Below are 111,375 nucleotides of genomic sequence, written 5' to 3'. Positions count from 1 at the left end.
CCACCGTGCCGGGGCAACTGGTCCACGTCGTAGGTCTCGACCACCCGAGCGAACGCCTGACCCAGCAGCCGGTCATACGGTGCTTTGCGGCCTTTGTCCTCGGCCGAGAGCTTCCTCGGCTGGGCCAGCGAGTCCAGGAGGGTCCGCAGCCGCATCCCGATGGCACAGGAGACGCGGGCGTGGATGTCGATGGTGCCGTCGCCGTTGTCGCGGGAGGAGAAGAAGGTGCGCCGCTGGGCGTGCTCCTCTTCACGCTGCAAAGCCTTGGCTTCAGCGGCTTCGAATCGTTCGGGGTCGATCTCGCTCAGGATCCGTCGCCCGACGATCTTCAACTCGTTCGCCGTCAACTGGCTGGCGTAGTCGACCAGGAGCTTCTCGGCGAGGATCAGGTCCTCGGCGCTGGCGGCGGGGTCGGTCTCGATCTGGTTGAGGGTTTGGGTGATCACTCTTGCCTTGTCCTGGGACACGACGCCTTCAGCCAGGCCGGCGGCCACGAGGTCGTACTTCGCGACCCCGGCGGCGAGTTTCACCTGTGAGCGGGCCACTGCCTTGTCGACGAGGAGCTCGGTCCGCATCCACCCGGAGGCGTCCTTGGCGCCGGTCTCTTCGGCGATATCACCAGCCGTGGCGAGCACCCGCAGCTTCAACGCAGCCTGTTGGGCCTGCAGCTTCTCCAGACGCTCGAGGAGGTCTTTCTTCTGCCCGGTGCGCCAGTAGGCGGGGTCGGTGGCGAGAAGTTCTTGGAGGGCGGTCTCGATGGCCTTCAAGGCGGCGTCGATCAGGTCGCCGGGGTTGGTGCCCCAGTGGTCGATCGAGCGGCCGAGACTCATCGCCATCCCTCCCTTCAAAGAGGTGTTGTGATGGGTCTGATTCTACGCATTCAGCCCTGCTCTTGCCATCTATTTTCCCAGGTCAAAGCGCATTTTCGCAGTGAGTGAACGGCCTAGCATCTGTGGATGGTAAGTGGCCCGAAGGGCCGCCCTTCCGCCCCATCAACCTCACCTGTCCCAAGCAAGTATCCGCTGCGCCACACCCGGGCCGCCGCCCCGATAGCCAGCCAATTTTTTTTCTCGACGGTCCCCGGTGTCAAGGATCGCCGCAGGCGACCGGCGAAGCCGGCGGCCGAAGGCCGTCCTTTACTCCGGGGACCGTCGAGAAGACCCTCCAAGAAAGGGTCGGCGGCCCACCCCAACCAAGAAGCACAGACCCGACGAACCAGAACCACCCACGTACAACCCAAAAGGCCCCTGACCAACCCCGAACCCAGCTACCGTCCAAGAGCATGAAACCCCTGGGCGACGTCCCCTGGCCCCCAGACCCGATCGTCACCGAGCGCCTGATCCTCCGAGAGACCAGGACGGAAGACAGACCAGGTCTGGCCAAGCTTCTCTCGGACGAGGAAGTACAGGCCTACCTCGGCGGCCCGCAGCACACCCGAGAGGAGCTGGAGCAGCTGATCCCGGAGGATCCGAACACCAGGCCCGGAATCTTCGCCGTCGAGCACGCGGGCGAGTTCATCGGAAGGATCACGATCCAGCGCCGCGATCGGGCGTGGGCACACCACGTACGCGAGGAGGGCGACGAGGTCGAGCTCGGCTACGAGTTTCTTCCGACATCGTGGGGCGCAGGCATCGCGACCGAAGCGACGCGCGCGGCCCTCGGCTGGATCGAGAAGACGCTCCCGGGTGAGCCGGTCGTCCTCACCACCCAGGTGGCCAACGAACGCTCCCTACGCCTGGCCCGCAGGCTCGGGTTCGTCGAGGTGGAGCGGTTAGAGGCCTACGGCGCAGAGCAGTGGTTCGGGGCCCTCAAGACCGGCTAGCCCGGCGGAGCCTCACTCCTCGGGAGTACCGAGGTAGGCGACCAGCGCCAGGTGGTCCGAGCCCGGGACCTCGACCGTCTTCGTCGCCAGCGCGACCAGGTCATCCCCGATCAGGACATGGTCGATCGCGGTCGAAGGCGGAAGAGGTACGCCGGCGAAACCCTCGGTCGGCCAGGTGGGCTGCCATCCGGCGTTGCTGGCCCGGGCCGCGTCCTGCAGGTCTGCGTCGTCGAGCAGCCGCCGGACCGTGTGGTGGTCGAGCGAGGCGTTCAGGTCGCCCAGGACGAGGTCGGGCTTCTCCGCGGCCGCCTCCTCGATCATCAGCTCCTGCTCGGCAGGCCAGGTTGCGAGCGTGGGCGGCGCCGGGTGCGCGACGACGACCCGCCACTCCCCCACGTCGGCGACCCACGACCCCATCGCCGTGTCGATCCGGCGCGACTTGGTGATCGGCTGGTCGGCGAAGATCATCGTGCCCATGGTGCCGGGTGCGGCCTCGCCGATCCGGTAGGGCAGCTGGTCGCGCAGCGTCCTCGACAGCTTCGCGAACGCCTCCGGGGTGATCTCCTGGATGGCGAGCACGTTGACCTTGTGCGCACGCACCGTCTCGACCACGACGTCGGTGTCGCCCTTGCCCTCGAGAAGGTTGGTGGTCATCACGGTCAGCGGCTCACCGGCGCTGGTCGCGCGGGATCCCGCATAGAGCGGTGCCTGCCAGGCCACGTGCACCGCCAAGAACAGCGCGACGACCCCGGCGACGACCGCGAGCCGGATCCGGCCGGGACCGGTGGCCAGCCAGACCAGGACCAGGACCGCGACCAGGCACAGGGCGTACAACCCGACGCCAAAGGGCGCGAACGCGGCCAGGCGCACTGCCCGCAGGTCGGTGCTCGCCAGCGCCCGGGAGAATGTGATCGCCAACGCTGGCAGGCCACAGAGGACGAGCACTCCCCACGCCAGCGCCAAGGGAACCCACCGTGCTCTGCTCACAACACGACCAGGTCGTCGCGGTGGATGACCTCCCGAGCGTACGCAGCCCCGAGATTGGCCTCGAGATAGCCGGAGGACCGCCCGGCCAGCCTCGGGATCTCGTCGGCGTCGTAGTTCACCAGGCCGCGCGCGACGGCCACGCCCGACGGGTCGACGACGTCGACCGGGTCGCCGGCATGGAACGCGCCGGAGTAGCCGGTGACCCCCGCGGCGAGGAGCGAGGCGCCGCGGCGACTGATCGCGGCGACCGCACCGGCGTCGACCGTGATCGAGCCGACCGGCTCGGTCGCGTGCTGAAGCCACAGCAGACGCGCGGGGCGTCGTTTGCCGACGGCATGGAACAGGGTGCCGACGGCCTCGCCCGCGAGCGCAGCCTCTGCCTGAGCGGCCGAGGTCAGCACGACCGGGACGCCGTCGTCGACAGCGATCCGGGCGGCCTCCAGCTTGGTCACCATGCCCCCTGTGCCGACTCCGGCGGCACCGGCCTTGCCGATGGTCACGCCGTCGAGGTCGGCCGGCGAGGCGACCTCGTCGATCCGCCGCGAGCCGGGCTGGGACGGCGGCGCGTCGTAGAGCGCGTCGACGTCGCTGAGCAGCACCAGCAGGTCGGCCTTGACCAAGTGGGCCACCAGTGCCGCAAGCCTGTCGTTGTCGCCGAACCGGATCTCGGAGGTGGCCACGGTGTCGTTCTCGTTGACGATCGGGAGCACACCCAGGTCGAGCAGCTTCGACAGCGTCGCGTCGGCGTTGCGATAGTGGGCCCGCCGGTTCAGGTCATCGACCGTGAGCAGCACCTGACCTGCGATGATGCCGTGTCGGGCGAGCTCGTCTGTGTAACGGTGAACGAGCAGCCCCTGCCCCACGCTCGCCGCCGCCTGCTGCTTGGCCAGCGCCCGCGGACGCTTGGCCAGCCCCAACGGCGACAGCCCGGCCGCGATCGCCCCGGAGGAGACCAGCACGACCTCGGCGCCGGTGGCCCGGGTCTTGGCGAGCACGTCGACCAAGGCGCTCACCCGGTCGGGGTCGATGCCCCCTGCGGCCGTCGTCAGCGACGACGATCCGACCTTGACCACCACCCGGCGTGCCCCGGTCACGACCTCGCGCTGCACCGATCCCCCTCGTACGTCAGCCTGTGCTCTCCGCTGCACCGGATCCTACCGGCGCCGACGCCGCTCGATCCGCCGGTTTCCGCTGGTCGGGCGGGGCCGCTACTCCCCCGAGCGTGTTCTTGAGTCCGCCGACGGGTCGTCCTCGGCCCAGTCCGGGTCGTCCTCCCCGCCGATCTCGTACGCCACCGGGCCGGCCCCGTCGCGCAGCCGGCGGGCGACGTCGGCGCGGGCTTCGTACTCTTCCTTGGTCTCCATCCCGGCGTCGATCTCGCGTCGCCGCGAGGCAGCGGGCCGCTCCTCGTAGAAGCGCTGGTCCTCACCGCGGCGGCCGAGCATCTCGGCACCGGTGTCGATCGAGGGACGGAAGTCGAAGACGACCGAGTTCGCCGGGTCGCCGATGATGACGGTGTCGCCCTCCTCGGCGCCGAGCTCGACCAGGCGCTTCTCGACGCCGAGCCGGTTGAGGCGGTCGGCGAGATAGCCGACGGCCTCCTCGTTCTCGAAGTCGGTCTGCCGCACCCAGCGCTCGGGCTGCGGGCCGCGTACGAGGAATTCGCCGTTCTTCGACACCTTGACCGTGAACCCGTTCTTGCCCTCAACGCCCTCGGGGCGCAGCACGATCCGGGTCGGCGGCGCCACCGCGACGTCCTTGCGGGAGTCAGCGACGATCTCGGCCATCGCGTAGATCAGCTGCTGGGTGCCCTCGCCGGAGGCGGCGGAGATCTCGAAGACCTTCATCCCGCGCTTCTCGAACTCGCCGATGGTCATCTCGGCGATCTCGCGACCGTCGGGGACGTCGACCTTGTTCAGCGCGACCAGCCGGGGACGGTCCTCGAGGCCGCCGTGGCGGGAGAGCTCGTTCTCGATGACGTCGAGGTCGTCGACCGGGTTGCGGCCCGGCTCGATGCTCGCGGTGTCGATGACGTGGACGAGCGCGGCACAGCGCTCGATGTGGCGCAAGAACTCGTGACCGAGGCCGCGACCGTCGGCGGCACCCTCGATCAGGCCCGGCACGTCGGCGACGGTGAAGGTGATCTCGCCGCCCTTCACGACGCCGAGGTTGGGCACCAAGGTCGTGAACGGGTAGTCGGCGATCTTCGGCCTGGCGCGCGAGATCGCCGCGATCAGGGACGACTTGCCGGCGCTCGGGAACCCGACCAGGCCGATGTCGGCGACGACCTTGAGCTCCAGCCCGATCTCTCGCGCCTCACCCGGCTCGCCGAGGAGCGCGAAGCCGGGAGCCTTGCGCTTGGAGGAGGCCAGTGCCGCGTTGCCGAGCCCGCCACGGCCGCCCTCGGCGATGACCAGCTCGGAGCCCGGGCCGACCAGGTCGGCGAGGACGTTGCCGTTCATGTCGGTCACCACGGTGCCGTCGGGGACGGAGAGCACCATGTCCTCGCCGTGGGCACCGTTCTTGTGGTCACCGGCGCCCTGCCCGCCGTTGGGGGCCTTGCGCTTGGGACTGTGGTGGTAGTCGATCAGGGTGGTCACATCGGGGTCGACGCGCAGGATGATCGACCCGCCAGGGCCGCCGTTGCCGCCGTCGGGACCGCCCAGCGGCTTGAACTTCTCGCGGTGAACCGACGCCACCCCGTGTCCGCCGCGACCGGCCTCGACGTGGAGGGTGACGCGGTCGACGAAGGTGGGTACAGCCATGTCTCCAGCCTACCGACGGCACGCCCCACACCTGTTATCCGCGCGACGAGTCGCAGCCTCGGGTGCAGACTGTGCGCATGCGTGTGGGAACAGTGATGTGGCCGATCGAGGACTGGCCGGCGATGGGCGAGCGTTGGGTGCAGGCCGAGCAGCTCGGGTTCGAGACGGCGTGGGTCTACGACCACCTGGCCTGGCGCGGGCACAGCCCGTGGGAGGAGGCGTTCACGTCGATGGCGGCCGCGGCCGCCCTGACCTCCACGATCCGGCTGGGCACGCTGGTCACCACCCCGAACTTCCGTACGCCGATCCCGACCGCCGCGGCGATCCGCAGCCTCGACCGGATCTCCGGTGGGCGCGTGACGATCGGCATCGGCGCGGGCGGCGACGACCACACCTCCGACGGGGACGTGCTCGGGCGGGAGTTCACGCCTCGCGAGCGCGCCGACCGGTTCGCGGAGTGGACCCGCACCGTCGACCAGCTGCTGCGCGACTCGCCGGTGACCATCGACGGCGAGCACTGGCAGACCCACGAGGTCACCGTCTCCCCCGGTCAGGTGCAGCATCCCCGCACCCCGCTGTGGCTGGCCGGCAACGGCCCGCGCGGGATCCGGCTCGCTGCCGAGGTCGGCGACGGGTGGATCGCCAATCCGCAGAGCGACGACCCGAAGGCGTACGTCGCCCAGCGGCTCGACATGCTCCGTACGGCCTGCGAGAAGGCCGGCCGGGACTTCGACGCGATGCCGAAGCTCTTCATGTCCGGCTTCACCGACGAGCCGTGGACCGAGTCGGCCGACGCGTTCGAGGACCTCGCCGGCTCCTACGCCGAGATCGGGATCACCGACATCGCGATCCACTGGCCGCGTGCCGGGACCCGCTGGGAGGTCTCCTGGGACACCTTCGAGGCGATCGCGGCTCGCGCGGCGTACGTCTGATCCTTCGTCAAGGTATGCAGGTCAAGGCGCACATCCCCAGCGGAGCTCCGCAAGGGATGTGCGCCCTCGTCTGCATCCCTTGACGAAGGAACACCCAAAACGCCGAAGGGCCCTCTCCGTAATGGAGAGGGCCCTTCGAAAATCCTGGCTCAGGCGTCAGCCGGAACGATGTTGATCACGCGGCGGCCGCGGCGCTTGCCGAACTCGACCGCGCCGGGCTGCAGGGCGAACAGGGTGTCGTCGCCGCCACGGCCGACGTTGGTGCCGGGGTGGAAGTGGGTGCCACGCTGGCGGACGATGATCTCGCCGGCGCTGACGACCTGGCCGCCGAAGCGCTTCACGCCGAGGCGCTGGGCGTTGGAGTCGCGACCGTTCTTGGTGCTTGCCGCACCCTTCTTGTGTGCCATCTTCTCAGTCCTTTAAGTGTCTCTAGAACGCCGGAATCAGGCGTTAATCGCGGTGACCTTGACCTGGGTGTACTTCTGACGGTGACCCTGGCGCTTCTTGTAGCCGGTCTTGTTCTTGTACTTCTGGATGATGATCTTCGGGCCCTTGGAGGCACCGACGATCTCAGCAGCAACCGAAGCCTTGTCGAGGCCGGTCGAGGTCACGTTCTCGCCGTCGACCAGGAGGACCACGGGCAGCGAGACGGCCGAGCCGTTCTCACCGTCGAGGCGGTCGATCTCGATGACGTCGCCGACAACGACCTTCTGCTGCTTGCTGCCAGCCTTCACGATCGCGTACACCGCGGTCTCCTTCATTGCTCCGAACTCAAAGTCTTGTGTCGACCCGCGGCAAGGCAGACCGGACCCCGAAGCGATAGGTGCCAGCAGATGCCTGCAGGAACGGCGCACTGCGCACGCCGAGATTCAATCTTACGTACGCGGCGAGGTAGCCGCAAAACGCCGCGGCACCGTCCGCCCGACAGTGTCGACACGAAGTGCCGACGCCATGGTGCCTCAGAACCCCGCAATCACACCAACCGGGCGCCCGGTTCGGCGACAACCCCTACGAACCGGGCACGATTCCGGGCATGATGGCGCCCATGACGTCCACCGAACCGTCGCTCGCGAACGAGGCCCGGCAGGAGGAGATCCTGGCGCGCGCACGCACGACCGGCCGGGTGTCGGTGACCGATCTGGCGCCCGATCTCGGGGTGAGCGTCGAGACGATCCGGCGCGACCTCAAGGTGCTCGCCGACCGCGGCGTCGTGGAGAGGGTCTACGGTGGCGCGGTCGCCCTGGAGAGCGGCAGCTTCGAGACCTCCCTCGAGTTCCGCGCGGGCCGCGACGTCGACGAGAAGCACCGGATCGCTCGCGCCGCCCTCCAGCACCGGCACGGCGCCGAGACGATATACATCGACGAGGGCACGATGCCGCAGTTCCTCGCCGAGGAGATCCTCGGTCAGGGGCCGGCGACGATCATCACCCCCTCGCTCCCGGTGGCCACGCGTCTCTCCGCGGACCCGGACCTCACCGTGATCGTCCTGGGCGGGCGGGTCCGCACCATCACCCGGGGCGTCGTGGACCAGTGGGCGACCCGGATGCTCGCCGACCTGGTGATCGACCTCGCCTACATCGGCGCCAACGGGATCTCCCGCGAGCAGGGCCTGACCACTCAGGACCCCTCGGTGGCCGCGGTGAAGCGGACCGCCATCGAGCGCTCCAGGAGGCGGATCTTCTTCGGCGCCCACACCAAGTTCGGGGCCTCCAGCCTGTGCCGTTTCGCTGGCGTACGCGACTTCGAGCTGCTCATCACCGGCACCGAGCTGCCGGCCTCCGAGGCCCGCCGGTTCTCGGCCCTCGGCCCCCGGGTCGTACGCGCCTGAGACGAGGGCTGAGAACGGGCAGCAACCGGGCGCTTCGGGCGCACCGACCGGGCTAGGGGGTCTGGCCCGAATTACGCCATCGTGGTCCGTGATGACAGTCACACTGCGAGGAGGCAGATCGATGCGGGTACGGAGACGGACCTCCGCAGCGCTGACAGCGCTCTCATTGACCACCGTGTTGCTGACAGCATGCGGGACCGGCGGACTGGGCGCCGGCGGGACGAGCGCGGGTGAGCACAGCATCACGGTGCTGATGGTCAACAACCCCCAGATGCTCGAGCTCCAGGAGCTCACCGCGGAGCACTTCACCGAGGAGACCGGGATCGAGGTGAACTTCGTGGTCAAGGTCGAGCAGGACATGCGCGACACCGCGAGCACCGAGTTCGCCAACCAGTCCGGGATCTATGACGTGGCGACGCTGTCCAACTTCGAGATCCCCTACTACGCCGAGGCCGGCTGGATCTCGGACATGGAAAGCATCGCGAACGACCCCGAGTTCGACCAGGACGACATCCTGCCGCCCATGACCGAGGCGCTCTCGGCCAACGGCAAGGTCTACGGCCAGCCGTTCTACGGCGAGTCCTCGTTCCTGATGTACCGCAAGGACCTGTTCCAGAAGCACGGCATCGAGATGCCGGCCAACCCGACCTGGGAGCAGGTCGCCGGCTTCGCCGCCCAGATCAACGAGGCCGAGGCCGACATGCGCGGCATCTGCCTGCGTGGCCTGGCCGGCTGGGGCGACAACCTCGCCTCGATCACGACGGTGGTCAACACCATGGGCGGCACCTGGTTCGACGAGGACTGGAACGCCCAGGTCAACAAGGGCGGCTTCAAGAAAGCAGCCAACTTCTATGTCGACCTGGTCCGCGAGCACGGCGAGGCCGGCGCCGCGACCTTCAGCTTCCCGCAGTGCCTCAACGCCATGCAGCAGGGCAAGGTCGCGATGTGGTACGACGCCACCTCCGGTGCCGGGTCGCTGGAGGCCGAGGACTCGCCGGTCAAGGGCAAGGTCGGCTACGTCGCCGCCCCGCACGACCAGACCGAGAATGCCGGCTGGCTCTACACCTGGGCGTGGGCGATCCAGAAGGCGTCACGGCACCAGGAGGACGCCAAGAAGTTCGTCGCCTGGGCCTCCAGCAAGGAGTACGAGCAGCTGGTGATGGCCGACACCGAGAACGACACCGGCGGGCCTACCAACGTTCCCGCGGGCAAGCGTGCCTCGACCTATGCGGACCCCGAGTACCTCGAGGTGGCCGGCTCCTTCGCGACCCCGACCATGAACGCGATCAAGAACGCGCAGGCCGACAACCCCGGCGTCCAGAAGCGGCCCTACAACGGCATCCAGTTCGTCGGGGTTCCGAGCTTCACCGACTTCGGCACCGAGTGCGCCAAGCAGCTCAGCAGCGCCATCTCCGGCTCGAAGACCACCGACGCGGCACTCGACCGCTGTCAGTCGCTCGCCCAGGCGTACGGCGACGTCCAGAAGGAGAAGCAGTGATGGCCACCGTGACCGCACCACTCCGTGAAACGACCGACCCGACGGCGACCCGGCCGCCCGCGGCGTACAAGAAATGGGGCCGGGAGTCGTGGAACCTGCGCGCGCCGCTGCTGCCCGCGCTGATCTTCCTGATCGTGGTGACGCAGCTGCCGTTCGTGGCGACGCTGGTGATGTCGTTCATGAACTGGAGCGCTCAGCCCGACGCGCCGGAGCGCAGCTTCGCCGGCCTCGACAACTTCAAGACCGTGTTCACGACGCCGGCCTACCGTACGGCCGTCCTGAACACGATCGAGATGACCGTGGTCGTCGTCGGCGTCAGCGCCGTGCTCGCCCTCGGGATCGCGATGCTGCTCAACCACGCCTTCATCGGCCGCGGTCTGGTGCGCACGATGATGATCGCGCCGTTCCTGATCGTGCCGATCGCGGCCGCGGTCTTCTGGGGCAACGGCATCCTGATGACCGGGTTCGGCCTGGTCGACGGTGTGCTCGGTCAGCTCGGGGTGCCGGGTGCGCAGGACATCGCGTTCCTCACCGACCATCCGAAGCTCGCCATCGAGATCGAGCTGATCTGGCAGTGGACGCCGTTCATGATGCTGATCCTGCTCGCCGGCCTGCAGTCGCAGGATCCTGAGGTGCTGGAGGCGGCGAGCATCGACGGCTGCAGCGGGTGGCAGACGTTCGTGCACATGACGCTCCCCCACGTACGCCGCTACCTCGAGCTCTCGATCGTGCTCGGCACGATCTTCATCGTCCAGAACTTCGACTCGGTCCTCGGCATGACCGGTGGGCTGAACTCCACCAACATCCCGTACGCCGTCTACGAGACGTTCTACTCGGCCAAGGACTACGGCGTCGCCTCCGCACTGGGCGTCGTCGTGGTCATCGGCTCACTGATCATCGCGACCTTCGCGCTGCGCGTCGTGTCGTCCCTGCTCGAGGAGGAGAGCCGATGAACACCTGGAACCGGCAACGGGTGGCGAAGATCGTCATCCCGATCGCAGCGTGGCTGGTCGGCATCATCTTCGTGATCCCGATCCTCTACATGGTCCTGACGTCGCTGCACGCACCGCAGGACGCTCAGACGTACCCGCCCAGCTGGGGTGCCCCGCTGACGCTGGACAACTACACCGGCCTGTTCACCTCCGCGAACCCGATCACCCCGGCGCTGATCAACTCGGTGATCACCAGCGTGATCTCGACGCTGCTCGTGCTCGCCCTGGCCATCCCCGCCGCGTACGCCCTGGCGATCAGGCCGGTGAGGAAGTGGTCGGACGTGATGTTCTTCTTCCTCTCGACCAAGATGCTGCCGATGGTCGCGGGCATCCTGCCGCTCTACCTGTTCACGACGAAGGTCATCAACATGCCCGACAACGTGATCGTCCTGATCCTGATCTACACCGCGATGAACCTGCCGATCGCGGTCTGGATGATGCGCTCTTTCCTGGTCGAGGTGCCGCCCGCGATCATCGAGGCGGCCTCGATCGACGGCGCCAGCACGTTCCGCATCCTGACCCGCATCGTGGCCCCGATCGCCATGCCCGGCGTCGCGGCCACCTCGCTGATCTGCTTCATCTTCGCCTGGAACGAGCAGCTCTACGCCAAGGTGCTCACCAGCGTCGCCGCGCAGACCGGACCGGTCTACGTGAACACCCTGATCCAGACCGAGCACGCCTACCTCGCCGAGCTCGCCGCCGGGGCGACGCTGATCTCGCTGCCCGTGCTCATCGCCGGGTTCGCCGCTCAGGACAAGCTGGTGCAGGGCCTCTCCCTCGGGGCGGTCAAGTGACTCATCCGCGACTCACGACTGGCCAGCTCGGCGAGCTCTCCGTGTCCGTTGCCGTCCCTGCCTACGACCGCTCCGCCGTCACCCCCGGGATCGTGCATCTCGGGGTAGGTGGCTTCCACCGTGCCCACCAGGCGCGCTACGTCGACGACCTGCTCGCCTCGGGCGTCCGCGACTGGGGAATCGTCGGGGTGGGGCTGATGCCCCAGGACGTACGCATGCGGGATGCTCTCGCAGCGCAGGATCATCTCTACACGCTCGTCGAGCGGGCCCCGGACGGGGGCGTGCGGGGGCGGGTGATCGGCTCGATCATCGACTACCTCTTCGCCCCCGACTCCCCCACGGACGTGCTGGCGCTGCTCACCGACCCGAGGATCCGGATCGTGTCGCTGACCATCACCGAGGGCGGCTATCACGTCAACCAGGCGACCGGTGGCTTCGACGCCTCCGATCCCGCCATCCAGGAAGACCTGCGGCCGGGTGCGGTGCCGACCACGGCATTCGGGTATGTCGTGGAGGCGCTGGCTCGCCGCCGGGCCGCCGGGGTGGCCCCGTTCACGGTCATGTCCTGCGACAACATCGCCGGAAACGGGGAGGTCGCCCGGGCGATGCTGTCTTCCTTCGCGTCCTTGCGTGACCCGGCGCTGGGTGAATGGGTCGGGTCCGAGGTGGCCTTCCCGAGCTCCATGGTGGACCGGATCACCCCGGCCACCACCGACGCCGACGTCGAGGAGGTCGGCTGGCGGTTCGGGATCGGAGACGCCTGGCCGGTCGTCAGCGAGCCGTTCTCCCAGTGGGTGCTCGAGGACCACTTCCCCCAGGGACGGCCGCCGTTCGAGCAGGCCGGGGTCGAGATGGTGCCCGATGTCGAGCCCTATGAGCTGATGAAGCTGCGGCTCCTCAACGCCAGCCACCAGGCGCTGTGCTACCTCGGCTATCTGTCCGGCTACCGCTACGCCCACGAGGTCTGCACGGATCCGCTGTTCGTCGACTTCCTGCTCGGCTACATGTCGCAGGAGGGCGCCCCGACGCTGCCGCAGGTGCCCGGGGTGGACCTGCCGGGCTACCAGCGGGAGCTGATCTCCCGCTTCGCCAATCCCTATATCCGCGACACCCTGGCGCGGCTGTGTGCGGAGAGCTCCGACCGGATCCCGAAGTGGCTCGTACCCGTCATCTCGGCCCAGCTCGCGTCGGGCGGCTCCGTCCGCCGGTCGGCGCTCGTCGTCGCCTCCTGGGCCCGCTACGCCGAGGGCGTCGATGAGCAGGGCGCGCCGATCGACATCATCGACCGGCGCCGGGCCGACGTGACGGCCCGCGCGATCGCGCAGCGCGAGGACCCGCTCGCCTTCCTCCGCGACCCCGACCTCTTCGGCGACCTCGTCGACTCCCCTGAGTTCACCGAGCCGTACGCCGAGGCGCTCGCGTCCCTGCACGCGGTCGGCGCGCGGAAGACTCTCGAGTCCTGGGAGACCTGACACACAGTTGGTGCGATCCGGGCGGGTCGGCGGGGATATGAGGTTGAACCGTGTGCATCGATGCACCAGGTTGATCCCATCCCGGCAGCCGACCTGCCCAGACATCGATCCTCGAGGTGAACTGTGTGCGCCGCGCCCGTTCTGACAGACGTCCTCCGCGTACGCGGCGGGGCTGCCACCCGCAAAGAGCTGCTCGACCTGGGGCTCCGCGACGAACTCAACGCGGCTCTGTCTGCCGGGACAGCCATCGCGCTCACCGGCGCTCGCGTGGTACTTCCCGGGCTCCCCGACGACAAGTCGGCGGCACTCGCCATCGGCGGGGTCGTCTCCGGGCTCAGCGCCGCACGCGTGTGGGGCTGGTCGCTGAAGCACGAGCCGAGCGAGATCGAGGTGACCGTGCCGCGCAACAGCTCACGCAAGGCGCGACCAGGTGTGGTCGTACGCCGTCGGGATCTGCCCGTCGGCGCAAACTCGACCGGCGCCATCACCTCTCGGGCGCAGACCGTGGTCGACTGCGCCCGAGACCTCCCGTTCGACGAGGCGTTGTGCATCGCCGACTCGGCGCTGCGCGACGGGCTGGCCACCGGGCTGACCCGTGAGGACCTGGTCGCCGCAGCCGCGGCGTTACCGCGCACCGGGCGTCGGCGCGCGTTCGATGTGATCGCCGTCGCCGACCCACGAGCGGCGAACGCGTTCGAGTCGGTGACCAGAGCCATCGTGCTCCCGATCGCAGGTCTCTCCGTCGAACCCCAAGGCGACCTGGGACTCAGCGAAGCGGGTGCGGAGCAGTACGGCGATCTGGTCGACGCGCGCCTGAAGCTCCTCATCGAGTGCGAATCCTGGGCCTACCACTCCGGCGAGGAGCCGTTTCGACGCGACATCCGCCGCTATACCGACCTGGTCACGCGGGGCTGGACCGTCCTCCGGTTCGTCTGGGAGGACGTGATGCAGCGGCCTGACTACGTACGTCGCCAGGTCGAACGAGTCGTCGAACGCCTTGGTCCTCAGACCGTCCCGCGCGGATAGCCGCTGGTCACCGGCCCACCTGCGCAGCGCCCGAAACGAGGTGGGAGCAGCGGGAACGCCGGAGCCCCGGTGACCGCTGGTGCGGTCACCGGGGCTCCTGAGACGTACGTCAGCTGTCCTGGGACGGCGTGGTGTCGCGGCTGGCGCCACCGCGGGTGCGGGTCACGACCTTCGGCGCCGGGGTCGAGGCGGTGCCATTGCTGACGACCGGCGCCTCGGACTTGGTCGCGGTCATCACCGCGCCCTCGCCCGTGCTCACCACCTCGCGGCGGGCGCCGCGGCGCTGCCGGGTGACCACCTTGGGCTTGGAGTCGACCGGCTCGGCCGCAACCGGCTCGGCCACGATCGGCTCCGGCTTCGACTCGGGCTCGGTCACCTCGGGCTCGACGGCCGGGGCCACGGGAGCGGGCTCCTCCTCGGCGACCGGCTCGGTCGCAACCGGCTCGGACACAACCGGCGTGGACGGCGCCGGCTCCGGCTTCGACGCGGTCGAGCTACCGACGACGGCGGCCAGGACCGGACGGCCGGTGGTGGCGGCACGGCGAGTGCGCGTACGCGTGGTGACCTTCGGGGCCTCCGGCTCGGCCGGGGTCTTCGGCTCGGCCGGGGTCTCGGCGGCCGGGGTCTCGGCGGCCGGGGTCTCGGCGGCCGGGGTCTCGGCGGGCGTCTCGGCCGGCTCGGTGACCGGGGTCGACGCCTTGGACCGGCGCGAGCGGGTGCGGGTCGTGACCTTGGGAGGCTCGACCGCCGCCGGCTCGGGCGCAGCCTCGACGGGCTCGGCCGCCGGGGACTCAGCGGGGGTCTCGACCGGCTCGGCCGCCGGGGCCGATGCCTTGGACCGGCGCGAACGCGTGCGGGTCGTGACCTTGGGGGCCTCGGCGGGCTCTGCGGGGATCTCGACGGGCTCGACGACCTGGGCAGCCGGCTCGTCGGCCTTCTCCACGCTGTCGCTCTGTCCGGCCATGGCGGCGAACTCGGCGGGCGTGGGCGTCTTGGCGGACTCCTCGACGGGCTCGGCGCGCTGCTCGGTGCCGATCTCGTCCTTGCCCTTGCCGCGGCCACCGCGACCACCGCGACGGCGCGAACGCGGCTCGTCGGGGGCGACACCGGAGGACTTGCCGGCCTCGACCGGGTGCTCGTGGATCACCAGGCCACGACCGCCACAGGCATCGCAGTTCTCGGTGAAGGCCTCGAGCAGGCCGGTGCCGATCCGCTTACGGGTCATCTGAACCAGGCCCAGCGAGGTGACCTCGGCGACCTGGTGACGGGTACGGTCGCGGCCCAGGCACTCGACCAAGCGACGCAGCACCAGGTCACGGTTGGACTCGAGGACCATGTCGATGAAGTCGACGACGATGATGCCGCCGATGTCGCGCAGCCGGAGCTGGCGCACGATCTCCTCGGCCGCCTCGAGGTTGTTCTTGGTGACCGTCTCCTCCAGGTTGCCCCCGGAGCCGGTGAACTTGCCGGTGTTGACGTCGACGACGGTCATCGCCTCGGTGCGGTCGATGACCAGCGAGCCACCCGAGGGCAGCCAGACCTTGCGGTCCAGGCCCTTCGCGATCTGCTCGTCGATGCGGTACGCGGCGAAGGCGTCAGCCTCGCCGTCGTACTTCTCCACCCGCTCCTCGAGGTCGGGGGCCACCGACTGGACGTAGTCCTTGACGGTCTCCCACGACGAGTTGCCGGAGATGACCAGCTTGGCGAAGTCCTCGGTGAACAGGTCGCGCACGACCTTGAGGGTCAGGTCGGGCTCGCCGTAGAGCAGCTGCGGGGCGTTACCGTTGGCCTTCTTCTCGATGTCCTCCCAGCGCGCCTTGAGCCGCTCGACGTCACGCGTGAGCTCGTCCTCGGCGGCGCCCTCGGCAGCGGTGCGTACGATCACGCCGGCCGTGTCGGGGACGATCTCCTTCAGGAGGGTCTTGAGGCGGTTGCGCTCGGTGTCGGGCAGCTTGCGGGAGATGCCGGAGGTGGTGCCGTCGGGCACGTAGACCAGGAATCGGCCGGCCAGCGAGATCTGCGAGGTCAGGCGGGCGCCCTTGTGGCCGATCGGGTCCTTCGTCACCTGGACGAGCACCTTCTGGCCGGAGGTCAGCACCGACTCGATCTTGCGGGGCTGGCCCTCCTTCCAGCCGAGCGAGGCCCAGTTGACCTCACCGGCGTAGAGCACCGCGTTGCGGCCCTTGCCGATGTCGATGAATGCGGCCTCCATGCTCGGCAGCACGTTCTGGACACGGCCCAGGTAGACGTTGCCGATCAGGCTGGTCTGGCTCTCGCGGGCGACGTAGTGCTCCACGAGCACCTTGTCCTCGAGCACCGCGATCTGGGTGAGGTCCTCGAGCTCACGGATCACCATGACCCGGTCGACCGACTCGCGGCGGGCCAGGAACTCGGCCTCGCTCACGATCGGGGCGCGACGACGACCGGCCTCGCGGCCCTCGCGGCGGCGCTGCTTCTTGGCCTCCAGGCGGGTCGAGCCGGCCAGCGCGGTGATCTGGTCATCACCGGTGCGGCTCTGGCGAACCTTGGTGACGGTGTTCTCCGGGTCGTCCCCGGTGGCGGCGTCGCCCGAGGCCTCGCCGGCCCGGCGGCGGCGGCGACGACGGCGCGAGGAGGTGCTGCCCTCGCCCTGGTCGGCGTCGGCGTCCTTGCCGGCGTCGTCGCTCTCGGCCTCGGAGTCGTCGGACCTGTCGTCGTTGTCGGACGCGTCGGAGCCGTCGGCGTCGCCGTTGGCACCCTTGCGACGACGGCGGCCGCCACGGCGGCGACGACGACGGCCGTTGCCGCCGCCCTCACCGTCGTCGGCCGAACTGTCGTCGGACTCGGTCTCGGGCTCGGTGGTCTCGGCCTCGGGCTGCGTCTCGTCGGCAGGCTTCTCCTCGACCGGTGCCGCGTTGCGCGAGCTGCGCTTGCGGGTCCGGGTCGGGGCCGCCTCCTCTTTCGCGACCTCGGCGGCGGGCTCGGCAGCGGGCTCGGCAGCGGGCTCAGCGGCCTGCGGCTCGTCCTCGGCGGGCGCCTCGACAGCAGCCTCGACCGGCTCCTCGACGGGCTTCGGCTCGGCCGTCTTGCGCGTACGCCGGCGGGTGGTCGTCTTGGTCGGCGCCTGGAACAGCACCGCGGGGGCCGGCGGACCGGCCTGCTCGGCCTCGGTCTCCTCGAGGGTCTCGTCGGCGACGTCCTCGGCGGGGGTCTCGACGACGGGCGCGGCGGCCTTCTTGGCGGCCGTCTTCTTCGCGGTGGTCCGCTTGGCGGCGGTCTTCTTCGCCGCCGTCTTCTTGGCCGGAGCCTCGACGGACTCGGCGGGAGCCTCGGAGGTCTCGGCCTCCGGCGCGGCGGTGGCCTCGGTGGTCTCGACCTCGGCCGGCGCCGGGGCGGCGGCCTTCTTGGTCGTACGCTTCCGGGTCGTCTTCTTCGCCGCCGTCTTCTTGGCGGGGGCCTCGGCACCCTCAGTGGTCTCAGCAGACTCGGCGGGGGCCTCGGCAGCCTCCGCCGGGGCCGCGGCGGCCTTCTTGGTGGTGCGCTTGCGCGTGGTCTTCTTCGCCGCGGTCTTCTTCGCGGGAGTGGTCTCGCCGGTCGCTTCCGCGTCGGTCGTGGGGGTGTCGGTCACCGGAGCCTGCGCTGTTTCAGCGCCGTTCTCGGTGTTCTCGACAGTGGTCTCGTCGGCCATGCCGTTCTCCTCATCCAGGACCTTCACAGGTGCCGGATAGTCAGGTGCCGGGAAACGGGCGCTGCGCAGTATCGATCTTTTTCCACGTAGCAGCCGCGTCGCGGCGCAAAGCTTGTCAGGGCGGCGGCATCCTCCGCAGCGGTGCGTCACAGGCGGCGGTTCGTCACCTGCCGCGGTCGCTCGGCCGTCCGGGACCTTCCCGGGCGAGTCGCTCTCACTGACCTGCTAGGCCTGCGTCGCGGTCTGGTGACGCCCTACCTCCTGTGTGCCGGAGTGCGGCCCCGGAGGGTCCACGCCGGCGAGGCGTCGTCGGACTGTCCATTCCTCGGGGCGGGCCCGATTATTTGAGCAGTCGTCTCGGAGTATCGCATACACCCTGTCAACAGATCGATATCCGGGGACGACGTACGCCCCTGGACGGACCTGCCAGATCATCCCGCGGGCTGATTCGCCCGCCGCGCCGCGCGCCTAGGCTCGGCCTGTGATCCAACTGCGCAACCTCACCAAGAGGTACGGCGACAAGACCGCCGTGGACGACCTCACCCTCGATCTCGAGCCCGGGTCCGTGACCGGCTTCCTGGGCCCCAACGGCGCCGGGAAGTCGACCACGATGCGTCTCATCCTCGGCCTCGACGCCGCGACGTCGGGCACTGCGACCGTCGACGGCAAGGCGTACGCCGATCTCGACCGTCCCGCGCACACCATCGGCGCGCTCCTGGACGCCAAAGCGGTCCATCCGGGCCGTTCGGGACGAGACCACCTGCGCGCGATGGCCCGCAGTCAGGGCATCGAGGACCGCCGGGTCGACGAGGTCCTGGAGCTGACCGGCATGACCGCTGCCGGCCGCCGCCGTGCCGGGATGTACTCCCTGGGCATGAGCCAGCGCCTCGGCATCGCGGGCGCGCTCCTCGGCGATCCCAAGGTGCTGATGCTCGATGAGCCGGTCAACGGCCTCGATCCCGACGGCGTGCGCTGGATTCGTACGCTGCTTCGCGGCCTCGCCGCCGAGGGCCGCACCGTCTTCGTCTCCTCCCATCTGATGAGCGAGATGGAGCAGACCGCCGACCGGCTCGTCGTCCTGGGCCGCGGGCGCCTGGTCGCCGACGCACCGATGAGCGAGTTCCTCTCCCCCAGCGGCACCCGTGTCCGCGGCCCCGCGCTCGGTCCGCTCGCCGATCTGCTGGCCGGCCACGAGGTCACCTGGAACGGCGAGAACGAGCTGACCGTGGCGGTGCTGTCCCCCGAGGAGGTCGGCACGCTCGCCCATCGGGCCGGGGTGCTCCTGCATCTGCTCGAACCGGTCGAACCGACCCTGGAGGAGTCCTACGTGAAGCTGACCGCGGATGCCGTCGAGTACGCCGCCGGAGGTGCCGCATGAGTGCCCTCGCACGGGTCGTGAGCTCGGAGTGGCTCAAGATCCGGACCGTACGCTCCTCGCTCTGGTTCCTCAGTGGCGCAACCGCGATCATGCTGCTGACCTCGGTGCTCCAGGCCGACGACGGCGATCCGTCGGCCGTCGCCTCCACGGCGTCGGTGATCGGGTCGACGCAGTACTTCGTCCAGTTCCTCGCCGCCGCCTTCGGCATCCTCGCGATCACCGCGGAGTTCGCGTCGCGCTCGATCACCGTCACCTTCGCGTGTACGCCTTCGCGGACCCGGGTGCTGAGCGCCAAGGCGCTGGTCGTGGCGACGAGCGTTCTCGTGGCTGGGGTGGCCGTGGCCGGGCTCGGCCTGCTGGCCGCGGCGATCCGGCTCGGGGAGCTCGGCGACCTCACCGGCGGCGACGTCGCACTCGTCCTGCGGCTCGGCGTGTTCCTGGCACTGCTCGCGACTGTCGGGCTCGGTTTCGGTGGCCTGTTCCGCCGCACCGCCGGCGCGCTCTCCTTCGTGCTCTTCCTGCTGCTGCTGATGCCGGAGCTGCTCGGGCTGCTCGCCCAGCGGTTCGGCTGGTCGTGGCTGGAGACCGCGATCGACTACACCCCGGCACCGGCGGGGTACGCGCTCGTCCAGGGTGACTGGTTCTTCGGCGGCGTACTCCTGATCTGGGCGGTCGGACTGGTCGCCGGCTCCGCCTGGGTGCTGCGCCGCCGCGACGTCTGACCCTCGCTGCGGTCGTCCCTAGGGGAGCCGCGCGTCCTTCATCTGCCGCGAGGCGTACACGTTGGTGATCACCACACCGTCCAGCCAGGCGGTCAACCGCTCCGCCTCGGCCTCCAGCGCCTTCCGGCCGTCGTCGCCGATGTCGTGGCGCACGATCGGGTGCACCCGGCCCTCGTCGTCCTGCGCCCAGGCCCCGACGATCCGGCCGTCCCACCAGGCGGTGTTGCCGGCGTTGCCGTTGGAGTCGAAGAGGTACGCCACATCCTCGGCGTCCAGATAGAACCCGCGTTGCTTCCAGCCCATGACGGTGGGGTCGAGGGTGGGCAGCAGCGCGGCCCAGGGCTCGATCTCGGGCTCCGGCGAGGTGGCGATCGGGTCGTCGGGAAGGACCCATCCCGTGCCACCGCCCTCGAGCCCGACCTCCACGGCACCGACCGCGGCGAGCGCGGCCCGTACGGCCGACTTCGTGGACCCGAGCCACCAGACCACGTCGGCCTCGGTGCCCGGACCGAAGGTCCCCAGCCAGCGGCGGACGATCTCGGCATAACCCTCGTCAGCGGGAAGCGGAGCAGGCGCATCGGGCAACCACGACTCAAGCAGCGTCCAGGCAGGCTTGTTCAGCCGCCAGTGACCGAGGTTGGTCGCCCGCATCAGCCGACCCTGCGCGGCGAGGGTGCCGATCACCCAGCGCCCGATCGGAAACTCTCCGCCCCACTTCTTGCCGGGCGTGCCCATCCGGAAGCGGGCGTCGAGCTCCGGCACCAGCTCACGCAGCTGCGTCGTGGTCCGCGGCTCTCCGTCGGCCAGCGCGGCCAGCGTCGCGGCGTACGCCTTCTCGATCCAGCCGGCCTGGTCCTCGTGAATGCCGCCGGCAGTCAGCCACTTGTAGAGGTTCTTCTCCTCCTGGGCGGCCACCCGGGCCGAGGCGCTCCCCAGCGCGGCCGGCAACAGGTCGCGAGGGAAAGCGAAGAGCGTACGCCGCATCGCCAGCTGCTTGACCAGCGAGCGTTCCTCGTAGAGCGCCCGCTCGACGTCCTCGACGCGGAGGTCGTGGACCCGCGCGTGCAGGGCAAGGTGGACGGTCGCGGCCTCGGTCGCGTGCCAGGCGGTCATCGCCTGCGTCGCGGCCGCCACGTCGGCGTACCTGTGGTCGGGGGCGAGCCCGTGCCTTCGGGCCAGTCTCGCCCGGCGCTCACGGTCGGTGACCATTCTCATCGGCAGAGCCTCACCCAAGGCACGTTAGTGGAGCGGGTCGCCGATCGTGCCGGAAGCCTCGTCGAAGACTCCCTGGCTGAGCCGGGTCAGGAGCGGCAGTCCACCGTGCTCGGGGCCGATCTTCAGGCCGCCGATGCGCTCCAGGCCGGTGACGACGTCGTCGGGACGTACGGTCGGGGTGCCGTGCTTGAGCAGGAGCTCCAGCCGGGAGCCACCCTCGCGGGGCGCCGAGCCGAGGCGTACGACCGCTCCTCGGGCATCGAACTCGCGCAGACCCTTCTTGGTCATCCGGGACACGATGACCTCCTCGGCTCCGAGGAACGCCTCGACCGCCGCAGCCGCCTCCTCCGGCGCCGTCGGGAGGTCGATGATCCACTCGCTGCCGGTGAGCAGGTCGGCCAGCGCGCCCTTGGGCGAGGTGGCGGTGTCCACGACGTCGAGCAGGTCGAGACCGTCGGGCATGACCTCGTCCAGGGCAGCCTTGGTCGCGGCGGGGTCGACCGTCTCGCGCAGTCCCAGCTCGACGTACTCGGCCTCGCTCGCCGCTCCCGTCGGAGCCGCACCGGCGTAGGAGATCCGCGGGTGCGGGTTGAAGCCCGAGGAGTAGGCCACCGGGATCCGGGCCCGGGCGACCGCGCGCTCGAAGGCGCGGCTGAAGTCGCGGTGACTGGTGAACCGGAGGCGGCCGCGCTTCGCGTAGCGGATGCGGAGACGCTGGACCGGCGGGGCCTGCTGTTCGGGCTGTTGACGCACGGGTCGATTATGTCGGTCCAGGGGCGCGATCACCCATCCGGCGAATGGAAAGCGAACGGTCTGTAACGGTTTGCACACCAAAAATGGGAGACTCGCGCGGTGACCCACCACAGAAGCAGGAAGTTCTCGGTACGCCTCAAGGAGCTTTTGCCGATCTTCGCGGTGGTCCTCACGGTCGGCGCCATCGCCGCGCTGACCGTCCTCGCACCCCGGCTGAGCGACTCCAGGCAGGCCTCCGCGGACACTTCCTCCTCGCCGAGCTCTGAACCCGATGCGGCCAGCCCGTCGGCCTCCGCCTCGGCATTGTCGGAGCCGCTGCCGAAGTTCAAGACGCTGGACGCACCGCCGGCGATCGACAAGGTCCCGAAGAAGCCCAAGATCGACCCGTGCGCGGTCCCGCGCAACCTGACCGTGATGACCTTCAACATCAAGGGTGGCCGGGTCTCCCCCGGTGAGCTCGGCGGCATCGCCGGCGTGATCCGGGCCTCTGGTGCCGACGTCGTACTCCTCCAGGAGGTCGACCAGAACCGCCGCCGCTCCGGCAACGTCGACCAGCCGGCGATCATCGCCTCGCACCTGGGGATGCAGTCGGTCTTCGGCGCCAACGCCTACCTCACCGACCGCGGTGGCTACGGCACCGCGATCCTGTCGCGCTACCCCATCGACGGCTACGACAACACCCACCTGCCCAACCGCGACGGCAAGGAGCAGCGCGGCGTGCTCCGGGCCAACATCATCGTCGAGGGTCAGCGACTGGTCGTCTTCAACACCCACCTCGACCACACCTCCGACTCGCTGCGGCAGGCCCAGATCGGTGCGGTCATGTCCAAGGTGAACGCCTACGACGGCGCCAAGCTCCTCGGCGGCGACCTCAACGCCGGCGACGGCTCCAGCGTCCTGGGCGCCGCCCTGGGCACGCTCTCCGACGCCGGCGCCTCGTTGGGCTCCAGCCACGACGGCGGCGGCCGCGTCGACTACCTGCTCCCCAACTCTTGGCTCTCCGCCGGCGACGGCAACGTCACCCCCACCGGCCTCTCCGACCACCACGCCGTCAGCATCGACTTCGCCATGCGCGGCGCCGCGGACTGCTGAGGCTCCAGCGTCAGGTACGACGACCGGGCCAGCGCGTCAGTAGCGCTCGACCGTTACGGCTCGCTTCGGCGGGTCGTACGCCTCCGGCCAGAAGTCGGTGACACGTGTGATCCGCCCAGCGTCGATCTCGAGGAACGTCTGCGACTCGCCCGACTCATCACCCATCCTCCAGTCGAACCAGACCACTGCCCGATCGTCGTCGGCGATCACGATCTTCGGGGTGAGGCGCCATTCGCCGGGGTAGGTCTGGTTGAACTCGAGAAACGACTCGCGCCCGATGATCAGCTCACGGGTCTGCGGCATGTCGTAGACGACGTCCTCGTCCAGCACAGCCGCCAAGGCGTCCCAGTCCCGCGCATCGAGGAGCTGGAGATAGCTACGTGCCAGTGTTCTGTTGTCCGACATGGCGGCAACCTACCGGTGGGCGAGCGAGCGCGTGGGAGACTTCCCGCCGTGATCGAGTTGCGCCCAGCGGTTACTGCTGACGTCCCGTCACTTCTGGAGCTGTGGGAGGTGGCCGCCGAGAACGACTCGCGGCCGACCGACTCCGCGGTGAAGGTCGAGACTCTGATCGCGCGCGACCCGGAGGCCTGCACGGTCGCGGTCACCGAGGATGGCCGGGTCGTCGGTTCGTTGATCTCCGGGTGGGACGGCTGGCGCGCCCACCTCTACCGGCTGGCGGTACACCCCGACGTACGCCGCCAGGGACTGGCCCATCGCCTCCTGGACCACGCCGAGACCCGCCTCGTGGCGCTCGGCGCGGGCCGGATCGACGCGATGGTCCTGGAAGGCAACGACCTGGGGCAGTCGCTGTGGAAGAGCTCGGGCTACGAGTCGCAGGCCGAGTGGCGCCGCTGGGTCCGCCCTGTCGGCTGAGCGGCGGGTAAGCGGTCGCCAAAGGGACCGAGTCGGGTCTACGTTCAGCGGATGGAGTTCCTGACCCCCGAAGACCTTCCCGCACCCGCCGGCTACAGCCACGCGGTGATCACCGACCCCGGCGCCCGGCTGGTCGTGACCTCGGGCCAGGTCGGCGTCACCGACGAGGGCGCCGTAGCCGACGGCTGGGAGGCGCAGACCCGGCAGACCTTCGTCAACCTCGGCGTGGCCCTGGCCGCCGCCGGCGCAGCCTGGGCGGATGTGGTGAAGCTGACCTACTTCGTCGTCGACACCACCGACCTGCCGCTGATCCGGTCGGTACGCGACGAGTTCGTCGACCTCGCACACCCGCCGGCCAGCTCGCTGGTGCGGGTCGCCGGCCTCTTCCGCCCCGACGTACTCATCGAGGTGGAGGCGACCGCCGCAATCAGCTGACCGGTGAGCCAGATCGGGTACGCCGACTCATCCCGAGGACGAGGCTGCCTGGCGCTACGGCCGTCACAACCCCGCACGTGCGGGGAAATGACAGCTGAAGTGGCGCCGGCCGCTGCCACTTCCATGCACATGCGGGAAAGTGACACATCCCAGACGAGTCGTACGCCTCAGACCACGCTGAGTGGCAGCAGCTTCTTGCCCGTGGGGCCGATCTGGATGTCGGTGTTCATCTCCGGGCAGACGCCGCAGTCGTAGCACGGGGTCCAGCGGCAGTCCTCGACCTCGATGTCCTCGCCGTTTGCGACGGCGAGGGCGTCCTCCCAGTCGGCCCAGAGCCAGTCCTTGTCGAGGCCGGAGTCGAGGTGGTCCCAGGGGAGGATCTCGTCGTACTCACGCTCGCGGGTGGTGTACCAGTCGAGGTCGACGCCGGTGCCGGCGAGACCGGTCTCGGCGGCGGTCATCCAGCGGTCGTAGGAGAAGTGCTCGCTCCAGCCGTCGAAGCGGCCGCCGTCGCGCCAGACGTGCTCGATGATCCGGCCGACCCGACGGTCGCCGCGAGACAGCAGGCCCTCGACGATGCCGGGCTTGCCGTCGTGGTAGCGGAAACCGATCGCGCGGCCGAACTTCTTGTCGGCACGAACCGCGTCGCGCAGCTTCTGCAGCCGCTCGTCGGTGGTCTCGTGGTCGAGCTGGGAGGCCCACTGGAAGGGGGTGTGGGGCTTGGGTACGAAGCCACCGATCGAGACGGTGCAGCGGATGTCGTTGCGGCCCGACACCTCGCGGCCCTTGGCGATGACCTTCTTCGCCAGCTCGGCGATCTGAAGGACGTCCTCGTCGGTCTCGGTCGGCAGGCCGCACATGAAGTAGAGCTTCACCTGGCGCCAGCCGTGGGAGTACGCCGCACCGACGGTGCGGATCAGGTCCTCCTCGGTGACCATCTTGTTGATCACCTTGCGCATCCGCTCGGACCCACCCTCGGGGGCGAAGGTCAGACCGGAGCGACGGCCGTTGCGGGAGAACTCGTTGGCCAGGGTGATGTTGAAGGCGTCGACGCGGGTCGAGGGCAGCGAGAGCGACACGTTGGTGCCCTCGTAGCGGTCAGCCAGGCCGGTCGCGACGTCACCGATCTCGGTGTGGTCCGCCGAGCTCAGCGAGAGCAGGCCGACCTCCTCGAAACCAGACTTCCGGATCCCGTTCTCGACCATGTCGCCGATGGTGGTGATCGAGCGCTCGCGCACCGGGCGGGTGATCATCCCGGCCTGGCAGAAGCGGCAGCCGCGGGTGCAGCCGCGGAAGATCTCCACCGAGAACCGCTCATGGACGGTCTCAGCCAAGGGCACCAAGGGATTCCGCGGGTAGGGCCAGGCGTCGAGGTCCATCAGGGTGTGCTTGCGCACTCGCCACGGGATGTCGGGGCGGTTGGGGACCACGGCCTCGATCTGGCCGTCGGCGGCGTAGTTCACGTCGTAGAACTTCGGGACGTAGACGGCCCCGGAGACGGCCAGTCGCCGCAGCAGCTCGTCGCGGCCGCCGGGGCGGTCGTCCTGCTTCCACTCGCGCACGACCTCGGAGATCTTGAGCACGACCTCCTCGCCGTCGCCGAGCACGGCAGCGTCGAGGAAGTCGGCGATCGGCTCGGGGTTGAACGCGGCGTGGCCGCCGGCGAGCACCACCGGGTCGTCGTCGCCGCGGTCGACCGCGTGCAGCGGGATCCCGGCGAGGTCGAGCGCGTTGAGCATGTTGGTGTAGCCGAGCTCGGTCGAGAACGAGAGCCCGAACACGTCGAACGCCTTCACCGGACGGTGGGCGTCGACGGTGAACTGCGGGATCGGGCCGTGCTCGTCGCCCTCGCGCATGATCTTCTCGAGGTCGGGCCACACCGCGTAGGTGCGCTCGGCGGCGATCCAGTCACGCTCGTTGAGCACCTCGTAGAGGATCTGGACGCCCTGGTTCGGCAGGCCGACCTCGTAGGCGTCGGGGTACATCAGCGCCCACCGCACCTCGACCTCGTCCCACTTCTTGACGGTCGAGTTGAGCTCCCCACCGACGTACTGGATCGGCTTGGACACCAGCGCCAGGCGCGGCTCCAGCCGAGGGAAGACAGACTCAGGAACGAGGTCGCTCTGGGCGACGGTCACGATGGGCACCTCAAAGCTCGGGAACGATCAACCCCAAGCGTACGCCGCCTCCTGACTCCCCTACCAAACCCGGCGTCGCGAGGACAGAATGCCGGGCATGGCTTTGCGTACGTGGGCAGAAGAGTTCGCCGGAGGGACCGTGGCAACAGGCATGGCCAGGCTCAACGCACGGCATCCCTGGAGCCACAACGACCACTTCCACAGCTGGATCCTCGCGAACCTGCCCGCGCGGCGTCGCGGCGCGCTGGACGTCGGCTGCGGCCGCGGCGAGCTCGTCGCGTCGCTGTCGCCGCGGTTCGAGGCGGTCCGCGGGAACGATCGCGACGAGGAGATGCGGCGCCACGCCACCGCTCGCTGCGCAGGTGTCGCCAACGTCACCGTCGACGGTCGCCCCTGGGCCGAGGTCACCGGGCCGGTCGACCTGGTCACGATGGTCGCCGTTCTGCATCATCTGGACGTCGCCGCCGCCCTCGCTGATGTGCGCCGTCTCCTGGAGCCGGGAGGGCGGTTCCTGGCGGTCGGCCTCGCACCGCCGCACAGCGCGTCGGACCACCTCTGGGACCTCGCGTCGGCCGTGACCAACCCGGTGATCGGCTACGTCAAGCATCCATGGCCGTCGACCGACGGCACACCCGTCACCCCGGTCCCGATCAAGGACCCGACGATGCCCTTCGACGAACTGCGCGAGACCGTCCGAGACGTTCTGCCCGGCGCCTCGGTCCGACGCCGCCTCGGGTTCCGGCACACCATCGAGTGGACCAAGCCGTCGTAGCGGAGCGGAAATAGGTGTTGGGGCCGCCCCTCCCGGACGGCCCCAACACCCTGACCTCAGAGCCGGTGGCTCAGAACAGCGTGGTGAGCAGCAGGTTCGGCGAACCGGTGCCCGGGTTGGTGACCAGGTCGGGGGTGGCGGCGCCGGTCAGGCCCGTGGCGACGTCGGCCGGGGTGGCCGAGGGGTTCGCCTCGAGGAAGAGCGCGGCGGCACCGGCGACGTGGGGGGTCGCCATCGACGTACCGGAGATGGTGTTGGTCGCGCCGTCGTTCCAGGCCGAGGTGATGTCGACGCCGGGGGCGAAGATGTCGAGGCACTCACCGGTGTTGGAGAAGTCCGCGGCGGCGTCGGTGTCGTCGGTGGCACCGACGGTGATCGCCTCCGGAACGGCCGCCGGCGAGGAACCGCAGGCGTCGGAGCTCTCGTTGCCGGCCGCGACGGCGTAGGTCACGCCGTCGGCGATCGATGCCTGGACGGCCGCGTCGAGAGCGGCGTCGTTGCCGCCACCGAGCGACATGTTGGCGACGGCCGGGCCGTCGGTGTGGTTCTCGGTGACCCACTCGATGCCCGCGACGACACCCTCGGTGGTGCCGGAGCCCTGGTCGTCGAGGACGCGGACCGGAACGATCGTGGCCTCCTTGGCCAGACCGTAGGTGGTGCCGGCGACGGTGCCCGCGACGTGGGTGCCGTGGCCGTTGCCGTCGGTCGGGTCGGTGTCGCCGTCGACCGCGTCGAAGCCCTCACCGATCCGGCCGCTGAACTCCGAGTGGTCGGTCGCGACGCCGGTGTCGATGATGTAGGCGGTCACGCCGGCACCGGTCTGCTCGTAGTGGTAGTTCTTGTCGAGCGGCAGCGCGGCCTGGTCGACCCGGTCGAGGCCCCAGGTCGGGTCCGCCTGGTCACCCTGGGTGGTGTAGCGGTGGTTGGCCTGCACGTAGGCGACGTCCGGGTTGGAGCGGACCTCTTCGAGCGCGTCCTTGTCGAGCGAAGCCGAGAAGCCGTTGAACGCCGTGTTGAAGACCTCCCGTACGTCTCCACCGGCGTCGCGGGCGTCGCTGCGGACCGACTTGGCCTCCGACTTGGCCACGTCGCTATGGCCCTGCTTCTCCATCACGACGATGTACTCACCCTCGATTGCGGTCGAGGCGTCCGCGCCGCGCAGCGGTGCCGGACTGTCCGCGGCGCCGGCCGGGACGGTGAAGGCGATCGCCGAGGCTGCTGCTCCAACAGCTACGGCGGAGATGACTGCCGGCGCCTTGAAGGCCCGGTTCTTGATGGTTCGGTTCACGAACTGACTCCCGTCATCGTGCGGCCCGATGGGGCCACAACCATTCATTGCACCGGACTTGGGAACCGCCTGTAGGTGGTCCCACGCGCAGACGTCACACGTGCCGGCCGAACGCCCTGCGCCCTCCCTACGGCCGCAACCCGAAGCGTTCGGTCAACCACGTAATCACGTTACGTAGAACCCGTAACGACCCAACTCTTCGCATTGCAGCAACGTGCAGATACCAAAGGTGAACACCCGTAAACAGGCCATAAACAAGGTAGGAAAATTGGCTGTAACCAACACACCGGGCCGCCCGCATTACGCGAGCGACCCGGCGTGGTCAGGCCTCAGGTCAGGCCATCAGATGAGCGCCCGAGATCAGGCGACGGAGGTGTCGTCGATCAGGAAGCTGGTCCCGAGCGAGGAGTCCTCGGTACCGGTGAACGTCAGCGTGACGGTGCTGCCGGCGAGGGACCCGAGCGAGAACGACTTCAACGAGTACGACGAGCTCGCGTTCAGGTTGGAGTACGTCGCCAGCGTCGTCGACCCGACCTTGACGGTCAGCTTGTCGTAGGCCGTCGACGTGGTCGTCTCGTTGGTGATCACTCGCAGGTAGAACGACAGGGTCTTACCGGTCGCGGGCAGGGTGACCGACTGCGACAGCGTGTCGGTGCGGGCGGTGCCATAGCCGTTCAGCCACGCCTTGTAAGAGCCCGTACGAGCCGGAGCGCCGCTCGAGCTGTCGATCACGCCCGAGGATGCGCTCCAGCCGGTCGCGCCGGACTCGAAGCCCGGGTTGGTCAGCAGGTTGCCCGTGGTCGGCGGGTCCGTCGGGTCGGTGCCACCGCTCCACAGCGAGTAGAGGAGGCGGTTGGGTGAACCGGTCCCGGGCGAGGTGACCACGCCGGTGGTGGCGTTGGAGTTGATCGCCGAGGCGACGGCGGAGGCCGATGCCGTCGGGTTCGCCTGCAGGTAGAGCGCTGCCACTCCGGCGACGTGCGGGGTCGCCATCGACGTACCGGAGATCGTGTTGGTGGCCGTGTTGGAGGTGTGCCACGCCGAGGTGATCGACGAGCCCGGAGCGAACAGGTCGACGCACGAGCCGATGTTGGAGAAGCTCGACCGGGCGTCGGTGTTGGTCGTCGAGCCGACGGTCAGTGCTCCGGCCACCCGGGCGGGCGAGCCGTTGCATGCGTTCGCACCGGAGTCGTTGCCCGCGGCCACGGCGTAGGTGACGCCGTCCGCCATCGAGCTGGAGACCGCGGAGTCGAGGGTCGAGGAGACCCCGCCACCGAGCGACATGTTGGCGACCGCCGGACCGGAGGTGTGGTTGGAGGTCACCCAGTTCACACCCGCGATCACGCCGGCAGTGGTGCCGGACCCGGAGGCGTCGAGCACACGGACGGGCACGAGGGTGACGTTCTTGGCGACACCGTACGTCGACCCGCCGACGGTGCCGGCGACGTGGGTGCCGTGGCCGTTCTCGTCCTCGGTGCTGGACCCGATGGCGGTGTAGCCGGAGGTCACCCGGCCGCCGAAGTCCGCGTGCGCGGAACGGATGCCGGTGTCGATGATGTACGCCTTCACACCCGAGCCGGTGTAGTCGTAGTGATAGTTCGAGTTCAGCGGCAGGTTGCGCTGGTCGATCCGGTTGAGCCCCCAGGTGGGGTTGGCCTGGTCGCCGCTGGCCTTGACGACCTGGTTGGCCTCGACGTAGTCCACGTCGGGGTTGCTACGGAGCGCGTCGAGCGCGTCGGCGTCGAGCGTGGCGGAGAATCCGGTGACCGCCTTGTCGTAGGCGTACTTCACCGAGCCACCCTTCTCCTTGGCGAGCGCCCGGGCGTCGGCGGCGTTGGCCTTGGCCGCCGCACCGTTGCCCTTCATCACCACGATGTAGGAGTTGTCGATGGCCGTCGACTTCTCGGCACCGATCAGCGGTGCCGGGCTGTCGGCTGCGCCGGCGGGACCGGACATGGCCAGGATGGTGGTAGCCGCACCGACGGCGGTGACCGTCGCTGCTGCCAGTGCGCCGAGGCGCTGGTTTTTGTGGGGTCTGTTCACGGTTACTGCTCCCGTCGTCAAGCAGCCTCGGGATGAGGGCTGCAAGGGGTAACAGATGCCCTGTGGGGCACCGGGAGGGAACGTAATCGAGTTTAATTTCGATGAAACGCGACATCTTTTCGCACTGCAGCAACCTGCAGGCGATCACGCGAGCGGAGGTCCTGAAGTGGTCCGGACCGGTCCAGACCGGTGCGCCGCGAACGGGCCGAGATGCCGAGCAGCAGACCCACCGCCAGCAGCGCCGCGATCATCGAGGAACCGCCGTAGGAAATCAAAGGTAGCGGGACCCCGGTGACCGGCATGATGCCCAGGCACATCCCGATGTTCTGGAAGCTCTGGATGCCCAGCCAGCACACGATCCCGGCTGCCGCCACGCGCCCGAAGAGGTCGTCGGTGCGCGCCGCGATCCGCAGTCCGCGCCACAGCACGACACCGATCAGCCCGATCACCACCAGCGAGCCGACCAGCCCGAGCTCCTCCCCCACGACCGTGAAGATGAAGTCGGTGTGCTGCTCGGGGACGAAGCCCGCGCGGGCCTGCGAGCCCTGGAACAGACCCTGCCCGAAGATGCCGCCGTCACCGATCGCGATCCGCGCCTGCTGGACGTTGTAGCCGGCCCCGCGAGGATCCAGCGACGGATCCGTGAACGCCATGAACCGGTTGATCTGGTACTGCTTCAGCACCCCGGTCGCGACCACCGTCGTGGCACCCGCGACGCCGGCCAACGCCAGCAGCGCCAGCCATCGCCGCGGTGTCCCCGCGGCCGCGAGCACGCAGAAGACGGTCACACCGAGCACCAGCGTGGTGCCGAGGTCGGGCTGGAGCAGGACCAGGACGATCGGCACCGCCGCGACCAGGATCATCGCGACCACGTCGCCCAGCGACACCCGTGCCCGCCAACGGCCCTCACTGCGCTCGGCCAGGACCAGCGCCATCGCGATGACCACGGCCAGCTTGGCCAGCTCCGAGGGCTGGACCTGGACCGGCCCGAGATTCACCCACGACTTCGAGCCGTTGACCGTGGAGCCCATCACGAGCACCAGCACCAGCCCGACCACCGCGGCCAGGTAGGCCACGGGCGTCAGGAGCCGGACCCAGCGGTGGTTGGTCGCGACCACGCCCACCATCAGCACCAGCCCGGCGGCCACGTTGATCGCCTGTTTGCGCAGGTAGGCGGTGGTGTCTCCGCCGGTGATCGCGTCGCGGTGGATGGTCGCGGACCAGACCAGCAGCACCGAGAGCGACACCAGGACCAGCACCGCACCCAGGAGGACCAGGTCGATGCGGCGTACGAAGGCCATCACGTCGTTCTTCATGCTCTGCCCCTCAGTCCTTCGGGGCGACGATCGAGCCGTCGGCACCGAACGCGGGCAGGTTCCTGGGCGGGTCGATGCCCCGGATCGCGGCCTTGTCGGGCCGCACCTCGGCACCGCCCTCCTCGACTCCGTAGAGCGTCTCCCACAGCTTGCGTACGGCATCGCCCACCGAGCCCGAGCCGGTGCCGCCCTGGGAGATCGTCATGATGACGACGTACTTCTTGTTGTACGTCGCGACCCAACCGGTCGTCTGCTTGCCGGTGACCTCGGCGGTGCCGGTCTTGCCGCGCACCTTCACCTCGTCGAGCGGGAACCCGCCGAACTTCCAGGCCAGGGAGCCCGACTGGGGAGTGCCGAGCAGCGCCTCGTTGACGTAGTCGATGCTCTTGGCCGACATCTTCACCTTGCCGGCGACCTTGGGATCGATCTTCTCGACCACCGTCCCGTCGCCGCTGACGACCGCCTTCCCGATCCTGGGCTCGTAGAGGGTGCCGCCGTTGGCCAGGGACGCGTAGGCCCGAGCGAGCTGGATCGGGGTGACCATGGTGTCGCCCTGGCCGATGGAGAAGTTCACCGCGTCGCCGGTGCGGTAGTAGTTGCCCTCGATGCAGAACTCGTGGGCGAAGAGCTGCAGGAAGTCGGTGGGGGCGTTCTTCTTCTCGTCCATCCGGCAGTAGTAGCCCTTCATGGCCTGGTAGTACTCGGCCTTCCACTTCCGGTCCGCGATCCGGCCCGTCGACTCCCCCGGCAGGTCGATGCCGGTGCGCTTGCCGAAGCCAAAGGCCTTGGCGGTCTCCACCAGCGGGTCCTTGGCGTTGACGTCGGCGGGGTTGGCGCCGTACTTCTGCCAGTAGTGGACCCCGACCTGGTAGAAGAACGTGTTGCAGGAAACCTGGAGCGCCTTGGCGAAGTCGATGAACCCGTAGGCGCCCGACTCGTAGTTCTTGAACACCCGGTTGCCCACCTGGAGCCCGCTGGAACAGTTGAGCAGGGTGTCGCGGCTGTAGCCGTTGTTGAGCGCGCCGACCGTCATGAACGGCTTCCACGTCGAACCCGGCGCGAACTGACCCTGCGTCGCCCGTGGCAACAGCGGGTAGCCCGCCTTCTCGGAGTAGAGCCTGTCGAGCTGCTTCTGGGTGATCCCGCCGACCCACTCCTCGGGGTCGTACGTCGGCTGGTTGGCCATCGCGACCAGTCGGCCGGTCTGCGCCTCCATGACCACGACCGAGCCAGAGTCGGCCTCGAAGTTGCGGCCGGAGATCTTGTCGAAGGTGTTGCGCGCGGTCTCGATCGACTCGGCGAGCAGCTTCTCGGCACGGCCCTGCACCTTGGCGTCGATGCTGGTCACCAGCGTGTCGCCGGGCTGGGAGGCGACCGAGTCGCCGCGCCCGATCTCTCGGCCGAGCGAGTCGACGGTGACGGTGTCGTAGCCGGGCATCCCGCGCAGCCACTGGTCGTACTCCTTCTCGACACCGGAGCGACCCACCATCGAGGTGATGTTGAGCGACTCGTCGCCACGCTCCTTGGCGTTGTCGTTCTCGTCCTCGGTGATCGGGGAGAGATAGCCGAGCACGCCGGCGGCGTTGATGCCGAAGGGGCTCGGGTAGGAGCGCAGCGTCTGCTTCTCCGCGACCACCCCGGGGAAGTCCTCGGGCTGCTCGAGGATGCGCAGCGCGGTCGACTCGGAGACGTCGGTGGCGATCGGGACCGGCTGGTAGCGGGTGCCGGACCAGTTGGCGATCGCCTCGTTCTGCTTCTTCGGGGACACCTCGACGGCCTTGGCGACGCGGGCCATCAGCGTCTTCCTGTCGTCGTCGTCGAGCCCGTCGAGCACGCCTTGGTCGAGGCTGACCACCCAGGCGGAGCGGTTGGTCACCAGCGGCCGGCCCTGGGCGTCGACGATGATGCCGCGCACCGGCTGGCGCACGATCTCGCGCTTGGACTGCGAGGCCGCGGCTGCCTGATAGGCGTCGCCGTGGCGTACCTGCAGGTAGAAGAGCCTGACCCCGAGCGTGGCCAGCAGCGAGAAGACGAGCGCCTGGATCACGATCAGCCGCAACCGGCTGACCTGCGCGGTGGAGAGTCGGCTCGCCGCCATGTCAGATGTCCCCCTTGCCGATCAGCCACAGCAATGCCGGGATCAGCAACGGCGCCAGCAGGAGGTCGTAGCCCACGCTGATCGCCACGGTGGGCAGCAGTGTCAACGGCGCCTCACCGAGGATCAGGCCGCTGACCGCGAAGATGCTGACCCCGATGAACGCGCAGGTGGCCACCGTGGCCATCACGGTCATCGCGTTGGGGCGGCCCCGGCCGCTGTGGATGCTGCCCTCGTCGATGCTGCCTTCGCGGACACGGCCGGCGACGTAGCCGACGATCAGCAGCGCCAGCGCCCACCGGCCCGCGGTGTGGTCGGCGGGCGGAGCCAGATCGAGGAGTACGCCGGCGGCGAACCCGGTCACCAGACCGGCCTGCCCGCCACGGGTGAGCGCGACCGCGATGACGACCAGGAGCGCCAGGTCGGGGGTGATCCCGCGGATGGCGAAGGCCGGCGCCACGCTCAGCTGGAGGACGACCGCGATGACGACCAGAATGCCGACCAGCACGTTGCGCAGCACCGGAGCGGCGCCCGAGGCACGGGCTTCCATGTCAGTCATCGCAGCTCCCCTTCCGGTGTGATGACGGCGCGGTCGCTCATGGTGTCGTTGGGCACCACCACACCGACGACGTCGAGCGAGCCGAAGTCGACGTACGGCTTGATCCGGACCGTCTGCGAGGAGTCACGCACGCTCTCGAAGCTGTCGGTCACCTCGCCGATCGGCAGCCCGGAGACGTACGGAGCGGCCCGGCCGTCACCCCAGGTGATGACCGTGTCGCCCTTGAGCGGGGTGGTGGACCGGTCGACGAGGTCGAGGGTCAGCAGACCGGCGTTGGCGCCTCCGGCGACCGCGCCGGAGCCCCGGACCATGCCGACCTGGCCGGACTTCTTGTCGCCGCGGTCGGCGCCGCCGACACGGCCGCCGACGACCGAGGCGGCATCGACGATCAGCAGGACCGTCGCCGAGGTCTTGGTGACCCGCAGCACCCGGCCGACCAGGCCGTCGCCGGTCACGACCGACATGTCGGACCTGATCCCGGCGGCGCTGCCGGCGTCGATGGTGACGGTGCGGTTGAAGGTCTGGGCGGGGCCGTAGGCGGTGACCCTCGCCGGCACCATGGCGTAGCCGAGGTCCTCGGCAGCGCGGGTGATCGACTCGTACTCGGCGAGCTTGGCACGGCCGTAGTCGGTGACCTCGACCTGGCGGCGCAGGGTGGAGTTCTCGGCCTCGAGCTTCGCGACCCGGTCGCGCAGCGCGTCGCGGGTGTCGAACCACTCCGGGATGTCGGTGAACGGGCGGGCCACCAGCGCCGCGCCGGTCTCCAGCGGGGACATCACCTCACCGACGGCGGCGCGGGCCGGCTCGAGGACGGGGGTCTGGTCGAGCGTGGCCAGCGTCGCGCAGCACAGGATGAGCGCGATCAGCCAGGAGCGCTTCGGACCACCGCCGCCGGCCTTGGTCTCGAGGCTGCCGCGGCGGTTGAGCCTCTCCCGCGGCGTACGGACCATGGGTTTGGGGCCTTTGCGTTGTTCCAGCCCTTTGCGCAGACGTTCGCTGGGGCGGGGGCTCAGCAACGACACGTCACCATCTCCTGTTCTCGTTGACCAGGACGGGGCGGAGCACGTCGTAGTCCTCGACGCAGCGGCCGGCGCCCATCGCGACCGAGGTCAGCGGGGACTCGGCGACGTGGACGGGCATGCCGGTCTCGTGGCGCAGGCGCTCGTCGAGCCCGCGCAGGAGGGCGCCGCCGCCGGTCAGCACGATGCCGCGGTCCATGATGTCGCCGGCCAGCTCGGGCGGCGTCTGGTCGAGGGTGGACCGGACCGCGTCGAAGATGTCGTGCAGCGGCTCCTCGATCGCCTTGCGCACCTCGGCGCTCGAGACGGTCACGGTGCGCGGCAGGCCGCTGACCAGGTCGCGTCCCCTGATCTCGGCCTCGGGCTCGTTGGGCAGCGGCCAGACCGAGCCGAGGGTCATCTTGACCTCCTCGGCGGTGCGCTCGCCCAGGAGCAGCGCGTGCTCCTTCTTCAGCCAGGTCATGATCGCGTTGTCGAGCTGGTGGCCGGCGGTCCTGATCGACTGCGAGGTGACGATGCCGCCGAGGCTGATCACCGCTACCTCGGTGGTGCCGCCGCCGATGTCGACGACCATGTTGCCGGTCGGCAGGTGCACCGGGAGCCCGGCACCGATCGCGGCCGCCATCGGCTCCTCGATGATGTTCACCATCCGGGCACCTGACTGGTAGCCCGCCTCCTTCACCGCGCGGATCTCGACCGCGGTGATCCCGGACGGGACGCAGATGACCATCCGCGGCTTGGCGAAGTAGCGGCGGCGGTGGACCTGATGGATGAAGTAGCGGAGCATCTGCTCGGTCGCCTCGAAGTCGGCGATCACGCCGTCCTTCAGCGGCCGCAGCGCGACGATGTCGTCAGGCGTACGTCCCAGCATCTTCTTGGCCTCATGGCCGACGGCGACCATCTCGCCGGTGTTCTTGTTGAGCGCGACCACACTCGGCTCATCGACAAGGACACCCTTGCCGCGGACGTAGACGAGTGTGTTTGCGGTGCCGAGGTCCACCGCCATGTCACGTCCAATGATGCTCGCCATGCGTCCTCGCGTTCCCGGGGCGCCGCGTCGGGGATCTGTGCTGCAGGATGCGGGCCTCCCGACGAGGCTACGAAGGTCCGAGCCTCAATCCGGAGAGGCTCGCCGAAACCGCAACGATACGGGGTGCATCCACGCCGTAGAACCAGGGGATGCCTGTGTTCACCGGGCGCTGCGGAACGGCTCACAGAGGCCCGCGAAAGCGGCCTCCAGGGCAAATGAGAGATCGCGCCGGTAGCGGTACCGGCGCGATCTCGGGTCAGGCTTTTTCGCTCGTCTCAGGCGCCGAACCAGAGCTTGATCTCGCGGTCGGCCGACTCGGACGAGTCGGAGCCGTGGACGAGGTTCTCGCGGTTGGAGAGGGAGAAGTCGCCGCGGATGGTGCCCGGGGCGGCCTTGCGGCCGTCGGTGGCACCGTTGAGCGCGCGGACGACCTCGATCGCCTCGTCGCCCTCGAGGACGGCGGCGACGAGCGGGCCGGAGGTGACGAAGTCACGCAGCGGCGGGTACCACGGCTGCTCGACGTGCTCGGCGTAGTGCTCGTCGGCCATGCCGGCGTCGATGGTGCGGTGCTCCAGTTTCACGATCGAGAGGCCCTTGGCCTCGTAGCGGGACAGGATCTCCCCCACCAGGCCCCGGCGGACGGCGTCGGGCTTCAGGATCACGAACGTGCGCTGCGTCATGGGGCCGAGCGTATCGGGGAGGGCCCGTCCGGGCACGTTCGGGCCGGTCGCCGCCGTGCACCTGTCGGCCACGTTGAGATCATGTCGGTGGGATGCGGCAGGATGGCGCCCCGTGACGACAACCCCATCAGCTCCGACGCTCGCAGACTCGATGGCCGCCATCCCGGCCCGCATCGCCGAAGATCTCGGGGTGCGCCCGGCGCAGGTGACCGCAGCGGTCGCCCTGCTCGACGAGGGCTCGACGGTGCCGTTCATCGCGCGCTACCGCAAGGAGGTGACCGGCGGCCTCGACGACGCCCAGCTGCGTACGTTGGAGGAGCGACTCGGCTACCTGCGCGACCTGGAGGAGCGGCGTGCCGCCGTGCTCGCCGAGATCGCGAAGCAGGACAAGCTCACCCCGGAGCTGCAGGCCTCGATCCTCGCCGCCGACACCAAGGCGCGGCTGGAGGACATCTACCTGCCGTTCAAGCCGAAGCGGCGCACCAAGGCGATGATCGCCCGCGAGAACGGGCTCGAGCCGCTGGCCGACGGGGTGCTGGCCGACCCCTCGCTGGACCCGACCGTGGTGGCCGAGGGCTTCCTCGGCGAGAACGTCCCCGACGTGAAGGCCGCGCTCGACGGCGCCCGCGCGATCCTGGTCGAGCGGTTCGGCGAGGACGCCGACCTGATCGGCACGCTGCGGGAGCGGATGTGGACCGCCGGCCGGCTGGTCACCCGCGTCCGGGAAGGTCGCGAGAACGACCCGGCGGCGGCGAAGTTCTCCGACTACTTCGAGTTCTCCGAGACGTACGCTTCGCTTCCGTCGCACCGCACCCTGGCCGTCCTGCGTGCGGAGAAGGAGGAGGTTCTCGACGTCACCCTCTCCCCCTACGCCGAGGAGCCGGAGCCAGGCGAGGTGACCGACTACGAGCGCTCGATCGCTGCTCGTTTCGGGATCGTCGACTCCGGCCGTCCGGCAGACAAGTGGCTGGCCGAGACGGTGCGGTGGGCATGGCGTACGCGAATCCTCTTCCGCCTCGAGCTCGACATGCGCACCCGGATCCGCACCGCCGCCGAGGAGGCCGCGATCGCGGTCTTCGCCGACAACCTGCGCGACCTGCTGCTGGCCGCGCCGGCCGGCACCCGGGCGACGATGGGCCTCGACCCCGGCATCCGGACGGGTGTGAAGGTGGCCGTCGTGGACGCGACCGGCAAGGTGGTCGACACCTCGACGGTCTACCCGCACGAGCCGCGGCGCGACTGGGACGGATCCCTGGCGACGCTGGCCAAGCTGGCGAAGAAGCACTCCGTCGACCTGATCGCGATCGGCAACGGCACCGCCTCGCGCGAGACCGACAAGCTCGCCGCCGACCTGCTCAAGCTGCTGCCGGACCTGAAGATGACCAAGGTGATGGTCTCCGAGGCCGGCGCCTCGGTCTACTCCGCCTCGGCCTACGCCTCCGCCGAGCTTCCGGAGCTCGATGTGTCGATCCGTGGGGCGGTGTCGATCGCGCGCCGTCTTCAGGACCCGCTGGCCGAGCTGGTGAAGATCGAGCCGAAGTCGATCGGCGTCGGGCAGTACCAGCACGACCTGCCCGAATACGGCCTCTCCAAGTCCCTGGACGCCGTCGTCGAGGACTGCGTGAACGGCGTCGGCGTCGACCTCAACACCGCCTCGGCTCCCCTGCTGCGCCGGGTCTCGGGGATCACCGAGTCGCTCGCCTCGGCGATCGTCGCGCACCGCGACTCCAACGGCCCCTTCCGCACTCGCCGCGAGCTCACCAAGGTGGCGCGGCTCGGCCCGAAGGCGTTCGAGCAGGCGGCCGGGTTCCTCCGGATCCGCGGCGGCGACGACCCGCTCGACATGTCCGGCGTCCACCCGGAGGCCTATCCGGTGGTCAACCGGATCCTGGACAAGGCGTCGGCGGATATCGGGTCGCTGATCGGCAACACCTCTGCGCTGAAGTCGCTGAAGCCCTCGGAGTTCGTCGACGAGAAGTTCGGCCTGCCGACCGTCACCGACATCCTCGCCGAGCTCGAGAAGCCCGGACGCGACCCGCGTCCGGAGTTCCGCACGGCGACCTTCTCCGAGTCGGTGCACGTGATCGCCGACCTGCGTCCCGGCATGGTCCTGGAGGGCACCGTCACCAACGTGGCCGCCTTCGGCGCCTTCGTCGACATCGGCGTCCACCAGGACGGCCTGGTCCACATCTCCGCGATGTCGGACAAGTTCGTCGAGGACCCGCGCGACGTGGTCCGCTCCGGTGACGTGGTGCGCGTCAAGGTCCAGGAGGTCGACGAGGCCCGCAAGCGGATCTCACTCACCCTCCGGCTCAACGACGACGCTCCCGCGGGTGCTCCCGCCAAGGGCGAGTCCGGCGACCGCTCCGGCCGCCCCGGTGGCCAGCGGGGCCAGGGCAAGGGCGGACCCAAGGGCGGCGGCAAGAGCGGCGGCGGGCGGCCCAGTGGCAACCGTGGCGGCCAGGGTGGACAGGGCGGCGGGCGCGGCTCCTCCGCCCCGGCCAACAGCGCCATGGCCGACGCCCTGCGGCGCGCCGGGCTCAGCTGAGCGTTTGCCGGTTCCTTCATCAAGGTATGCAGGTCAAGGGTCACATCCCCAGCGGAACTCCGCACGGGATGTGACCCTTCGGCTACATACCCTTCGACAAGCTCAGGACATCGCCTTGACGAAGGTTCAGCCCGGCGGCGCGGCGTACGACGTCCTCCGGCGCCGGTTCGGTCGCGTCCTCGGCGGTGACCGGGGCGCCGGCGACGCGGTGGATCGGGATGACCCCGGCCCAGGTCCCGGCCTCGATGTCGTCGGGGTCGTCGACCGGCCCCTCGGCGCGCGCCTTCATCGACGCCTCGGCGAGGGGCAGGGCGAGCACGGCGGTCGCGGCGAGCTCCTTGCGGGTGGCTGGACGCAGGGTGTCCCAGCGGCCGGGGATCATCTGGTCGACGACCAGCGCGAGGGCGCGTTCGCGCTCCTCCGGGTCCTCGACCAGGCGTGCGCGGCCGATGACCACGGCCGAGCGGTAGTTCATCGAGTGGTGGAACCCGCTCCGTGCCGCGACCAGGCCGTCGAGCTCGGTGATCGTGACGCACACGTCGCGCTCCAGCGCCCGCGCGAGCCAGCCAGCTGCCACCGAGCCGTGCAGGTAGAGCGACCCGCCTGCGTCCTGGCCGTCGAGATCGAAGCCGTACGCCGTGGGCAGGACGACCGGGTGGGCCTCCTCGCCCGACCCGACGGTGACGCCCAGGTGGGCGATGAGCGCCTCGCCGAGGAAGGTGTGCAAGCGCTCGCGGTCGGGGACGGCGCGGTTCTTCCCGCGACTGACTCGGGTGCGTGGGGTGGGTGACAACGTCGTGCTCATGGCACCATCCTGGTAGCGAAGTGGCCTGCACGCACGGGCCAATTCAGACCCACTCCGACAGGCCATTCGACCCATGCTCCCCGTGACCCTCGACCGCACCTCCGCCGAGCCGCTCCCCGCCCAGCTCGCCGGCCAGGTCCGCGCCCTGGTCCTCGCCGGCACGCTCGGGACCGGCGACCGGCTGCCCTCGAGCCGTGCGCTCGCGGCAGACCTGGGCGTCTCGCGCGCGGTGACCGAGCAGGCCTACGACCAGCTCACCGCTGAGGGCTGGCTCGAGGCGCGCCGCGGGTCCGGGACGTACGTCACCGCGAGCCGCACCACGACCACCGCGGCGCCGCAGGTGACGTCTCGGCCGACGCGGCTGACGCCTCGGCCGACCGGGGCGACGTCTCGCCTGGATACGGGCACGCCGTTCTTCGACCCACGGCTGGAGCCGGGGTGGCGGCGGGCGTGGCGGGAGGTCTCGGTGGCCGCTCCCCCGCCTGGCTACGACGATCCGCGGGGGCTGCTCGAGCTGCGCGAGGCGCTTGCGGCGAGGCTCGGACGCACCCGTGGCCTCGACCTCCACCCGGACGAGATCATCGTGACCGCGGGCACCACCGACGGGCTCCGCGCGCTGCTTCCCGAGCTGCGGCCCGGGCCGGTGGCGGTCGAGGACCCGGGCTACCGGGCCGCGGCCGAGACGGTGCTCACCTACGGACGCGAGGTCATCGACCTGCCCGCCGTGGAGACGGCCGGCGACCTGGGTGATGCGGTGGCTGCGTACGTCACTCCGGCGCATCAGCACCCGCTGGGACGCGTCATGCCGGCGGCCGACCGGCTGGCCCTCCTGGAGGCCGCCCGACGGGCGGACGCGGTGGTGATCGAGGACGACTACGACTCGGAGTTCCGCTACGACGTCGCGCCGGTGCCCGCGATGGCGCGGCTGGACCGCGGCCGGGTGGTCTATCTCGGCACCGCGGCGAAGTCGGTGGTCCCGACGCTCCGTCTCGGCTGGCTGGTCGCGCCGCCCGACCTGCACGAGCTGATCCTGCGCCGCCGCACCATCACCCACGCCGGCGCCGCCTGGCCCTCGCAGCGCGCACTGCTGACGCTGCTTCGCGACGGCTGGCTGGACAGGGCCGTACGCTCCGCCCGCCGCGTCTACGCCGAGCGTGCCCCGAGGGTGGCCGAGGCGATGAGCCCGTACGCCACGCTCGCCGGCCCGCTCGCCGGGATGTACTCCACCTGGCTGCTGCCCGAGACGGATGCGCGCCGAGCCCGCGACGCCGCCCGAGCGGCCGGCTTCGAGATCAACCTGCTCTCCACCTACGCCCGCTCCAGCGGCCTGACCGGCCTGGTGATCGGCTTCGGCGGAGTGACCGACGCGGAGCTCGATCAGGCGCTCGCCGCGGTCACCGGCGCGCTCGGGGCCTAGCGCCCGGGCGCCTCGTCCTCGATCAGGTCGAAGAGGTTCTCGAGGCTGTCGGGGTCATCCTCGCCACCGCCGACGGCCCACCCGGAGCTGGTACGCCGCAGCTGCGCGCCCATCAGCCGGCATGACTCCCCGGCCTTGTGCGCGTAGTGGGCCGTACGCGTCCGCGGCCGCCGCAGCACCAGCGCGTTCCCGCACGCCGGGCACAGCGCCCAGTCGGTCGCGGTCTCGTCGTCGGTCGCCATCTGAAGCTCGTCGCGCTCCTCCACGGCAGCCAACCTACCTGGGCTCTGCCTCTTCCCCGGCGCTTTCCTGAGTGTCTTCCTCGGCGGCGATCCGGTCGAACGCCTCGAAGGCCGCGGCACGCTCGCTCTCGATCTTGCGACCGAGGATGTCGGCCATGCCCCACAGGACCGCGAAGATCACGCCGACGACGAACATGATCGAGATCAGGAAGCCCATCCCGATCGCGACGACCTGCAGCGCCCAGCCAAGCCAGTAGGCCCAGGGCCGGCGCAGCAGCCCGGCCACCACGATGCAGGCCACGAAGAACCCGAGGCCCAGCGGGAGCGCCAGCCCAGCGGATACCCCGCCGATCGAGATCATCACGGGTGCGGCCAGCGCGACCGCGAGTCCCTCCATCGAGATGATCGCGGCGCACATCCCGCGCCGCGGCGACTTCTCCCGCTCACTCGTCATCTGCGTCCGCCTCCAGATATGCCTCCAGCTCGGGGTCGGCGGTCGGTACGACCCGGGCGGTCGCAGCCGACCGGGCGGCCGGGCCGCGGGAGCCCAGCAGCGTACGCGCCTCTCCGGCGGTCACCACGGAGCCGGTCACCAGCACCGCACCCTCGGAGATCGAGCCGCCGCCGGAGGACTCCGAGAGGCCGATTGCGGCGTCGATGGCGTCGGCGAGACGCGGGACCACCGAGACCCGTTCCTCGCCGTAGAGGTCGACGGCGATCTTGGCGAGCTCGATCGCGGGAAGGGCTCGCTCGGTGGAGTTCTGGGTGACGACGAGATGCTCGAGCACGGGCTCGAAGACGGCGAGCAGGCCCTCGACGTCCTTGTCGCCCATCACCCCGATGACACCGACGACACCGGAGAACGAGAAGGAGTCCTCGAGCGCGGCGACCGTAGCCTCGGCACCGGCCGGGTTGTGGGCGGCGTCGAGCAGGACCGTCGGGGACGACCGCATGATCTCCAGCCGCGCCGGCGAGTCGACCTTGGCGAACGCGTCGCGCACGAGCTCGTCGGCCAGCACGGTGTCTCCCAGGAACGCCTCGACCGCGGCCAGCGCCGTCGCCGCGTTCTGCGCCTGGTGGGCGCCGTAGAGGGGCAGGAAGAGATCCTCGTACTCCCCCCGCAGGCCGCGCAGCGTGAGGATCTGTCCGCCCACCGCCGGGGTGCGGGAGACGACCCCGAAGTCGGTGCCCTCCCACAGCAGCCGGGCGCCGACCTCCGCCGCGTGCTGATCCAGCACCGCGGCGACGTCGACGGACTGCTCGGCGATCACGGCGACCGCGTCCGGCTTGATGATCCCGGCCTTCTCGCGCGCGATGGCGACCGGGGTATCACCGAGATACTTCGCGTGGTCGACCGCGATCGGGGTCACCACGGCGACGTCGGCGTTCGCGACGTTGGTCGCGTCCCAGCCACCGCCCAGCCCGACCTCGACCACGGCCACGTCGACCGGGGCCTCGGCGAACTTGGCGTAGGCCATCCCCACCATGGACTCGAAGAACGACAGCGGGTGCGGCTGGTCGTCGTCGACCATGCCGAGGTAGTGGGCGACGTCGTTGAACGCGGCCACGAACTCGTCGTCGGTCAGGGGCTCGCCGTCGATCGAGATCCGCTCGTTGATCCGCTCCACGTGAGGCGAGGTGAACCGCCCCACGCGCAGGTCGAGGGACCGCAGCAGCGTGTCGATCATCCGGGAGGTGGAGGTCTTGCCGTTGGTGCCGGTCAGCTGGATGATCCGGAACGCGTTCTGCGGATCACCGAGGATCTCGAGCAGGGCGCAGATCCGGTCCAGGGAAGGCTCGAGCCGGGTCTCGGGCCAGCGCGACTGCAGCGCTTCCCAGACCTCCTCGATCGTGGCCGCCAGACGCGGCGCGGGAGTCTCACTCATCAGGTCGAGTCTATGGCGTAGGCGCTTCCCAGCGAATTGCCAGACCCGCTACCCTCCCACTCATCTCGGACTGAACCCCATCCCCCCACAAGGTCCACCATTCATGCGTACGCTCCGGGCTGCTCTCGCGGTCTCGTTCCTGGCCGTTGCCTACGTCCTGGCTGCCTTCGCGCTGGTCGGTCAGCAGATGGCCCCACGGCGGCGCGTCAGGACCTCGAGCGACCCCGGCGGGCTCGTCCTCACCGAGCAGGAACAGCCCGGGCTGTGGGCCGAGGTCCGCGCGCTGGCCGCCACCGCCGGGACCCGCGCGCCCGACGAGATCCGGTTGGTGCCGGAGGTCAACGCGGCGGTCAGCGAGGAGACCAGCCTCCTCGGGCTCAGGACCGGCACCCGGCGCATGTTCCTCGGCGTACCCCTCCTCCAGGGCCTCTCCCGCAACCAGCTTCACGCGTTGCTCGCCCACGAGCTCGGCCACCACAGCACCAGCCACACCCGGCTCGGCGCCCTGATCCACCGGAGCCGGCTGGCGATCGCAGAGGTCGCCGCGAGCCTCTCCAACCCGTTGGTGAAGCGGCCGTTCCGGACGTACGCCCGTCTCTTCTTCTCCCTGACCCGCCCGCTCGCGCACGCCCATGAGATCGACGCCGACCGGCTCAGCGCGACGGTCGCCGGGCCGCGGACCGCGGCCACCACGCTGCGCACCCTCCCCGCGCTCGACGCCGCCTGGCACATCTATCTGGAGCAGTACGTCGAGGCCGGCACCCACTACGGCCTGCGTCCGACGCGCTTCTTCGACAACTTCACCAACCTGATGAGCGACCCCGAGCGGCTCGAGGAGCTCGCCAGGATCAGCGCCGCGCCGCCCGAGGCGAAGACGTCGGCCTACGACTCCCACCCACCACTGTCGGAGCGGATCGAGCGGCTGGAGTCGATGGCCTCCGCGGACGAGGCCGACAAGTCGGACAAGTCCGGCAACGCCGCCAGCATCCTGCGCTACCCGTCCCAGAACTTCCTCGCCCTCGAGGACAAGACGTTCGCCGGCTCGGGTCTGACGCCGGCGCCGATGGCCGAGATCGTGAGCGTCGCCGGTGCCCGTGCCGCGGCGATCAACGCCGAGACGCTCCTGAACGCGATGCAGGAGAACCAGATCGTGCCGGCCACCGTCCGCGGGGCTCTCGACCTGATCGCCTCCGGCAACCTCGACACGCTCCTGGACCTGGTCGACATCGAGTCCACGACCCCCGAGGCGGCTGGCAACGAGGCCGACGAAGCCAAACGAAAGGTCATCGCCCGGCTCCTCGGCGCCGCCATCGCCCACGAGCTGGTCGGCGAGGACAAGGCACGCTACGAGCTCAGCTGGGCGGGCCCGTGGCGGCTGGTCGACATCGCCGGCCAGGAGGTCGACCCCGAGGACCTCGCCTACGAGGCCCTCGGCTCCCCCGGCTACGCCGCCGCGCTGCGCGCCTGGGTGCACCAGCTCGACCCGCAGGTCGACGCCGAGACGCAGGCGGGCCCTGACGCCGCGCCGGCCCCGACGCCGCCCGACGGCTACATCGGCGCCTTGGCCCCCATCTCCGGCGACGGCTTCCGTACGCTCCTGGTGACCGAAACAGGCCTGATGCTGCTCAAGCCCACCGGCTCCGACCGCCTCGCCACCGGCCTGGCCACGGTGACCTCCGGCTCGCCCGGCCGGAAGCTGATCCAGCGCGCCCTGGACAGGTCACCAGCCGAGCTGGCCACCGCCTCCAACGCCGCCTACGTTCCCTGGGACCAGATCCGCGCCCTCCACCTCAAGCAGAGCAGCAGCGGCCGCCGCTCCGCCGACATCACCACCGCCGCAGGCAAGGGCTGGTCCCTGCAATGGACCAACGCCGCCGAGTCGGAGGGCCACATCTGGCCGGCCGTCGACCACTACCTCGGCCGCCGCTTCACCGTCGACTGACCCGCCGAGTCGGCGGGTCAAGGGACGATCGTGTGGTTGGCCATGTCGACGACGGGGCGGTAGCCGATCTTGGCGTAGACGTGGTTGGAGACGGGGTTGTCGGCGTCGGTGAACAGGCACAGCCGGGTGCCGTCGGCGCCGAGGAGGCGCGAGGCCTCGGCGGTCACCGCGGTGCCGTAGCCGTGGCCCCGCTGCTCCTTCGGTGTGTAGACCGGCGCGATCCGGACCACGCCGTGCGCCGGCAGGGTCGCGCCGACCAAGGACACGACCTCACCGTCGACCTCCCACAGCAGCAGGAACTCCTCGATCCGGCGCCGCACCTCGTCCTCGCCGACCGCAGCGTGCTCGTGGGCGTAGGCCTTGTTCGAGGACTGCTCCCGGGCCGCGTGCCCGAAGTCGGCCAGCCATTCGCGGCACAGCTCGAGGTCGTCGTACGTCGCCGGGCGGGCGTGCCCGGGCACACCGGACGGGATCACCAGCGTGCCGAGCTCCTGCAGACGCGACGCCATCGCGACGCTCACCCGCCCGCCCGTGAGCCGGACGGTCTCCTCGGCCACCGTCCGGGCCGCCGGGAGCGCTCCGTTGGCCCCGCCCGCATACTCGCCCCGAGCGTGCAGCGCCCGCGCCAGCTCGAGCGCCGCCGGCTCGGGCATCGGGCACACGTAGAGCGGGTACGGCTCGAAGTTGGCCGTCCGCATCGCCGCCCCCACGACGCGGTCACCCTCGCGAGCGACCGCGAACCACCGGTACGGCCCCTCCTGCTCCATCCGGGTCGCCTTCTCCGCGTTGGTGGCGACCACGTTGGCGGTCACCGGCTCCGCGGCGAGATAGTCCTTGGCGACGGCGAGGAACTCGGCCGGGTCGGTGAAGAAGTCGATGGTGCCCATGACCGAAGCATGGCGAGTGGGCAACGCCGGTCTCAACCGGTTTCGCGCCAACCACCGCGCGCCCATAGGATTTGGTCCCATGACTGAGACCACGCCCACGCAGACCGCACCGGAGACGACTACGCCCGCTGAGCAGCGCGTAGTCGCCGTACCGGACAAGCCGGTCCTCGAGGGCCTGGAGGCCAAGTGGGCCGAGCAGTGGAAGAACCAGAAGACCTACGCCTTCGACCGCACCCAGCCGCGAGAGAACGTCTACTCGATCGACACCCCGCCGCCGACCGTCTCCGGCAGCCTGCACGTCGGCCACGTCTTCTCCTACACCCACCCCGACCTGATCGCCCGCTTCCAGCGGATGAACGGCAAGTCGGTCTTCTACCCGATCGGCTGGGACGACAACGGCCTGCCGACCGAGCGGCGCGTCCAGAACTACTTCGGCGTCCGCTGCGACCCGAGCCTCCCCTACGACCCCGACTTCACCCCGCCGGAGAAGCCGGACCCGAAGCGCCAGATCTCGATCAGCCGGCCCAACTTCGTCGAGCTGTGCAACCAGCTGGTCGTCGAGGACGAGAAGGTCTTCGAGGACCTGTGGCGCACCCTGGGTCTCTCCTTCGACTGGGACCAGCAATACACGACGATCGGCAAGGTCTCCCAGACCGCCTCGCAGAAGGCGTTCCTGCGCAACCTGGCCCGCGGCGAGGCCTACCTGCAGGAGGCGCCGACCCTGTGGGACGTCACCTTCCAGACCGCCGTCGCCCAGGCCGAGCTGGAGCCGAAGGACTACCCCGGCTTCTACCACCGCGTCGCGTTCCACCGCACTGACGGCACCCCGGTCCACATCGAGACCACCCGACCCGAGCTGATCCCAAGCGTCGTCGCGCTGATCGCGCACCCCGACGACGACCGCTACAAGGACCTGTTCGGCAGCACCGTCACCAGCCCGATCTTCGGCGTCGAGATCCCGGTCCTGCCTCACGAGGCCGCCGAGATGGACAAGGGCGCCGGCATCGCGATGTCCTGCACCTGGGGTGACCTCACCGACGTCCAGTGGTGGCGTGAGCTCAACCTTCCCGCCCGCGCCCTGATCGGCCGCGACGGCCGCTTCTCCCGCGAGACCCCGGAGTGGATCACCTCCGAGGCAGGGGTCTCGGCGTACGAGGAGCTGAAGGGCAAGACCGTCCACTCGGCCCGCGAGGCCGTCGTCGCGATGATCCGCGAGTCCGGTGACCTCGACGGCGAGCCGAAGAAGACCCAGCGGATGGCCAACTTCTACGAGCGGGGCGACAAGCCGCTCGAGATCGTCGCCAGCAGGCAGTGGTACATCACCAACGGTGGCCGCAACCCCGAGCTGCGTGAGCAGCTGCTGTCCCGCGGCGGCGACCTGACCTGGCTGCCCGAGCACATGCGCCACCGCTACGACAACTGGGTCGGCGGCCTCAACGGCGACTGGCTGATCTCCCGCCAGCGCTTCTTCGGCATCCCGTTCCCGGTCTGGTACGCACTCGACGCCGAGGGCAACCCGGACTACGACAAGCCACTGCTGCCGAGCGAGGACCAGCTCCCGATCGACCCGTCCACGGATGTCCCGGCCGGATACGAGGAGGCGCAGCGCGGCAAGCCCGGCGGCTTCCAGGGCGACCCGGACGTCATGGACACCTGGGCGACCTCCTCGCTGACCCCGCAGATCGCGGGCGGCTGGGAAGCCGATCCCGACCTGTTCAGCCGGGTCTACCCGATGGACCTGTGCACCCAGAGCCACGAGATCATCCGCACCTGGCTCTTCGGCCGCATCGTCCGCGCCCACCTCGAGGACGGCACCGTCCCGTGGAGCCACGCGATGATCGCCGGCTGGATCCTCGACCCCGACCGCAAGAAGATGTCGAAGTCGAAGGGCAACGTCGTCGTCCCGACCGAGATCCTCGAGAAGTTCGGCGCCGACGCGGTTCGCTGGCGTGCCGCGCTGACCCGCCCGGGCATGGACTCGCCGTTCGACGAGACCCAGATGAAGGTCGGTCGCCGCCTGGCGATGAAGATCCTCAACGCCTCCAAGTTCGTCCTCGGCAACGTCGGCGCGACCACGCTGAACCCGGTCGCGATCACCCAGCCGGTCGACTGCGCGCTGATGGCCCGTCTCAAGGAGACGATCACCAAGGCGACCGACGCCTTCACGGCCTACGACTACTCCACGGCGCTGGAGGCCTCGGAGAAGTTCTTCTGGGAGTTCTGCGACGACTACCTCGAGCTGGTCAAGGAGCGTGCCTACGACGAGGACGGCGGTCTCGCCACCGAGTCCGCGCGCGCGACTCTCGCCACGGCTCTCCACGTCCAGCTGCGCCTGCTGGCCCCGTTCCTGCCGTACGTCACCGAGGAGGTCTGGTCGTGGTGGCAGACCGGTTCCATCCACACCTCCTCGTGGCCGCGTGAGCTCGAGCTCGGCACCGCTGCCGCCGCCGACCCGGCGGCGCTCGACGCCGTCGCGGCGACCCTGACCGGGATCCGGGGCGCGAAGTCGACCGCGAAGGTGAAGATGCGTCACCCGCTGGCCAAGGCCGAGGTCACCGGCCCGGCCAAGCTGGTCAAGGACGCCGAGGCCGCCGCGCCGGACCTCAAGCGGGTCGGCAACATCGTCGGCGACCTCTTCTTCACCGTGGATGAGAACGCCACCGAGATCTCCGTCAGCGCTGAGCTTGCGGAGGTTCCCGAGGAGGCCTGAGCCTCAGGCAGACGGAGCCCAACGACGGAGCAGGCCCCGGACCGCGATGCGGTTCCGGGGCCTGCTCCGTCCCTCACTCCAGCCAAGCGCCCGGGGGGACTCGCTCGGCCGGTCACTCTGGCGTGGTGCAGTCGCCATCGGAGTGATCCCTACTGCACCGACTTCTCGGCACAAGTCTGGTCGTCCTTGCTGCCTTCCTTCGGCTCCTGCTCCGGCTCTTCTGTATCCGTCGTCTCAGCGTCGGACTGCTCAGTGTCGGACGGCTCAGCGGATTCGGTGGTGACCTCGGGTTCGGCTGCGGGCGACGACCCTACCGGTGTCTTCGGCTCAGCGCACGCCTCGTCGCACTCGGGCGTGGCCCCCGGTTCGGTGGCGTCGTTCGCTCCCGGCAGCGTCTTCACGTCCTCGGTGATCGCGGCGGTGAGCTCGCAGGCGTCCTCGATGACTCGTTGAGCCTCGGACTCGTCCTTGGTCGAATCCGCGCCAGGCTCCTTCGACTCCGCGGTCGCCTCATCGGTCTCCCGGTCTTCCTTGGGCTCCTCCAGCGGAAGATCCTCGACCGGTACGCCGGCGTCGGCGGCGATCAGCTGCCGCAGGAACATCGGCACGGCCTCGTCGACGGGGCGGGCGTCCTCCTCGGCCACGAACGGCCACAACAGCGGCGCCATGATCCCCGGGATCGGCCCCACGGACGGGACCAGCGTGGGCGGCTTGCCGTTGCCGTTGCCGTTGCCCTCACCGGGGTCGGCGGGCGTCGTCGGCTCCTCGGAGGGCTGTGCGTCGGGCTGCTCAGCGGGCGCGGACGGCGCCTTGTCCGGCTTCTCGTCCTCGCGGCTCTTCGGCGGTGCGGGGTCCTCGCGGTCGGTCCCGCGGTCCGCATCGGGCGTGGTGCTGGGGATCGTCGACACCCCGGAGACATCGGGAGACGGCGCCGGCGGGATCACGGTGAAGTCGGCTTGGCCCGAGAGCGTACGCGGCACCCGGTGCAGCGCGGAGACGTCCGGGCTGAGGGTCTGGATGACCACGAGCAGGCCGATGAGCACTACGGCGGCGTAGGCCATCACCGGGCCCCTCTGGAACCTCACGTGCCTACTTCCCTACCGAGTGACGGAGCTGGAAAGGTACAGATGATCATCAGTGAGTATTGTGTCGGACCGCCCGGGCCGATACCGACCCGGGCGCCGAAAATGACCCAAACGGACTAGGCCGTGTCTCTCGGACTAGGCCGACTTCTTCTTGGTTTCCTTCTCGCGAGGCACGAGGGTCGGCATCTCGCCGTCGTCGACCACCTCGCGGGTCACGATCACCTTGCCGACGTCGCCACGGGAGGGCACGTCGTACATCACGTAGAGGAGTACCTCCTCGATGATCGCCCGCAGGCCGCGGGCACCGGTGCCACGCTCCAGGGCCTTGTCGGCGATGGCGGTGACCGCGTCCTCGGTGAACTCGAGGTCGACGCCGTCGAGGTCGAAGAGCTTCTGATACTGCTTGACCAGCGCGTTGCGCGGCTCGGTCAGGATCTGAACGAGCGCGGCCTGGTCGAGCTTCTCGACGCTCGCGATCAGCGGCAGCCGGCCGATGAACTCCGGGATCAGCCCGAACTTGGTGAGGTCCTCGGGACGGACCAGCTTCAGCAGGTCCTCGGACTCCTTCTCGGCCTTGCCGCGCACCTCGGCGGTGAAGCCGAGGGTCTTCTTGCCGACCCGCTGCTCGATGATGTGCTCCAGACCGGCGAACGCGCCACCCACCACGAAGAGGATGTTGGTGGTGTCGATCTGGATGAACTCCTGGTGCGGGTGCTTGCGGCCGCCCTGCGGCGGCACCGAGGCGGTGGTGCCCTCGATGATCTTCAGCAGCGCCTGCTGCACGCCCTCACCGGAGACGTCGCGCGTGATCGAGGGGTTCTCCGCCTTGCGGGCCACCTTGTCGATCTCGTCGATGTAGATGATGCCGGTCTCGGCCTTCTTGACGTCGTAGTCCGCGGCCTGGATCAGCTTGAGGAGGATGTTCTCGACGTCCTCACCGACGTAGCCGGCCTCGGTCAGCGCGGTGGCGTCCGCGATCGCGAACGGGACGTTGAGCATCCGGGCCAGCGTCTGCGCCAGGTAGGTCTTGCCGCAGCCGGTCGGGCCGATCACCAAGATGTTGGACTTGGCGACCTCGACCTGCTCCTCCTTGGCGTGCTTGCCGGGGCCCTGCGGGCCGCCGGGCTGCAGGCCGGCCTGGACGCGCTTGTAGTGGTTGTAGACCGCCACCGCCAGCGACTTCTTCGCCTGCTCCTGGCCGATGACGTAGGAGTTGAGGAAGTCGAAGATCTCCTTCGGCTTGGGGAGGTCGGCGATCTCCACCTCGGAGCCCTCGTTGAGCTCCTCCTCGATGATCTCGTTGCAGAGGTCGATGCACTCGTCGCAGATGTAGACGCCGGGACCCGCGATGAGCTTCTTGACCTGCTTCTGGCTCTTCCCGCAGAAGGAGCACTTCAGCAGGTCACCTCCGTCGCCGATGCGTGCCACGAGTGGCCTTCCTTCCCCGACTTGTGCTGCTAGGTCCGAATAATTACTGACGGTACCCCGCGCCGCGCCTTCGATGTGGGAGCGGCGCGGGGCCCGATGGTCAAACGAGCGCCGGCGTCTTGAGCGACTCGAGCACCGAGTCGATCAGGCCGTACTCGACCGCCTGGGCGGCGGTGAGGATCTTGTCGCGCTCGATGTCGTGGCTGACCTCGTCCATCGACTTGCCGCTGTGGTCGGCGATCATCTTCTCGAGCAGCTCACGCATCCGCAGGATCTCGTTGGCCTGGATCTCGATGTCGGAGGTCTGGCCGAAGGTGCCCTCGGTGTACGGCTGGTGGATCAGGATGCGGCTGTTGGGCAGCGCCATCCGCTTGCCGTGGGCACCAGCACCGAGCAGGATCGCGGCGGCCGAGGCGGCCTGACCGATGCAGACGGTCTGCACGTCCGGCTTGATGAACTGCATCGTGTCGTAGATCGCGGTGCAGGCCGTGAACGAGCCACCGGGGCTGTTGATGTAGATCGAGATGTCCTGGTCCGGGTTCATCGACTGCAGGCAGAGCAGCTGGGCGATGACCGCGTTGGCGACATCGTCGCTGATCGGGGTGCCCAGGTAGATGATCCGGTCCTCGAAGAGCTTGGCGTAGGGGTCGATCCGGCGGACGCCGTACGACGTACGCTCCTCCCACTGCGGGATGTAGTAGTTCATGTCCTCAGTCCTTCTTGTGAGCGGGTCGGCCCTCGTCGGAGGCTTCCTTGGCGCTCCGGATGACCTGGTCGACCAGGCCGTAGTCGAGAGCTTCGGCGGCGGTGAACCAGCGGTCGCGGTCGGCGTCCGTGGTGACCTGCTCGACGCTCTGGCCGGTGTGCTCGCTGATCAGCTCGAGCAGCACCTTCTTGATGTGCAGCGACTGCTGCGCCTGGATCTTGATGTCGGAGGCCGAGCCACCCATGCCCGAGGAGGGCTGGTGCATCATGATCCGCGCGTGCGGCAGCGCATAACGCTTGCCCTTGGCGCCGGCGCAGAGCAGGAACTGGCCCATCGAGGCCGCCAGGCCCATGCCGACGGTCGCCACGTCGTTGGGGATGTAGTGCATCGTGTCGTAGATGGCCATACCGGCATCCACCGAGCCACCGGGCGAGTTGATGTGAAGGAAGATGTCGGCCTCGGGGTCCTCCGCGGAGAGCAGCAGGAGCTGCGCGCAGATCGCGTTGGCGTTCTGGTCGCGGACCTCGGAGCCGAGGAAGACGATGCGCTCCCGCAGCAGTCGGTTGTAGATGTTGTCGTCGAGAAGGCTCAGACCGCCGCCGTTGCCGCCTAGGCTCGGGGAGAGCCCTGGGGCACCGGCATGAGCGTCAGCCGCGCTGGAGTCGATGTTCACAGGATCGACACTAGCCGCCACATCCAGTTGATCCACGGCTGGTGTGCCATTGTTCGCCGACGGCAGAACTATTGGCGATCGCGTCGCAATCCGGGCGACGCCGCGACCCTCACGGCTACGCCAGCCAGCGCAGCAGCGCGTCGTGGACCGCAGGATGGTTCGACAGCGGCGTCTCGGCGGTCGAGAGCGTGAAGCGCTCCGCCGTCGGGAACAGGTCGCGCACCCGGCGCGACCGCAGTGGCGTCTTGTGCCGCCACCACAGCATCTCCCCGAAGAGTCGCCCGACCCGGTTGGGGCGCGAGGTCGCCTTGTCGGTGACCAGCAGATAGTCGACATCCGGTCGCGGCGGGAGCATCGCCTCATCGGCCCCGACGACCGCGATCCCGGCGAGGTGCTCGTCGAGCTGCTTGCCGACCCCACCCGAGATCGGGGCGGAGGTGACCGCATAGGGCGTCGTGCCGAGGGCGATCAGCTCGGAGACGTACGTCGTCCACGGCCGCGCCCCAGCGGTGGCCACGCCGAGCGCGTTGCGGGCGATGAGACCACCACCGGCGTAGCCGACCAGGACGATGCGCGGCTCCGCAGCGAGGGCGTCGACGCACTCCTGGATCCGGCTGCTGAGCGCCACCGCGGCGGGCACCGACTTGCTGCCGGCGGACACGTGCATGTGCAGCGGCATCCAGCCGAGCAGCTCGGCGAGCCGGTCTGCGTACGTCGCACCGGTCGCCTGCGAGCCCTCCTCCCAGACGGTCTCGTCCTTGCCCGTGGGCGGGATCAGGACCAGGATCCGAGGGCTCGACCCGACCTGCCGCTGGGCGGCGGCCCACTCCTTCGGGCTGACCATGCGGCCTTGGTGCCGGACCGCGACGGCGGGTCCGGAGTCGGTGTTGACGACACCGCGGATGATCGGGGTCGCGAGCGCGAACGGCGCCGCGAACGGGCGACGCGCGAAGGCCGTGATGCGCCAGGCGAGCTTCGCCAGACCGACGATGCCGGCCACCTTGCTCTGACCGCGGTCGAGCAGCTCCTCGGCGTCGGGGTCCACCGGGGCGTCCTCGACGTTGAGGACCACGGCGCGGACGGTCTCAGGGCTGGAGGTCACGCTGGCAGCGTAGGGCCTACGCTGGACCGACGGGATCACCTGTGCCCACTGTCCAGCCCGTCTGTGTCTCAGATCACACCGGCGCGACGACATTCAGTACGTTTGCGTTCGCTCACGCGTCTGGTGTCTGTGATGCTGTTGTTACTGGTGTTGCGTGACGACACTGGTCTCCGCGGGTTACCGTCGGATGCGGAAGGGGGTGTCCGGGCGTGAGCGACGAGAAGGAATCACACTGCCAGTCGTGCGGCGATGATCTGCTGCCCGGGGCCATCTACTGCATCGGCTGCGGAGCCCCGCTCCTGGCTCCCCCGGAGCAGCACCGTCCGCTCTTCGTGGACGAGCTCGGCGACGATGCGACCACGGGTCGCGGCACCCGGGGATACTTCTTCGACGACGCCGCCTCGCCAACCCCCGCGCAACGGAAGGGCCGCACGGCGCCGATCCTGGTGATGATCGTGGTGCTGGTGCTCGTCGCCGGCGTGCTCGGGTTCATCTTCGGCAAGGACGGGACCGGACCCTTGCAGTCCGAGGCGGAGCCGGAGCCTTCGACCAGCCCCACGAGCGAGCCGTCGAGCGTGCCGTCCGTGGACCCGAACGCCCCGCCTGAGGATCAGCTGCTCCGCATCTCCCGTCTCGACACCGAAGCGGCCACCAAGCTCATCGGCACCTGGATCCCACAGCTCGCGGCGGTCGGCGCCGGGGACGGCGGCGACGCCGACTGGCAGCAGGCGCTGACCCGCTACCAGAAGATCAAGACCGCCCACCCCGAGGCGCTGCTCCTCGACACCGGCGAGTGGCCGAGCTCGTACGTGAAGCCGGGGATGTACGCCGTCGTGCTGCCCCATCCCAGCGACACCTCCACCCCCGCGCTGGAGTGGTGCGTCGAGCAGGGCCTGTCGAAGTCCGACTGCGCGGCCAAGAATCTGGAGGTCTCAGGCGACCCGACAGACAACTTCGACGCCCAGTAGCACCGGCTCACACGAAAACGACAGCGCCCCTGCCGTGAGGCAGGGGCGCTGTGACGTACGTCTGAGGGTGATCAGGCGTCGGCCTTCTCGGTCTCCTCGGGGGCCTCGGCCTCAGCCTCGGGCTCGTCCTCGCCGATGGTGCCGTCGGGGCGGAGGTTCTTCAGCTCGACGTGGTTGCCGGACTCGTCGGTGACCTTGGCGGCCTCGACGAGCTGGGCGAGCGCCTTGCCGCGCAGGATCTCCTGGACCAGCTCGGGCACGTGGTTGTGCTCGAGCATGTGGTTGACGAACTCCTGCGGGTCCTGACCGGACTGCTGCGCGCGGCGCATCATGTGCTCGGTCAGCTCCTGCTGCTCGACCCCGATCTCCTTCTCCTTGGCGATCTGGTCGAGGATCAGCTGGGCGGCGACGGCGTCACGAACGCGGCGCTCGAGGTCGGCCTCGAACTCCTCGATCGTCTGCTCCTCGTCCTCGAGGTACTTCTCGAAGGTGAGGCCGGCGAAGCCGAGCTGCTGCTCGATGCCCTCGCGGCGCGCGTTGAGCTCGTCGGTGACGATGCTCTCCGGCAGCGGGATCTCGAGCTGCTCCAGGAGGGCCTCGAGGACGGCGTCACGGGCGGCGGCGGCCTGCTCGAGGCGCTTGCCGTTGCCGAGGCGGCCGCGGACGTCCTCCTCGAGCTCCTTGACGGTGTCGAACTCGCTGGCGAGCTGGGCGAAGTCGTCGTCGTACGCCGGGAGCTCCTGCTCCTGCACCTGGTTGACGGTGACGTTGACGTCGACCTCCTGGCCGATCAGCTCACCGCCCACGAGGGTGCTCTTGAAGTCCTTGGACTCGCCGGCGGACAGACCGACGATGGCCTCGTCCAGGCCGTCGAGCATGCCGCCCTTGCCGACCTGGTAGCTCATCCCGACGGCCTCGGCGCCCTCGACGTCCTCGCCGTCCTTGGTCGCCTTCAGGTCGATGACCACGAAGTCGCCGTCAGCGGCGGCGCGCTCGACGTCCTTGAGAGTGCCGAAGCGCTCGCGCATCGCCTGGATCTGCTCCTCGACGTCAGCGTCGGTGAGCTCGATGTCCTCGACCTTGGCCTCGATGCCCTCGTAGTCGGGCAGCGTGATCTCGGGCTTGATGTCGACCTCGGCGGTGAACTCCAGGGTCTCGTTGTCCTCGAGCTTGGTGACCTCGATCTCGGGCTGCGCGAGCGGCTCGAGCGAGTTCTCCTGGAGGGCGTCGAAGTACATCTGCGGGAGGACGTTGTTGACCGCCTCGGAGAGCACCGCACCGCGGCCGACCTGCTTGTCGATCACCTGGGGCGGGACCTTGCCCCGGCGGAAGCCGGGAACGTTGATCTGCTTGGCGATCTGCTTGTACGCCGCGTCGAGGCTCGGCTTGAGCTCCTCGAAGGGCACCTCGACGGTCAGCTTGGCCCGGGTCGGGCTCAACGTCTCGACGGCGCTCTTCACAGGGTGTCTCCTGTCGTTTGTTTCTGAGAATGATGTCGCGTGCAGGGCTATGAAATGTCGGGGCGACAGGACTCGAACCTGCGGTCTCCTGCTCCCAAAGCAGGCGCGCTAGCCACTACGCTACGCCCCGTCAAGGGCCCCTCCCCAATCAGCGGGAATGGCACTTGGAGCGGATGACGGGAATCGAACCCGCGTAATCAGTTTGGAAGACTGAGGCTCTACCATTGAGCTACATCCGCGCACGCGAGAGCCAGCGCCCTCGTGCGACCTGCGAAATCCTGCCATAGATCTGGCTCACACCTGTAACCGGCTCCCCTACCGGTCGGTTCGCAGGGTCGGTTCGGTCACCGTCGCCCGACCGCGACGAGCGCGCGATCGTCGGAGCTGGCGCTCAGTCCCTCGAGCAGGCGGCGCGCTCCCCCACCCCTGCCGGTGACCGCGAGATGGTCGGCGGTGGCGACCAGGTTTCCGATGCCGCGCTCGAGATCGACCCCTCGCGCCTCCACGACGCCGTCGGTGTAGAGCATCACCATGTCGCCCACCCCGAGCACTCCCTCGCAGGCGTCGAACTCGACGTCGTCGATGAGCCCCAGCACCGGGCCGTTGCTCTCGGCCTCCTCCCAGCGGCCGGTGGCGGCGCGACGTAGGAGGGCGGGCGGGTGACCAGCCGAGCGGATCTCGTACGCACCGTTGGTCAGGTCGATCGAGAGGTAGACCGCGGTCGCGAAGCCCTCCTGCCAGTCCTGGCGAAGCAGGTAGCGGTTGGCCGCAGGCAGGAACTCGGCCGGCGGGACGGCACCGAGGAGTCCGCCGAACGCACCGGACAGCTGAAGTGCCCTGGTGCCCGCACGCTCCCCCTTGCCGGAGACATCGACGACGACGATCTCCAGCCGGTCGGCCTCCCGCGCAGCCACCACGAAGTCACCGGTGAACCGGGTGCCGCCCGCCGGTAGGACGGCCGAGTCCGCGAGCCACCCCGGAGGCATCGGGGGGATCGCACCCTGGTCGAGCTTGTGGGTCAGGTCGAGCAGCATCAGCTCGTCGTTCAAGCCGCCCACCCCGAGGTAGGTGCGGCGCATCGCGACGGACAGCACGATCGCGCCGAGCAGGAAGTGCACGCCGATGGCGGCGGCGTCCCGGTCGGAGAGCGTCACCTGGCTGGCGGCGACCACGATCATCACCATCACGAAGACGACGAACCAGCTGAGCGTACGCGGCCCGAGCAGCACCGCTCCGAGCAGCAGCGGCACGGTGAGGACCGCCACCGGGACCACCTGCAGCCAGCCGGTCTGAGCCGCCGCGAGGACCGTCAGGACGATGGTGAGCAGCCCGAGCCACAGCACCGCTCGCAGCTCCGGGTCACGGAATCTGCGGCGGATCGCGTTGCTCCGCAGGCGGTCTGCGAAGGCATGGCTCGACATGGCCTCACTCTAGGTCTCGGGGTGGGGGCTGCGTGGTCGTTCTCGCAGGCCGGAGAGTAGTGCGGGCTACTTCTTTACGGTCGTCCGGGGCCGGTACGTGCGCTGGCACTTCGGGCACCAGAACAGGTTGCGCTGCTGCAGCTCGGTGGTGCGTACGCTCGTGCCGCACACCAGGCACGGCTGGCCGTGGCGGCGGTAGACGTAGACCTCGCCGCCGTGGTCGTCCTTGCGCGGCGGACGGCCCATCACTTCGGGGGTGTGCTCGTCGCGGACGGTGTCGATGCGGTTCCTCTGGACGCCGAGCTTCATGAGCTCGACCAGGTCGTCCCAGATGGCGTCCCACTGCTGCCGGCGCAGGGTGTTGCCGGGGCGCATCGGGTCGATCCGGTGCCGGAAGAGCACTTCGGCCCGATAGACGTTGCCCACCCCGGCCAGGACGGACTGGTCCATCAGCAGCGCGCCGATGGTCGTACGGCTCCGGCTGATCCGCAACCACCCCCGGCCCGGGTCGGCGTCGTCGCGCAGCGGGTCCGGCCCGAGCTTCGCGACCACCGCGTCACGCTGAGCCGTGGTGACGAGGTTGCACGTGTTGGCGCCGCGCAGGTCTGCGTACGTCCCATCCTCGGTGCTCGAGCTTGTCGAGACCAGGCGGAGTCGGACCTGGCCGACAGGCAACGGCGGCTCGATGGCGTACGGCTTCAGGTCGAGCTTGCCGTAGAGACCGAGATGGATGTGGACGTACTGCTCCCCCGGGAACTCGAGGAACAGCTGCTTGCCCCACGCCTCGGCGCCGGTGAAGATCTGGCCGTCCAGCAGCGCGGCGGAGTCGGCGAACCGGCCCTGCGGGCTGCTGACCCGGACCTGCTGGCCGGCGAAGGCGACGCTCAGATCGAGCGCGAGGCGGTGGAGGGTGTGCCCCTCGGGCATCCCCGGATCAGTCCTGGTCCTCGGCGGGCCCCAGGCCCTTGGCCGAGTCGGGAAGCGGCGGACGTACGCCGTCGGCGTCGTAGGCGTGGAGCTGGTCGATGCGGCGTACGTGCCGCTCGTCCTCGCTGAACGGCTCGGCCAGGAAGATCTCGACGAACTTCGTCATGTCCTCGAGGCTGTGCATCCGGCCGCCCACTGCAACCACCTGGGCATTGTTGTGGTCGCGGGCGAGCTTGGCAGTCTCCTCGCTCCACGCGAGTGCGCAGCGGATGCCGGTCACCTTGTTGGCCGCCATCTGCTCGCCGTTGCCCGACCCGCCGATCACGACACCGAGGCTGTCCAGCCCCTGCTCCCGATCCCGGGCCACCCCCTCGGCCGCCCGGATGCAGAAGACCGGGTAGTCGTCGAGTGCGTCGTAGACGAACGGGCCATGGTCGACAGGCTCGTAGCCGAGCTCCGTCAGACGGTTGATCAGGTGGGACTTCAGTTCGAGACCGGCGTGGTCACAGCCGATGTGGACGCGCATGCTGCCCATCCTCTCTTACCGCTGCTGGATCTTCGGATTTGGTGGGTCGTCGAGGCTGGAAGGCCTCCTCGTGCTTTTACAAGACGATGACGCCTTGTGAATCCTTCACAAGGACGCACGGGTGAGCGGTCGTACCAGAGCAGCTCGCTCAGGTGCGCCGGGTGAACCGGATCCGCCCATTCGGAAGTCGCTCATACCCGTACTTAGGGTCATGGATTCGGCGATGGTCGCTGGAGCAGAGCAGGACCATGTTGGCCAGGTCGGTTCGGCCGCCTTCGGACCAGGGTTCGAGGTGATGGGCCTCGGTCCAGGCAGCGGGTGCGTCGCAGTCTTCGGCCTGGCAACACTTATCTCGTAACCGGAGCGCCCTGTGCTGGACCGGATACGCCAACCTCGCGGTGCGACCGAAGTCCAGGATCTCAGAATCGGTGCCCAACACGACCGGGACCAGGTCTGCGTTGCAGGCCATCCGGCGAGCCTCGGCGGCGCTGATCTGCTCCCCGTCGAAGCCGAGGGCTGCGGTGCCAAGCTCGTTGCGGAGGTCTTCCACGCTCATGGTGATGAACACCGTGGTGACGTGGCCGCCGTGGCGGGGGAGCTGGTCGACGTCGTAGGTCTCGATGACAGCGCCTTGCGGCCCTTGTCCTCGACCGAGAGCTTCCGGGGCTGGGCCAGGGAGTCCAGCAGCGTCCGCAGCCGGATCCCGACCGCACGCGAGACGCGGGCGTGGATGTCGATGGTGCCATCCCCGTTGTCGCAGGAGGAGAAGAACGTGCGTCGCTGGGCGTGCTCCTCCTCGCACTGGAGGGCTTCGGCTTCGGCGGCTTCGAATCGCTCGGGGTCGATCTCGGCGAGGATTCGTCGTGCGACGATCTTCAACTCGTTCGCGGTCAACCGGGCGGCGTATTCGACCAGGAGCTTCTCGGCGAGGATCAGGTCCTCGCTGCTGGCGGCCGGATCGGTCTCGATGGCGTCGAGGGCTTGGGTGATCACCCTGGCGTTGTCCTGGGACACGATTCCTTCGGCCAGGCCTGCGGCAACGAGTTCGTACTTGGTCACTGCCGCCGCGAGTTTCACCTGGGAGCGAGCGACGCCCTTGTCGACGAGGAGTTCGGTCCGCATCCAGCCGGAGGCGTCCTTGGCGCCGGTTTCTTCTGCTCGGTGCGCCAGTAGGTGGGGTCGGTGGCGAGTAGTTCTTGGAGGGCGGTCTCGATGGCCTTCAAGGCAGCGTCGATCAAGTCGCCGGGGTTGGCGCCCCACGGGTCGATCGAGCGGCCGAGACTCATCGCCATCTCTCCCTTCAAGAGGTGTTGTGATGGGTCTGATTCTACGCCCCCAGTCCTGCCACTGCCATCTGTTTTCGCAGGTAAAACACCGTTTTCGCGGTGAGCGAGCGGCCTAGCATCTGTGGATGGTAAGTGGCCCGAAGGGCCGCCCTTCCGCCCCATCAACCTCACCTGTCCCAAGCAAGGATCCGCTGCGCCACCCCCGGGCCGCCGCCCCGATAGCCAGCCAATTTTTTTCTCGACGGCCCGTCGAGAAGACCCTCAAAGAAAGGGTCGGCGGCCCACATGAACCCCGAAATACGGTCCGCAAACGACAAACGCACCGATAGATTCCCCCAGCGTGGACCAGTGGACAACGATGGACGAGATCCTCGCGGCAAGATCAAGGTTCGAGTCAGCGATCGACGGCTGGACGCCCCCGAACGCCCACGGCGTCGGCCTCCGCCCATCGACAGCACCCGACCACAAGCCAGAGCATTTCCCCCTGGTCAACGCCTACGGCCACCGCCTCCCGGCCGTGGTGATCGCGACAGTCGTCGGACACAAGCGCGGAACCGCGGCGTACCGGCTGACCCGAGAGGAGCTCGAGCGGGCGATCGAGCTGATCTCGCCCGCGGAGGCGTACGTCGACTATGACCACCCCAACGTACGGAGCTGGCGTGACAAGATCTTGCCCAAGCTGACCGAGGATCCCGAGGCCGAGGTGGTGGCGGTGTTCATCGGCGACGAGCCGGAGGAGTTCCCGGATCCAGCGATCGACGCCTTCCGGGCAGCGTTCCCGGACCAGGCCGTCGCGATCGCGGCGGCGACGGCGGGGGCGGCGGTCGTCAGAGAGATGTACGGCACCGACCTGAGCCACTTCGACAAGTCCCCTACAGACTTCGCGACCGAGGCGGACATCGCCTCGGAGAAGGCGATCCGGGAGACGATCGCGACGTACCGGCCGGAGGATGCCTTCGAGGGCGAGGAGACCGGGCGCAGCGGCGACAGCGAGCGGCGATGGTTGGTCGACCCGCTCTGCGGGACCCTCAACTACGCCGCCCAGACCCCGCTCGCCGCGGTGAACGTCGCACTCGTGACACCCGAGGGCGTGAAGACGGCAGTCTCGGCGGACCCGATCAGCGAGGAGATCTTCTGGACCGACGCCACTTCCGCCTGGTTACGCCAGGGAGGCGGCGACACCGTCCTGACCCCGAGCCCGCGCACCCGGCTCGTCGACATCCAGTGCGACGGCCCGCTCGACCGGCCGTTCGTCGGCGGGCAGCTCGTCGCCGACCCGCGCCTGCGGGCCCAGTTCGGCCCGCGCGTGATGTCCTCCACCCTCGCGGTCGCCTGGGTGGCGGCCGGCCGGCGGGCGGCGTACGTCACCGATGGCCACCTCGAGGGAAGCGTTCACTTCACCGCCGGCATCGCGCTGTGCCAGGCCGCCGGCTGCGTCGTCACCGACCTCAACGGCGACCCGATCCACACCGGCCGCGGGATGATCGCCGCGGCCGACGCGGCGACCCACCAACTGCTGCTGGACCTGGTCCGCCCGCACCTGGCGGCAGCGGACCCGGACCGGACGAGCCCAGCCTGAGCCGAGTGGCTTCAGCGCTGCATCAGCGCGTCCATCGCGACCGCGAGGGCTGCGGCGACCCGGAAGTCGACGCGCGGGTCGTGGACGGTGACCGTGTACTTGTCACGGAAGGCGAAGCGGCGCTCGATCGAGATCAGCGGCTGGCCCTCGGAGGACACGTAGTCGAAGTGGATCGGCATGAAGTCGAACTCGGTGAAGCGGCGCAGGATGGCAACCAGCTGGTTGCGCTCCTGACCGGTGCCGGCGTAGCCGGGGCCCTCGACCTGGAACGTCGAGCGGAGCAGGCTCTTGCCGAAGTCCTTGCGGAAGAAGCCAAGCGCCGCACCGCTCGGGTCGGTGACGTCGTAGCCGGCGTTGAGGTCCATCACCGCACGCGCTTTGAACGCGAAGACGGCCTGCGACTTCGACTCGTCGGCGTAGAAGGTCACCTGCTCCTTGAACGCCAGCCGCTTCTGCTGCGCGAAGGCGAGCACCTGCCCCTCGGAGCCGTCGGCGTTGGCGGCCTGGGCGACGTACTTGTTGGTGAAAGGCGTGACCTTCTGGCGGAGGAAGAAGCGGGGGACGTGGTACGGCTGCTGCGTCATGCGCGCAACCTATCGTCGTCAGCGACGTCGCGCGACGAGATAGGCCTGCGGCGTCCGCTCCCAGTCCTCGGCGGAGCGCACGACCGTCGCGGTGACCTCGAAACCCGCCTCCTCGAGCAGGGCGCTGGTCGCCTCGACCGGGAGCCGGTAGCCGTCGAAGGTGACGTCGTGGCCGTAGGCGCCGATGTGGCGTACGTGCTCGTCCCCGACCTGGAACGCGGTCACGAACCGGCCGCCGCGGCGGGTGACCCGGGCGAGCTCGGCGATGACCTCGGGCCGGCGCGCAGGCGGGGTGTGGATGAGCGAGTACCAAGCCAGCACCCCCGCGAGCTCACCGTCGCGGAGCGGGAGGCGAGCCATGTCGCCGACCTCGAACCGGAGCGCCGGATGCCGCTCCTTGGCCTGCGCGATCATGCCCGTCGACAGGTCGACTCCGAAGACGTCGATCCCCCGCTCGGCCAGATAGGCCGTCACCCGCCCGGGCCCGCAGCCGATGTCGCCGACCAGCCCACCACCGTCCTTGCGGACGTAGCTGACGAAGGTGTCGAGGACACCGGCGTCGAAGGAGGTCTCGGTGATCGTAGGGTCGACGATCTCGGCGTACGCCTTGGAGACGGTGTCGTAGGCGGCCCGGACCTCGGTGACGTCGTAGGGCTCCGTCACTGACGTCCCCGAAAGAAGGCAGCAGTCATCGCCATCACCGACTCCGCGGCCGGGAAGGTCTGGCCGTGGCGCCAGAAACCGTGGATCTGGCCGACCGCACGGAAGGCGACCACGTCGACGCCGAGGTCGGCCAACCGGAGCGCGAAGTCCTCGTTCTCGTCGGTGAGGATGTCGCCCTCGGCGCTGACGATCAGCGTCGGCGGCAGGCCGCGAAGCTCCTGGTCAGAGGCGAGATAGGGGCCGAGGTCGGGATTGCGAAGATCGGCCTCGGTCGAGGCGTACTGCTTCCAGTACCACGCCGCCTCCTCGTTCCAGCCGTCCACCATCGCGTAGCCCGGGGTGCTCATCGACGGGTCGAGGAACGGGTAGACGAGCACCATCGCGCCGAAGACGCCCGGGTTGCGCAGCGCCGCGACGAGGGCGAGGTTGCCGCCGGCGCTGTCACCGTGGACGTACGCCGGCAACGTGCTCAGCAGCGGGTCGTTGCCCAGCCACTTGACGACCGTGTCGACGTCGTCGGGAGCCGCGGGATAGGGGTGCTCCGGAGGCCTGCGGTAATCGACCGACAGCACCCGCAGCCCGCTCCTGTTGGCGAGCCGCCGGCACGCGGCGTCGTGGACCTCGACGTCGTTGAAGACGAAGCCACCGCCGTGGAGGTGGACGATCACCCCTTCGCGTACGTCCTCGGGGGTGTAGAGCCGGCACGGAACCCCGCCGGCGTCGATCCCGGCCACCTCCGCGACCTCCTCCTTCGCCTCAGCTGCGGCCAGCTTGCGGGCCTGGTCCCGCTGGGCGGAGACGTCGACCTCCCAGACCGGCGGCGAGGCCTCCTCGGCAGCGATGGCACGGCGGGCGGCAGGGAAGAGTCGAACCATGTCAGAAGATTCCCACACGAGTGGCGGTGGTGCATGCTGATGCGCATGACAGTGGCGGGGGTCATGGGGACCTCGATCTACATCATCGACCTGCTGGTCAAGGTCATCGCGCTCGGAGTCGTGCCGAAGAACCGGCGTCCGGCCAGCGCGATGGCGTGGCTGCTGGCCATCTTCTTCATCCCGGGAATCGGCCTGATCGGCTACCTGCTGCTCGGTCAGACCCGGCTGGATCGCCGGCGACACGCCCGCCAGCGAGCCCTGAACGACGAGGTGTCCGAGTACGTCCGCGGACTGCCGAGAACGCCGCACCAGAAGACGATCTCCGAGGTCGACGCGGCCACGATCGAGCTGAACGAACGGCTCGGCTCACTGCCTGCCAGGTCGGGGAACCGGATCGATCTGATCGACGACTACGCCGCCTCGATCGAGGCGATGACGGCCGCGGTGGACGAGGCCGAGACGTACGTGCATGCGCAGTTCTACATCACCGCCTGCGACCACATGACCGAGCCGTTCTTCGACGCCCTGGACCGGGCCGCGGCGCGTGGGGTGAGCGTCCGGCTCCTCCTCGACCACCTCGGCTCGCGCGGCATCCCGGTCTGGCGCAAGCTCGTGAAGCGGCTCGACGCCTCCGACATCGACTGGCACCCGCTGCTGCCGATCGACCCCCTCCGCGGCCAGATCCGCCGCCCCGACCTGCGCAACCACCGCAAGCTCCTGGTGGTCGACGGCCGGGTCGCGTTCACGGGCTCGCAGAACCTCATCGAGCCCGGCTACAACAAGCCCAAGAACCACCGGGCCGGCCGCGAGTGGGTCGAGCTGAACGCACGGATCGAGGGTCCGCTGGTGACTGCGCTGAACGTCGTGTTCGCCAGCGACTGGGACACCGAGACCGGGGAGCTGCTGCGCTCCGAGCTGGCCGCCACCGCGCCGCGCGCCGGCGACGTGACCGGCCAGATCGTGCCCAGCGGCCCAGGTGTCGACGCCGAGAACAACCTGCGCGCGTTCACCCATCTCATGTACGCCGCCAAGAAGCGGATCTCGATCACCAGCCCCTACTTCGTGCCGGACGAGTCGCTGCTGTACGCCGTGACCACGGCCGCCCGCCGTGGCGTCGAGGTGGAGCTCTTCGTCAGCGAGGGCAAGGACCAGTTCATGGTCTACCACGCCCAGCGTTCCTACTACGAGGCGCTACTCGAGGCCGGTGTCCGCATCTATCTCTACCCCAAGCCCGCCGTCCTGCACTCCAAGCACTTCAGCATCGACGACGAGGTCGCCGTGCTCGGCTCGAGCAACATGGACATGCGCTCCTTCGCCCTCAACTACGAGATCTCGCTGATGCTCTTCGACGGCGAACCGGTGACACAGCTGCGGAAGGTCGAGGACAGCTACCGGGCCATCTCGCGCGAGCTGCTGCTCGAGGAGTGGCTCGCGCGGCCGAAGGTCGCGGCGTACGTCGACAACGTGCTGCGCCTCACCGCCGCTCTTCAATGAGGTCGATGCGCACACCAGTCCGCGGGAACGTACGCTCCGAACCCATGCCCGTGAGCACCCGAATCCTGGCCCTGTTGACCATCCTCTGCGCGGTGACCGTCGGCTGCGGCTCAGCGGAGACCGCCGATGACTCCGCATCGCCCACCACCAGTGCGAGCGTGCCGCCCACGTCGCCCCCCGCCGCCGGGAACGACTCGTCAGCCTCGTGCGAGGCAACGGGCCGCTATGCCGACTACTCCGAGGCGGCCGTCGCCGACGAGTGCTACACCGACACGATCCTCTTCTTCCACGCGCCCTGGTGCCCCGAGTGCCGCGGGTTCGAGGAGGCGATCAAGAGCGGCGAGGTGCCTGACGGGGCCCAGATCCTGAAGGTCGACTACGACTCCGCGACCGACCTGCGCAAGCAGCACGGGGTGACGATCCAGTCGACCTTCGTACGCGTCGACCCCGCCGGCGAGACGGTCGAGCTCTGGTCCGGCTACGGCCAGGACAAGTCGGTCGACGCCATCCTCGAGAACACCCAGTGACGCTGCTGCTCGCGTCGTTCCTCGCCGGAGCGCTCTCGGTGCTCGCCCCGTGCGTGGTGGCGTTCGTGCCGGCCATATTCTCCCGTGAGTACAGCCTGCCCCGCGGGACCGGCAAGCGCCGGCCGTGGGTGGCGGTGGCCGCGCTCGGCGTCTCCGTCATCGTGTTCAGCATCGTGCTCAAGTCGACGACCCTCTTGATCGACGTCCCGCCACGGTTCTGGAGCGTCGTCTCCGGTGTGATCGTGGCGCTCTTCGGTGTCGTGATGATCTGGCCACGGCTGTGGGACGCGGTGGCGTTCCGGCTCGGGCTCGGATCGCGCGCCCAGGAACGTATGGCCCGGGCGAGCACCCGTCGCGGGATCGGCGGCGACATCCTCCTGGGCGCGAGCATGGGGCCGGTCTTCAGCGCCTGCAGCCCGACGTACGCCTTGATCGTGGCCGCCATCCTTCCGGCTGAGCCGCTGAGCGGGCTCGGCTACCTGCTCGCGTACGTCGCCGGCCTGACGCTCCTGCTGGCCGCGGTCATGGCGGGCGGACGGGCGCTGATCGCCCGGCTCAGGTGGGCGATCGACCCCGAGGGCGCCTTCCACAAGGTGCTCGGCGTCGTCCTGGTGCTCATCGGGGTCGCGATCGCGACCGGGCTGGACAAGGCCCTGCTCACCCTGCTCGTGGAGCAGGGGCTCTTCGACTGGCAGATCGGTCTGGAGGGCCGGCTCAGCACGGATCAGTGAGCCGGTCGGTGGCTGACATGAACGACCGGCCGCTCAGGAGGGGCACCACCGACGAGCCGTCGACCTCGGCGGCCACCATCACGTCGTCGGCGTAGCCCTTGGCAGTCAGCTCCCGGCCACCGGCGCAGGCATGGAGCGCGTCCGGAAGATCGGCCGCACGGAAGGCGTCGCGCGCCATGGCGGCCTCAGGCGAGAGCTCGTCTGGGTCCAGGACGTCCAGGACGGCGCCGGCTCCCCAGAGATCCTCGACCGCGGGGCGGAGTGTGCCGTCCGGCCAGCGCTCCCCCGACGCGATGAAGGCGACGCTCGCGCCGTCAACGCAGCGAGGAGCGAGCCACTCGGCGACCGCGGTCCGGTTGCGGAGCGAGACACCGACGACCTTGGCACCGCCGTCGGCGAGCAGGGTGCTGATCGTCGAGCCGTTGGGCGAGGGCAGCACGAGCCGCCGGACGCCCTCGGCCCGGCGCAGCGATGCGGGAGAGAGCGAGGGCCGGCCCGGCACCGCGTCCTGACGTTGCACCGCGAGAACGGCGTCGTGCTCGCGTGCGTACGCCTCCGCCCGGTCGTCCCGCCACCGGAACGGGAACACCTCGATCCCGCGCTCGACGGCGACCGTCAGCGTCGTGGTGAACGAGAGCACGTCCACCACGACGGCGATGTCCACCGGCCCGATCGCCTCGGCGCCCACCGGCCCCCAGTCGAGCCGGAACCGGTAGGCGTGCTGACGGTGCTGCGCGTCGAAGGTGGTCACCCGCCGAGGCTAGTGACCCCTAGCCGAGTGCGGCGGCGATCTGCGGGGAGATCTCGCGCAGGGCGCGACCACGGTGGGAGATGGCGTCCTTCTCCTCGATCGACAGCTCGGCAGACGTACGCCCGTCCTCGGTGTCGACCGCGACGAACAGGACGTCGTAGCCGAAGCCGCCGTCACCGCGGACCTCGCGGATGATCCGGCCGTCCATGCGGCCCTCGACGACGATCTCGCCACCGCCCGAGACGAAGGCGATCGCGCAGGCGAAGTGGGCGCCGCGGCGCTCGTCGGGCACGTCGGAGAGCTGGGCCAGGAGCAGCTCGTTGTTGCGCTCGTCCGACTTCGGGGGCCCACCCCAACGCGCCGAGAGCACCCCGGGCATCCCGTTGAGCGCGTCGACGCAGAGACCCGAGTCGTCCGCGACGGTCGGCAGCCCGGTGGCCGCGAACCCAGCACGCGCCTTGATCAGCGCGTTGCCCTCGAACGTCGGCGCGTCCTCGACCGGCTCGTCGTAGTGGGTGACGTCGTCGAGGCCGACGACCGAGACCCCGGGCACCAGCGGCGAGAGGATCCGGAACATCTCCTCCAGCTTCTTGGCGTTGCGCGAGGCGACGTGGATCTTCGGCTCAGCCGGCAAGTGCGGCCTCCTGCAGCTTGGTCAGGTCGGCGCAGCCCTTCTCGCCCAGCGCCAGCAGGGCGTCGAGCTCGGCGCGGTCGAAAGCGACGCCCTCGGCGGTGCCCTGCACCTCGACGAACTTGCCCTCGCCGGTCATCACGATGTTCATGTCGGTCTCGGCGCGGACGTCCTCCTCGTAGGGAAGGTCGAGGCGCGGTACACCGTCGATGATCCCGACCGAGATCGCAGCGACGGAGCCGGTCAGTGCCTTCTGCACGCCCAGCGAGGCCACCGCGTCGGACAGCGCGACATAGGCGCCGGTGATGGCTGCCGTACGCGTCCCGCCGTCGGCCTGCAGCACGTCGCAGTCGATGTTGATCGTGTTCTCGCCCAGGGCCTTGTAGTCGATCACCGCGCGCAGCGAGCGCCCGATGAGCCGGGAGATCTCGTGCGTACGTCCGCCGATCTTGCCCTTCACCGACTCGCGCGAGGAGCGCTCGTGGGTCGAGGCCGGCAGCATGGCGTACTCCGCCGTCACCCAGCCCAGCCCGGAGCCCTTGCGCCAGCGCGGCACGCCCTCGGAGGCCGAGGCGGCGCACAGGACACGGGTCTTGCCGAACTCGATGAGGACGGAACCGGCCGCGTGGTCGAGCCAGTTGCGGGTGATCTTGATGGGGCGCAGCTCGTCGTCGGCGCGCCCGTCAGCTCGTGTGGTCACGGGACCACCCTATGCAACGCTCTCCCGGCTCTGCTCACCACTGGGTCGAACCGGTCGCGCCCAGGCCTGGCGCACCACCCAGGGCCCCAGATCCCGCGCCCGCCGCCCCATCCACGGCACTCCCTCACCGGCCATCCAGGCCAGGTCCTGCCGCCAGGTCGTCGGCAGCCCGCCGGCCGGCTCGAGGCTCGGCGGCTCGAAGGTGAGGCCGTACGCCACCAGCTGCTCGCCGAACGAACGCGCCATCCGCCGGTGGCCGAGCTCGGAGGGATGTAGCCGGTCGGCGGCCCAGAACCTCCGCTCGTGCAGGTCGGGAACCGCGCCCAGGTCCACCCGCAGCCCACCGTATGTGCCATGGACCTCGTCCCAGATGGCGTTGAGATCGGCCGTACGCCGCTGGATCGACCGCTTCATCCAGCCCGGCATCGGCCACATCACCGAGTGGTCGTGGAAGCGCGCGGTCATCAGCAGCGCACCCTGGCCCGCGAGCGCGTCGGCGCAGGTCATCAGGTCGTTGCGGAGACGCTCGGTGTCCCAGCCGGACCGCATCACGTCGTTGACCCCGACGATCAGCGAGGCCACGTCGGGCCGGTGCGCCACCGCATCGGCGAGCTGCTGCTCGACCACCACGGTCGAGGTCGCCCCGATCACCGCGGTGTTGCAGAAGGAGATGTCGTACGTCTGTCCCAGAGCCTCGGCGAGAAGCCGGGCCCATCCTCGCCAACCCTCACTGACAGGGTCGCCGAGGCCAACGGTGGCGCTGTCGCCCAGCGCCGCATAACGCAGGTAGGTGCCCACGTCTCACAACGGTGACGGGGGCGGGTGCCGAAGCACCCACCCCCGCGTGTCGTGTCGCGAACAGTCCGATGAACTACTTGAGCTCGGACTTGAGAACCCGCATCGTGCCGAGCACCAGCGGCAGCCCGACCCACAGGGTGATCGAGGTGGCCAGCCTGGCGAACCCGAGCGCTCCGTCCTCGACGGCCATTCCGGCTGCCCTCATCTCGTTCTCCGCGATGTAGGGCATCATCGCCACCTGCATGGAGATCCAGGGGAAGATGTTCTGTGCCCAGTCGAAGATGAAGTAGAGGGCACTGAAGACGGACGCCTCCAGGATCAGCGTGTAGCCGTAGTAGATGACCAGTGCGGCCGGGGTGTTGAGCAGCAGCATCGCGAACCCGAAGCCCATGAGCAGGTAGAGGATCTGCGTCGCCAGGGTCCACGCGAGCGCCTCACCGCTCACGTTCCAGTTCGCCTCGGAACCGGCGATCGCGGCTCCCGCCACCGTCCCGATCGCACCGATGCCGACCGCGATGGCCATGGTCACGATGCCCAGGACGAAGACCGCGACCAGCTTCGCGAAGATGACCTTGAGCCGGCTGGGCTCGAGGGTGAAGGTGACCATATGGGTGCGCTGGCCCCACTCCTGGGTCACGATCATGATCGCCAGCACCGGCACCAGGAGCGAGACCGGGAACGAGAGGGCGCTCATCCAGGTCGATGCGGGCAACGCGGCCATGTCGGACAGCGCCGTGACGAGCAGGATGATTCCCGCGACCAGGGCGATCAGCCCACCGGTGATCATCAGCATGACCCGTCCGGCACGCGTGTCGGTCATCTTGCGCCACTCGACCAGCACCAGGCGGCCGAACGGCACCTTGGTGGCCGTCGGGAGCGGGGTGGAGGGCGCTACGGATACGGCACTCATGCGGAGGCTCCTTCGGCCTGGATGGGCGCGACTTGCTCGCGCTGGGTTGCGGCGGTGAGCTGCAGGAAGATGTCCTCGAGCCCGGCGCCGCCGTCACGCAGGTCGGTGAGCACGACGTTGGCCTCCAGAGCGGCCTTGCCCACCTCTGCCGGGGCGGCGGAGACGCGCATGCCGGTGCCGACCGGCTCGACGCTGTAGCCCTTGGCCTTCAGCGCAACGGTGAGCGCCTCGTTGTCCAGGGAGGTGACCAGAGACTGGCCGGCGGTGCCCTGGCCGGCGAGGATGGCGTCCTTGGTGCCCTCGGCCACGATGCGGCCGTTGCCGATGAGGATCAGCTCGTCGGCGATCTGCTCGACCTCGTGCAGCAGGTGGGAGGAGAGCAGGACGGTGCCGCCGCGGTCGGCGTACTCCTTCAGCAGGCCACGCATCCAGCGGATACCCGCCGGGTCCAGGCCGTTGGCCGGCTCGTCCAGGATCAGCACCTTGGGGTCACCGATCAGCGCGTGCGCGATGCCGAGACGCTGCTTCATGCCCAGCGAGTAGTTCTTGATCCGGCGCTTCGCCTCCGACGGCGTCAGCGAGACCAGCTCGAGCATCTCGTCGACGCGAGACTTGGGCAGGCCCATCGTCATCGCGGCGAGCGTGAGCACCTCGCGGCCGGTGCGGCCGTCGTGCTGGGCGCTGGCGTCGAGCAGCACGCCGACGTGGCGGCCCGGGTTGGGGAGGTCGGCATAGAGGCTGCCGTTGATCGTTGCCCGACCCCTGGTGGGGTTGGTCAGTCCGACCATGATGCGCATGGAGGTCGACTTGCCCGCGCCGTTCGGGCCGAGGAAGCCGGTGACTTTGCCGGCCTCGGCGGTGAACGACACGTCGTCGACCGCGGTGAAGGTCCCATAGACCCTCGTCAGTCCTTCGACTTTGATCATGACGTACATCCTGCCGTGCCTCCGGCGCAGACTGCATCGGACATACGGATGACCTGCAACCCGACGAAAGTATTGGCCGGTCGCGACCACGGCATCGGGTCCGTCAGGCTTCGGTTCACTAACGTGTATGCCGTGCAGCAACCGTCACCCGAGGCCTATCAGCCACGCCTGAGCCTGTGGGGGCACGTGTGGCGGTATCTCCTTGCGCTGGGGATCAGCGCCGTTGGCTTGGTCTCCAGCACCGATGGATGGCCGGAGTGGCGCTTCCTGCTCGATCTCAGCCTCGGCGTCCTCTCCATGGTCCTGGTCTTCTGGCGCCGCCGCTGGCCGGTGGCGATCGCCACGTTCACAGTCGTCGCCGGGGCGTTCTCGATCCTCTCCGCCGGGGCGTCAAGCCTCGCCTTGGTCTCGCTGGCGACTCGGCGCCGCTGGCGCGAGATCATCCCGATCTCCCTGCTCAACGTCGCCGCAGGCATGTTCTGGTTCGCGGTGATGGAGACCACCCCCGCGGAGGAGATCCCTGGCATCCCGTTGTGGGGCTTCAACCTCGGCGCCAACGTGTTGATCATCGCCGCGATGGTCGCCTGGGGCATGTACATCGGCTCCCGCCGTGAGCTGATCGCAACGCTCCGGCTCCGCGCCGAGACCGCCGAGGCCGAGCAGGCACTGCGCGTCTCCCAGGCCCGCGAGACCGAGCGCCGACGGATCGCCCGCGAGATGCACGACGTGCTCGCCCACCGCATCTCCCACATCTCCATGCAGGCCGGCGCGCTCGCCTACCGCGAGGACCTCTCCGCCGACGAGGTCCGGGGCGAGGTGGGCACCATCCGCGACGGCGCCCACCGGGCGCTTGACGACCTCCGGACCGTCCTCGGCGTGCTGCGCGGCAACGGCGAGGATCCCGAGACCGCACCCCAGCCGACGTACGCCGACCTCGGCCGCCTCGTCGAGGAGGCCCGAGCGGGCGGGATGAACATCACCTTCGAGGACGATGTCGAGGGCTCGCCGCCGGAGGCGGTCGGCCGGTCGATCTACCGGGTCGTGCAGGAGGGCATCACCAACGCCCGCAAGCATGCGCCCGGGGCGGCCCTGAAGGTGTCCCTGCAGGGCTCGGAGGAGCACGGGATCGAGGTGCTGCTGCGCAACCGGCTCGGCTTCGACTCCAACACTCCCGGGGCCGGCCTGGGCCTGATCGGGCTGACCGAGCGCGTCGACCTCGCAGGCGGACGGCTCGCGCACCGTACGGAAAAGGATGTCTTCATTCTCGAAGCATGGCTACCGTGGGGCCAGTGAGCAGCCCAGGGACCAACCCAGAGCGTCCGGTGAAGATCAAGGTGGGGATCGTCGACGACGACCCGCTCGTGCGTTCGGCCCTCGGGCTGATGCTCGGCGGTCAGGCCGACATCGAGGTCGTCGGTGAGGCGACCGACGGGCAGGAGGCGCTCGCTCTGGTGCGTACCTCCGCCCCTGACGTGGTGCTGATGGACATCCGGATGCCCCGGATCAACGGGCTCGAAGCGACCCGCCGGGTACTCACCGAGTCACGATCGCCGCGGGTCATCGTGCTGACCACCTTCGGTGCCGACGAGTACGTCGTCGACGCCCTCGCCGCCGGCGCCGACGGGTTCCTCCTCAAGGACACGCCCCCGCCCGAGATCGTCGCGGCGATCCGCGCGGTCGCCTCCGGGGAGCCGATCCTCTCCCCCAAGGCCACCCGCACCCTGATCACCCGGCTCCGCGCCGAGCCGACCGGCGAGCGCGCCGCTGCCGCCAGCCGCCGGCTCGAGGCGCTCACCGACCGCGAGCACGAGGTCGCCCTCGCGGTCGGGCGCGGGCTGAGCAACGCCGAGATCGCCAAGGAGCTCTACCTCTCGATCCCGACCGTCAAGGCGCACGTCTCGCGCCTCTTCGACAAGCTCGGCGCCACCAACCGCGTCCAGATCGCGATCACCGTGCACGACGCCGGCCTGGTCTGAGCGCTCGCCTCACCGACCACTTGCGTCACACCGCTCGGGGTTTTCCTGCACTTCTCGGGTGTTGCAACGCCTGAGAAGTGCAGGGATACCCGGTTAACCGGGTATCCCTGCACGAGCTCAAACCTCGTACACAGCCCCGGTAGCCGCCAGCTCGGTCGGCCCCTCGTACGCCGACCGCGCCTCGCGGAGGGCGTCGGCGGAGTCATGCCAGGGCGGGACGTGAGTGACGACCAGCTTCTTCACATGAGCCTTGGTGGCGTACTCCCCCGCGTGGACGCCGGTGATGTGCACGCCGGGCGGGTTGTCGACGCCGTCGCGAAAGGCGGCCTCGCAGACGAACAGGTCGGCGTCGGTGGCGATGTCGAGCAGCGCCTCGGTCTCGGCGGTGTCACCGCTGTAGGCGATGACCTTGCCGTGCGCCTCGATCCGGAGTCCGTACGCATCGACCGGGTGCTCCACGGCCGTCGGGATGATCCGAAAAGGACCGAGATGGATCGGCCCGGTGTAGGTCGAGAACGCGAACTCCTCGCGCATCCCGGGGCGCTTGGGCAGGTCGTAGGCCTTCGCCAGGCGCCGGCCGGTGCCCTTGGGGCCGTAGACGGGGATCGGCGGCTGCGGGCCGGTCGGGTGCCACTTGCGGAGGACGTAGTAGGAGGTCATGTCGACGCAGTGGTCGGCGTGCAGGTGCGAGAGCAGGACCGCGTCGATCAGCAGCGGGTCGATGTAGCGCTGCAGGACTCCGAGCGCACCGTTGCCCATGTCGAGCACGATCCGCCACGTACGTCCGGCCTCGTCGTCGGCCTCGACGAGATAGCAGGAGGCGGGGCTGTCGGGTCCGGGATAGGAGCCCGAGCATCCGATGACGGTCAGCCGCATCCCGGAGGTCATCCCATCCCCCCGGCGAACTGCTGGGCGGCGGCGAGCTCCGGACCGAGGAACCGGGCACCGATCGCCTTGAACTCGGCGGGGTTGCCGGTGGTCAGGAACGTGTAGGTCGGCTCGCCGCCCTCGCGCATCAGGTCATGCTCGGCCAGGACGCGGTAGACGTCCTTCGCCGACTCCTCGGCACTGCTGACCAGCGTCACGTTGTCGCCCATCACATAAGAGATCACACCAGTCAGAAGCGGATAGTGGGTGCACCCGAGGATCAGCGTGTCGACTCCGGCGCTGGTCAGCGGGTCCAGATACTCGTGCGCGGCGGCCAGGAGCTCGTCGCCGCCGGTGATGCCGGCCTCGACGAACGGGACGAACTGGGGGCACGCCTGGGTGTGCAGCGAGACGTGCGGAGCCGCGGCGAAGGCGTCGTCGTACGCCATCGACTCGGCGGTCGCGTGGGTGCAGATGACTCCGATCCGGCCGGTGCGGGATGCCGCGACGGCGCGGCGGGTCGCCGGCAGGATGACCTCGACGACGGGCAGCGGCTTGTAGCGCTCCCGGGCATCGCGCAGCATCGCGGCCGAGGCCGAGTTGCACGCGATGACCAGCGCCTTCACGCCTTGGGCGACGAGATGGTCGAGGCACTCCAGGGCGTACTCGCGCACCTCGGCGATCGGCTTGGGCCCGTAGGGCGCGCGGGCGGTGTCGCCGACGTACAGGATCGACTCGTGGGCGAGCTGGTCGATCACCGACCGCGCCACGGTGAGACCACCGAAGCCCGAGTCGAAGATCCCGATCGGGGCGTCGCGGTCGGGCTGGGCTGAACCCAGGGGCGAGGGCGAACCCAGGGACGAGACGGACTGCACGATCGTCAAGGCTAGGCCCAAACAGCGCAACTTCGCAGTGCTGGGGGTCACTCGAGACATACCCGAGATCCATCTCACGTTCATGAGCGGGCCGGATCAGTGTTGTTAACGTCCGGTTATGACGATTTCTCGGCGCTCGCTGGTGCTGATGGTCCTGATCACCCTGTTGGGCGTCACCTTCGCGGTCGTCGAGCTGCCCGGGCGGCCCGCACAGGCGGCGACCACGAAGCGGGTGCTGGCGATCTCCGTCGACGGTCTCAGCGTCACCGCGATCGAGAAGCTCGGCCCGGGCAACCTGCCCAACATCTACCGGCTGATGCGTGGCGGCGCCTCGACCCGGCAGGCGCGCAGCGAGTACGAGCAGAACGTCACCCTGCCCAACCACACCTCGATGGTCACCGGCCGCCGGATCACCCGCTCCGAGCACGGCCACGGGGTCACCTGGAACGACGACCGCCGCTGGATGACGGTGCAGGAGGCCGCCGGCCACGCAGTCTCATCGGTCTTCAGCCAGGTCGAGCGCACCGGCCGGAGCAGTGCCCTGTTCGCATCGAAGTCGAAGTTCGGCATCTTCGACCGCTCCTGGCCCTCGATCGACCGGTTCGTGGTCGACAGCGACGCCGACCTGGTCAGCCGGGCGGCCGCCGACCTGGCGACCGACAAGCGTGCCTTCACCTTCGTCCACCTGGGCTCCCCCGACCACTACGGTCACCGCGACGGCGGGATGAGCGCGGCCTACCGCGCCTCGGTGATCCGCACCGATGCCCGCATCGGCAAGCTGCTGAAGGCGATCGACTCCTCGATGACGCTGAAGCGGTCGACGTACGTCATCCTCACCGCCGACCACGGCTTCAAGGCTGCCGCCAGGGACCACGGCGCCCACCTCTACTCCAACTACCGGATCCCGTTCGTCGTGTGGGGTCCCCGGGTCGCCCGCGGTGCCTCGCTGTACCGGCTCAACCCCGACTACCTCGCGCCGGGGACGACCCGGCCGGCGTACGCCGGCAGGCAGCCGATCCGCAACGGCGACCTCGGCAACCTGGCCCTGGACCTGCTCGGCCTGGGCCCGATCCCCGGCAGCACGCTGAACTCAACTCAGTCACTAGACATTCGCTGAGCGTTCGCCCGGGGTGCCATCGGGTTCACTTAGGGTGTGCCGGTGCGTCGCCTCTTCCCTCTCGTCTCCCTCGGCATCTTCGTCGTCGTGGTGCTCGTCGTGGCGTTCACCGCCCTTCCCGACCGGAACGGCGGCGGTGGCGACAGCGGCGACAAGAGCGACGCTCGCGACCGTGCGGAGCGTGAGCCGACCCAGGTCGAGCGCAAGGTGCTCGCGATCTCGATCGACGGGCTCAATCCGGATGCGCTGGCCAAGCTCGGACCGGCGAAGACGCCCAACATCCACCGGCTGATCGACGAGGGCGCCTCGACGCTCAACGCCCGCACCGCCTACGAGAAGAACATCACCCTGCCCAACCACACCGGCATGGTCACCAGCGACCCGATCAACGCCGACGACGGCGGCCACGGGGTCACCTGGAACGTCGGCGACCCGTCGAAGTCGATCTCGAAGAACGAGGAGTCGGTGTTCACCGTCGCCCACGAGGCCGGGCTCAGCACCGGGGTCTTCGTGACGAAGCAGAAGTTCGAGCTGTGGCAGCGGGCCTGGGAGGACGACATCGACCTCTACGTGCCGATCGACGACCACGACGAGCTGGTCCCGGAAGCCGCCGAGGACCTCGCCGACGAGCGGCGCGACCTCACCTTCGTACATCTGTCCCTTCCCGACGCCGCCGGGCACGCCTCGGGCGGGATGTCGCCGGAGTATCTGGAGGCCGTCGAGGAGTCCGACGCCCAGGTCGGTGAGTTCCTCGACGTCATCGACGCCGACCCCGGGCTGACCAAGGAGCTCGACGTCATCCTCACCGCCGACCACGGCTTCAAGTCGGGGATCACCAACCACTCCGAGAAGGTCTACGAGAACTACCGGATCCCGTTCATCGTGTGGGGGCCGGACGCCGGCGCCGGCACGGACCTCTACGAGCTCAACGCCGACGACTACCGCGACCCCGGCGAGGACCGGCCCGACTACGAAGGCCCTCAGCCCGTACGCAACGCCGACCTCGGCAACCTGGCCCTGGATCTCCTCGGCCTCGGCCCCATCGAGACCAGCGACATCGGCAAGAAGCAGACGCTCGACGTCAAATGATGTTTGCCGTAACCGTCCACGAGCACACACGCCCCTGAGGTACGTTTCGAACGTAACCTCCCCAAGGAGCGTGCGATGTCAGTCACCCGGATGGCTCGGGCAGCTTTACGCAGGGATCGTCGTGCCCGGCGGGTCACGATCATCGGCGCCGGCATCGGCGGCCTGACCCTCGCCGTCGAGCTGCGCCGCCGGGGCGTCGAGGTCGAGGTGTACGAGGCCGCGACCGATCCGCGCCCGGCCGGCGACGCCGTGCTGCTACCGGCCAACGCGACCAGGCTCCTGGAGCGCCTCGGGCTCGAGCCCGATCTCGGTGAGGCGGCGGCGACCGTCGGCGGCTGGGTCTGGCGCGACGGCCACACGGGCGCCGCGATCGGACGGGTGCTCTCCGCCGCGGAGTACGCCGACCGCGCCGGGGCTCCGTGCTACGGCATCGATCACGCCGACCTGCACGCGCTCCTGAGCGAGGCGTTCGGCACCGAGGGGCTCCACCTCGGCCACCGCCTGGTCGCGCTCACCGATCCCGGCGACGGCCCCGTGACACTGGAGTTCGCCGACGGCGAGTCGGTCGAGGCCGACCTGGTCATCGGCGCCGACGGCGCCGGATCGATGCTGCGCGAGCACGTCGTCGGCTACGACGACGCCCATTTCTCGGGCTGCATCGCCTGGCGTGGGATCGTCCCGCGCTCGCAGCTCACCCTGCTCCCCGATCCAGGCCGGGTGCAGGTGTGGACAGGAACCGACGGCCACCTCATGCATCACCCGGTCGGCAAGGGCGACCATGCGTTCCTGCTGGTCAAGCGGCAGCTCGGACCCTGGGCACCGGACTCGTGGTCCTGGCCGGCCGACCCGGACGAGCACGTCCATGCGTACGCCGGCTGGCATCCGGCCGTGGTCCAGATGATCTCCGCGGCACCGTGCTCGGAGCACTGGGCTCTCTTCCACCGCCCTCCCCTGGTCACCTGGTCGCGCGGCCGGATCACGCTGCTCGGCGACGCCGCTCACCTGATGGTCCCCCACCACGGCCAGGGTGCCGCCCAGGCGATCGAGGACGCGATCGTCCTCGCCGACTGCCTCGCCACCGACGACGACACGGACCGCGCCCGCACGAACTACGAGGTACGCCGTCGCGACCGCACCCGCCGCATCCAGATCGCCTCGCTGGCCGCCGCCGACGTCCTCCACCTCCCCGACGGTCCCCGCGCGCAGGCCCGCAACAAGCGACTCGGGTCAGGCGATGCGTACGACCGTCATCTCGCCTGGATCCACGACCACGACGTGGCCGAGCCCGGCCACCGCCCGTAACTCCCGGGCCCGCTGCCGCGTTGTCCAGGAGTGAGAGCCTTCCTCGGACGCAAGGGGTTCCTGGCGCTCGGCATCTGGGCGATGTACGCATCGGCCATCGCCGTAGCGCTGGTGCAGCTCGGCGCCGAGCCCGAGGCAGGCAGCGTCTGGTCGGGGCGACCGATTGCCCCCGGCAGCCCCGCCGCCCTCATCGAGAAGCACGACTGCTGGAGCGCCGAGGCCCCACGCGACATGACCGGCAGGCTCCCCGGCCACGCCATCGTCGCCACCGGCCCCGCCCCGCGCTACGTCGACGCCCACCTCACCGGCAAGGCCCTCGACCAGGTCTTCTCCGGGGAGGACCACGGCCTCGTCGTCTACGCCTTCTGCCGCTGAGGCTCGACCAGCAGTGGTCAGGCCCAGAGCTGACCCTCGAGGCCTTCCTCGGCGTCGTCGATGGTGCCTTCGTACGCCCCGGTGGAGAGGTACTTCCAGCCGCCGTCGGCGACGACGAAGGCGATGTCGGCCTTCTCGCCGGCCTTGAGGGACTTGGCGGCCTGGGCGAGGGCGGCGTGGAGGATGGCGCCGGTGGAGATGCCTGCGAAGATGCCCTCGAGCTCGAGGAGCTCGCGGACGCGGCGTACGGCGTCACGGGGGCCGACCGAGAAGCGGGCGTCGATCAGGGACGCGTCGTAGAGCTCGGGGACGAAGCCCTCGTCGAGGTTACGCAGGCCGTAGACGAGCTCGCCGTAGCGCGGCTCGGCGGCCACGATGCGTACCTCCGGCTTGGCGGCGCGGAAGAAGCGGCCGACGCCCATGAGCGTGCCGGTCGTGCCCAGTCCGGCGACGAAGTGGGTGATCGCGGGGAGGTCGGCGAGGATCTCGGGGCCGGTGCCCTCCTCGTGGGCGCGCGCGTTGGCGGCGTTGCCGTACTGGTAGAGCATCTCCCAGTCGGGGTGCTCGGCGGCGAGGCGCTTGGCGACCCGGACAGCCTCGTTGGAGCCACCTGCGGCGGGCGAGGAGACGATCTCGGCGCCCCACATCCGCAGCAGCTGGCGCCGCTCCTCGGAGGTGTTCTCGGGCATCACGCACACGATCCGGTAGCCCTTGAGCTTGGCCGCCATCGCCAGCGAGATCCCGGTGTTGCCGGAGGTCGGCTCCAGGATCGTGCAGCCCGGGCGGAGCCTGCCGTCCTTCTCGGCCTCCTCGACCATGCGAAGAGCCGGGCGGTCCTTGATCGAGCCGGTGGGGTTCCGGTCCTCGAGCTTGGCCCACAGACGTACGTCGGGAGAGGGCGAGAGGCGGGGCAGCCCCACCAACGGGGTGCCCCCGACCGACGCCAGCAGGTTGTCGTAGCGCATGGGGTCCATCGTCGCATCAACCGATCGTCTGATGCCCACTCGCGCCGATCGCCCGATCCGTGAGACCGCGGATCACGACAGGCTCCGGGTATGCATCAGGAACGAGAACCAGCGGTCGTCGTGGACGGCCTGCGCAAGACCTATGGCGACAAGGTGGCGGTCGACGAGATCAGCCTGAGCGTCCACGAAGGCGAGATCTTCGGCATCCTCGGCCCCAACGGAGCCGGCAAGAGCACCACCGTCGAGTCGATCGCCGGCCTACGGGTCGGCGACCGCGGCCGGATCCGGGTCCACGGCATCGACCCGTGGACCGACCGCGCTGCGGTGACGGAGGTGCTCGGCGTGCAGCTCCAGGAGGCGAAGCTGCAGCCGAAGATCACGGTCCAGGAGGCGCTGGAGCTGTGGAGCGCCTTCTACCCCGACCCGGAGCCGTGGGCGCCGCTGGCCGAGCGACTCGGCCTCGGCGGGCACCTGCGACAGCGGTTCGAGAACCTCTCCGGCGGCCAGCAGCAGCGGCTCTCGATCGCGCTGGCGCTGATCGGCAGGCCGCGGGTCGTCGTGCTCGACGAGCTCACCACCGGCCTGGACCCGCGGGCCCGCCGTGAGGTGTGGGACCTGGTCCGGGACGTACGCGACCGGGGTGTGACCGTCCTACTCGTCACCCACTCGATGGAGGAGGCGCAGACGCTCTGCGACCGGATCGCCATCGTCGACGCCGGCCGGATCCGGGCGCTGGACACCCCGGCGGGGCTCATCGACTCCGCCTCCGCCGCCACGATCACCACCTTCGAGACCTCGGTCGCGATCGACCTGGCCTCCCTGCGCGACCTCGACGGAGTCACCGCCGCGCGCAGCGAGAACGGCATCGTCACCGTCGAGGGCGCCGAAGGTGTGGCGCTCGCGGTCATCGAGGTGCTGCGTACGCAGGGCGTGGCCCCGCAGCGGCTCCGGGTCGCCGCGGGCAGCCTCGACGCCGCCTACCTCGACCTCACCGACACCTCGCCCGACACCGACGCCATGGAGGCGATCCGATGACCAGCCCGACCGTTGCCGTGATTCGTACGGAGTCCCGGCTCTTCACCCGGGATCGGCTCGCCCTCTTCTGGATCGTCCTGTTCCCGAGCCTGATCCTCGTGGTGCTCGGGGCCATCCCGGCCTTCCGCGAACCCAACCCCGACTACGGTGGCCGTGCGCTGATCGACGTCTATGTGCCTGTCGCCGTGCTGCTCTCGATGATCATGGCCTCGATCATGACGATGCCGCAGACGCTGACCGGCTACCGCGAGACCGGAGTCCTGCGACGGCTCGGCACCACCCCTGCCCGCCCCGCCTCGATCCTGCTGGGCCAGGTGCTGGTGCACGCCGCCGCGGTCGCCGCCTCCACGGTCATCGCGGTCGCCCTCGGCAGGGTGGTCTTCGGGACCCCGCTGCCGGAGTCCCTGGTCGGGTACGTGGTCGCGTATGTCCTGGCGCTGGCCGTCTCGCTCGGGATCGGCGCCGCGATCACCGCGGTCTCGCCCAACGCGAAGACCGGGCAGGTCGTGGGGATGGTGGTCTTCTTCCCGTCGATGTTCACCGCAGGGGTCTACGTCCCGATCGAGTACTTCAGCGGCACAGCGCGCGACATCCTCTCGTTCACGCCCTACGGCGCGGCCTCGAACGCGCTCAACGACGCCGCAGGGGGCGCCTTCCCGCAGCTGGTGGATCTGGCGGTGATGGGCGGATGGGCGGTCGTGCTCTACCTGGTTGCCGTGCGCGCCTTCCGCTGGCAATGAGAAGGTCCTCCACATGACCTCGGCCGTCGAGCACGAGCAGCTCTGGGAGCGAAACCTCAAGGCGCTGCCGTTCGTGCTGCTCGCGCTCGCCACGGTGATCAGCGTCGCGACCATCCCGGAGATGGGCCCGCGCACGCTCGGCATGCGGGTGACGCTCGGCGTGCTGGTGGCGGCGACCGCGGTGTGGATGTGGCGATGGATGTATGTCTACGGCCGCCCACATCCGGTCGGCTACGTCGGGCGCACCCTGCTGGCCGCGGCCCTCACCATCGTCCATCCGCTCTTCTGCATCTTCGCCTGGGTCGGGTTCCTGGACGCCTTCGAGTCCTTCCGCGGCCGCTGGAGATGGGTGGCGATGGCGGCCACCTCGCTGATCATGGCCACCGGCCAGACCGGTGGGCCGCCGCCGTACGACAGCCCGTGGCAGAGCGCGGCGCTGCCCGTGCTCTTCGTCGTCAACTTCGGGCTCGCCACCCTGATGGCCCGCTACAGCATGCACCTCGACGCCGTCAGCCAGGAGCGGGCCGACACGATCGTCCGGCTCGAACATGCCCTCGCCGAGAACGCCCGCCTCCAGGAGCAGCTCCTAGCGCAGTCCCGCGAAAGCGGCGTACGCGACGAGCGCGAGCGCCTCGCCCGCGAGATCCACGACACCATCGCCCAGTCCCTGGCCGGCGTCGTGGCCCAGCTCCAGGCCGCCGAGGGCTCCGCGGACGCCCAGGACGTACGCCGCCGGGTGGCCCGGGCCACCGAGATGGCCCGCACCGCGCTGGTCGAGGCCCGGCGGTCTGTGCAGGACCTGACCCCCGCCGAGCTGGCCGACGCGTGCCTCGCCGACGCGCTCTCGACGCTGGTCGCGAGCTGGCGCGTCGACCACGGCGTCGAGGCCTCCTTCGTCGTCGTCGGGGATCCCACGGCGCTGCACTCCGAGGTCGAGGCGACGCTGTTGCGGATCGCCCAGGAGGCCCTCGCCAACGTCGCCAAGCACGCCTCCGCCCGACGGGTCGGCGTCACCCTCACCTTCGACGAGTCCGAGGTCATCCTCGACGTACGCGACGACGGCTCCGGCTTCGATCCCGCCGCTCCCCGCCGCTCGTCCTCGTTCGGGCTGGGCGTGATGCGCGACCGCGCCCAGCGCCTGACCGGCACCTTCACCCTGGAGTCCGCCCCCGGCTCCGGCACCGCCGTCTCCGCCAGCATCCCCGCACTCCCCCGAGGACCCGCATGAGCTCACCGATCAGGATCGTGGTCGCCGACGACCACCCCGTCGTACGCGACGGGGTGGTCGGAGTGCTCCGCGCGCAGGGCTTCGAGGTCGTCGGCCAGGCGGGAGACGGGGCGCAGGCCCTGGCCCTCGTCGAGGAGCTCGAGCCGGACGTACTCGTGCTCGACCTGCGGATGCCCGGCACAGGCGGGGTCGAGGTGATCGAGCGGCTCCGGGCGTTGGAGTCGCGGACCGGCGTACTGGTCCTGACCACGTTCGACACCGACTCCGACGTGGTCGCCGCGATCGAGGCGGGTGCGACCGGCTACCTGCTCAAGGACGCACCGACACCGGACCTGGTCGAGGCCGTCCGCGCGACGGCGGCCGGCGAGACCGTCCTCTCCCCCGCGGTCGCGACCCGACTCGCCTCCCGGCTGCGCTCACCCGGCCCGACGGCCCAGCTGAGCCCCCGCGAGCGCGAGGTGCTCACCCTCGTCGCGCGCGGAACGACCAACCGCGCCATCGCGGCGAAGCTCTTCGTCAGCGAGGCGACGGTGAAGACCCACCTGGGTCACATCTTCGACAAGCTCGGCGTCACAGACAGAGCAGCCGCGGTCGCACGAGCGTACGACCGCGGCATTCTGGGCTGAAGGGTTCAGCAGCCGCCGGCGACGGCGGGGAGGACTACGACCTGGTCGCCGTCCTTGAGCTCGGCGTCGAGACCGCCGATGAAACGTACGTCCTCGTCGTTGATGTAGACGTTGACGAAGCGGCGCAGGTCACCGTTGTCGATGAGGCGCTCCTTGATGCCGGAGTGGTTCGCCTCGAGGTCGTCGATGAGCGCGCTCAGGGTCTTGCCCTCGGCGCTGACTGCCTTCTCACCGGCGGTGTAGGTGCGGAGGATGGTCGGGATCTTGACCTCGATGGCCATGGGTTCTCCTAGCTGGATGTTTCTTGGGCGCGTCACGACAACGTCGCGACGATGCTGATTTCTTCCTCGGTGACTTCGCCGTCGACGATCCGGTACGACCGGAACTCGACGGGACCTTCGTCGTTCCCGTGCTTGCGGGTGCTGACCAGCACGTAGTGCGCGTTCGGCTCCATCGCCAGCCCGATGTCGGTGCGCGAGGGGTAGGCCTCGGTCGCCGTGTGGGAGTGGTAGATGATCACCGGCTCCTCGTCGTTCGCGTCCATCTCCTTGTAGAGCTGGAGCAGATCGGTCGAGTCGAACTCGTAGAAGGTCGGCGAGCCGGCGGCGTTGATCATCTCGATGAACCGCTCCGGCCGGTCGGACCCCTCAGGGCCCGCGACGATCCCGCACGCCTCGTCGGGATGGTCGCGCTTCGCGTGGGCGACGATCGCGTCGTACGTCGCCTGGTCGATGGTCAGCACGGGATCAGCCTAGGCGGGCCGAGCAGCGGAGACGTACGTGACCGGGTGCCGGACACGGCCCCGACCGCACCACGACATGGTGTAGTCAGGACGCCGCCCACAGCGCCTCGACCATGGTCTCCTGCAGGATCCCGACCCACTGGTAGATCCCGTAGACCTGGCCGGCGGGGTCGTCGTCGGGCAGCGAGTCCCAGAAGTCCTCGTCGCCCTCCTCGACCCCGAGCCGGGTCGCGAGCGCGAGCCGGATGTCGGTGAAGGAGCGCATCCACGCCTCGGCGTCGGGGATCGGGAGCTCGACGTCGATGACCAGCCCGTCCTCGTCGAGCTCGGGCGGGAGGCCCGCCTCCTCGAGCGAGTCGATGATCGTGGACGCAGCCCGCGCCTTGCCGTCGCGCAGCCCACCCTCGGTGAACCGCCGAAACTCCCCGGCGGCCTCTTCGTCGTTCCCGTAGGCGGAGGGGAAGAGCCGCTTCAGGACCGGGTCCTCGGGCTCGGTGGTCGGGCCCGAGAAGTCGAGCAGCGCCTCGAGCGGGTCATCGCTCTCGGCCGGCGCGGCGACCTCGTTGCGCAACAGCTCGACGAGCTGCGAGGCCAGCGAACGGAGCAGGTCGGCCTCGAACCCGGAGAAGGTCGCGATGATCTGCTTGCCGCGGCGGTGGTAGCTGAACCCGCCCATCAATCCTGCTTCTCCAGCGTCGCCCACAGGCCGTATTCGTGCATCGCCTGCACGTCGCGCTCCATCTCCTCGCGTGATCCGGAGGAGACGGCCGACTTGCCGTCGTTGTGCACCTCCATCATCAGCTTCTCCGACTTCTTCTTGGAGTAGCCGAAGTACTTCTGGAAGACGAAGGTGACGTACGACATCAGGTTGACCGGGTCGTTCCAGACGATGGTGACCCACGGGGTCGCGGGCGCTACGAGGTCGTCGACCTCGGGCTCGTCGAGCTCCACGGGGCTTGGCGCGCTCATGCCATCCATCGTGCCACGATGTGCTCGTGGACTCGACAGCGGACTCGACCGCGCTCCTGACAGATCACTACGAGCTGACCATGCTCCAGGCCGCCCTGAAGGCGGGCACAGCGGAGCGTCGTGCCGTCTTCGAGCTGTTCCCCCGGCGCCTGGCCGGCGGGCGGCGCTACGGCGTGGTGGCCGGGGTCGGACGGGCGCTCGACGCTCTCGAGGCGTTCCGGTTCGGCTCGGAGCAGCTGGCCATCCTGGAGGGCGTCGTCGACGGCCCGACCCTGGAGTGGCTGGCCGGCTACCGCTTCACCGGCGACATCTGGGGGTACGCCGAGGGCGAGACCTTCTTCCCGCACTCGCCCCTGCTCGTGGTCGAGGCCAGCTTTGCCGAGGCGGTCGTCTTGGAGACGGTGCTCCTCTCGATCTACAACCACGACTCGGCCATCGCCACCGCGGCCTCCCGGATGACGATGGCGGCCGGCGAGCGCCCGTGCATCGAGATGGGCTCGCGCCGCACCCACGAAGCGGCCGCGATCGCCGCCGCCCGCGCGGCCTACGTGGCCGGCTTCACCGCCACCTCCAACCTCGCCGCCCGCGCCCGCTTCGGCGTGCCCACGACCGGCACCTCCGCGCACGCCTTCACCCTCCTGCACGACACCGAGGAGCAGGCCTTCCAGGCCCAGGTCGCCTCCCTCGGCAAGGGCACCACGCTGCTGGTGGACACCTACGACATCGCCGAGGCCGTGGCGAAGGCGGTCGACATCGCCGGTCCCGAGCTCGGCGCGGTGCGGATCGACTCCGGTGACCTGGGGCTCCTCGCCCATGACGTACGCCGCCAGCTCGACGACCTCGGCGCCACCGAGACGAAGATCATCGTCACCAGCGACCTGGACGAGTACGCCATCGCCGGCCTCGCGGCCGCCCCGGTCGACGGCTACGGCGTCGGCACCCAGCTGGTCACCGGCTCCGGCCACCCGACCGCCGGCTTCGTCTACAAGCTGGTCGCCCGCGAGGGCTCCTCGGGCGAGCTGGAGCCGGTCGCCAAGAAGAGCGCGTCCAAGGCGTCGATCGGCGGCCGGAAGTACGCCCTGCGCCGCCGCAACCGCAAGGATGTCGCCGACGCCGAGGTGATCGGCATCGGCACCCCTCCGGACGGTGACGCCAACGACCGGCCGCTGCTCAGCCAGCTGGTCAGGAACGGCGAGGTCGTGGGCCGCGAGCCCCTCGACACCGCGCGTGAGCGCCACCGGGCCTCGGTCGCCGAGCTCCCCGTCATCGCCCACTCGCTCCTGAAGGGCGATCCGGCGATCCCGACGCTCTTCCAGTGATGTCTCGCGGGGCCGGTCTCGCCGGGCCGGTCTAGGCTGGCGGGCATGACGCGTGCACTGATCGTGGTCGACGTACAGAACGACTTCTGCGAGGGCGGGTCCCTGCCGGTCGACGGCGGGGCCCGGGTGGCCTACGACATCGGTCAGCTGCTGCGGGAGCGGGCAGCGAGCAAGGACCCGGAGCAGACGTACGGGCTGGTCGTGGCAACCAAGGATCACCACATCGACCCGGGCGACCACTTCGGCAACCCGCCGGACTACGTCGACTCCTGGCCGGCGCACTGCGTGGTCGGCACCGACGGCGAGGCCTTCCACCACAACCTCGACCCGGTCACCTTCGACGAGATCTTCCGCAAGGGTGAGTACGCAGCGGCCTACTCCGGCTTCGAGGGCGCGGCCACCGGTGGCGCCACCCTGATCGACTGGCTCCGGGCCCACGGCGTCGAGGAGGTCGACGTGTGCGGGTTGGCGACCGACTACTGCGTACGTGCCACCGCGCTCGACGCCCGAGCCGCCGGTTTCCGCACCACGCTGCTCGCCGACCTGGCTGCGGGCGTGGCCCCGGCGAGCACCTCGGCTGCCATCGACGAGATGCGCTCGGCCGGGGTAACGGTCTCGTGACAGAAATGGGAATTTACCGCAGATAGAAATCACCTGACGGTCTATTCTCTCTCGAATGGCTCGGATCTCGGCGACAGCCCCATTTCGCGAACCCCACTTTCGCTGGTTCTTCGCGTCCCGCTCCATCAACCTGGTGGGCAACTTCATGGCGCCCGTCGCCCTGGCCTTCGCGGTCCTGGAGATCAGTGACGCGCCGATCGCGATCGGCGCCGTCCTCGCGGCCCGCACCATCCCGATGATCGTCTTCATGCTCATCGGCGGCGTGCTCGCCGACCGGATGGGCCGAGCCCGGATCCTGTTCGCCTCCAACCTGGTCTCGGGTTTGAGCCAGGCGGCCGTCGCCGTCCTCGTCATCGCAGGTGTCGCCGAGCTGTGGCACCTGATCGCACTCTCCGCGCTCAACGGCATCGTCTCCGCCGCCGGCCTGCCCGCCCAGCAGGGGATCATCCCGCTCGTGGTGCCTCGCACCATGCTGCAGGAGGCCAACGTGCTGATGTCGCTGACCCGCGCGATCGTCGCGGTCGCCGGTCCCGGCACCGCCGGCCTGCTCGTCCTCAGCGTCGGCGCGGGATGGGCGCTCGCGCTGGACGCCGCCACCTGGATCGTCGCCGCGCTGCTGCTGCTGCCGGTCAAGATCAGCGGCGCGGTCGGCAAGGCCTCGGTCATCGGCGATCTGCGCCTCGGCTGGAACTACTTCCGCTCGACGACCTGGCTGTGGCTCTGCGTCGGTGCCGCGACCATGCTCAATGCGCTGTACGAGGGCGGGCTGCTCACGCTCGGCCCGCAGCGGGCCGAGAGCTCAGGGCTGGGCGCGGGCGGCTGGGGCCTGATCCTCACCTTCCAGGGGATCGGCGTGCTCGCCGCGACGCTGGTGCTGATGAGGGTCCGGCTCGAGCGGCCGCTGTTCTACGGCATGATCGGCATGGCCCTGTTCGGGCTGCCGATCGCCGCTCTCGGCTTGTCCACCGAACTCGCCGTGCTGCTGCCCGCGGCCGCCCTCTCCGGCGCCGGCATCCAGGTCTTCAGTCTCGGCTGGCAACTCTCGATGCAGGAGAACGTCCCCAGCGAACTGCTCTCCAGGGCGTCCTCCTACGACCAGCTCGGCACCTACATCGCCATCCCCGTCGGGCAGCTGGCGATGGGGCCGTTGGCCGCTGCGTATGGGATCGAGAACATGCTCGCGATCGCCGGCATCGCCTACGTGGTGATCTCGCTGGCGACGCTGCTGAGTCCGGCCGTACGCCGCCTGAACCGGGTCTCCTTCCCGGCTCCCGAGCGCAACGGCGCCCCGGCGCACTAGCTCTCGCGACCTACGACGCAGGCGTCGCACTCGCCAGCAGCGATCGCAGCAGGTCGACCAGGCTGGTCACCGAGAGGTCGGGGTCGAACGCACGCTGGACACCGAGCCCGATGCCGAGGGAGAGCAGCTGGACAGCGGCGTCCTCCGCCGGTGAGGCCAGGGTGAGGCCGAGGTCGGTGGCCTGCTGCTCGATGAGGCCGGCGATGGCCGCGGTGAGCTCGCGGCGCCGGCCGGCGAGCTGTTGGCTCAGCCCTGGGACGCGGCGGGTGCTGGTCGCGAACTCGACCTCGAGCGCGGTCCAGCCGACGTCGCCGATGTTGGCCTCGGCCCACGCCGCGAAGGCGTCGATCCGGCCCTCGACGGTGTCGACGCCGCTGACGGCGTCCGCCAGGGACTGGGCCCGCTCCCGGTGGATCACGTCGAGCACGGCCAGGCCGAGCTCGTGCTTGGTCGAGAAGTTCGAGTAGACCGCGCCCTTCGAGAAGCCCGCCGTGGTGGCGACCTTGTCGAGCGAGGTCGCGTTGTAGCCGTCGGAGAGGAACAGCCGGTGCGCGGTCGTGACGAGTCGCTCACGCGTCTGCGCGTGCGACTCCTTGCGCGTGATCCGGCCCACGGGTCAGATCTTACCAGTTCGGGCTACCGCCGGTATTCAAATACCATTAGTATCCGAATATGATTCGGCAGCCTAGAACAACCGCATGAGCACCCACCACGAGGTCGTCGTCATCGGCGCCGGCATCTCCGGCATCGCGGCCGCGATCAAGCTGCGCGAGGCGGGCGTCGAGGACGTCGTCATCCTCGAGAAGGCCGACACCTACGGCGGCACCTGGCGGGCCAACACCTATCCGGGGTGCGCGTGCGACGTACCGTCCAACCTCTACTCGTTCTCGTTCGCGCCCAACAGCGACTGGTCCCGGGTCTACGGCAACCAGCCGGAGATCCTCGCCTACATCGACGGCGTCGCCCGGGATCGCGGCCTCGAGGACATCACCCGGTTCGGAGTCGAGGTCCGCGGCGCGACCTGGAACGCCGAGTCCGCCGAGTGGCACCTGGACACCAGCGACGGCGAGATCACCACCCGCTTCCTGGTCGCCGCCGCCGGACCGTGGAACGAGCCGAAGATCCCGGACCTGCCCGGTCTGGCCGATTTCCCCGGCGAGGTCTGGCACTCGGCCCGGTGGAACCACGACGTCGGCCTCGACGGCAAGCGGGTGGCCGTGATCGGCACCGGGGCGTCGGCGGTCCAGTTCGTTCCCGAGGTCCAGAAGGAGGTCGCCGACCTGCACCTCTTCCAGCGCACCGCCCACTGGGTGCTGCCGAAGGTCGACCATCCGGTTCCGGATGCGGAGAAGTGGGTCAAGCACCACGTGCCCTTCTTCGAGAAGGCGCTCGGGGCGGTCGAGTACGCAGCCATGGAGGCCGTCGGCATCGCCTTCCGCCGCCCGCAGCCGCTGATGCAGGGCCTGCAGCAGATCGGCCGGGCCTACCTGCGCGCCGCCGTCCGAGACAGGGAGCTGCGGGCGAAGCTGACGCCCGACTACCTGCTCGGCTGCAAGCGGATCCTCTTCTCCAACAACTACCTCCAGTCGCTGACGAAGCCGAACGTCGAGGTGCACGCGACCGGCGTCGCCCGGGTCGAGGACGCAACCGTGATCGGTGCCGACGGCAGCACGGCGGAGGTCGACGCGATCATCCTCGGCACCGGCTTCCACATCCTCGACATGCCGGTCGCCGACCTGATCCGTGGCGCCGACGGCCGCACGCTCGCCGAGCACTGGGCCGGCTCTCCCGAGGCCTACCAAGGCACCTCGGTCACCGGCTTCCCCAACGCGTTCGTGGTGCTCGGCCCCAGCCTCGGCACCGGTCACGGCTCGGCCTTCGCCGTCGCCGAGTCGCAGGTGGCGATGATCACCGAGGCCATCACGACCGCCCGCGCACAGGGCTGGGCGGAGCTCGACGTCAGTCCGCGGGCCCAGGCCGCGTACGTCGCGGACGTGCAGGCCGCACTCGCCGGCACCGCCTACAGCGGCGCGTCCTGCCACAGCTACTTCATCGACGCCAACGGTCGCAACAGCTTCTCCTGGCCGTGGTCCACCGGCGAGCTGGTCCGCCGGATCAGCCGCTTCGACCCGGCCGACTTCGAGATCACGGTCAACGAGACGGAGGAGATTCCCGCATGACCCGACACTCCAGTCGCCGCAGGCCTCAGGCCCACTTGTCGGCGAGCGTGCGGATCACGTTGAGGTTGCGGTTGGTGCTGATCGAGATGTGGCGCTCGACGACGGCGTTGGTGATCTTCGTCTGCTGGAAGCTGTCGGTGAGCAGGTGCACGGCGCGGCCGATGACATAGACCCGCTCGCCCTCCCCCGCCCGAGCGACCAGCGCGTCCCGGGAGCCGGAGTCGGTGAGCTCCTTGCACAGGAACACGTACTGCTTGCCCTCGTGCCCCATCCCGACCGCGGCGGCGTCGTTGGCGATCACCTTCAGCTCAGCGGGCGTCACACAGATCGTCGGCACCTCGAAGAAGCGGTCGGCCGCGAAGGCCTCCTCGAGGATCGCCTCCATCTCGGCCCGGTCGCCGACCGGGTGGTCGAAGCGTACGTTGCCTGTGTTGATGTAGGTCTCGACGTCGGTTCCGCCCGCCCTCACCACGGCGGCGGAGATCGCCTGTTTCGGGAACTTCCGGTTCGCGCCGAGGTTGATGGCGCGCAGGAACGCGATCCAGGTGTGCCGTTCCGTAGTCATTCTCAGATAGTCTCCACCCGTTCACCGCGCCGCAACCCCCAACTCTGGATTCCGATCGATGCCTTCACAGCAGCTGCTTCCCTCGGAAGCTCCGACCGCCTCGGCGGCGAAGACCCTGGACCTCTCCAGCGACCTCGTCGTCTACGCGGCGCGCCTCATGCGCCTGGTCCGCCGAGCGCTCGACCTTCCGGCCAGCGTCCGGGTCCTCACGATCCTCGACGCCATCGGACCGCTCGGCATCACCGACCTGGCCCGCGCCGACGGCTGCTCGCAACCGACCATGTCGGCCCAGATCGCCCAGCTGGTGGAGACCGGCCTGGTCAGCAAGGAGCCCAACCCCGCCGACGCGCGGGCGAGTCTGGTGACCCTCACCGACGCCGGCCGCGCCGACCTCGCCGACGTACGTGAGCGCATCTCCCACCTCATCGCCGAGCGGCTGGAGTCGCGTCACCGCACCCAGGCCGATCTCGAGGGCGCCGTCGCCGTGCTGCGGGACCTGGTCGAGGGCGATTCCACCGCCTAGACCAACGCGGCGGCCGCTGCGGCGATCACGCCGGGATCGGTCACCCAGTGCCCACCGTCGTCGGCGACTCCCAGCGCCACCCGGCCGGCCGTGACGACCCGTCGCTTGGCGGAGAGATGCACGCCCTCGACGCCGAGGGCCGCGAGCGCCCTGATCGCGTCGACGGTCACGCCGCCTCCGGCCAGTACGTCCGGTCCGCCAACCGCGACCATCTCGGCGATCGTCGCGGCCCCTGCCGCGGCGGCCGGCGCGCCTCCTGAGGTCAGCACCCGGTCGACCACGCCGTCCAGCGCCCGGATGGCCGCGACCGGGTCCGCGCTGAGGTCGATCGCCCGGTGGAACGTCACCGTCGCCTCGTACGCAGCGGCAGCATCCGCCAGCTCCCGGACCAGCTCCATGTCGGGCTCCCCGTGCGGGGTGAGCGCGCCGATCACGATCCCGTCGGCTCCGGCTTCCAGGACCGTCTCGACCTCGCGCCGCAGGAGGTCGCGCTCCTCGTCGGAGTAGCCGAATCCGCCCGGCCGGGGCCGGACGAGCACGTGGACGCCCTGCCAGCCGTCATCGGCGTCGACGCCGCCGACCTCGTCGAGGACTCCCTCGACCAGCCCTTGCGACGGGGTGACGCCACCGACCTCGAGGGCGGAGCAGAGCTCGACCCGGGTCGCCCCACCCGCACGCGCGGCGAGCGCACCGGCCACCGACGTCACCGCGATCTCGAGCGCTGTCATCGCGTCCTCACGGCACACAGTGTGCCCGACTCCTCGACTCGCCGGAATCAGGCTGACCCGCGCGCGGCCCAGTCACGCAGGGTGTCGATGCGAGCCTTGAGCTGGTCGGCGTTGGCGACCGCGGCGGGCGGGCCGCCGCACTCCTTGCGGAGCCGGTTGTGGGTGACGCCGTGGGGCGCCTTGGTGCGGTGGTGCCAGGCGGCGACCAGGCCGTTGAGCTCGCGGCGGAGCACGGCGAGCTGCTCGTGGGCGGCGACCGCGGCGACGGGCTCGTCGGCAGCGACCGGCGCGGAGGCCGACTTCTGCTTGCGAGCCCGGTCGCTCTGCCGCTGCTGGAGCAGCGTCTTCATCTGGTCGGTGTCGAGCAGCCCGGGGATGCCGAGGAAGTCCATCTCCTCCTCGGAGCCGACGTGCACCTCGCCGGAGTGGCCGAACTCGCCACCGTCGAAGAGCACCCGGTCGAAGCGCGCCTCGGAGCCCATGGCCTCCCAGGCTCCCAGCTCCTCCTCGGAGGCGCCCTCCTCGGCGTTGGCCGCGGCCATCAGCGCGTCCTCGGCCGCGAAGATGTCGTCCTCGCTGGTGACCTTCTTGCCGAGCACATGGTCGCGCTGCAGCTCCAGCTCGGAGGCGAAGCCGAGCAGGTTCGGGACCGACGGCAGGAAGACGGAGGCGGTCTCACCCCGAGTGCGAGCACGTACGAAGCGCCCCACCGCCTGCGCGAAGAAGAGCGGCGTCGAGGTGGTGGTCGCGTAGACCCCTACCGCGAGCCGGGGCACGTCGACGCCCTCGGAGACCATCCGGACCGCGACCATCCAGCGGTCGTCGGACTCGGAGAACTTGGCGATCTTCTTCGAGCCGGCCTTCTCGTCGGAGAGCACCACGGTCGCGCTCTGCCCGGTGATGGTCTTCAGCGTCTTGGCGTAGGAGCGCGCCGAGTCCTGGTCGGTCGCGATGACGAGCCCGCCTGCGTCCGGGACGTGGCGCCGAACCTCGGTCAGACGCTTGTCGGCGGCCGCCAGCACCGACGGGATCCACGATCCGGCCGGGTCGAGCGCGGTCCGCAGCGCCTGCGAGGTCAGGTCCTTGGTCAGCGGCTCGCCGAGGTGGGCGGCGATCTCGTCGCCGGCCCGAGTGCGCCACTGCATCTGTCCCGAGTAGGCCATGAACAGCACCGGCCGGACGACGTGGTCGCGCAGCGCCTCGGCGTAGCCGTAGGTGTAGTCGGCAGCCGAGCGCGGGATCCCGTCATCGCCCGGCGCGTAGGTGACGAACGGGATCGGGTTGGTATCGGAGCGGAACGGCGTACCGGTCAGCGCCAGCCGCCGCGCGGCCGGTTCGAAGGCCTCCCGGACCCCCTCGCCCCACGAGAGCGCGTCGCCGGCGTGGTGGACCTCGTCGAGGATCACCAGCGTCTTGAACCGCTCGGTGCGGATCCTCATCGCGAGCGGGTTGACCGCTACCCCGGCGTACGTCACCGCGATCCCGACGTAGTCGGCCGAGGTCTTGCCCTGCCCGGCCGAGTAGGTCGGGTCGATCGCGATCCCGGCCCGCGCGGCCGCCTCGGCCCACTGGACCTTGAGGTGCTCGGTGGGCGCGACGATGGTGACCCGGTCGATCAGCCTGCGGCCGAGGAGCTCGGCGGCGACGGTCAGCGCGAAGGTCGTCTTCCCGGCGCCGGGCGTCGCGACGGCGAGGTAGTCACGGGGCTGTTCGGACAGGTATTTGGACAGCGCCTCCTGCTGCCAAGCACGCAGCTTGGTCGCAGTACCCCAGGCAGCCTTGTTGGGCCACGCGGGTGTGAGTGCGCCGGGAAGGTCGGCGCGACTCACTCGTCGTCGCCCTCGCCGCCGCTGGGCGGCATCCCCTCGAAGATCTCTTTGCAGTCGGGGCAGACCGGGAACTTGGACCCGTCGCGGCTCGGCACCCACACCTTGCCGCACAGCGCGACCACGGGCGTACCCATGACCATCGCCTCGGTCAGCTTGTCCTTCTCCACGTAATGGGAGTAGCGGTCGTGGTCACCCTCCTCGGTGGGGACGTCCTGCTCGCGGATGTCCTCCCGTTCCTTGACGGCTTCTTTCGTGCCGAATCCCAGGATGCCCATGCCCCCAACCTTACTAGGCCGCTAATTCAGTTCGGGGTCGGGCGGTCGCGTGGCGTGGAAGGCCAGCTCACCGGGCTGGCGCCGGAGCACCGCTGCCCACATCGAGCTCACGTCGTCGAGGAAGGAGTCGTACGGCTCGCCGTCGACGACATACCAGGACCCTTCGTCCACCTCACCCTGGAGCTGAGCCGCGCCCCAGCCGGCGTATCCGGCGAAGATGCGCAGCCGCGACAAGGTGCCGTCGACCAGCTCGACGGGCGTGTCGAGGTCGAGCAGTCCGAGGCGCCCGACCACGGGCCGGAAGCCCAGCGGCGCGTCGTCGGAGTCGACCAGGAGCGCGACCGCGATCGCGGAGTCCTTGCTCACCGGTCCGCCCTGGAAGAGGACGTCGGGATCGGCGACGGAGGTCGCCCACGGGTGCAGCACCTCGGCGACCGGCACGGGCGAGGGACGGTTCAGCACCACACCGAGCGCACCGTCGTCGTTGACCTCGATCAGGAGCACCACGGTGTCGACGAAGTTGGGGTCGCGAAGCTCCGGGGTGGCTACCAGCAGCCGCCCGGCGCGTACGTCCTTCTTCTCCGTCATGACGCCATGATCGCACCACCCCGGTCACGTCAGCCGCAACAGGAAACCAACAAAGCACGCCGATCGGATCGAGACAGGAAAAGGCCCCGGGGCCGGCACTTAGGGAGGTGCGGAGGGAGTCCGCGGAGGGAGCGCACCGGCACCCGGGGCCTGGTCAGGCTGCCGAGCGGACCGCTCGGAGCATGTCGACGAGGCCGGCGAAGGGCCCGCGCTCGACGACCTTGACGGCCGGTACGTACTCGGCACGGGCACGCGCCTCGATCATCGAGCCGAGACGGACGCACTCGGCGTCGGCGAAGGCGCCGCGGCCGGCCATGACCGCGAGGGTCAGGTGCTCCTTGGCCTGCGACTTGGCCAGCGCGGTCGCCATCGCCTCATCGACAGGGAGCGCGTGGTAACGGTCGAGGACCGTGCGGATGCCGGGCAGGTCGTCGGCAGCGCCGTGCCAGGCCCGGACGACGGTGTCCTCCAGGTCCATCGGCTGGCTGGCGAGCTCGGTCTCGATGCGGCCGGACAGGCGGGTGTGCCAGCGCAGCTGAAGGGCGGCGAGCAGGTCGAGCTCGTCGGCGAAGGTCTCGGTGACGCCGGGAAGATCCATGGGCAGCAGGCCGTCTCGACGCTCGTCGATCACGGCGACCACGCCGCGGAGGATCTCCCCGCGCTTGTGATGGCTGGTCCAGCTCATTGTCGGCTCCTTGCGGAAGGTGAGCACTCACATACCGTGAGTACGTACCTATAGTATTGGACATACTGACGGTATGGCCAACACCTGGGACGGTGATTCCGGACACGGCCGTTAGAGTGGACGAGTGGCAAAGTCGTCCGTGAGCAAGCTCGTCCCCAAGGTTCCTCCGCTTCCGTCGGTGCCGGGGATGTCACGGAGGCAGCAGTTCTCCGCCTCGACCAAGAAGACGCTCGTCGAGGTCGCCGAGAGACTCTTCACCGAGCACGGCTACGCGAGCACCTCGCTGGACGCCATCGTGGCCGGGGCCGAGGTCACCAAGGGTGCGCTCTACCACCACTTCAGTGGCAAGCAGGCGCTCTACGAGGTCGTCTTCGAGAAGGTCGAGGCTGCCACCGCGCAGAGCATCGACGCCGCCATGCGTGAGACGAAGGACCCCTGGGAGCAGGCCCGGGCCGGGCTGCGTACGTTCCTGGAGGCCGTCCAGCAGCCCACCTACCGCCGCATCGTCGTGCAGGAGGGACCCGCCGTCCTCGGCTACCAGCGCTACCGCGAGCAGGAGGAGCGCTCCACCTTCACCGTCGTCGAGGACATCGTCGCCGCCGTCCTGCGGGCCGGTGACCGGAGCGTCGACGACGAGATGGTCGCGACCTTCGCCCGGCTCTTCTTCGGGGCGATGTCGGCGGCCGGCGAGTCCGTCACCGAGGCCAGCGACCCCGAGGACGCGGCCGAGCGCATCGAGCTGGCCGTGACCTACCTGCTGACCGGGGTTCAGACCCTGGCGAAGCAGGGCGTCAAGGTCGAGGACATGCGCTGAGAGCCCGATCTCTGGGCACTACTTGACGATCACGCCACCGGGCTCGACCTGACCGTTGCCCTTCGGGATCAGGTCCAGCCAGACCTTGCCCGGCGGGATCTCGATCGCGGCGCCGCTGGCGTCGGTGAACGTCACCGCGCCCTTCTCGCCCTTCTTCACCCAGGTCGCCTCGACGATCTGCCCGGCGCGCATGATCCACGCCTTGCCCCGGCCGGTGAAGTGGGAGACCGGCACGATCGCGCCGCCCGGGTCCTTGTAGGGGGCGATGGTGGTCTTGGTCTGCGCAACCACGACGGTGTCGGCGAGGAACTGGCCGCTCTTGGACATGTAGTTGTTCTGCAGGCGGTACTTGCCGCCCTTGAAGACCCAGTTGTCCGTGCGTGCCTGGGAGAACTTCACGTCGACGGCCTTGGCGGGCTTGCCACCGGTCAGCTCGGTGGTCGTGTCGCCCCAGGGCATGAAGTCGCCGGGCCGCTTCGCCTTGCCGTCCTTCGCGGCCGCGTTGCCGGCCTTCGCGACCTTGCCGACCACGCTGTGCAGGTAGTCGTGGGGCTTGCTGGTGTCGCGTACGACGTAGGGGGTGGACATGTCGATCCACTCCACATCGTGCTTCTTCAGCTGCGCGAAGGTGTACGGCGCCGCGCCACTGGTCATGATCTTGGCGTCGATCGGCGCGGCGATCCCGGCGTCGGTCGCCCGCATCGAACGGACCGGCCCGGCCTCCTTGGGAAGCTGGGAGTAGTACGCGACGGCCAACCGGGTCACGCCACCCTCGACCAGCTCCTGGACGACCATGTCGGCCTTGGCGAGACCGTACTGCGGGTCGCTGGCCGAGGTGTTGTCGATCTTGACGATGTAGGCGGGATGCTTACGTGCGGCGGTCTGCCCCTCGGGGAGCTCGACACCCGTCAGCGGCTCGTGGTCGGGCTCAGCGGGCGCGGACGGCGACGCCTTCGCATCCGTCGGCTCCTCCGAGGACCCACAGCCGGTCAGGACCAGACCCGCAGCGGTCAGCGTCGCCGCTGCTCGCAGGAGGAACCCCGGGCGGGACGTACGCATCATCGATCTCCATCTGAATCGGCTCAGTACCAAGACGAGTGACAGACGGTAATCGTTGCGGTCAACAGGCCTGCGCCCGGGGTTCCTTCTTCGAAGGACTCAGGCGACGGTGGCGCCACCGTCGACGTAGAGGGTCTGGCCGGTGATGTAGGAGGCCTCGTCGCTGGCCAGGAAGGCCGCGGCGGCGGCGATGTCGGCGGGCTCGCCGACGCGCTTGACCGGGTTGGCGTCGGCCGAGAGCTTGCGGAAGTCGTCCACGTCGAGCCCGAGGCGGGCCGCGGTCTGGTCGGTCATCTCGGTGGCGATGAACCCCGGCGCGATGGCGTTCACGTTGACGCCGAACGGGCCGAGCTCGAGCGCGAGCGTGCGGGTGAAGCCCTGCACGCCCATCTTGGCGGCCGAGTAGTTCGCCTGGCCGCGGTTGCCCAGGGCCGAGGTGGAGGAGACGTTGATGATCTTGCCGTACTTCTGCTTCACGAAGACGGCCTGCGCGGCCTTCGACATCAGGAAGTGGCCCTTGAGGTGGACGTTCATGACCAGGTCCCAGTCGTCCTCGGTCATCTTGAAGAGCAGGTTGTCGCGGGTGATGCCGGCGTTGTTCATCAGGATGTGCAGGCCGCCGAGCTCCTCGACGATGCGGGCGACCGCGGCCTCGGTGTCCTCGGCCTTGGCGACGTTGGCGCCGATGCCGACCGACTTGGCACCCTCGGCCAGCGGAAGCTTGGCGGCGGCCTCAGCGGCGGCGGCCTCGTCGAGGTCGATGATCGCGACCGAGGCACCCTCCTCGGCGAAACGCGTGGCGACTCCGAAACCGATCCCGCGCGCTGCACCGGTGATGACTGCGACGCGTCCGTCGAAACGACCCATGACTCAAACTCCTTTGGTTGTGACCGGGCCCACGAACACGTGCGGCCCCCGCCGACAATAGCGAGGGCCGTACGTCATGTCGCGAGGTGTCTACTGATTGGTAGGCTCCATCAATTTTCCAGCCAGGCGTCGCGCGCAGCCACGCCCAGGTCGGGGTGGTCGGTGAAGAACGCGTCGACACCGGCGTCGAGGTAGGGACCGACCTCGCAGCCCAGATCACCGATAGCGATCGGGTCGGTGCCGATGCGGCACTCGGTGGGGAGGTTCTTGTTCTCGGCGCGCATGGTCCAGATGACGGTCGGCAGCCCGATGCGCTGTGCGCGGTCGGCGAGGTCGGTGGCCTCCCCCAGGGTGCCGTCCACGTTGCGCGGGATGAAGTAGAACTTGTACGGCGCCACCTGGTCGGCGTACCTCTTGATGCCTCGCAGACCCTTGTTGGTGACCAGGTAGTCGTTGGTCACGCCGGTGCCGGCCACCACCTGGTCGTAGGGCGCGCCGCCGAAGTCGATCAGCTGCACCAGCGGCGTGTCGACCATGCGGTTGAGGTCCTTGAGGTTGCTGACCTCGAAGGACTGGATGACCGCCGCGGCGCGCTTGCCGCCGAGGCCGTGGCGCTTGAGGCTCTTCGCGAGCGGCTCCTCCAGGGAGAGACCGATGGAGTCGAAGTACGTCGGGTGCTTGGTCTCCGGGGCGACGCCGATGGTGCGGCCGGTCTCGGCCTCCTTGGCGTCGACCAGGTCGAGCACCTCGTCCAGGGTCGGCACCTCGTAGAGGCCGTTGTACGCGGTGTTGGCCGGGCGGTCGCCCGGGATGCGCTCCTTGGCGCGCAGCGTCTTCAGTTCGGCGAGGGTGAAGTCCTCGGTGAACCAGCCGGTCAGCGCGTTGCCGTCGATGGTCTTGGTCGTCTTCAGCGCCGCGAACTCGGGGCGGTCGGCGACGTCGGTCGTGCCGGAGATCTCGTTCTCGTGGCGGGCGACGAGCACGCCGTCCTTGGTCGAGACCACGTCGGGCTCGATGAAGTCGGCACCCTGCTGGATGGCCAGGTCGTACGCCGCCAGGGTGTGCTCGGGCCGGTAGCCGGAGGCACCGCGGTGACCGAAGACGATCGGGTCGGCGTGCTTGTGCTTGGCCGCCTGGACGGCGGTCGTGGTGGTGGCCGTCGCGGAGGCGGGGTGCGAGACCAGAACGGTCCCGGCGGCGAGCGCCGCGGCGGCGGCAAGCGCGAGAGTACGCATGCGAGTGGGGTTCAGCGTGGTCATGCCCCGATCACACCGGCCCCGGGAGTCCCTGGGGCCGGTGTGCGGTGAACGTGGCGTGACGATCTGCCGAAGCACGTCAGGCGGCATCGCCCAAGTCTAGGGAAGGCGTACGCCGCCCCGCGATCACTTCGCGGAGCACGTCGGGGTTGTTGGTGATGATGCCGTCGACACCACGGTCAAGGACGGCGCTCATGGTCGCGGCGTCGTTGACCGTCCAGGAGTGGATGTGCATCCCGAGCGCGTGCACCCGGGCGACGTAGCCCGCGTCGAAGGAGCCGAAGTGCGGGTTGATCTGGTCGGCCCAGGTGTAGCTGTCCAGGTCGGCGTAGGCCGGGGTGCCGAGCAGGCCGACCGGCACCTCGGGCTGGATGCGCTTGTAAGTCTTCATCGAGTCGAAGTCGAAGCTCTGCACGGCGAGGCGGCCGGCTGCGACCGCGGCGGGCACGTAGCCGGGGAACGAGTCGAACTCGGCCGCGACCTTCTTCTCGATCCCCGGGTAGAGCTCCGGTGACTTGAGCTCCATCAGGATGCCGGACCGCGTCGGCCGCACCTGCTCGACCATCTCCTTCAGCGTCGGCACCGGCTCGCCGGCGTACTTCTCGCCGAACCAGGAGCCCGCATCCAGCGTCTTGATCTCGGCGAGGGTGAAGTCCTTGACGTTCCACGGCGAGCGGCCGGGGAAGCGCTGCTCGACGTCGGTGGTGCGCGACAAGGTGGTGTCGTGCATCAGCACGAGCTCGCCGTCCTTGGTGGCCTGCACGTCCGACTCGATCCAGTCGGCGCGCTGCTCGATGCCGACGGCGAAGGCCGCGAGCGTGTTCTCGGGGGCGTACGAGCTCGCCCCACGGTGGGCGGTGACGGTGATGTCGTCGGCCCGGTTGGCCTCGACGGCGTTGACCGCCACCGGAACGATCATCGTGCCTGCTGCCAGCGCGACGCCGGCCAGTGTTGAGGTGAAGGTCTTGGACGCGACGGACGACAGCGACATTGCGCACTCCCGAGATCAGTGGACGACAACTGATCTCGAGTGAATCGGTCGCCGCCGACCTCACCCCGACGCCTTGATGGCCGAAGCCGTACGCCTCGGTGAACTCGGCCCGGAACAGGCCCGGAGTCAGCCCAGCACGGCACGCAGCCGGTCGGCGTACTCCTTCTGCTCGCCCTCGCCGTATTTGTGGCGCGGCCAGAAGAATCCCTTGAGGCCGTCGCCTCGGGTGCGGGGGACGACGTGCAGGTGAAGGTGCGGGACGGACTGGCTGACCACGTTGTTGACCGCCACGAAGCTGCCCTGAGCGCCGAGCCCGTCCACGACCGCGGCGGCCAGGCGCTGGGCGTTGACGACGAAGCGTTCGTGCAGGTCAGGAGGGAGATCGAGCAGCGTCCCGAGATGCTGCCTGGGCACCATCAGGATGTGGCCCTTCTGCACCGGCCGATGGTCGAGGAACGCCAGGAAGCCCTCGTCCTCGAAGACCACCTCGACGGCCAGGTCCCCCGCAACGACGTCGCAGAAGACACAGCTCACGACTCGTCTCCCCACGACAGAGTCGCGACGACGAGGTCGACGGTGGGCAGGGCCAGGTCGGCGAGGTCGGGGTGCGGGAAGGAGTAGATCAGCCGCGACTCGTAGAGCCGGTCGGGCGAGGCCACCCACCGCTCCCCCACCGTCGTCGTCTCGGCCTGCAGCGGGTGCCGCACCATGCCGAACGGAGCCGGCCGGCTCAGCGCGACCGCCAGCCCGGCCGGGCGCCGCCCGACCCGCTGCAGCCAGTAGGCCAAGAACGCAGCGCCCTGCTCGACGGCCGCGTCCTTGGCGGCAGCCATCCACTGGGCCCAGTCGGGCTGCTCGACCTTGGACCGCTGCACCTTCGGGAGGACCTTGGCGGCCAGGTCGGCGAGCTGGTAGTCGCGTACGTCCTCGTCGGACATGTCCACGACGTACCACTCCTGCGCCTTCGGCAGCCGCAGGTCGACGTGCGGCTTGGGGCCGATCGCCTTGAGCACGTCCTTGATGCCCGCCCGGAACCGGTTCGGCCCGGCCGGGTCGAAGGTGACGTACGCGATCTCCTCGATGTTGGCGGTCAGAAACTCCCGCAGCCCGTCGACGTTGCGCAACTGCGCGCGCCGTCGGGTGTCCTCGGCGAGGAAGGTCTCCAGCGCCTCCTGGGAGGAGAAGAGCATCGCCTCGTACGGTGGCCGGTTGCCGCGATCCCCGGGGAAGACCCTGATCCGGGCCTCGTCGAGCTGGGGAACGACAACCTGCCCCGTACGCAGCGCGGCACCGACCGCGTCGGCGTCGGCGGCGGCGAGCGCCGCCTCGAGCGCGCGGTTGCGGTAGCCGTCGATCATCTTCCGAGGCTAACCCTCGGACCTGGCCGGATCGGCCTAGGCGGCGCCGAGACGCTGTGGCGTGTCGTCGTCGCAGGTCGCGAAGAAGTTGCCGACCTCGTCGACCATGTGGCTGAACGACTCCGCCGCGAAGAGCACCGGCTGGTAGTGGGTGATGTCGTAGTCGACCGTCGCCATCTGGGCGAAGTCGATCGGACGCACCTCCACCTCCCGCATCTCCTCGATCTCGCCGTAGGACGAGAGCAGCCCGGCCCCGTACGCCTTCAGCTCCCCGTCCTCGTGGAGCACGCCGAACTCGATGGTGAACCAGAAGACATCGGCCACGACCTGGAGCGCCTCCCTGGTCTCGACGCGACGCGCGGCGGCGCCGGCGAGACGCTTGACCTCAGCGACCTGAGGGTCGGCGAGGAGGTTCCCGTGGCCGATCACCTCGTGGATGATGTCGGGCTCCGGGGTGTAGAGCGGCACGGCGTGATGACGCAGGTACTGCGTCGAGTGGAACTGTCCGTCGGCCAGGCTCCCGTAGAACTCCTCCAGCGGGACGATCCCCGCGGCCGGGACGTACTCGAAGCCCGTCAGCGGCTTCAGGCCGGCGCTCACCTCGTCGAGCTGTGGCACCCGGTCCTGCGGGAGGTTGAGAGCCTCCACGGCCGCGATGTAGTTGCGGCAGGCGTACTTCGCGTGCAGCGGTGCGATCTCACGGCACACCGTGCGCCAGATCTCGTTCTCCGTCTCGGTGTAGTCGATCCGGGGCACCGCGTCCCCCGGCTTCCAACCCAGCGCCGCGGCAGCGATCTCGCTCCGCCGTGCCCGGTAGTCCTGGTCCGCGAACCCGGGGTGGTTGTCCCCCAGATGCACCTCGACCTGCCCATCCTCGCCCACGGTGACGGGTGAGTAGAGCTGTCCTTCCTCGAACATCCTTACCTCCATGTGACGTACGCCTCACAACCCTATCGCGCACGCAAGAGAAGTCATCCCGCCAGGGAGATGAACGACAGGAGTTCTTTCGTCTGCAGTCGCAGCCATGGCTCCGCTGTGCGGTCATCATCACCTGTCGGCCCGAGATCTTCCGCCATAGCGCGGATCTGCGGGCCGATCATTGCGTGCAGGTTTTCGTACGCGGACTCGGCCCCGCCAGATCGAGCAGGTCGTGGGCGACAATGGGTTCATGACCTCGTCCTTGTTGACTCCTCGTTGCCAACACCACGGCGCGTTGGGTCGAAGCCCGGACGAGGTCGGCGGCGAGACCCGGGCGACGGCGATTCTCGACACAGCAAGCGGCCCCGTCGAGGCGCTCATCGCCGAGCACACCGATGCCCCGACGCAGCGCGAGTTCCTCAGAGCGGTTCACGCGGACATCGCCAGCACCGTTCGAGCGGTCTACGCGATGGAAGACCTCCAACCTGCGTCCCTCACACTGCGGCGCGGACGAGGTTCGTGCAGCCAGCGACTGGCAGTGCTGGAGGCTGCGGCCCGCGGCAAGGGCATCAGCACTCGCGTCCGCGGCATCGCGGTGGACGGATCGTTCTGGTACCCAAGGTTTCCCAAGCTGAAGACGCTCGTCCCCGACCGAGTGATCCTGGCTTGGCCCGAGTTCAGGATCGATTGCACCTGGGTGCCCGTCAGCGAGCTCTACGGCACGCTGGGCGAGATGGCCGCCTGCGGGGTCGGATTCACCAACGCGGGCGGGGAGACCCTGTTCGATGCGATCGGACGAACCGCAGTCGACTGGGACGGGACAACGGGCGGCCGGTGCGACCTTTCCGCAGCCGTCTCCGAGTGCCTGGGCTACTTCGACTCGCGCGACGAGCTGTTCCTCACGCAGGGCCAGACCTTGGCGTGGCTCCCGCGCAAGCTCGCCGATGGGGTCATGAGCCGACGCTCCGCGGCCGGTGCACGTTGAGGTGCACGCGTACGAGTTCGAGCATCTGGTCAAGCGTCTCGCCGAAGCCACACCACACGCCCACCACGCGCAACCAAGGGGCGCGTGGGATATCCCCGCCGCGACGCGGACCATCAGCAACGCACCACATGGCAGGGGGTGCGGGTGGCGAAGCCCCCGCCCCCCGCGCGAAGCGCGGACAAATGACGAGAGCGACGTGGCTCGCGCTGTACGCGAGCACACGTCGCCCTCGATCGAGTGGAGCTGCGGGGAATCGAACCCCGGTCCTCGAGCGCCGTGCCAGGTCTTCTCCGGGTGCAGTCTGTGGGTGGCGTTCTCTCATCCCCGGGGCTCGACGCAGACACGTCCCCGACAGGCTCAGCCGACTAGATGTCCCTCATGCCCCGTCGGCATGTGCATGAGGTTGAGTCTCCTAGATGACGCCTGGATCCGAGCCGGAGACGGATACTCGGTCAGACGCTTCGATCACCGCTCAGGCGGCGAGAGCGAAGGAACTGCGCTTAGCGTTGGCAGTTATTGGTTTCCAGCGATCGTTTACGAGATGACGCTGGCTCCTCGACCCGCTTCCCCTGGGAGCAACGTCCCAAGTCGAAACCGATCAGCCCCTTTTGAGTTTTCAACGCCTGCAACCAGGCAACAGGACAACACTACAGTCCCCCGCCGGCATTCCCCACTCGGTTTATCCCGTCATCCCCTTGAGCTTGCGGCCGACCTCGACCTCGGCCTCCCGCTTGGCCGTACGCTCGGCGATGGTGTTGCGCTTGTCCCACGACTTCTTGCCCTTGGCGACGCCGATCTCGACCTTGGCGCGGCCGTTGAGGAAGTAGAGGGCGAGGGGGACGACGGTGAGGCCCTTCTCGGAGACCTTGCGCTCGATCTTGTCGATCTCGGCGCGGTGCAGGAGGAGCTTGCGCTTGCGGCGGGCGGAGTGGTTGGTCCAGGTGCCGTTGAGGTATTCGGGAATGTGGATCCCGTGGATCCAGGCCTCGCCACGGTCGATGTCGACGAAGCCGTCGACCAGGGAGGCGCGACCCTCACGCAGCGACTTCACCTCGGTGCCCTGCAGGACCATGCCGGCCTCGTAGGTGTCCTCGATGTGGTAGTCGTGTCGCGCCTTCTTGTTCTGCGCGATCATCTTGCGCCCCTGCTCCTTCGCCATTCTTCTATTCTCTCAGGCGCAGGGTCATGACCGCGAAACGTTTAGGGCCCGAGTCACAGACCCAGCAGCGGCATCGGGTCGACCGGGGTGCCGTCGCGGAGGATCGTGAAGTGCAGGTGGCAGCCCGTGGACCAGCCGGTGGTCCCTGCGTACGCCACGGTCTCACCGCGCCCGACGGACCCTGAGGTCCTCGCGTAGCTCGAGATGTGGTTGTAGACGGCGGTGTAGGAGCGCCCGTTGACCTTGCCGAGATACAGGTGCAGGCGGTTGCCCCACACGCTGGAGTACGAGGTCGAGATGATCTGCCCGGAGTCGACGGCGAGCAGCGGGCGGCCGCAGGGTGCGGAGAAGTCGGTGCCGTTGTGCAGCGAGACGTAGCCGTAGATCGGGTGCTTGCGGACGCCGTAGGGCGAGGTGACGTAGGTGTCGGTCACCGGCGGCCCGAAGAGCCCGCCGACCGACCCGACGTTGCGGTCGGAGCCGGAGCCCGCCGAGGCGAGCGACCGGATCTTCGTACGCAGCGCCGACTCCTCGGCCTCGAGCTCGCGCAGCTCGGCGGCGTCCGCCGCCCGGGCCGCCTCGGCCGACTGCTTCGCGGTGGCTGCCTGGTCGGCCAGCGTGGACATCTCGGCGTGGGCCGCGGCGGCCTGGTCCCGGAGCGAGTCGACCTCGGCGACCAGCTGCCGAGCCTTCTTCTCCTTGGCCGCGATCGCGTCGGTCGCCTCCTGCACCTCGCCCTCGCGGACGACGAGCATCGTCTCGGTCGCCTCCATCCGCTGGAGGGTGGCGTCCTGGCCCGCGGAAGCCGCGTCCACGTACGTCTGCTGGCGCATCAGGTCCTCGAGGGAGCCTCCGGAGAGCAGGGCCGCCGCCTGGGCGAGCTGCGGGTCTCCGCCGGTGAACCGGGTCAGGATCGCGTCGCGCATCTCCTCGCGCTGCACCTTCACCTCGGCCTGGCCCTCGGCGAGCTCCCGCTTCGCCTCGGCGAGCAGCAGCTTCTGCTCGGCGAGCTCGGCCTCGAGCTTGTCGTGCGCGGCCTGCACCTCGACGAGCTTGGCGTTGAGCTCATCGAGACGGGTCTGGGCCTGGTCGAGTTTCTTCCGGGCCGCGGCGTACGTCTCCGACGCCTTGCGCAGGCCGGCGCTGGAGTGCTCGAGATCCTCGGCGGCGGCCTTCTGGTCCTGCTGGACCTCGCGCTGCTCCTGCTCGAGGCGGTCCTTCTCGTCGGCGGAGGAGGGGAGGGTGGGCGAGAGCAGCACGGCAGCCACCACGGCGCAACAGAGCACAGCGGCGAGCGAACCGGCACGGGGGAAGGCGTGCACGGCTCCGACGGTAGGGGATCCGGGTCAGACCTTGATGTATTTGCGGGTGAGCAGGAGTGTCGGGACGAGCGTCAGCAGGATGCCGAGGATCGCGACGATCGCGAAGGAGCTGAAGAACTCCTCCCAGCCGACCCACTGGGTCACCGCGGTGGACGAGAGCCGCTGCTCGACGCCGAAGTACATCACCGCGGCCAGCGCGATCCCGGACAGCCCGATCCCGACCAGGGCCACCACGAGCGACTCCAGGAGGAACGGCAGCGCGATGTAGAGGGTCGAGGCACCGACCAGTCGCATGATCCCGATCTCACGACGGCGGGCGAAGGCCGCCAGCCGGATGGTGTTGGCGACCAGCAGCAGCGCCGCGATCACCAGCACGATCGCGCCGACCAGGGCCGCGCTCTGCAGCCCGTCGACGGCGGCGAGGATGGGCCCGGTGACCTCGTGGACGTCACCGACGTGGTCGATGCCGTCCAGGCCGGCGACCGCCTCGATGATCTCGGCGGAGTGGTGCGGGTCGGTCATCGTGACCCAGTAGGACTCCCACATGTCGCTGGACTTGACCACCGGGTCGGGACCGCTGACGCCTTCGACGTCGAGAGCCTGCAGCCGCTCGTAGGCCTGCTCCTGGCTCTCCTCCTCGATCTTGTCGACGTAGCGGTTGTCATCGAGGGCGGCGGTGATGACCTTCTTCTGGCTGTCGTCGACGGCGCCGGCGCACTGCGGGTTACGGTCGTTGGCGCCGTTGCACATGTAGAAGGTGATCTGCAGCTCGTCGCCCCAGACCTCCTCGGTCAGCTGGGCCTGCTCACGCAGCAGCAGGCCGACGCCGGCGAGGGTGAGCGAGACGAGCAGCGTCAGGGCCACCGCGACGTGCATCGACAGGTTGCGGCGTAGCCCCTGGCGGAGCTCGGTGAATACATAGCGCAGCTGCATGGCGGGTCGAGGAACCTTTTCTGGTTGTGGGACCTGGTCGAAAGCGAGAGGGCCGGCTCAGCGCCGAAGCCTCAGAACTGGGCTCCGTAGCCGCCCTGGACCTGGTCGCGTACGAGGTGGCCGTGCTCGAGCTCGATGACGCGCTTGCGCATCTGGTCGACCATCTGGACGTCGTGGGTCGCCATCACGATCGTGGTGCCGGACCGGTTGATGCGGTCGAGCAGGCGCATGATGCCGACGGTGTTGCCGGGGTCGAGGTTTCCGGTCGGCTCGTCGGCGATCAGGATCATCGGCCGGTTGATGAACGCACGGGCGACGGCCACGCGCTGCTGCTCACCACCGGAGAGCTCGTCGGGCATCCGGTCGCCCTTGCCGTCCAGACCGACCAGCTCGAGCGTCTCCGGGACGCGCTCCCGGATCTCGCGGTTGGAGTGACCGGTCACCTGCATCGCGAAGGCCACGTTCTCGGCGACGTTCTTGTTGGCCAGGAGGCGGAAGTCCTGGAAGATCGTGCCGACCTGGCGGCGCAGCCGCGGCACCTTCCAGCCGGCGAGCCGGTTGATCTCCTTGCCTGCGACGTAGACCCGACCGGTGGTCGGGCGCTGCTCGCGCAGCATCAGCTTGAGCGCCGTCGACTTCCCCGAGCCGGATTGGCCCACGAGGAAGACGAACTCCCCCTTCTGGATGTCGATCGAAAGGCTGTTGAGGGCGGGGCGCGCCTGCCCTGGGTAGGCCTTGCTGACCTTCTCGAAGCGGATCACCGCACCGAGGGTAGTGCAACGGTGGTGGGCTCAGCACTTCGGCTCAGAGATACCTGCCCCTGTACTCTGACGGCGTGCGCTCTGCAGTCCGGATCCTCATCGGTGCCGTAGTCCTCACCGCGATCGCGGTCGGGGTCGGCGTACTCACCCTGAAAGACGACGAGCCCGAGGTCGCCGAGGTGAAGGGCGACCTGAGCACCGCGGACACCACCACGATGCACGTACGCCGCGGCGCGTTCTGCGACCGCGTCCCGACCGAGGACGCGACCGAGGCTCTCGGCGGCGCCGCCGCCGAGAAGAAGGCCTACGGCGACGGCGACCAGACCGCCATCTCGGGTGAGGTCAACGACGTCTCGCAGGAGTACGGCTGCATCTGGACCGGGCCGGAGGACTCGGCCACCTCGGCGCGGGCCTGGGTCTTCGCGCCGCCGGTCACCCTGGACTGGGCCACGCAGATGATCAAGAGCGTGCCCAAGGGCTGCAAGGCCGCGTCGACCCCTGCGTACGGGAAGCCGTCGGTCGCGCTCACCTGCACCGACGCGAAGAAGCAGACGAAGGTGGTCTACCGCGGCCTCTTCGGCGACGCCTGGCTCTCCTGCGAGCTCACCGGCAAGGCCGGCGAGGCGCCCGCGACGGTCCAGAAGCGTGCCTCCCGCTGGTGCCTGGTGACCCTCACCGCGGCCGCCGCTGACGCCTGAGGTTCTGGATCGAGACCCGGTCCCGGCGCGTCGTTTGCACCGATCTAAAGTCTAGTGCTTTAATCGACTTAGTCGCTCGGGTCGGGTAGGCACCTCACCGGGCGGCGCGCGCCGCGGGCACTGAGTCAGAGCAGAGCCGGCTGGCGAGAGCGGGTGGGGTCCTTAGGGATGGGGATCCCACCCGCGACGCGAGCCACGCCAGGACGGTGCCGGCGAACTCGTCGGGCTGGTTGCGATGCACGAAGTGACCGACGTCGAAGTGGACGAGGTCGGCCTGCGGAATCCGCTGGGCGACCTTCTCCAGGTCCGACTGCGGGATGTGGCTGTTGCCGCCACCAGCCACGATCAGGGTCGGCATGGGCAGCAGCTCGAGCTGCTCCCACATCCACGCGTCGTACATCGTCGCCTCGACCAGCAGGGACGCGATGCACTCCCAGTCGTGGGGCATCGGCCTGGCCGCGCGCCCGGGCGACCTGCGCTCGCGCGGCGCAGGTGGCACCACGTCCTCGATGATCAGCCGGGAGACCAGGTCGGGCCGGTGCATCGCGACCAGGAGGGCGACGTTGCCGCCGGTCGAGTGCCCGACGACCACGGCGCCCGAGATCCCGAGCGCGTCCATCGCCACGATGACGTCGTCGGCGATGAGCCGGTGGGAGTACTCCGAAGCCCAGTCCGAGTCCCCGTGCCCCCGCATGTCGAAGGCATGCACCCGGTGGTCGGCCGCGAACGGCGGCACCACACCCTGCCACCGCTTCGCGCTGCCTCCGAGCTCGTGCAACAGCACCATCGGCACCCCGTCCTCAGGACCGTAGGCGTCATAGACGTACGCCGCTCCCCGGCCCGGGAGTGGAAGCCTGGTGCGCGTCAGCGCATCCATCAGGTCAGTTCTGTTCGGCCTTCTCGGCGCCACGGCGCCACCGGATCCCGGCCTCGAGGAACCCGTCGATGTCCCCGTCGAAGACCGCCTGCGGGTTGCCGGTCTCGTAGGTCGTACGCAGGTCCTTGACGATCTGGTACGGGTTGAGCACGTAGTTGCGCATCTGGTCGCCCCACGAGGCGGCGACGTCACCCTTGAGATCCTTGAGGTGGGCCTCCTCCTCAGCCTTCTTCAGCGCGAGGAGCTTGGCCTTGAGGACGATCATCGCGGCGGCCTTGTTCTGCAGCTGCGACTTCTCGTTCTGGCAGGAGACCACGGTGCCGGTCGGGATGTGGGTCAGCCGGACCGCGGAGTCGGTGGTGTTGACCGACTGGCCACCCGGCCCCGAGGAGCGGTAGACGTCGACCTTGATCTCGTTCTCGTCGAGCTCGATCTCGTCGGTCTGCTCCAGCACGGGCACGACCTCGACCGCGGCG

112 protein-coding genes, 2 tRNA genes and 1 other RNA gene (2 of these 115 running past the window's edge) are annotated in these 111,375 nt (G+C 69.4%); 41 read left to right on the top strand and 74 right to left on the bottom strand.

Features of this window, described 5'->3' with window-relative positions:
• Positions 1-830: the 5' portion of a DUF222 domain-containing protein gene (locus tag OG801_RS23075; protein WP_406031549.1), read on the bottom strand. It extends 442 nt beyond the left edge of the window; only the first 830 of its 1,272 coding nucleotides appear in the window; its start codon is at positions 828-830; its stop codon lies off the left edge, out of view.
• A 452-nt stretch (positions 831-1,282) separates the two neighbouring features.
• On the opposite strand from OG801_RS23075, the gene OG801_RS23070 reads away from it, so the two are divergent.
• Positions 1,283-1,822, top strand: a complete 540-nt coding sequence (locus tag OG801_RS23070) for a GNAT family N-acetyltransferase (protein WP_406031548.1) — start codon at positions 1,283-1,285, stop codon at positions 1,820-1,822.
• 12 nt (positions 1,823-1,834) lie between these two features.
• Here OG801_RS23070 and OG801_RS23065 read toward each other — a convergent pair whose 3' ends face one another.
• From OG801_RS23065 to obgE, 3 genes are all read right to left on the bottom strand, one after another.
• On the bottom strand, positions 1,835-2,740 hold the full coding sequence (locus OG801_RS23065) for an endonuclease/exonuclease/phosphatase family protein (RefSeq protein WP_406031547.1): 906 nt from the start codon (positions 2,738-2,740) through the stop codon (positions 1,835-1,837).
• 65 nt (positions 2,741-2,805) lie between these two features.
• Positions 2,806-3,918 (bottom strand): glutamate 5-kinase, encoded by a 1,113-nt coding sequence (gene proB / locus OG801_RS23060; protein WP_406031546.1) that lies wholly within the window; start codon positions 3,916-3,918, stop codon positions 2,806-2,808.
• A 99-nt stretch (positions 3,919-4,017) separates the two neighbouring features.
• Complete coding sequence (gene obgE, locus OG801_RS23055; protein ID WP_355020616.1) at positions 4,018-5,574, bottom strand: GTPase ObgE; 1,557 nt, start codon at positions 5,572-5,574, stop codon at positions 4,018-4,020.
• A gap of 77 nt (positions 5,575-5,651) precedes the next feature.
• On the opposite strand from obgE, the gene OG801_RS23050 reads away from it, so the two are divergent.
• Positions 5,652-6,506, top strand: coding sequence for an LLM class flavin-dependent oxidoreductase (locus OG801_RS23050; protein ID WP_406031545.1), 855 nt, complete (start codon positions 5,652-5,654; stop codon positions 6,504-6,506).
• A 149-nt stretch (positions 6,507-6,655) separates the two neighbouring features.
• Here OG801_RS23050 and rpmA read toward each other — a convergent pair whose 3' ends face one another.
• Together rpmA and rplU are read right to left on the bottom strand one after the other, a co-directional pair.
• Complete coding sequence (gene rpmA / locus OG801_RS23045; RefSeq protein ID WP_141803598.1) at positions 6,656-6,913, bottom strand: 50S ribosomal protein L27; 258 nt, start codon at positions 6,911-6,913, stop codon at positions 6,656-6,658.
• A 36-nt stretch (positions 6,914-6,949) separates the two neighbouring features.
• Entirely contained in the window at positions 6,950-7,252 is a 303-nt protein-coding gene (gene rplU / locus OG801_RS23040) for a 50S ribosomal protein L21 (RefSeq protein WP_160024636.1), read from the bottom strand.
• 299 nt (positions 7,253-7,551) lie between these two features.
• On the opposite strand from rplU, the gene OG801_RS23035 reads away from it, so the two are divergent.
• From OG801_RS23035 to OG801_RS23010, 6 genes are all read left to right on the top strand, one after another.
• Positions 7,552-8,334: a DeoR/GlpR family DNA-binding transcription regulator gene (locus OG801_RS23035; protein ID WP_406031544.1), complete on the top strand. Its 783-nt coding sequence runs from the start codon at positions 7,552-7,554 to the stop codon at positions 8,332-8,334.
• Positions 8,335-8,509: 175 nt separating this feature from the next.
• Positions 8,510-9,832 (top strand): ABC transporter substrate-binding protein, encoded by a 1,323-nt coding sequence (locus OG801_RS23030; protein ID WP_406031543.1) that lies wholly within the window; start codon positions 8,510-8,512, stop codon positions 9,830-9,832.
• The gene (locus OG801_RS23025; protein ID WP_406031542.1) at positions 9,832-10,785 is read left to right on the top strand and encodes a carbohydrate ABC transporter permease; all 954 of its coding nucleotides are present in this window, start codon (positions 9,832-9,834) and stop codon (positions 10,783-10,785) included. Before OG801_RS23030 ends, OG801_RS23025 begins: the two co-directional genes overlap by 1 nt.
• Positions 10,782-11,618, top strand: coding sequence for a carbohydrate ABC transporter permease (locus tag OG801_RS23020; RefSeq protein WP_355020621.1), 837 nt, complete (start codon positions 10,782-10,784; stop codon positions 11,616-11,618). Before OG801_RS23025 ends, OG801_RS23020 begins: the two co-directional genes overlap by 4 nt.
• Positions 11,615-13,090 (top strand): mannitol dehydrogenase family protein, encoded by a 1,476-nt coding sequence (locus OG801_RS23015; protein WP_406031541.1) that lies wholly within the window; start codon positions 11,615-11,617, stop codon positions 13,088-13,090. The genes OG801_RS23020 and OG801_RS23015 overlap by 4 nt, the downstream gene beginning before the upstream one ends.
• A 123-nt stretch (positions 13,091-13,213) precedes the next feature.
• Complete coding sequence (locus OG801_RS23010) at positions 13,214-14,116, top strand: DUF559 domain-containing protein (RefSeq protein ID WP_406031540.1); 903 nt, start codon at positions 13,214-13,216, stop codon at positions 14,114-14,116.
• 109 nt (positions 14,117-14,225) lie between these two features.
• Here OG801_RS23010 and OG801_RS23005 read toward each other — a convergent pair whose 3' ends face one another.
• Positions 14,226-17,783, bottom strand: coding sequence for an Rne/Rng family ribonuclease (locus tag OG801_RS23005; RefSeq protein ID WP_406031539.1), 3,558 nt, complete (start codon positions 17,781-17,783; stop codon positions 14,226-14,228).
• Positions 17,784-18,264: 481 nt separating this feature from the next.
• Here OG801_RS23005 and OG801_RS23000 point away from each other — a divergent pair, with 481 nt between their 5' ends.
• The gene (locus OG801_RS23000) at positions 18,265-19,161 is read left to right on the top strand and encodes an ABC transporter ATP-binding protein (RefSeq protein WP_355020625.1); all 897 of its coding nucleotides are present in this window, start codon (positions 18,265-18,267) and stop codon (positions 19,159-19,161) included.
• Positions 19,158-19,883: a hypothetical protein gene (locus OG801_RS22995; RefSeq protein ID WP_406031538.1), complete on the top strand. Its 726-nt coding sequence runs from the start codon at positions 19,158-19,160 to the stop codon at positions 19,881-19,883. The genes OG801_RS23000 and OG801_RS22995 overlap by 4 nt, the downstream gene beginning before the upstream one ends.
• 18 nt (positions 19,884-19,901) lie before the next feature.
• On the opposite strand, the gene OG801_RS22990 is transcribed toward OG801_RS22995, so the two are convergent.
• Together OG801_RS22990 and OG801_RS22985 are read right to left on the bottom strand one after the other, a co-directional pair.
• Positions 19,902-21,098 (bottom strand): winged helix DNA-binding domain-containing protein, encoded by a 1,197-nt coding sequence (locus OG801_RS22990; protein WP_406031537.1) that lies wholly within the window; start codon positions 21,096-21,098, stop codon positions 19,902-19,904.
• 24 nt (positions 21,099-21,122) lie between these two features.
• A complete protein-coding gene (locus tag OG801_RS22985; RefSeq protein WP_406031536.1) occupies positions 21,123-21,851 on the bottom strand; it encodes a TIGR03936 family radical SAM-associated protein in 729 nt (242 codons plus the stop codon).
• Positions 21,852-21,950: 99 nt separating this feature from the next.
• On the opposite strand from OG801_RS22985, the gene OG801_RS22980 reads away from it, so the two are divergent.
• On the top strand, positions 21,951-22,943 hold the full coding sequence (locus OG801_RS22980; protein ID WP_355020629.1) for an endonuclease/exonuclease/phosphatase family protein: 993 nt from the start codon (positions 21,951-21,953) through the stop codon (positions 22,941-22,943).
• 36 nt (positions 22,944-22,979) lie between these two features.
• Here OG801_RS22980 and OG801_RS22975 read toward each other — a convergent pair whose 3' ends face one another.
• Positions 22,980-23,348, bottom strand: coding sequence for a nuclear transport factor 2 family protein (locus OG801_RS22975; protein ID WP_355020630.1), 369 nt, complete (start codon positions 23,346-23,348; stop codon positions 22,980-22,982).
• 48 nt (positions 23,349-23,396) lie between these two features.
• On the opposite strand from OG801_RS22975, the gene OG801_RS22970 reads away from it, so the two are divergent.
• Together OG801_RS22970 and OG801_RS22965 are read left to right on the top strand one after the other, a co-directional pair.
• Positions 23,397-23,819, top strand: a complete 423-nt coding sequence (locus tag OG801_RS22970) for a GNAT family N-acetyltransferase (protein WP_406031535.1) — start codon at positions 23,397-23,399, stop codon at positions 23,817-23,819.
• Between the two features lie 51 nt (positions 23,820-23,870).
• The gene (locus OG801_RS22965; protein ID WP_406031534.1) at positions 23,871-24,254 is read left to right on the top strand and encodes a RidA family protein; all 384 of its coding nucleotides are present in this window, start codon (positions 23,871-23,873) and stop codon (positions 24,252-24,254) included.
• A gap of 167 nt (positions 24,255-24,421) precedes the next feature.
• Here the strand turns inward: OG801_RS22965 and OG801_RS22960 are convergent, their stop codons facing one another.
• Positions 24,422-26,392 (bottom strand): TIGR03960 family B12-binding radical SAM protein, encoded by a 1,971-nt coding sequence (locus OG801_RS22960; RefSeq protein WP_406031533.1) that lies wholly within the window; start codon positions 26,390-26,392, stop codon positions 24,422-24,424.
• A 97-nt stretch (positions 26,393-26,489) separates the two neighbouring features.
• Between OG801_RS22960 and OG801_RS22955 the strand changes: the two genes are divergently transcribed.
• Positions 26,490-27,164: a class I SAM-dependent methyltransferase gene (locus tag OG801_RS22955; protein ID WP_406031532.1), complete on the top strand. Its 675-nt coding sequence runs from the start codon at positions 26,490-26,492 to the stop codon at positions 27,162-27,164.
• A 70-nt stretch (positions 27,165-27,234) separates the two neighbouring features.
• On the opposite strand, the gene OG801_RS22950 is transcribed toward OG801_RS22955, so the two are convergent.
• The 8 genes from OG801_RS22950 to ndk all read right to left on the bottom strand — a co-directional run bounded on the left by OG801_RS22950 (position 27,235) and on the right by ndk (position 37,194).
• Positions 27,235-28,452, bottom strand: coding sequence for a S8 family peptidase (locus tag OG801_RS22950; protein WP_406031531.1), 1,218 nt, complete (start codon positions 28,450-28,452; stop codon positions 27,235-27,237).
• Positions 28,453-28,812: 360 nt separating this feature from the next.
• Entirely contained in the window at positions 28,813-30,495 is a 1,683-nt protein-coding gene (locus OG801_RS22945; RefSeq protein WP_406031530.1) for a S8 family peptidase, read from the bottom strand.
• A 92-nt stretch (positions 30,496-30,587) separates the two neighbouring features.
• Positions 30,588-31,811, bottom strand: coding sequence for a rod shape-determining protein RodA (rodA, locus tag OG801_RS22940; RefSeq protein ID WP_378677368.1), 1,224 nt, complete (start codon positions 31,809-31,811; stop codon positions 30,588-30,590).
• A 10-nt stretch (positions 31,812-31,821) separates the two neighbouring features.
• Positions 31,822-33,909, bottom strand: coding sequence for a penicillin-binding protein 2 (gene mrdA, locus OG801_RS22935; RefSeq protein ID WP_406031529.1), 2,088 nt, complete (start codon positions 33,907-33,909; stop codon positions 31,822-31,824).
• 1 nt (position 33,910) lies between these two features.
• The gene (gene mreD / locus OG801_RS22930) at positions 33,911-34,465 is read right to left on the bottom strand and encodes a rod shape-determining protein MreD (protein WP_406031528.1); all 555 of its coding nucleotides are present in this window, start codon (positions 34,463-34,465) and stop codon (positions 33,911-33,913) included.
• Positions 34,462-35,415 carry a rod shape-determining protein MreC gene (gene mreC, locus OG801_RS22925; RefSeq protein ID WP_406031527.1) on the bottom strand — a complete coding sequence of 318 codons (954 nt, stop codon included), beginning with the start codon at positions 35,413-35,415 and terminating at the stop codon, positions 34,462-34,464. The genes mreD and mreC overlap by 4 nt, the downstream gene beginning before the upstream one ends.
• Positions 35,416-35,488: 73 nt before the next feature.
• Positions 35,489-36,514 (bottom strand): rod shape-determining protein, encoded by a 1,026-nt coding sequence (locus OG801_RS22920; RefSeq protein ID WP_160024659.1) that lies wholly within the window; start codon positions 36,512-36,514, stop codon positions 35,489-35,491.
• A 275-nt stretch (positions 36,515-36,789) separates the two neighbouring features.
• Positions 36,790-37,194, bottom strand: a complete 405-nt coding sequence (gene ndk / locus OG801_RS22915; protein WP_355020642.1) for a nucleoside-diphosphate kinase — start codon at positions 37,192-37,194, stop codon at positions 36,790-36,792.
• Between the two features lie 112 nt (positions 37,195-37,306).
• Between ndk and OG801_RS22910 the strand changes: the two genes are divergently transcribed.
• Entirely contained in the window at positions 37,307-39,742 is a 2,436-nt protein-coding gene (locus OG801_RS22910) for a Tex family protein (RefSeq protein ID WP_406031526.1), read from the top strand.
• An 82-nt stretch (positions 39,743-39,824) separates the two neighbouring features.
• Here the strand turns inward: OG801_RS22910 and OG801_RS22905 are convergent, their stop codons facing one another.
• Positions 39,825-40,547: a pyridoxamine 5'-phosphate oxidase family protein gene (locus OG801_RS22905; RefSeq protein ID WP_406031525.1), complete on the bottom strand. Its 723-nt coding sequence runs from the start codon at positions 40,545-40,547 to the stop codon at positions 39,825-39,827.
• 73 nt (positions 40,548-40,620) lie between these two features.
• Here OG801_RS22905 and OG801_RS22900 point away from each other — a divergent pair, with 73 nt between their 5' ends.
• The gene (locus OG801_RS22900) at positions 40,621-41,964 is read left to right on the top strand and encodes a PLP-dependent aminotransferase family protein (RefSeq protein ID WP_406031524.1); all 1,344 of its coding nucleotides are present in this window, start codon (positions 40,621-40,623) and stop codon (positions 41,962-41,964) included.
• Here the strand turns inward: OG801_RS22900 and OG801_RS22895 are convergent.
• The 3 genes from OG801_RS22895 to OG801_RS22885 are packed head-to-tail and all read right to left on the bottom strand — an operon-like array spanning position 41,961 to position 44,092.
• The gene (locus tag OG801_RS22895) at positions 41,961-42,230 is read right to left on the bottom strand and encodes a competence protein CoiA family protein (RefSeq protein ID WP_355020646.1); all 270 of its coding nucleotides are present in this window, start codon (positions 42,228-42,230) and stop codon (positions 41,961-41,963) included. The genes OG801_RS22900 and OG801_RS22895 overlap by 4 nt on opposite strands.
• A gap of 10 nt (positions 42,231-42,240) precedes the next feature.
• Positions 42,241-42,660: a DUF4233 domain-containing protein gene (locus OG801_RS22890; RefSeq protein ID WP_355020647.1), complete on the bottom strand. Its 420-nt coding sequence runs from the start codon at positions 42,658-42,660 to the stop codon at positions 42,241-42,243.
• Positions 42,650-44,092: a bifunctional folylpolyglutamate synthase/dihydrofolate synthase gene (locus tag OG801_RS22885; protein ID WP_406031523.1), complete on the bottom strand. Its 1,443-nt coding sequence runs from the start codon at positions 44,090-44,092 to the stop codon at positions 42,650-42,652. The genes OG801_RS22890 and OG801_RS22885 overlap by 11 nt, the downstream gene beginning before the upstream one ends.
• A 103-nt stretch (positions 44,093-44,195) precedes the next feature.
• Here OG801_RS22885 and OG801_RS22880 point away from each other — a divergent pair, with 103 nt between their 5' ends.
• Positions 44,196-46,034 (top strand): M48 family metallopeptidase, encoded by a 1,839-nt coding sequence (locus OG801_RS22880; RefSeq protein WP_406031522.1) that lies wholly within the window; start codon positions 44,196-44,198, stop codon positions 46,032-46,034.
• A gap of 17 nt (positions 46,035-46,051) precedes the next feature.
• On the opposite strand, the gene OG801_RS22875 is transcribed toward OG801_RS22880, so the two are convergent.
• A complete protein-coding gene (locus tag OG801_RS22875) occupies positions 46,052-46,921 on the bottom strand; it encodes a GNAT family N-acetyltransferase (protein WP_406031521.1) in 870 nt (289 codons plus the stop codon).
• Positions 46,922-47,000: 79 nt separating this feature from the next.
• Between OG801_RS22875 and valS the strand changes: the two genes are divergently transcribed.
• On the top strand, positions 47,001-49,631 hold the full coding sequence (gene valS, locus OG801_RS22870) for a valine--tRNA ligase (RefSeq protein WP_406031520.1): 2,631 nt from the start codon (positions 47,001-47,003) through the stop codon (positions 49,629-49,631).
• A 149-nt stretch (positions 49,632-49,780) separates the two neighbouring features.
• Here the strand turns inward: valS and OG801_RS22865 are convergent, their stop codons facing one another.
• The 5 genes from OG801_RS22865 to OG801_RS22845 form a co-directional block, all read right to left on the bottom strand.
• Positions 49,781-50,716 (bottom strand): hypothetical protein, encoded by a 936-nt coding sequence (locus tag OG801_RS22865; RefSeq protein ID WP_406031519.1) that lies wholly within the window; start codon positions 50,714-50,716, stop codon positions 49,781-49,783.
• Positions 50,717-50,851: 135 nt separating this feature from the next.
• A complete protein-coding gene (gene clpX / locus OG801_RS22860; RefSeq protein WP_160024669.1) occupies positions 50,852-52,144 on the bottom strand; it encodes an ATP-dependent Clp protease ATP-binding subunit ClpX in 1,293 nt (430 codons plus the stop codon).
• 100 nt (positions 52,145-52,244) lie between these two features.
• Positions 52,245-52,850, bottom strand: coding sequence for an ATP-dependent Clp protease proteolytic subunit (locus tag OG801_RS22855; protein ID WP_091049270.1), 606 nt, complete (start codon positions 52,848-52,850; stop codon positions 52,245-52,247).
• 4 nt (positions 52,851-52,854) lie between these two features.
• Positions 52,855-53,517 (bottom strand): ATP-dependent Clp protease proteolytic subunit, encoded by a 663-nt coding sequence (locus OG801_RS22850; RefSeq protein WP_396982905.1) that lies wholly within the window; start codon positions 53,515-53,517, stop codon positions 52,855-52,857.
• Between the two features lie 121 nt (positions 53,518-53,638).
• Positions 53,639-54,625, bottom strand: a complete 987-nt coding sequence (locus OG801_RS22845) for a hypothetical protein (RefSeq protein ID WP_355020653.1) — start codon at positions 54,623-54,625, stop codon at positions 53,639-53,641.
• A 209-nt stretch (positions 54,626-54,834) separates the two neighbouring features.
• Between OG801_RS22845 and OG801_RS22840 the strand changes: the two genes are divergently transcribed.
• Positions 54,835-55,593, top strand: a complete 759-nt coding sequence (locus tag OG801_RS22840) for a hypothetical protein (protein ID WP_406031518.1) — start codon at positions 54,835-54,837, stop codon at positions 55,591-55,593.
• 71 nt (positions 55,594-55,664) lie between these two features.
• Here OG801_RS22840 and tig read toward each other — a convergent pair whose 3' ends face one another.
• From tig to OG801_RS22800, 8 genes are all read right to left on the bottom strand, one after another.
• On the bottom strand, positions 55,665-57,053 hold the full coding sequence (tig, locus tag OG801_RS22835) for a trigger factor (RefSeq protein ID WP_355020655.1): 1,389 nt from the start codon (positions 57,051-57,053) through the stop codon (positions 55,665-55,667).
• Positions 57,054-57,110: 57 nt separating this feature from the next.
• A tRNA-Pro gene (locus tag OG801_RS22830) sits at positions 57,111-57,183 on the bottom strand.
• Positions 57,184-57,218: 35 nt separating this feature from the next.
• A tRNA-Gly gene (locus tag OG801_RS22825) sits at positions 57,219-57,292 on the bottom strand.
• Positions 57,293-57,397: 105 nt separating this feature from the next.
• Complete coding sequence (locus tag OG801_RS22820) at positions 57,398-58,474, bottom strand: PP2C family protein-serine/threonine phosphatase (RefSeq protein ID WP_355020656.1); 1,077 nt, start codon at positions 58,472-58,474, stop codon at positions 57,398-57,400.
• Positions 58,475-58,540: 66 nt separating this feature from the next.
• The gene (locus OG801_RS22815) at positions 58,541-59,401 is read right to left on the bottom strand and encodes an Fpg/Nei family DNA glycosylase (protein ID WP_406031517.1); all 861 of its coding nucleotides are present in this window, start codon (positions 59,399-59,401) and stop codon (positions 58,541-58,543) included.
• A gap of 7 nt (positions 59,402-59,408) precedes the next feature.
• Positions 59,409-59,927: a ribose-5-phosphate isomerase gene (locus tag OG801_RS22810; protein WP_350716267.1), complete on the bottom strand. Its 519-nt coding sequence runs from the start codon at positions 59,925-59,927 to the stop codon at positions 59,409-59,411.
• A gap of 148 nt (positions 59,928-60,075) precedes the next feature.
• Positions 60,076-60,483, bottom strand: a complete 408-nt coding sequence (locus OG801_RS22805; protein WP_406031516.1) for an HNH endonuclease — start codon at positions 60,481-60,483, stop codon at positions 60,076-60,078.
• Positions 60,480-61,049, bottom strand: a complete 570-nt coding sequence (locus OG801_RS22800) for a DUF222 domain-containing protein (RefSeq protein ID WP_406031515.1) — start codon at positions 61,047-61,049, stop codon at positions 60,480-60,482. The genes OG801_RS22805 and OG801_RS22800 overlap by 4 nt, the downstream gene beginning before the upstream one ends.
• Positions 61,050-61,553: 504 nt before the next feature.
• Between OG801_RS22800 and OG801_RS22795 the strand changes: the two genes are divergently transcribed.
• On the top strand, positions 61,554-62,792 hold the full coding sequence (locus OG801_RS22795; protein ID WP_406031514.1) for an inositol monophosphatase family protein: 1,239 nt from the start codon (positions 61,554-61,556) through the stop codon (positions 62,790-62,792).
• Positions 62,793-62,803: 11 nt separating this feature from the next.
• Here OG801_RS22795 and OG801_RS22790 read toward each other — a convergent pair whose 3' ends face one another.
• The 3 genes from OG801_RS22790 to OG801_RS22780 are packed head-to-tail and all read right to left on the bottom strand — an operon-like array spanning position 62,804 to position 64,914.
• Entirely contained in the window at positions 62,804-63,376 is a 573-nt protein-coding gene (locus tag OG801_RS22790; protein WP_355018692.1) for a hypothetical protein, read from the bottom strand.
• Positions 63,377-63,394: 18 nt separating this feature from the next.
• Entirely contained in the window at positions 63,395-64,039 is a 645-nt protein-coding gene (locus OG801_RS22785) for a methyltransferase domain-containing protein (protein ID WP_406023278.1), read from the bottom strand.
• Positions 64,036-64,914 carry an alpha/beta hydrolase gene (locus OG801_RS22780; RefSeq protein ID WP_406031513.1) on the bottom strand — a complete coding sequence of 293 codons (879 nt, stop codon included), beginning with the start codon at positions 64,912-64,914 and terminating at the stop codon, positions 64,036-64,038. The genes OG801_RS22785 and OG801_RS22780 overlap by 4 nt, the downstream gene beginning before the upstream one ends.
• 45 nt (positions 64,915-64,959) lie before the next feature.
• Here OG801_RS22780 and cls point away from each other — a divergent pair, with 45 nt between their 5' ends.
• The 3 genes from cls to OG801_RS22765 are packed head-to-tail and all read left to right on the top strand — an operon-like array spanning position 64,960 to position 67,666.
• Positions 64,960-66,408 carry a cardiolipin synthase gene (cls, locus tag OG801_RS22775; RefSeq protein WP_406031512.1) on the top strand — a complete coding sequence of 483 codons (1,449 nt, stop codon included), beginning with the start codon at positions 64,960-64,962 and terminating at the stop codon, positions 66,406-66,408.
• Positions 66,409-66,452: 44 nt separating this feature from the next.
• On the top strand, positions 66,453-66,935 hold the full coding sequence (locus OG801_RS22770; RefSeq protein WP_406031511.1) for a thioredoxin domain-containing protein: 483 nt from the start codon (positions 66,453-66,455) through the stop codon (positions 66,933-66,935).
• Entirely contained in the window at positions 66,932-67,666 is a 735-nt protein-coding gene (locus tag OG801_RS22765) for a cytochrome c biogenesis CcdA family protein (RefSeq protein ID WP_406031510.1), read from the top strand. Before OG801_RS22770 ends, OG801_RS22765 begins: the two co-directional genes overlap by 4 nt.
• On the opposite strand, the gene OG801_RS22760 is transcribed toward OG801_RS22765, so the two are convergent.
• The 6 genes from OG801_RS22760 to OG801_RS22735 all read right to left on the bottom strand — a co-directional run bounded on the left by OG801_RS22760 (position 67,650) and on the right by OG801_RS22735 (position 72,382).
• Entirely contained in the window at positions 67,650-68,417 is a 768-nt protein-coding gene (locus tag OG801_RS22760; RefSeq protein WP_406031509.1) for a 2-phosphosulfolactate phosphatase, read from the bottom strand. The two genes, OG801_RS22765 and OG801_RS22760, sit on opposite strands and share 17 nt — an antisense overlap.
• A gap of 19 nt (positions 68,418-68,436) precedes the next feature.
• On the bottom strand, positions 68,437-68,994 hold the full coding sequence (locus tag OG801_RS22755) for a non-canonical purine NTP pyrophosphatase (protein ID WP_406036295.1): 558 nt from the start codon (positions 68,992-68,994) through the stop codon (positions 68,437-68,439).
• A 46-nt stretch (positions 68,995-69,040) separates the two neighbouring features.
• On the bottom strand, positions 69,041-69,748 hold the full coding sequence (gene rph, locus OG801_RS22750) for a ribonuclease PH (RefSeq protein ID WP_355018684.1): 708 nt from the start codon (positions 69,746-69,748) through the stop codon (positions 69,041-69,043).
• A 9-nt stretch (positions 69,749-69,757) separates the two neighbouring features.
• Positions 69,758-70,546, bottom strand: coding sequence for an SGNH/GDSL hydrolase family protein (locus tag OG801_RS22745; RefSeq protein WP_406031508.1), 789 nt, complete (start codon positions 70,544-70,546; stop codon positions 69,758-69,760).
• Positions 70,547-70,619: 73 nt separating this feature from the next.
• Positions 70,620-71,456 (bottom strand): hypothetical protein, encoded by an 837-nt coding sequence (locus tag OG801_RS22740; RefSeq protein WP_355018682.1) that lies wholly within the window; start codon positions 71,454-71,456, stop codon positions 70,620-70,622.
• Complete coding sequence (locus tag OG801_RS22735; RefSeq protein WP_355018681.1) at positions 71,453-72,382, bottom strand: ATP-binding cassette domain-containing protein; 930 nt, start codon at positions 72,380-72,382, stop codon at positions 71,453-71,455. Before OG801_RS22735 ends, OG801_RS22740 begins: the two co-directional genes overlap by 4 nt.
• Before the next feature lie 132 nt (positions 72,383-72,514).
• On the opposite strand from OG801_RS22735, the gene OG801_RS22730 reads away from it, so the two are divergent.
• Positions 72,515-73,675 carry a histidine kinase gene (locus OG801_RS22730; protein WP_355018680.1) on the top strand — a complete coding sequence of 387 codons (1,161 nt, stop codon included), beginning with the start codon at positions 72,515-72,517 and terminating at the stop codon, positions 73,673-73,675.
• Positions 73,672-74,358 (top strand): response regulator transcription factor, encoded by a 687-nt coding sequence (locus tag OG801_RS22725; RefSeq protein WP_355018679.1) that lies wholly within the window; start codon positions 73,672-73,674, stop codon positions 74,356-74,358. The genes OG801_RS22730 and OG801_RS22725 overlap by 4 nt, the downstream gene beginning before the upstream one ends.
• A gap of 117 nt (positions 74,359-74,475) precedes the next feature.
• Here OG801_RS22725 and OG801_RS22720 read toward each other — a convergent pair whose 3' ends face one another.
• Entirely contained in the window at positions 74,476-75,246 is a 771-nt protein-coding gene (locus tag OG801_RS22720; RefSeq protein WP_355018678.1) for an MBL fold metallo-hydrolase, read from the bottom strand.
• The gene (gene murI, locus OG801_RS22715; protein WP_160024693.1) at positions 75,243-76,100 is read right to left on the bottom strand and encodes a glutamate racemase; all 858 of its coding nucleotides are present in this window, start codon (positions 76,098-76,100) and stop codon (positions 75,243-75,245) included. Before murI ends, OG801_RS22720 begins: the two co-directional genes overlap by 4 nt.
• A 118-nt stretch (positions 76,101-76,218) precedes the next feature.
• Here murI and OG801_RS22710 point away from each other — a divergent pair, with 118 nt between their 5' ends.
• From OG801_RS22710 to OG801_RS22695, 4 genes are all read left to right on the top strand, one after another.
• Positions 76,219-77,217 (top strand): alkaline phosphatase family protein, encoded by a 999-nt coding sequence (locus OG801_RS22710; protein ID WP_406031507.1) that lies wholly within the window; start codon positions 76,219-76,221, stop codon positions 77,215-77,217.
• A 42-nt stretch (positions 77,218-77,259) separates the two neighbouring features.
• On the top strand, positions 77,260-78,306 hold the full coding sequence (locus OG801_RS22705) for an alkaline phosphatase family protein (protein ID WP_406031506.1): 1,047 nt from the start codon (positions 77,260-77,262) through the stop codon (positions 78,304-78,306).
• 75 nt (positions 78,307-78,381) lie between these two features.
• Complete coding sequence (locus OG801_RS22700; protein WP_406031505.1) at positions 78,382-79,608, top strand: FAD-dependent oxidoreductase; 1,227 nt, start codon at positions 78,382-78,384, stop codon at positions 79,606-79,608.
• Positions 79,609-79,638: 30 nt separating this feature from the next.
• On the top strand, positions 79,639-79,983 hold the full coding sequence (locus OG801_RS22695) for a hypothetical protein (protein WP_406031504.1): 345 nt from the start codon (positions 79,639-79,641) through the stop codon (positions 79,981-79,983).
• A gap of 17 nt (positions 79,984-80,000) precedes the next feature.
• Here the strand turns inward: OG801_RS22695 and OG801_RS22690 are convergent, their stop codons facing one another.
• Complete coding sequence (locus OG801_RS22690) at positions 80,001-80,948, bottom strand: pyridoxal-phosphate dependent enzyme (protein ID WP_355018673.1); 948 nt, start codon at positions 80,946-80,948, stop codon at positions 80,001-80,003.
• A gap of 90 nt (positions 80,949-81,038) precedes the next feature.
• On the opposite strand from OG801_RS22690, the gene OG801_RS22685 reads away from it, so the two are divergent.
• The 4 genes from OG801_RS22685 to OG801_RS22670 are packed head-to-tail and all read left to right on the top strand — an operon-like array spanning position 81,039 to position 84,577.
• Positions 81,039-81,983, top strand: coding sequence for an ABC transporter ATP-binding protein (locus OG801_RS22685; protein WP_406031503.1), 945 nt, complete (start codon positions 81,039-81,041; stop codon positions 81,981-81,983).
• Positions 81,980-82,723 carry an ABC transporter permease gene (locus tag OG801_RS22680; RefSeq protein ID WP_355018671.1) on the top strand — a complete coding sequence of 248 codons (744 nt, stop codon included), beginning with the start codon at positions 81,980-81,982 and terminating at the stop codon, positions 82,721-82,723. Before OG801_RS22685 ends, OG801_RS22680 begins: the two co-directional genes overlap by 4 nt.
• A 13-nt stretch (positions 82,724-82,736) precedes the next feature.
• Complete coding sequence (locus OG801_RS22675; protein WP_406031502.1) at positions 82,737-83,951, top strand: histidine kinase; 1,215 nt, start codon at positions 82,737-82,739, stop codon at positions 83,949-83,951.
• The gene (locus tag OG801_RS22670) at positions 83,948-84,577 is read left to right on the top strand and encodes a response regulator (protein WP_406031501.1); all 630 of its coding nucleotides are present in this window, start codon (positions 83,948-83,950) and stop codon (positions 84,575-84,577) included. The genes OG801_RS22675 and OG801_RS22670 overlap by 4 nt, the downstream gene beginning before the upstream one ends.
• A gap of 5 nt (positions 84,578-84,582) precedes the next feature.
• Here the strand turns inward: OG801_RS22670 and OG801_RS22665 are convergent, their stop codons facing one another.
• From OG801_RS22665 to clpS, 4 genes are all read right to left on the bottom strand, one after another.
• Complete coding sequence (locus tag OG801_RS22665) at positions 84,583-84,858, bottom strand: MoaD family protein (RefSeq protein WP_008358635.1); 276 nt, start codon at positions 84,856-84,858, stop codon at positions 84,583-84,585.
• Positions 84,859-84,890: 32 nt separating this feature from the next.
• On the bottom strand, positions 84,891-85,319 hold the full coding sequence (locus OG801_RS22660) for a Mov34/MPN/PAD-1 family protein (protein WP_406031500.1): 429 nt from the start codon (positions 85,317-85,319) through the stop codon (positions 84,891-84,893).
• A gap of 85 nt (positions 85,320-85,404) precedes the next feature.
• Complete coding sequence (locus tag OG801_RS22655; RefSeq protein ID WP_355018667.1) at positions 85,405-85,995, bottom strand: DUF2017 domain-containing protein; 591 nt, start codon at positions 85,993-85,995, stop codon at positions 85,405-85,407.
• Positions 85,995-86,288, bottom strand: a complete 294-nt coding sequence (gene clpS, locus OG801_RS22650; protein ID WP_040755277.1) for an ATP-dependent Clp protease adapter ClpS — start codon at positions 86,286-86,288, stop codon at positions 85,995-85,997. The genes OG801_RS22655 and clpS overlap by 1 nt, the downstream gene beginning before the upstream one ends.
• An 80-nt stretch (positions 86,289-86,368) precedes the next feature.
• On the opposite strand from clpS, the gene OG801_RS22645 reads away from it, so the two are divergent.
• Genes OG801_RS22645 through OG801_RS22635 form a run of 3 tightly spaced genes read left to right on the top strand, consistent with a single transcriptional unit; the run spans position 86,369 to position 89,528 of the window.
• Positions 86,369-87,607, top strand: coding sequence for a nicotinate phosphoribosyltransferase (locus OG801_RS22645; protein WP_406036294.1), 1,239 nt, complete (start codon positions 86,369-86,371; stop codon positions 87,605-87,607).
• Between the two features lie 45 nt (positions 87,608-87,652).
• A complete protein-coding gene (locus OG801_RS22640) occupies positions 87,653-88,228 on the top strand; it encodes an isochorismatase family protein (protein WP_355018665.1) in 576 nt (191 codons plus the stop codon).
• A 55-nt stretch (positions 88,229-88,283) separates the two neighbouring features.
• Positions 88,284-89,528 (top strand): MFS transporter, encoded by a 1,245-nt coding sequence (locus tag OG801_RS22635; protein WP_355018664.1) that lies wholly within the window; start codon positions 88,284-88,286, stop codon positions 89,526-89,528.
• A 10-nt stretch (positions 89,529-89,538) separates the two neighbouring features.
• Here OG801_RS22635 and OG801_RS22630 read toward each other — a convergent pair whose 3' ends face one another.
• On the bottom strand, positions 89,539-90,141 hold the full coding sequence (locus tag OG801_RS22630; RefSeq protein ID WP_406031499.1) for a TetR/AcrR family transcriptional regulator: 603 nt from the start codon (positions 90,139-90,141) through the stop codon (positions 89,539-89,541).
• Positions 90,142-90,226: 85 nt separating this feature from the next.
• Between OG801_RS22630 and OG801_RS22625 the strand changes: the two genes are divergently transcribed.
• Positions 90,227-91,708 carry a flavin-containing monooxygenase gene (locus tag OG801_RS22625; RefSeq protein WP_406031498.1) on the top strand — a complete coding sequence of 494 codons (1,482 nt, stop codon included), beginning with the start codon at positions 90,227-90,229 and terminating at the stop codon, positions 91,706-91,708.
• 25 nt (positions 91,709-91,733) lie between these two features.
• Here the strand turns inward: OG801_RS22625 and OG801_RS22620 are convergent, their stop codons facing one another.
• Positions 91,734-92,273: a DUF1697 domain-containing protein gene (locus OG801_RS22620; protein ID WP_355018661.1), complete on the bottom strand. Its 540-nt coding sequence runs from the start codon at positions 92,271-92,273 to the stop codon at positions 91,734-91,736.
• 58 nt (positions 92,274-92,331) lie between these two features.
• Between OG801_RS22620 and OG801_RS22615 the strand changes: the two genes are divergently transcribed.
• Complete coding sequence (locus tag OG801_RS22615) at positions 92,332-92,796, top strand: MarR family transcriptional regulator (RefSeq protein ID WP_355018660.1); 465 nt, start codon at positions 92,332-92,334, stop codon at positions 92,794-92,796.
• On the opposite strand, the gene OG801_RS22610 is transcribed toward OG801_RS22615, so the two are convergent.
• From OG801_RS22610 to OG801_RS22590, 5 genes are all read right to left on the bottom strand, one after another.
• Complete coding sequence (locus OG801_RS22610) at positions 92,793-93,524, bottom strand: copper homeostasis protein CutC (protein WP_406031497.1); 732 nt, start codon at positions 93,522-93,524, stop codon at positions 92,793-92,795. The two genes, OG801_RS22615 and OG801_RS22610, sit on opposite strands and share 4 nt — an antisense overlap.
• Before the next feature lie 47 nt (positions 93,525-93,571).
• The gene (locus OG801_RS22605) at positions 93,572-95,353 is read right to left on the bottom strand and encodes a DEAD/DEAH box helicase (protein ID WP_406031496.1); all 1,782 of its coding nucleotides are present in this window, start codon (positions 95,351-95,353) and stop codon (positions 93,572-93,574) included.
• Positions 95,350-95,628 (bottom strand): DUF3039 domain-containing protein, encoded by a 279-nt coding sequence (locus tag OG801_RS22600; RefSeq protein WP_160024715.1) that lies wholly within the window; start codon positions 95,626-95,628, stop codon positions 95,350-95,352. Before OG801_RS22600 ends, OG801_RS22605 begins: the two co-directional genes overlap by 4 nt.
• A gap of 21 nt (positions 95,629-95,649) precedes the next feature.
• A complete protein-coding gene (locus OG801_RS22595; protein WP_406031495.1) occupies positions 95,650-96,216 on the bottom strand; it encodes a YqgE/AlgH family protein in 567 nt (188 codons plus the stop codon).
• Positions 96,217-96,370: 154 nt separating this feature from the next.
• Positions 96,371-96,901: a hypothetical protein gene (locus tag OG801_RS22590; RefSeq protein WP_406031494.1), complete on the bottom strand. Its 531-nt coding sequence runs from the start codon at positions 96,899-96,901 to the stop codon at positions 96,371-96,373.
• A gap of 124 nt (positions 96,902-97,025) precedes the next feature.
• On the opposite strand from OG801_RS22590, the gene OG801_RS22585 reads away from it, so the two are divergent.
• Positions 97,026-97,715, top strand: a complete 690-nt coding sequence (locus OG801_RS22585) for a TetR/AcrR family transcriptional regulator (RefSeq protein ID WP_355018655.1) — start codon at positions 97,026-97,028, stop codon at positions 97,713-97,715.
• An 18-nt stretch (positions 97,716-97,733) separates the two neighbouring features.
• On the opposite strand, the gene OG801_RS22580 is transcribed toward OG801_RS22585, so the two are convergent.
• The 7 genes from OG801_RS22580 to OG801_RS22550 all read right to left on the bottom strand — a co-directional run bounded on the left by OG801_RS22580 (position 97,734) and on the right by OG801_RS22550 (position 104,164).
• Positions 97,734-98,774: a DUF3048 domain-containing protein gene (locus OG801_RS22580; RefSeq protein ID WP_355018654.1), complete on the bottom strand. Its 1,041-nt coding sequence runs from the start codon at positions 98,772-98,774 to the stop codon at positions 97,734-97,736.
• 99 nt (positions 98,775-98,873) lie between these two features.
• Complete coding sequence (locus tag OG801_RS22575; protein WP_355226015.1) at positions 98,874-99,641, bottom strand: 3-oxoacyl-ACP reductase FabG; 768 nt, start codon at positions 99,639-99,641, stop codon at positions 98,874-98,876.
• A gap of 110 nt (positions 99,642-99,751) precedes the next feature.
• The gene (locus OG801_RS22570; RefSeq protein ID WP_406031493.1) at positions 99,752-100,900 is read right to left on the bottom strand and encodes a glycerophosphodiester phosphodiesterase; all 1,149 of its coding nucleotides are present in this window, start codon (positions 100,898-100,900) and stop codon (positions 99,752-99,754) included.
• 76 nt (positions 100,901-100,976) lie between these two features.
• Complete coding sequence (locus OG801_RS22565) at positions 100,977-101,888, bottom strand: glycerophosphodiester phosphodiesterase (protein WP_406031492.1); 912 nt, start codon at positions 101,886-101,888, stop codon at positions 100,977-100,979.
• A 126-nt stretch (positions 101,889-102,014) separates the two neighbouring features.
• Positions 102,015-102,422, bottom strand: coding sequence for an HIT family protein (locus OG801_RS22560; protein ID WP_406031491.1), 408 nt, complete (start codon positions 102,420-102,422; stop codon positions 102,015-102,017).
• Positions 102,419-103,246, bottom strand: a complete 828-nt coding sequence (locus OG801_RS22555) for a hypothetical protein (protein WP_406031490.1) — start codon at positions 103,244-103,246, stop codon at positions 102,419-102,421. Before OG801_RS22555 ends, OG801_RS22560 begins: the two co-directional genes overlap by 4 nt.
• Before the next feature lie 36 nt (positions 103,247-103,282).
• Positions 103,283-104,164 carry a phenylalanine 4-monooxygenase gene (locus tag OG801_RS22550; RefSeq protein ID WP_355226006.1) on the bottom strand — a complete coding sequence of 294 codons (882 nt, stop codon included), beginning with the start codon at positions 104,162-104,164 and terminating at the stop codon, positions 103,283-103,285.
• 250 nt (positions 104,165-104,414) lie between these two features.
• Here OG801_RS22550 and OG801_RS22545 point away from each other — a divergent pair, with 250 nt between their 5' ends.
• Positions 104,415-105,149, top strand: a complete 735-nt coding sequence (locus OG801_RS22545; RefSeq protein ID WP_406031489.1) for a transglutaminase domain-containing protein — start codon at positions 104,415-104,417, stop codon at positions 105,147-105,149.
• 235 nt (positions 105,150-105,384) lie between these two features.
• On the opposite strand, the gene ssrA is transcribed toward OG801_RS22545, so the two are convergent.
• The 5 genes from ssrA to ftsE form a co-directional block, all read right to left on the bottom strand.
• Positions 105,385-105,755, bottom strand: a transfer-messenger RNA (tmRNA) gene (ssrA, locus tag OG801_RS22540).
• A 73-nt stretch (positions 105,756-105,828) separates the two neighbouring features.
• Entirely contained in the window at positions 105,829-106,308 is a 480-nt protein-coding gene (gene smpB / locus OG801_RS22535) for an SsrA-binding protein SmpB (RefSeq protein WP_160024725.1), read from the bottom strand.
• A gap of 53 nt (positions 106,309-106,361) precedes the next feature.
• Entirely contained in the window at positions 106,362-107,630 is a 1,269-nt protein-coding gene (locus OG801_RS22530) for a murein hydrolase activator EnvC family protein (RefSeq protein WP_406031488.1), read from the bottom strand.
• A 24-nt stretch (positions 107,631-107,654) separates the two neighbouring features.
• Entirely contained in the window at positions 107,655-108,563 is a 909-nt protein-coding gene (ftsX, locus tag OG801_RS22525; protein WP_350664163.1) for a permease-like cell division protein FtsX, read from the bottom strand.
• A gap of 71 nt (positions 108,564-108,634) precedes the next feature.
• Positions 108,635-109,324: a cell division ATP-binding protein FtsE gene (ftsE, locus tag OG801_RS22520; protein ID WP_008358693.1), complete on the bottom strand. Its 690-nt coding sequence runs from the start codon at positions 109,322-109,324 to the stop codon at positions 108,635-108,637.
• A 74-nt stretch (positions 109,325-109,398) separates the two neighbouring features.
• Here ftsE and OG801_RS22515 point away from each other — a divergent pair, with 74 nt between their 5' ends.
• Positions 109,399-110,022, top strand: a complete 624-nt coding sequence (locus tag OG801_RS22515) for a hypothetical protein (protein ID WP_406031487.1) — start codon at positions 109,399-109,401, stop codon at positions 110,020-110,022.
• Between the two features lie 94 nt (positions 110,023-110,116).
• Here the strand turns inward: OG801_RS22515 and OG801_RS22510 are convergent, their stop codons facing one another.
• Both OG801_RS22510 and prfB read right to left on the bottom strand, forming a co-directional pair.
• A complete protein-coding gene (locus tag OG801_RS22510) occupies positions 110,117-110,899 on the bottom strand; it encodes an alpha/beta fold hydrolase (RefSeq protein ID WP_406031486.1) in 783 nt (260 codons plus the stop codon).
• A gap of 4 nt (positions 110,900-110,903) precedes the next feature.
• Positions 110,904-111,375 carry the end of a peptide chain release factor 2 gene (prfB, locus tag OG801_RS22505; RefSeq protein ID WP_355018644.1) on the bottom strand. It continues 647 nt past the right edge of the window, so the window shows 472 of its 1,119 coding nt (coding positions 648-1,119); the start codon falls outside the window, past its right edge; the stop codon is at positions 110,904-110,906.

The organism is Nocardioides sp. NBC_00163, assembly GCF_045206295.1.
In the GTDB taxonomy this organism is placed as follows: Bacteria; Actinomycetota; Actinomycetes; order Propionibacteriales; family Nocardioidaceae; genus Nocardioides.
The sequence above is the reverse complement of the archived record's forward strand: the minus strand, read 5'-3'. Positions and strand labels throughout refer to the sequence as shown.

Excerpts from the sequence above, each read along its gene's own strand:
- OG801_RS23070 (WP_406031548.1), top strand. The coding sequence starts at position 1,283 with ATGAAACCCCTGGGCGACGTCCCCTGGCCCCCAGACCCGATCGTCACC.
- obgE (WP_355020616.1), bottom strand. The coding sequence starts at position 5,574 with ATGGCTGTACCCACCTTCGTCGACCGCGTCACCCTCCACGTCGAGGCC.
- OG801_RS23050 (WP_406031545.1), top strand. The coding sequence starts at position 5,652 with ATGCGTGTGGGAACAGTGATGTGGCCGATCGAGGACTGGCCGGCGATG.
- rpmA (WP_141803598.1), bottom strand. The coding sequence starts at position 6,913 with ATGGCACACAAGAAGGGTGCGGCAAGCACCAAGAACGGTCGCGACTCC.
- OG801_RS23035 (WP_406031544.1), top strand. The coding sequence starts at position 7,552 with ATGACGTCCACCGAACCGTCGCTCGCGAACGAGGCCCGGCAGGAGGAG.
- OG801_RS23025 (WP_406031542.1), top strand. The coding sequence starts at position 9,832 with ATGGCCACCGTGACCGCACCACTCCGTGAAACGACCGACCCGACGGCG.
- OG801_RS23020 (WP_355020621.1), top strand. The coding sequence starts at position 10,782 with ATGAACACCTGGAACCGGCAACGGGTGGCGAAGATCGTCATCCCGATC.
- OG801_RS23005 (WP_406031539.1), bottom strand. The coding sequence starts at position 17,783 with ATGGCCGACGAGACCACTGTCGAGAACACCGAGAACGGCGCTGAAACA.
- OG801_RS22995 (WP_406031538.1), top strand. The coding sequence starts at position 19,158 with ATGAGTGCCCTCGCACGGGTCGTGAGCTCGGAGTGGCTCAAGATCCGG.
- OG801_RS22990 (WP_406031537.1), bottom strand. The coding sequence starts at position 21,098 with ATGAGAATGGTCACCGACCGTGAGCGCCGGGCGAGACTGGCCCGAAGG.
- OG801_RS22975 (WP_355020630.1), bottom strand. The coding sequence starts at position 23,348 with ATGTCGGACAACAGAACACTGGCACGTAGCTATCTCCAGCTCCTCGAT.
- OG801_RS22965 (WP_406031534.1), top strand. The coding sequence starts at position 23,871 with ATGGAGTTCCTGACCCCCGAAGACCTTCCCGCACCCGCCGGCTACAGC.
- OG801_RS22955 (WP_406031532.1), top strand. The coding sequence starts at position 26,490 with ATGGCTTTGCGTACGTGGGCAGAAGAGTTCGCCGGAGGGACCGTGGCA.
- rodA (WP_378677368.1), bottom strand. The coding sequence starts at position 31,811 with ATGAAGAACGACGTGATGGCCTTCGTACGCCGCATCGACCTGGTCCTC.
- mrdA (WP_406031529.1), bottom strand. The coding sequence starts at position 33,909 with ATGGCGGCGAGCCGACTCTCCACCGCGCAGGTCAGCCGGTTGCGGCTG.
- mreD (WP_406031528.1), bottom strand. The coding sequence starts at position 34,465 with ATGACTGACATGGAAGCCCGTGCCTCGGGCGCCGCTCCGGTGCTGCGC.
- mreC (WP_406031527.1), bottom strand. The coding sequence starts at position 35,415 with ATGGTCCGTACGCCGCGGGAGAGGCTCAACCGCCGCGGCAGCCTCGAG.
- OG801_RS22920 (WP_160024659.1), bottom strand. The coding sequence starts at position 36,514 with ATGGCGAGCATCATTGGACGTGACATGGCGGTGGACCTCGGCACCGCA.
- ndk (WP_355020642.1), bottom strand. The coding sequence starts at position 37,194 with ATGACGCAGCGCACGTTCGTGATCCTGAAGCCCGACGCCGTCCGCCGG.
- OG801_RS22905 (WP_406031525.1), bottom strand. The coding sequence starts at position 40,547 with ATGAGCACGACGTTGTCACCCACCCCACGCACCCGAGTCAGTCGCGGG.
- OG801_RS22900 (WP_406031524.1), top strand. The coding sequence starts at position 40,621 with ATGCTCCCCGTGACCCTCGACCGCACCTCCGCCGAGCCGCTCCCCGCC.
- OG801_RS22890 (WP_355020647.1), bottom strand. The coding sequence starts at position 42,660 with ATGACGAGTGAGCGGGAGAAGTCGCCGCGGCGCGGGATGTGCGCCGCG.
- OG801_RS22885 (WP_406031523.1), bottom strand. The coding sequence starts at position 44,092 with ATGAGTGAGACTCCCGCGCCGCGTCTGGCGGCCACGATCGAGGAGGTC.
- OG801_RS22880 (WP_406031522.1), top strand. The coding sequence starts at position 44,196 with ATGCGTACGCTCCGGGCTGCTCTCGCGGTCTCGTTCCTGGCCGTTGCC.
- OG801_RS22875 (WP_406031521.1), bottom strand. The coding sequence starts at position 46,921 with ATGGGCACCATCGACTTCTTCACCGACCCGGCCGAGTTCCTCGCCGTC.
- valS (WP_406031520.1), top strand. The coding sequence starts at position 47,001 with ATGACTGAGACCACGCCCACGCAGACCGCACCGGAGACGACTACGCCC.
- OG801_RS22855 (WP_091049270.1), bottom strand. The coding sequence starts at position 52,850 with ATGAACTACTACATCCCGCAGTGGGAGGAGCGTACGTCGTACGGCGTC.
- OG801_RS22820 (WP_355020656.1), bottom strand. The coding sequence starts at position 58,474 with ATGTCGAGCCATGCCTTCGCAGACCGCCTGCGGAGCAACGCGATCCGC.
- OG801_RS22815 (WP_406031517.1), bottom strand. The coding sequence starts at position 59,401 with ATGCCCGAGGGGCACACCCTCCACCGCCTCGCGCTCGATCTGAGCGTC.
- OG801_RS22810 (WP_350716267.1), bottom strand. The coding sequence starts at position 59,927 with ATGCGCGTCCACATCGGCTGTGACCACGCCGGTCTCGAACTGAAGTCC.
- OG801_RS22805 (WP_406031516.1), bottom strand. The coding sequence starts at position 60,483 with ATGAGCGTGGAAGACCTCCGCAACGAGCTTGGCACCGCAGCCCTCGGC.
- OG801_RS22800 (WP_406031515.1), bottom strand. The coding sequence starts at position 61,049 with ATGCGGACCGAACTCCTCGTCGACAAGGGCGTCGCTCGCTCCCAGGTG.
- OG801_RS22790 (WP_355018692.1), bottom strand. The coding sequence starts at position 63,376 with ATGACGCAGCAGCCGTACCACGTCCCCCGCTTCTTCCTCCGCCAGAAG.
- OG801_RS22780 (WP_406031513.1), bottom strand. The coding sequence starts at position 64,914 with ATGGTTCGACTCTTCCCTGCCGCCCGCCGTGCCATCGCTGCCGAGGAG.
- cls (WP_406031512.1), top strand. The coding sequence starts at position 64,960 with ATGACAGTGGCGGGGGTCATGGGGACCTCGATCTACATCATCGACCTG.
- OG801_RS22770 (WP_406031511.1), top strand. The coding sequence starts at position 66,453 with ATGCCCGTGAGCACCCGAATCCTGGCCCTGTTGACCATCCTCTGCGCG.
- OG801_RS22755 (WP_406036295.1), bottom strand. The coding sequence starts at position 68,994 with ATGTTCCGGATCCTCTCGCCGCTGGTGCCCGGGGTCTCGGTCGTCGGC.
- OG801_RS22740 (WP_355018682.1), bottom strand. The coding sequence starts at position 71,456 with ATGAGTGCCGTATCCGTAGCGCCCTCCACCCCGCTCCCGACGGCCACC.
- OG801_RS22735 (WP_355018681.1), bottom strand. The coding sequence starts at position 72,382 with ATGATCAAAGTCGAAGGACTGACGAGGGTCTATGGGACCTTCACCGCG.
- OG801_RS22720 (WP_355018678.1), bottom strand. The coding sequence starts at position 75,246 with ATGACCTCCGGGATGCGGCTGACCGTCATCGGATGCTCGGGCTCCTAT.
- OG801_RS22710 (WP_406031507.1), top strand. The coding sequence starts at position 76,219 with ATGACGATTTCTCGGCGCTCGCTGGTGCTGATGGTCCTGATCACCCTG.
- OG801_RS22700 (WP_406031505.1), top strand. The coding sequence starts at position 78,382 with ATGTCAGTCACCCGGATGGCTCGGGCAGCTTTACGCAGGGATCGTCGT.
- OG801_RS22690 (WP_355018673.1), bottom strand. The coding sequence starts at position 80,948 with ATGCGCTACGACAACCTGCTGGCGTCGGTCGGGGGCACCCCGTTGGTG.
- OG801_RS22685 (WP_406031503.1), top strand. The coding sequence starts at position 81,039 with ATGCATCAGGAACGAGAACCAGCGGTCGTCGTGGACGGCCTGCGCAAG.
- OG801_RS22680 (WP_355018671.1), top strand. The coding sequence starts at position 81,980 with ATGACCAGCCCGACCGTTGCCGTGATTCGTACGGAGTCCCGGCTCTTC.
- OG801_RS22675 (WP_406031502.1), top strand. The coding sequence starts at position 82,737 with ATGACCTCGGCCGTCGAGCACGAGCAGCTCTGGGAGCGAAACCTCAAG.
- OG801_RS22670 (WP_406031501.1), top strand. The coding sequence starts at position 83,948 with ATGAGCTCACCGATCAGGATCGTGGTCGCCGACGACCACCCCGTCGTA.
- OG801_RS22665 (WP_008358635.1), bottom strand. The coding sequence starts at position 84,858 with ATGGCCATCGAGGTCAAGATCCCGACCATCCTCCGCACCTACACCGCC.
- OG801_RS22655 (WP_355018667.1), bottom strand. The coding sequence starts at position 85,995 with ATGGGCGGGTTCAGCTACCACCGCCGCGGCAAGCAGATCATCGCGACC.
- clpS (WP_040755277.1), bottom strand. The coding sequence starts at position 86,288 with ATGAGCGCGCCAAGCCCCGTGGAGCTCGACGAGCCCGAGGTCGACGAC.
- OG801_RS22645 (WP_406036294.1), top strand. The coding sequence starts at position 86,369 with ATGCTCCAGGCCGCCCTGAAGGCGGGCACAGCGGAGCGTCGTGCCGTC.
- OG801_RS22640 (WP_355018665.1), top strand. The coding sequence starts at position 87,653 with ATGACGCGTGCACTGATCGTGGTCGACGTACAGAACGACTTCTGCGAG.
- OG801_RS22635 (WP_355018664.1), top strand. The coding sequence starts at position 88,284 with ATGGCTCGGATCTCGGCGACAGCCCCATTTCGCGAACCCCACTTTCGC.
- OG801_RS22625 (WP_406031498.1), top strand. The coding sequence starts at position 90,227 with ATGAGCACCCACCACGAGGTCGTCGTCATCGGCGCCGGCATCTCCGGC.
- OG801_RS22620 (WP_355018661.1), bottom strand. The coding sequence starts at position 92,273 with ATGACTACGGAACGGCACACCTGGATCGCGTTCCTGCGCGCCATCAAC.
- OG801_RS22615 (WP_355018660.1), top strand. The coding sequence starts at position 92,332 with ATGCCTTCACAGCAGCTGCTTCCCTCGGAAGCTCCGACCGCCTCGGCG.
- OG801_RS22610 (WP_406031497.1), bottom strand. The coding sequence starts at position 93,524 with ATGACAGCGCTCGAGATCGCGGTGACGTCGGTGGCCGGTGCGCTCGCC.
- OG801_RS22600 (WP_160024715.1), bottom strand. The coding sequence starts at position 95,628 with ATGGGCATCCTGGGATTCGGCACGAAAGAAGCCGTCAAGGAACGGGAG.
- OG801_RS22595 (WP_406031495.1), bottom strand. The coding sequence starts at position 96,216 with ATGACGGAGAAGAAGGACGTACGCGCCGGGCGGCTGCTGGTAGCCACC.
- OG801_RS22590 (WP_406031494.1), bottom strand. The coding sequence starts at position 96,901 with ATGAGCTGGACCAGCCATCACAAGCGCGGGGAGATCCTCCGCGGCGTG.
- OG801_RS22580 (WP_355018654.1), bottom strand. The coding sequence starts at position 98,774 with ATGCGTACGTCCCGCCCGGGGTTCCTCCTGCGAGCAGCGGCGACGCTG.
- OG801_RS22575 (WP_355226015.1), bottom strand. The coding sequence starts at position 99,641 with ATGGGTCGTTTCGACGGACGCGTCGCAGTCATCACCGGTGCAGCGCGC.
- OG801_RS22570 (WP_406031493.1), bottom strand. The coding sequence starts at position 100,900 with ATGACCACGCTGAACCCCACTCGCATGCGTACTCTCGCGCTTGCCGCC.
- OG801_RS22565 (WP_406031492.1), bottom strand. The coding sequence starts at position 101,888 with ATGTCGCTGTCGTCCGTCGCGTCCAAGACCTTCACCTCAACACTGGCC.
- OG801_RS22555 (WP_406031490.1), bottom strand. The coding sequence starts at position 103,246 with ATGATCGACGGCTACCGCAACCGCGCGCTCGAGGCGGCGCTCGCCGCC.
- OG801_RS22550 (WP_355226006.1), bottom strand. The coding sequence starts at position 104,164 with ATGTTCGAGGAAGGACAGCTCTACTCACCCGTCACCGTGGGCGAGGAT.
- OG801_RS22545 (WP_406031489.1), top strand. The coding sequence starts at position 104,415 with ATGACCTCGTCCTTGTTGACTCCTCGTTGCCAACACCACGGCGCGTTG.
- smpB (WP_160024725.1), bottom strand. The coding sequence starts at position 106,308 with ATGGCGAAGGAGCAGGGGCGCAAGATGATCGCGCAGAACAAGAAGGCG.
- ftsX (WP_350664163.1), bottom strand. The coding sequence starts at position 108,563 with ATGCAGCTGCGCTATGTATTCACCGAGCTCCGCCAGGGGCTACGCCGC.
- OG801_RS22510 (WP_406031486.1), bottom strand. The coding sequence starts at position 110,899 with ATGGATGCGCTGACGCGCACCAGGCTTCCACTCCCGGGCCGGGGAGCG.